Origin of the sequence: Streptomyces sp. NPDC020681 (assembly GCF_044334895.1) — a bacterium.
Classification (GTDB): Bacteria; Actinomycetota; Actinomycetes; order Streptomycetales; family Streptomycetaceae; genus Streptomyces.
In genome coordinates, this window is sequence record NZ_JBIRTX010000012.1 from 57,500 (window position 1) to 171,914 (window position 114,415).

Genomic DNA, 114,415 nt, shown 5'->3' on the forward strand with positions numbered 1-114,415 from the left:
TACCAGGAAGAACTCGTCCGTGTCCTCATGGACGTGCCAGACGTGATCACCGGCGGTGTGCGCGATCCGTACGTCGTAGTCGTTCATCCGGGCGACGATGCGCGGGCTGTAGACGTCGTCGAACGAGGCGAGGGCCTCGGTGAGGTTGACCGGCTTGGTGTTCATGCTCCTGATGCTGCGCCTCGGCGCGCGTGCTGTCTTGTACGGACGTGCGGCGGGCGGCGGGCGGCGGGCGGCGTGGCCACGGTCAGACTGCCGCGGCGAGCGCGCCCAGCAGTACGCCGGCCAGCGCGCCACCGATCATGAACGGCCCGAACGGGATCGCCGTCCTGCGCCCCGCCCGGCGCAGCGCCATCAGCCCCAGGCCGTACAGCGAGCCGAGCAGAAAGCCGGTGAAGGCGCCGGCGAACAGGACGCTCCAACCGTACCAGCCGAGGACGACGCCGAGCGACAGCGCGAGCTTGACGTCGCCGAAGCCCAGGCCGCTCGGACGGATCAGGAACAGCACGAAGTAGCCGGCGCCGAGGACGAGTCCGCCGAGCAGCCCGGTGAGCCAGGAACCGCCGTCGCCGGGCAGCAGCTCGGCGAGACCGAGCAGTACGGCGGCGGCCCCGGCGAGCGGCAGGGTGAGCTGGTCGGGCAGCCGGTGAACCCTGCGGTCGACCAGGGCGAGGAGTACGGCGAAGGGCGCGAGGAGCAGCCAGACGGCGAGTTCCGGGCGGGGGCCGGTGGCGGCGGCGAGCGCCGTGCAGGACAGGGCGGTGACCAAGGGGACCAGGTAGGAGACGGGCACCGCCGGGCGCTCGGGTGCGGGGCTGTCCGCCGTACGGGCCGGGACGGCCGGGACGGCCGTGGCGCACGCCGCACATCGCGCGCCGCCGATCCACCCGCGCGCGAGGCCCGCGTACGGATGCCCGGCCGGACAGGAGTCGCGCCAGGCCTCGTCCGGCTCGACGGCAAGCCGGTACGCGGCACGCGGCAGGAACAGCCCCGCGGCGAGGCCCCAGAGGGCGGCGACGGCGATCAGCGTGGCGTACACGGCACAGAGCGTAGGCACGGCGGGCGCTACGGTCTACGGCCATGGGGCGAAGGCGGCAATGGCGGAACGGGACCGGGTCGTTGACAATCGCCGGCCGGGACGCGCTCGTGCCGCTGGAGATCGCGGCGACGTACGGGCCGCGGCGGCGCGGACTGCTGGACCGCGACGGCATCACCGGCGCGATCCTGCTGACGCCGTGCAACAGCGTCCACACCTTCCGGATGCGCTTCACCATTGATGTGGCGTATCTGGACCGGGAGTTGAGGGTCGTGGACATCCATACGCTGAGTCCCGGACGGATCGGCAGGCCAAGGCTCCTGGCGCGGCACGTGCTGGAGGCGGAGGCCGGCGCGATGGCGGGCTGGGGCCTGGCCCGCGGCGTACAGGTGACGATCGTTCCCGCTGCGTCGGCCTGAGCCGCCGTCGCTCGGCTACGGCCTGCGGACCGGCACCGGTCCCAGTTCCGGCCAGCGCTCCCGCATCCGCCCTCGCAGATCCGCGGCGAGCACGCTCAGCCCGCTCATGGTCGCGGTGTCCACGGTCAGGTCGGCGACGACCCCGAGCCGGTGCAGCAGCCGCTCCCGCGCGGTCACCGTGCCCCACTCCCAGTCCTCGCCGAGGGCCCGGGCCAGCTGGTCGACGGTCCGCCGCTCGGCGCGCTGCACCAGGGCGTCGCCACGGATCAGCCAGCCCGCGCAGGCGTCGGCGAGTTCGCCGTCGACGTCCGTTCCCGTCGCCGCGCGCCAGGTGCTGCGGTACGCCTGCTCCGCCTCGGCGAGCAGTGGTCCGGGCGCGGTGGTCACGCACCAGCAGGTCGGGAAACCGATGCGCAGATAGGCGAGTTCCATCAGCCCGTTGCCGGCGCAGGCCTGCTCGAAGTCGACGAAGCGGATGCCGTCGGCGGTGTGCAGGTCGTTGCCGGGACACGGATCTCCGTGCAGCAGGGCCCTGCGGCTCAACTTGCCGAGCCGCAGCACGAGTTCACCGAGCTCGTGCTCGACACCCGGCGGCACTCCCGCGCCGAGTGCCCGCGCGAACGCCAGAAACGACTCGATGTCCCGCTCGTCGGGCCCGGCCCACCGGGGCAGCTCCGTCCCGTCTCCTCCGGCGGCGTGCAGCCGGGCGAGAGCGGTGGCGTACTCCACCTGCCACCCGTTGCGCGGCCGCCGGTGCTCCACGTGCTCAAGGACCAGTACGCGCTCGCCCGCGTCCGTCCCGAGGACCCGCGGCACCACGGCCGGCCGCACCCGCCCGGCGCAGCGCAGCGCGGCCACCTCGCGCGCGTACCGCTCGTCGGCCTCGGCGCCCGCGACGAGCTGTTTGACGACGGCGCGCGTACCGCCGCCCAGCTCGACGCGCCAGACGGCGGACCGCGGACTGCTGCTGAGCCGGCGAACCTTGCGCGGCACGCCCAGTTCGTCCCGCAGCCGCTCACCCAACGGCACTCTGTACACGACCATGGCGCGTCACTCCTCCCCTGCGGCCACCAGCTCGTCCCTCGCCGAGGGCATCGCCGGGACCCGGCCGCCGCGACGGGCCAGCGCCGTCCAGGCGGCGAGGACCAGCACCAGGACCGTACCGATGCCGATGCCGGCGAGACCGACCGCCGTCAGCAGCGCGTCACGGCCGCCACCGGCCTCGTGGTCGCCGTCCGGGATGCCGAAGCCCGCCGCGACCGCGTCGCCGTCGTACGCGGGTCCTTGCTGCGGCTCTCCCTCGACACCCACATGCAGGGTCATCGGCAGGGTGCTGCCGACCCGCTGGTCGAGCGAGACGCGGACGTAGTACCAGCCGGAGAAGCGCATCGCGGCCGTGTCGTCCTGCGCGGAGGTGCGATGGGCGAAGGCGGCCGGAGCGGTGCGCAGGCTGACCGTCGCGGGCTTGCCCAGATAGGTGGAGTCGGCGCTCTCGACGAAGCCGCGGGCGGTGTTGAACAGCGACAGCCGCAGCCCGCCGGCCACCGCCTCCGGCTGCCCGGTCGTCGAGTTCGCGAACTCCGCGTCGAGGAACAGGCGTTGCCCCCAGTCGACCGGCACTCTGTAGAACCGGCTCTCACCGGGGCCCAGTTCGTCCTTCCAGACCCCGCGCCCGACCGCCGGCGCATCGTTGAAGCCCGTGCCGCCGCTGATCCCTTTCGCCGCACCCACAACCGGCACGGGCGCCGGCGAACTCCACGACGACGGCGCCGACGGCACCACCGCCCCCGCCTGAAGCCCGGGCTCCGTCATGTACTTGATCTCCACCGGCCAGCTCCGGGCGCCGGATGTGTCGGCTGAGCCAATCCACTCGACGCTGTAGAGATAGTCGCCCGCGCTCTGGCACTCACGGCCCCTGCCGATGCGACGAGTCGCGTAGTCGGCTATCGGCCGTGCGGTGCCGCCGCCGAAGGTGACGTCGTTGCTGACGCTGCACATGGCGCCGTCGGTGGACTCCAGGACGATCCGTACACCGTCTGCCGAGCCGACCCGGCTGCCGGGCGGCGGGGCGAGCACGGTCGAGACATACGCGTTGGACTCGGCGTCGAGCACCACGCGGTAGAACTTCTTCTCGCCCGCGGAGATGGTGTCGGTGTACGTGCCGGGCCGCAGCCGCGGTCCTTCGGTGCTGGACGCCGTGCCCGTAACGGGCTTCGCGTCGGGGGCCGTTCCGTACGGAGTGACCTCGTCACGCCCGTACGGCGAGGCCGCTTCGGCGGGCCCCGAGACGAGAACGATCCCGAAGAGAGCCGCCGCGGCCACTGCCGCCCTGGCCCGTTTCATCTGCGCGCTCCTTAAGGCCACGTGGTCCACTGGTCGAAAGCCGGCCCGCAGCGTACTGCGGGCCGGCTGCGCCATAGGCGACCTGTGCGCTTTCAGCCACCGCCGGCGGTCGGGAAGGAGACCTCGACGCGGCGGTTCTTGGTGCGGCCTTCCTCGCTCGCGTTGTCGGCGATCGGATAGTCCTCGCTGTAGCCGCGGACCTCATAGCTGATGCCGGCGTCGTTCAACTGCTGGCTGAGCACGCTGTGGACGGCGTCGGCGCGCTGTTTGGAGAGCGCTTGGCCGTGCTCGTACGTGCCGAGGTTGTCGGTGAACCCGAAGACCCTGACCTTCGTCGCGTTGTGCTTCTTGATCTCGGCGACGATCGCCGCGATCCGGCCGTTGGCCTGAGGAGTCAGTTTCGCGCTGTCCTTGCCGAAGAGCACCTCGGCCTGGAGCGCGAACTTCAGGGACGAGCTGGTCTCCTCACGGCGCTCCTCTCCCCCTTCGGTCTCGACGATCGACACGATGTTGAGCACGCGCGGTTCGGCGAGCGTGGCTCCGTCGCGCATCTTCAGTCCGGGGTTGCTGCCGTCGATCTTCGGCGGCGTGTACGTCGACTCGGTGCCGGGCGGGACGCTCGGGGGGTCGTCGTCGGCCGAGGCACCGGTGAGCTGGGTGCCGCTGAAGGTGAACAGCAGCACGGCGGCGAGGGAGACGTGTGCCGCACGCATCAGGAGATCTCAATCGTGGCGGTGGGCATGAGCGGGATCTGCACATCGACCGTCGACGTCTCGTTGGGCGGCGACGGGAACTGCGCGAAGAAATCGACGCTCTGGCCCGAGTCGAGCGCGCTGAGCCCGGTGGTCGTCAGCGGGAATCCGTCGGTGTCGCGCAGCACGTAGTAGCGCTTCTTGCCGACCTTGTCGACGAGGGTCATCCCGGCGAAGGACCTGCCGGTCCGCTTGACCAGGCTCTCTTCGCCGTTCCAATCAATCGGCGGAATCAGTCGATTGCCGCTGGTGTTCTTGATCACACCGGAAACCGTCAGAAAACCGCCGTCGTCGCGGACAGCGTTGTGAATCGTGAACTGGAAACCGTTGCTGCCGTTGATCGTGGCCAGGGTCTGGCTCTTGTCCGGCACGGTGGTGCCGCCGTCGTCCTTGGACTCCTGAGGCTTCCCAGGTGAGGTCGACGCCGACCCGGTGCCCTTCTTGTCGGAGCCGCTGTCGTCGCCGCCGCACGCAGCCAGCGCGAGCGACAGCGCTGCCGCCGCCAGGGCGGCTGTCACTACCCTGCGGGTCTTGCCTCCGTGCCGGATACTCATGGGTGCTGTTCCTTTGCGTTCGGTCACGGTCAGTCCTCGGCCAGCCGGACGGAGAAGAGGTCGGACATCTCCGGAAGAAGCTCGGGCTTTTCCGGGTCGAGCTCGAAGTCGCCGCCGTCGCAGACGAGTTTGCCGGTGGGGGCGGGCTCCTCCGACGGTGTGGGTTCCGGCGACGGAGAGGGCTCGGCAGGCGTCGCCGTGTCCTCCGAGGGCTTGAACGTACACAGCGGCTTCACCATCGCCGTGGCCTTTGCATGGGCGCGTTCGTTCTCGGTGCCGGGCAGGATGGTGTCACCGACGGCATTCAGCGATTCGACCTCGACGGTGTAGCCCCAGCGGCCATCACTCAGCCAGTCGCAGGACACCACTCTGGTCTCATTCTCGGCCGCGAGACGGCCGGCCGCCGCGCAGCCGATCGGTTCGCCGATCAGGTTGCCGTTGAACACGTCGCGCAGAAAGTCCGGATCGAGGAGATGCGCCAGCAGCTCGCCATGGAACTGGTCCCTGGACTCCTGGGTCGCGGCGAGCGCGGCGGCATCGGCTCCGGACTGCGCGCCATTGCGCGTGGCCCCGGCCTGGCCGACCGCGAGGAACGCGAGCGCGAGAAAGAGCAGGCCCACGACCATCGTGATGTAGATGGGAGCGGCCTGCCCTGCCTCACGCCTGCTGCCAGTGGCTACCCGGGTCAGTTGCCCCCGCCACCACCGCCGCCTCCACCACCGCCGTTGCCCAGAATCTCGCCGACCTTCGTCGTGAGACCGTTGGCGATGTCGTTGGCCACTCCCGAACCCACGAGCGCCGCGATGATCAGCGCAACCAGAACGATCACGCCCACGTACTCGACCGCGCCCTGTCCCCTGTCGCGCCGGTCCTTCATCGCCGTTGCCGCGTTCGCCAGCCAAGTCGCCACATAGACGTGGCTGTTGACCATGGCCTTCAGCGTCACGTTCGACATGCTCTTCCCCTCCGGTGGTCCCGCTGGTCGCGGTGGTCGCGCGACCAACGTACGCCGGGAGAACGTCCTCCGACATGGGCCCCAGGGCCCAACGCTCAGTCATGGCGGGCCGATCCCCGCCGTGCGAGGTCCTGCCAGATCGCGATGGCCTCGCCCCTGCTGCCCGCGTTCAGCTTGGCAAAGATGCGGTTGATGTGGTTCTTGACCGTCTTCAGGCTGATGAAGCAGGAGGCGGCGATTTGCTGATTGGTCATGCCGGATGCGATCAACTCCATGACCTCCACCTCCCGTTGACTCAGCTCGGCGATCACTCCCCGGAGTCCCGCGACTACGTGGGGGCCCGAAGACGAATGTGCCATATTCGCTTGCGTAAGCGAAGGGTGTTGAGCAAATTTCGGCAGCAGCGCTCCGGACGCGGAGTGTGTGAAGGCCGGCCGGCCCGCCTTGATGTCCCGTACGGCCGAGAGCAGTTGGTCCGGCCGGAACTCGCCGTGCACGAAGTACCCGCTCGCGCCCAGCCGCAGCGCCTGCTGCACGGTCTCGCTCTCGCGGCTGTACGTCATCATCAGCACCGGCGCCAGCCGCACGAGGTGCGGCAGGGCCGAGATGCCGTCGACGCGTGGCATCCGGACGTCCAGCAGCACGACGTCCGGCCGGTGTTGGACCGTGGCCTCGTAGGCCTGTCGTCCGTCGGCCGCCTCCGCGACGACTTCGAGGTCGCCGCACTGCTGCAGGAGGACCGTCAGGCCCGCCCGTACGACCGGGTTGTCGTCGGCGACGACGACCCGCAAGGACGGGCGCACGGGGGCCGGGTGGGGGATGCCCGCGGTGTGGGTGTGGTCGGAGCTGAGCGGGGTCGCGTGCGAGGACGTGTGCTGCGAGACATGGGACTGACGGGTCCAGTTCTGTCCCGAGGTGTGCGAGAAATCGTCCGGCATGGCTGCAGCCTCCTCTCGGAAGGGGGTGGTCGGGTCGGTCGGAACGGTGAGCGTCAGTTGAGCAGTTGTGTCCGGCGCTGTGCGGGACGGCTGGGCTGGCTGGGGATGCCCGGTGCGAGCCGCAGCGCGACGACCGGCAGTTCCAGGCGTACTTCGGTGCCTTTCGCCGCCCGTCCCCGGCCGATCCGGATCCGGGCGCCGATCGAGGCCGCCCGCTCGACCATGCCCACCAGGCCGAAGTGGCCGGCCCGCCGCAGCCCTTCGAGCGAGGTGCCGGGCGGCAGGCCCTTGCCGTCGTCGTACACGCTGATGCGCAGCACATTGCCCTCCACTCCCGCGGACACGTCCAGATAGCTGGGCTCCGCATGGCGGTGGGCGTTCTCCATCGCCTCGGCGGCGATCGTCAGCACCTGGCGGGCCACCGCGTGCGGGATCGGCTGCGGTACTCCGTCGTCGAGCCGGCAGAAGGTGAACCCCATGCCATGAGCGCGGGCGAAGTCCTCGGCGCGTGCTCCGAGTTCGGCGACCACGTCGACTCCGTCGTCGATGCCGTCCAGGCCGGATTCCCGGCGCAGGTCCGAGAGCAGCTCGCGCGACTCCGCGGCGGCCCGGCGCGCCGACCGGGCCACGAGCTCGGCCTGGTGTTTGACCGTGAGCGGATCCATCCGGTCGGCGGTGCCCGCGAGCCCGTCGGCGGCCAGCGCCAGCCCGTGCAGGGTCTTGGCCACGGAGTCGTGCATCTCCCTGGCGAGCCGGGCACGCTCCTCCTCGATCGCTCCGCTGACCGCGAGCCGGGCGCGTGCCTCGGTCAGCGCCTGGCTGGCCGCGCCGAAGCCCAGCATCAGATTCCGCAGCGTGGATCCGACGGCTCCGGACAGTACGCACAGCCCCGGCAGCAGAAGAGCGTTGAAGCCGGCGTCGGCCTCGATGTTGACCGCGTAGGCGCCCGCGACGATGAGCGCCTGGAGGACGGCGAACACGGCGGCTCCGCGCCAGCCGTAGATCAGTCCGGCGAGCAGCGGCGTGCACATGGTGACGTACGCGAGCGTGGAGTCGGGCGAGGCGGTGATCAGCAGGAGCGCGCCGAAGGCCATGTCCGCGCCGAGCAGCCACGGGTGGCGCAGCAGTACGGGACCGAACCGCTCCCAGTCGCGCAGCAGGACGTACGACGTCATGAAGGTGATCAGGACCGCCACGCCCACCAGCCAGGTCGCCGGTCCGGGCCTGGTGCCGGCGAGGGCGAACGGGACGGCCAGCGCGATCATCGCCAGGCGGAACCCGAACACCTGGCGGCAGAGCGCCTGAAGGGCGTTGACCTGGATGGGAAGCGAGGGCACACGAGCGGGTCCGGCGCTCGCCACGTCGGACGGGAACTCGCCCGCGTTGCCGCCGCTGACGGCGGGTCTCTTCAGGGTCATGGTGTCACCTCCCGGTCGCTGTCTTTCGGTCCGTCGGTCCGTTCTTCGTTTCGGGTCAGCCGCCCAGTACGTCCGCGAAGTCGACGCCGGAGCCGTAGTAGAAGCTCATGACGATCAGGATCAGCGTTGCCGGGAGCATCACCAGCGTGACGACGAGCGTCGACTTCGGCACCGCCTTGGCGGCGTTGCGCCGCGCGTTCTGGGCGTCGGTGCGGCGCATGTCGGTGGCGATCTGGATCAGGGTGTCGACGATCGGCGCGCCCAGTTCCTCGCCCTGCTGGAGCGCCGTGACGAACATCGACACCTGTTCGGAGTCGTTGCGCCTGCGCAGCTGGTCGAAGGCGTCCCGGCGGCTGACGCCCATGTCCATCTGGCGCAGGGTGATGCGGAGTTCGTCGGCCCAGGGGCCGCGGTACTTCTCCGCGACGCGTTCGAGCGCCTGGCGGAAGCCGAGTCCCGCGGAGACGACGACGGCGAGTACGTCGAGGAAGTCCGGCAGCGTTCGTTCGATGTCGGCACGGCGTTTGCGGATGGCCGCCCGGATGATGACATCGGTCCACAGCAGACCGAAGGCGAGGGCGAGGATCGCGATCACCAGCTGGCCGCGCAGCAGCATCGAGAACGCCGCGAGCACGCCGAGGAAGCCGTAGACCGCGCGCCGGGCGGCATAGCGGTCCACGGTGATGCCGCCGGGGTTTCCGGCCATGTCGAGGCGCTTGCGCAGCGCGTCGACGCGCTTGGGGCCCATGGCGCCCAGCACGGCGGGCGCGTACCGCATGCCGAGCCGGTCGATCCCCGAGCCGACGGCGGTGGTCCGGGTGGCGCCCACTTCGAGGGCGACCGCGAGGTCTCCCGGGAGCTTGGCGTCGGCGCGGTACATCCGTATGCCGTGGAAGATCCCGTACACGGACGCTCCCAGCAGCACGGCGAGCAGAAGTCCCATGGTGTCGTCTCCCCCTTCCTCAGACCTGGATCCGGGACATCCGGCGGATCAGGAACGCGCCGAGGCCGTACAGGCCGAAGGCGATCAGCGTGGCGAACTGGCCCACCACCGAGCCGGTCATCTTGTCCAGCGCACCGGGCGTCATCGCATTGATCATCAGCAGGAAGCCGAGCCCCAGCAGCGGCACGGCCAGGGCGGTGACCTTGATCTGGGAGAGCATCGTGGTGACCTCCCGGCGGGTCTCCTTCCGCTCCTCCAGGGTCGCGGTCAGATTCCGCAGCGAGGTGACGACCTGGCCGCCCGCCCGGTTGGCGAGTATCAGCGTGGTCACCAGGACCATCAGCTCACGGGACGGCAGCCGGTCGGCGAGCTCGCCGAGCGCGTCGTCGAGGCTCTGGCCGAGGGCCAGTTGGTCGGCGACCAGGTTCAGCTCCTGACCGGCCGGGTCGTCCAGCTCCTCGGCGGCCATCGCGAGGGCCGTGCGCAGCGCGAGGCCGGCCTGCGTGGCGTTGGCGAGTACGCGGGTGAACTCGGGCAGCTGGCTGATGAAGGCCTCGGTCCGTTTGGTCCGCTGCCAGTTGAGGAAGGAGTTGGCGCCCCACAGGGTGGCGAGCGCGGCCAGGACTCCGAAGAACGGCGCGAAGACCGCTCCGACGACGAAGTACATGGCGAGCAGGGCGGCAACCACATAGACGGAGTACTCGCCCGGCGTCAGATCCAGGCCGGTCGCGGTGATCTGCCGCTCGATGCGCCGGCCGAGCCGGGTCGTACGGAGCCTGCGGTCGACACCGCTGAAGCGCCGGCGGCGGCCGGTGAGGGCCGGTGGCTGCCCAGTCTGCGACATGCGCTCGACGAGTGCCTGGCGCTGGGCCCTGCCCGAGGAGTAGGCGTGCACGCCGACGACGCAGAGCACCCCGGCGAGCAGGGTCACTCCGATCGTCAGAAGCGGGAGGTTGTCCATGGGGGCGGGGCCTTCTCGGTGGGCGGCGGGGACGGGTTCACGGTCGGGGACGATTCCGGTTCACACTTGGCTCATACGGCGGTTCTGCGGACGACGAGCCGCTCGTCCGACTCGGCGACGCCGAAGTACGGCGGCAGCGCCTCGTTCTTCATATAGAGGCGTTCGGCGACCCGGCGCGGGACGGGGAAGTACTCGAAGTTCCCGTGGATCCGGCCGTCCGCTGACATGGGCCGGGCGTTGAACCGGCAGACGGAGACGATGCGGTACTCCTCGCGGCCGTAGGAGTCGACCACGGCGATCTCGGTGACCCGCCGGGAGCCGTCGGCGTGCCGCGTGAGCTGGACGATGACATCGACGGCGCTGTTGATCTGGTCCTTGATGGCGACGAACGGGATCTCGACCTCGCTCATGGACGCCAGGGTCTGCAGCCGCATCAGCGCGTCCTCGGCGCTGTTGGCGTGGACGGTGGCGAGCGAGCCGTCGTGGCCCGTCGACATCGCCTGGAGCATGTCGAGCGTCTCGCCGCCGCGGACCTCGCCGACGATGATGCGGTCGGGCCGCATGCGCAGCGAGTTGCGTACCAGGTCGCGGATGGTGACCCGGCCCTTGCCCTCGACGTTGGGCGGGCGGCTTTCCAGCGTGATGACATGGGACTGCTGGAGCTGGAGTTCGGCGGAGTCCTCGATGGTGACGATGCGCTCGCCGTCCGGGATCAGTCCGGAGAGCGTGTTGAGGAGCGTGGTCTTGCCGGTGCCGGTGGCCCCGGAGACGATCACGTTGAACTTGGCCCGCACCAGGCCCGCGAGCAGCAGCGTCATCTGCTCGTCGAGCGAACCCATGGCGATCAGCTCCTGGAGCGTGAACGCGCGCGGGAAGCGGCGGATCGTGAGGATGGGGCCGCTGAGCGAGAGCGGCGGAATGATGACATTGACGCGCTCGCCGGACGGAAGCCGCGCGTCCACCATGGGATTCGCCTCGTCCACCCGCCGGTTGACGGTGGAGACGATGCGTTCGATGGTCTGCATCAGCTGCTCGGTCGACGAGAAGCGCAGCGGCAGCATCTCCAGCCGTCCGGCGCGCTCGACGAACACCTGCTCCGGGCCGTTCACCATGATTTCGCTGATGGACGCGTCTTCGAGCAGCGGTTCCAGGATGCCGAGCCCGAGCGCCTCGTCGACGACGCGGCGGATGAGCTGGGACCGCTCGACGGTGGAGAGCACCGGGCCCTCGCGGCTGATGATGTGCCCCAGCACCCGCTCCAGCCGGGCACGCCGGTCGGCGGCCGCGAGGGCGGACATCTCCGCGAGGTCGATCTCCTCCAGGAGCTTGGCGCGGTAGACCCCGACGAGGCGGCTCTCCTCGCCGTGGCCGTTGACCGGCTCGGGACTGCCGATGCGCGCCCGCAGGCTCATGTCCTGGTCTCCTCACGTGTAGGGGTCAAGTCGGGCCGGGGCTCAGTCGCGTGGCATGGTGACCGTCCTTGTCGCGTCGCCGAAGTCGAATACGGGCAGCAGGGCCGGGACTCCTATGCGGACCGTCACCGTCACCTCGTCGCCGCCGCTCTGGGTGATCCGGGCGTCGTCCGCGAGCCAGTCGCTCATGGCTCCGCGTCCGGCGGTGGCGGCGTCGCCGTCCTGCGAGGCCACCCGGGCCGCGGCCCGGGCCGCCGTGCCCGCCTGCTGGGCGGTGTAGGCGACGAGGCCGAGCTGGATGGCGGCGAGGGCGACGAAGAGCAGCAGGGTGATCACACCGGCGTACTCGAGCGCGGCCTGGCCGCGGTCGTCCCGGCGGCGCCTCATGGCCGGTCCTCCCATGCCGCGGAGCCGTGTGCGTCGACGGTGATCGGAAGGTTCGGCCCGCCGGGGAACAGGACGGGCAGGCTGACCCTGACGGACGCGGTGTAGAGGTCTCCGTCGCCTGCGCAGTCGGTCTCGCCGGTCCAGGCTCCCGGCAGATGGGCCTGCCCCGCCGCCTGGCACGCGCCCGCTCCGCCGACCGCACCCGCCCGCGCCGCCTCGTCGGCCGCGTTGCCCGCCAGCGAGAACGTGTAGCCGAGCAGCGCCGCCTGCCACAGCAGGACCAACGTCGCGAGGATGACCGGGACCGTGCCGGTGAACTCGATGACGGCCTGGCCGCGGTCGTCCCGCAGCCGTCCCGTCGCGAGGCGTATGGCCTTCGCCGGAGTTCTCATCGCTCCACGTGCCCCCTCACCGCAGCTACCTCGACCGTGCCCGCCGGACAGCGACCACTCCTCTGTCGCCGCGGACCTTTCCGTGCTTCGGGTCTCCTGCCGCGGGCCGCAGCAGCCCCAGTTCGCCCGCCAGCGCCCACACGGCCTGCTTCACCGTGGACTTGGGCTCCAGGTCCTGCATCCGTCCCGCGTCGACCACCGGTTGAAGCTCCTTGAAGTTCGCGGGGACGACGATCCGGGAGACCCGGGTGCCGGTGATCTTCTCGATCAGCGGCGGCTGGATCTCCGTGCCGCGGTTGTGGCGGTTGACCACGATGACCGTCTCCTCGGCCTTGCGGATCTGGAGCCGGTCCCACATGCGCACCATGCGTTTCGCCGCCCGTACGGCGACCACGTCGGGCGTGGTCACCAGCAGCGTCGTGTCCGCCATCTCGATGGCGGCCGCGTTGGCGCCGTTCATCTGGGTGCCGCAGTCGACGACGACGACCTCGTGACGGCTGCGCAGGGCACTGACGATCTGCCGGACCGCCCGGTCGTTGACCTCTTCGCCGCGTTCACCTTCGCCGGGCGCGAGCAGCAGCCCTATGCCGGTCTGGTGGGCGAACAGCGCGTCCTGCAGGACGCGTGGCGAGATGTCCTGGATGCCCGCCAGGTCGACGATCGACCTGCGGAACTGCACATCGAGGTACGAGGCCACGTCGCCGGCCTGGAGATCGAGGTCCGCGAGGGCCGCCGTCCTGCCCGATGCCCGGGCCGCCAGGGCCAGTTGGACCGCGATCACCGTGGTGCCGACGCCGCCCTTCGCACCGCTGACCGTGACGACCGTGCCGCCGGGACCGGTGAAGACGTCGCCGCTGTGGCCGAGATGCCGACGGACCCCGACCGACCAGCCAGCCGCTGCCTGCACCCGCTGCGCCAGTTCCTCGTAGGACAGCGGCAAGGCGACCAGGCCTCTGGCGCCCGAGTCCATGGCGGCCGAGTAGAGCAAGGGTCCCGCGTCGACGGTCACCAGAATGACGCCGACGGCGGGAAAGCGCAGCGCCACCTCCCGGATCAGCTCGAGGGCCGGCACCGGTCCGATCCGCTCGTGGACCAGCACGACCTCGGGCAGTTCGTCGAGCGACTCGGCGGCCAGCCGGGCCAGCATGTCGAGCAGCGAGGTCGAGTCGCCGACCGGCGGGGCCGGTTCGGCGTCGGGGAGCTGGCTGAGCAGGGTGGTGATGGACCGGGCGGCGTCGGGTTCGCCGACCGCCGGGAGGATGCGTGTCGTCATACAGCCCTCACCTGTTCTTGTCTTCATCGAGGGTGTAGGCGCTGTCGCCGGGGCGCAATGTGGCGGGGCTGCCCTTGGCGAGAAGGGCGAGGCGTACGTGCTCGGCGAAGGACTCGGCGTACGCGACGCGCTGTGCGTCGGCGGTGCCCAGCGCGAAGGTGATCGGCACGGCCTCGCGGGTGCCGCTGCCCCGGTCGTCGTCCTTGGGCTCGAGCGGGGTGAGCCGGCCGACGTCGATGACCTTGGCGTTGGGCACGATGATCCGGGACTGGTCGGCGTCGCCTTCGTTCTTACCGGCGAAGGTCGCGAAGATATTGACCAGGTCGCCGGGTGTGATCTTGCCCGCGACACCGGTCGCCGCGTCGATCATGATGGCGATCTCCTGCTGACCGGCCTCCAGGGCCGGCCGCTTGACGATCATGTCGTCCTGGAGCAGGGATCCCTTCTTGAGCTGGGTGACGGCGATCTTGCCCTCGACCACGGAGACGTCGGTCACCGCGCTGTCCGAGAGCCAGCGCCTGGGCATGCTGATCTTCTCGAACTGGGCGGGCCGCAGCGCGGTGTACGGAGCCACATCGGCCTTCAGCCGGTAGGCGGTGACTTCGGGTCCGACCTTCGAATTCACGTCGCTGATCACGGATATCACGCCGGCGAACGCGCCGAAGGCGCACAGAACCGAGAGAAGCAGAAGTATGACGCCGCGGCGTTGGCGTGAATTCATGGGCAGGACAACCTCGTTCGCAGGCGCGGACCGACGGAGCGGACAGAGACGGGGAGCAGGCAGTTCACGGTGCGTGGTTCGTAGCTGTTGTTGTTCCCGGATTCAGTGCGAGAACTTCCTTGCTGTGACTCTCGGGTGCGGCGAGCGGAGCCGAGCAGAAACCGCAGCGGTCGCCGATGAGTTCAATTCCGCACCACGTGCACACCTCTCGCCGTACGGATGACACCAGCTGGTAGAGAATCGAGATGTCGGGCAGAAACGCGGCGAACTCGATCAGCCTGGCCGTGCCCCACCAGCGCGGTGAGTCGGCGGGCAGCGCGGCCTCGTGCACGCTCTGCGTCTGCCAGCCGGGGGCCAGCTCGGCCGTGACCCAGTCCGACTGCAGCTGCCCCTTCGCCATGACGAGCCGGGTGGCGAATTCGGGTCCGCTCAGCCGGCCCGCCCCGATCTTGATCAGTTCGGGGTTCGGGTTGGCCAGGACGCCGAACTGGGAGCCCGGGACCCAGGACTTGGCGTGCGACTTCAGGCTCACCGGTACGCGGTCCAGCCTGGTCACGGATTTGAGCAGGGCGCCGGCGTAGATGTAGTGGGAGAGCAGCCGGGCCGCGGAGGCGACCACTCCCGGGCTGAAGTCGCAGATCGACAACTGCCGCAGCTGGCGGACGAGTACGGCGATGCCAAGGGGCGGCAGATCGAGTTTGAGCAGCGCGAGACGATTGCTCTCCAGTACTGACCGGACGGTGTGCAGCCGGCGTTCGTGGGCGACCGGAATGGAGGCCGGATACAGCGCGACCACATAGCCGTGCTGCTCGAGGAGGACCGTCATGTCGGCCAGCGCGGCGTCCAGCGGCTGATCCTCGGGCGACTGCAGCAGGGCCGCCGTGGGCGTCTGGTGGTCCATCGGCGGTAGCACCAGGTCTGCGCTGGTGACAGCTATTGCGGTCGGCACGCTGGTTCCCCGTTCGGCTCCGGCCGCCGGGGGTCCCGTGACCGCAGATACGCACTGCTCGGTGCTCCTGTATCAGCACTTTATCCACGAGTTAGTAGGCAGAGAACACCTTTCAGAACCGAGAGCCTCACACCGCACACGCTCCGCACAGGCCAAAAGGGGAGGAAGGGGTCAGGAGTTGACCTTCCGAGCCCGCGCCGTCACCGGCCGGCCCGCGACGGGTCACGAATCCCCGACATGGCGGAAACCCGACACCCCCGCTCGTATACGAATCGGCGCCACAGGTCTTGACAACCCTATTGGTCTGGACCAGTTTTACGCCCAACAGCGGTGGCCACCGTTCCCGGAACCTCCACACCCCCAACTCCCCCACCGGAGGCAGCAAGTGGACCGCACCACACGCTCGCGAAGATGGCTCGGCGGAGCCCTGGCGCTCGCCGTCGGAGCCGGAATCTCCATCGTCGGCATCACCGGCACCGCACAGGCCGCCGACATCAACGTGGCCAAGAACGCGGGCTTCGAGTCCGGGCTCTCCAACTGGACCTGTTCCGCCGGCAGCGGATCCAATGTCTCCTCGCCCGTCCACGGCGGCTCCTCCGCCCTCAAGGGGACGCCCGCCGGGCAGGACAACGCCAAGTGCACCCAGACCGTGGCGGTGAAGGCCAACTCGACGTACACGCTCAGCGCCTGGGTGCAGGGCGGCTACACCTACCTCGGCGCGAGCGGTACCGGCACGACGGACGTGTCCACCTGGACGCCCGACTCGGCCGGCTGGAAGCAGCTGTCCACCACCTTCACGACCGGCGCGAACACCACATCGGTGACGGTCTACACCCACGGCTGGTACGGGCAGGCTCCCTACTTCGCCGACGATGTCAGCGTCTTCGGCCCGGACGGAGGCGGCGGCGGTGACCCCGACCCGGTCGTGCCCGCGACCCCGGCCGGCCTGGCGGCGGGCTCCGTGACCTCTTCCTCCGTGTCGCTGTCCTGGAACCCGGTGACCGGCGCGACGGGTTACAACCTCTACCAGAACGGCGCCAAGGTGCAGTCGGTCAGCGGCGCTTCGGCAACCGCGACCGGCCTGAGCGCGTCCACCTCGTACCAGTTCCAGGTGACCGCGACCAACGCGGCCGGTGAGTCCGCGAAGTCCGCGGCGGTGACCGGCACCACCTCGTCCGGTGGCGGAGGCGGCGGCCCCGTGCCCAAGCACGCGGTGACCGGCTACTGGCAGAACTTCAACAACGGCGCGACGGTGCAGACCATCGCCCAGGTGCAGAACCAGTACGACATCATCGCCGTGTCCTTCGCGGACGCCACCGGCGTCCCCGGCCAGGTGACCTTCAACCTCGACTCGGCCGGGCTCGGCGGCTACACGGTCGCCCAGTTCAAGGCGGACATCGCGGCAAAGAAGGCGGCCGGCAAGACCGTGATCATCTCGGTCGGCGGCCAGAACGGCACCGTCTCGATCAACGACTCCACCTCGGCGAACAACTTCGCCAACTCGCTCTACTCGCTGATGCAGGAGTACGGATTCCAGGGCGTCGACATCGACCTGGAGAACGGCCTCAACTCCACCTACATGACGCAGGCGCTGCGCTCCCTGTCGCAGAAGGCCGGCAGCGGGCTCGTCATCACGATGGCGCCGCAGACCATCGACATGCAGTCGACGTCGAACGAGTACTTCAAGACGGCGCTCAACATCAAGGACATCCTGACCGTCGTCAACATGCAGTACTACAACAGCGGTTCGATGCTCGGCTGTGACGGCAAGGTCTACTCGCAGGGCTCGGTGGACTTCCTCACCGCGCTCGCCTGCATCCAGCTGGAGGGCGGTCTCTCCCCGGCCCAGGTCGGCCTCGGCCTGCCTGCCTCCACCAGCGGCGCGGGCAGCGGCTATGTCTCGCCGACGATCGTCAACAACGCCCTGGACTGCCTGGCCCGGGGCACGAGCTGCGGATCGTTCAAGCCGTCCAGGACCTACCCGTCGCTGCGCGGTGCGATGACCTGGTCCACGAACTGGGACGCGGCCGCGGGCAACGCCTGGTCGAACGCGGTCGGACCGAAGGTGCACGGGCTCCCGTAGCCGACAACCTGCTGGGCGTGTGCACGCACACGCCCAGCAGGCCGGACCTCAGAAGAACTCCGACCACGGCTGGTCGACGACCTGCTTCACGCACAGCACCAGGAACAGCAGTCCGGCGATCACCAGCATCGCGTTGCTCAGCATCCCGTTCCGCCATTCCCTCGGCGTACGGCTCGAGTTGAGCAGCCAGACCAGCGTCAGCGCCAGGAACGGCAAGAAGGCGGCGCCGAGAACTCCATAGATGATCACCAGCCGGAACGGCTGCTCCTGGAACAGCAGGATCATCGGCGGGAAGGTCAGCCACAGCAGATACGCACGGAAGGGCAGCGTCTTGTCGCGCTTGCCCGCGGCCACCGCCTCGCCGCTCAGCTCGCCCTCCTCGGCCCCCGCGCGGTCCTTGCGGAAGCGCTCCACGAAGTCCGCGAACATCAGGCTCACGCCGTGCCAGACGCCGATCAGCGAAGTGAACGACGTGGCGAAGAAGCCGATGAGGAACATCTTGGCGGTGGCCGAGCCGTACTCGGCCTCCAGGATGTCGCCGAGCTGGATGAGTCCCTTGTCGCCGCTCGCGATCGCGACGCCCGCGGAGTGCAGCAGCTCCGCGCCGACGAACAGCATCGCCACGACGAAGATGCCCGTCGTGATGTAGGCGACGCGGTTGTCGAGGCGCATCACCTTCATCCAGCCGGAGTTGGTCCAGCCCTTGGCGTTGACCCAGTAGCCGTACGCGGCCAGCGTGATGGTGCCGCCGACGCCGCCGATCAGGCCGAGGGTGTTGAGGATCGAGTCCTTCTCGTCGGGCAGGACCGGGAGCAGTCCGGCGAACGCGTCGCCGAGGTTGGGCGTGACCCGGATCGCCAGGTAGACCGTGACGACGAACATCACGCCCACCAGCACCGTCATGACCTTCTCGAACACTTCGTACCTGTTGAACCAGACGAAGACCAGGCCGACCACGCCGGTGAGCATCGCCCACCACTTGAGGTCCATCACGTCCGGGAACAGGGCCTGCAGCGGCAGCCCGCTGGAGGACATCGCGGCGGCTCCGTACACAAAGCCCCAGATGACGACATAGACCACGAAGAACCAGGTGGTCCAGCGGCCGAGGTCGGTCCAGCCGTCGAAGAGCGTACGCCCGGTGGACAGATGCCAGCGGCCGGCGGCCTCGGCGAGCGAGATCTTGACGAGACAGCCGATGACGGCGGCCCACAGGAGGGTGTAGCCGAAGTTGCTGCCCGCGATGAGCGTGGCGACGAGGTCGCCGGCGCCGACGCCGGTCGCGGCGACGACGATCCCGGGTCCGATGTATTTCCAACTCGATTTACGGGGGCGGGAGATGGATTCGTCGGTCCTGCTGTCCGTGGTGTCTGCCATGGCGGTGGCCGCCTTCCCGCTTGTTTCGCCGTGTGACTCGGATCACCAAAGCGGCGACCGAGTGATCGCGCAAGGGGCCTGCCGGGCTTTCGCCCGCCGGTGTGGCCGAAGCCAACCCCTTGACCGTGCCATGCCATACCCCCACGATGTGCGCACACACCCGCACCACACATGTCGCTACTGAACAACCCCCCACACTCCACACCCAGGAGACAGCATGCGACTTCGTATCCGCGCGAGCGGAAGAAAGACCGCCGCCTTCGCGGCCCTGCTGGCGCTCGCGGTTGCCGCACCTCTCACCGCGTCCGCCACCGCGTCGCCACCGCCGCCCGTTTCCACGGACGAGAACATCCGCCAGTACGAGATCCACATCCACTCCAACAAGTTGACGCGGACCGCGCTGGCCAAGACAGGCGTGACCATCGACGACTCGGACGGCCATGTGGTCGTCGTCTCCGCGGACCCGACGGAGGCCGCCAAGCTCAAGTCACTCGGCTACGAGCTGGAAGCGGTGGCCAAGGTCCCCGACCGGCTCGGCGGTGCGGCCGTCCGGCCGATGGACTTCCCGTCGGCCGACTCGAGGTACCACAACTACGCCGAGATGAGCACGGAGATCAACCAGCGGATCGCCGCGCATCCCAACATCATGAGCAAGCGCGTCATCGGCAAGAGCTACCAGGGCCGGGACATCGTCGCCATCAAGATCAGCGACAACGTCGGCACCGACGAGGCGGAGCCCGAGGTCCTGTTCACCCACCACCAGCACGCGCGCGAGCATCTCACCGTCGAGATGGCGCTCTATCTGCTGCGCGAGCTCGGTGACGACTACGGCACCGACTCACGGGTCACCAACGCCGTCAACAGCCGCGAGATCTGGATCGTGCCGGACCTCAACCCGGACGGCGGCGAGTACGACATCGCCACCGGCTCCTACCGCAGCTGGCGCAAGAACCGCCAGCCCAACGCCGGTTCCTCGTACGTCGGTACGGACCTCAACCGCAACTGGGCGTACAAGTGGGGTTGCTGCGGCGGCTCTTCGGGCAGCAAGTCCTCCGACACCTACCGCGGCGCGGCGGCCGAGTCCGCACCCGAGGTGAAGGTCGTCGCCGACTTCGTGCGCGGCCGGATCGTCGGCGGCAAGCAGCAGATCAAGGCGGGCATCGACTTCCACACCTACAGCGAGCTGGTGCTCTGGCCGTACGGCTACACCTACAACGACACCGGCCCCGGCCTGACCCAGGACGACCGTGACGCGCACGCGGCGGTCGGACAGAAGATGGCGGCGAGCAACGGCTACTCGCCGGAGCAGGCCAGCGATCTGTACATCACGGACGGCACGATCGACGACTGGCTGTGGGGCGCGCAGAAGATCTTCAGCTACACCTTCGAGATGTACCCCGGGTCTTCCGGCGGTGGCGGCTTCTACCCGCCCGACGAGGTGATCGAGCGCGAGACCAGCCGCAACCGGGACGCGGTGCTCCAGCTGCTGGAGAACTCGGACTGCATGTACCGCTCCATAGGCAAGGAGCAGCAGTACTGCGCGAGTTGATCGGCGCCAGTACATGAAAGGGCGCCCGGGACGACGTCGTCCCGGGCGCCCTCACTCATGCACCGGCTAGACCGCCAGACTCAGCCCCGCCGCGACAGCGAAACCCGCCACCGACAGCACCGACTCCAGCACCGTCCACGACTTGAGCGTGTCGCGCTCCGTGATGCCGAAGTACTTCGACACGATCCAGCTGCATCCAATAGCGCGCTCCGCACGCGGGCTCCGTCGTTGACGTGCGACGCGAAGATGGAGCCGGCCGAGATCGCCATGATCAGCAGCACCAGGAAGGCCTGCGAGTGGTCGCCGTTCTCCACCAGCGGCAGCACGATGCCCGCCCTCGTGACGATCGCGACAGCCGCCCAGCCGGAGCACTGACGCCGAAAGGGCGCCCGGGACGACGTCGTCCCGGGCGCCCTCACTCATGCACCCGCTAGACCGCCAGACTCAGCCCCGCCGCGACAGCGAAACCCGCCACCGACAGCACCGACTCCAGCACCGTCCACGACTTGAGCGTGTCGCGCTCCGTGATGCCGAAGTACTTCGACACGATCCAGAAGCCTCCGTCGTTGACGTGCGAGGCAAAGATGGAGCCGGCCGAGATCGCCATGATGAGCAGCGCCAGGAAGGCCTGCGAGTGGTCGCCGTTCTCCACCAGCGGCAGCACGATGCCCGCCGTGGTGACGATCGCGACCGTCGCCGAGCCCTGTGCGACGCGCAGCACCAGCGAGATCAGATACGCGAGGACGATGATCGGCAGGCCGACGTCGTTGAACGTGTCCGAGAGCGCCTGCGCGACACCGCTCGCCTTGAGGATCGCGCCGAACACACCGCCCGCGCCGACCACGAGCAGGATGTTGCCGACCGGCTTCAGGGACTGGGTCGACACCGACTCCAGGGACTTGCGGGACCAGCCGCGCCGCAGGCCCAGCAGGTAGTACGCCATGAGCAGAGCGATCGTCAGCGCGACGAAGGGGCTGCCGAAGAACTCGATGACCGAGCGGAGCGTGGACTCGTCCAGCGCGATGGACGAGAACGTCGCGGCGAGGATGAGGATCAGCGGCGTACCGATGATGGCGAGGACGACGCCGAGCGAGACCGGCGACTCCCGCGGTGTCCGCCCGGCGGCGGCCTGTTCGGCGGCGACGGCGGCCTTGGCGTCCTCGGCCGCCTCCACCATGTCCTCCGGCACGGGGACGAAGATCCGCTTGCCGATCCAGGCGGAGAAGACCCAGGCGGCGAGCACGGCCGGGAGGCCGACAACGATGCCCATCAGGATGACCCAGCCCAGCGAGACATGGAGCAGACCCGCGGCGGCGACCGGGCCGGGGTGCGGCGGCAGGAACGCGTGGGTCATCGACAGACCGGCGAGCAGCGGCATCGCGTACAGCAGGATCGACTTGCCGGAGCGCTTGGCCGCCGCGTAGACGATCGGCGCGAGGACGAAGATGCCGACGTCGAAGAAGACCGGGATGCCGAAGATCAGTCCGGTCAGGCCCATGGCGAGCGGCGCGCGCTTCTCACCGAAGAGATGCAGCAGCCGCGAGCTCAGCACCTCGGCGCCGCCGGACACTTCGAGGATCGCGCCGAGCATGGTGCCGAGGCCGATGATGATCGCGACGTGTCCGAGAATGCCGCCCATGCCGGACTCGATGACCGAGACGGCGGCGGACCGCTGGACGGTGCCGAAGAGTTCGGTGACGGAGAGGCCGGCGGCGAGGCCGACGGCTATGGAGACGGCGAGCAGCGCGACGAACGGCTGCAGCCTCACCTTGATGATGAGTATGAGGAGCAGGGCGATGCCGAGGGCGGCGACGGTCAGCAGACCGGCAGTGCCGTCGATGAGGAGGAGCAGTCCTCCGGTGTGCGGCGGAGGTGGTGGTGGGGCGTCAGCGGCGATGAACATGGCGGAGGGACCTGTCCGTTGGGGATTTTGGGTGCGGCGGAGCGCGGCACGGCGTTCCTTGGGGGACGAGCGCCGTTCCGTACAGCGGGTGATTCAGCGGGATCAGCCCAGGACTGCCAGGGCGTCGATCTCGATGAGCAGGCCGGCCGGCAGACCGACGTAGACGGTCGTCCGGGCGGAGGCGGGGGCCTTGAGACCCTGCTCCTCGAAGTAGGTGTTGTAGATCTGGTTCATCTCGGCGAAGTGATCGACGTCGGTGAGGTAGACACGCATCATCATCACGTCGTCCCAGCTCGCGCCGCCTTCTTCGAGCACCGCCTTGACGTTGGCGAGGGTCTGGAGGGTCTGCTCGCGCAGGGTCGGCCCGGCGGGCGTCGGGGCCTGGCCCTCCACGGCGGGCAGGAAGCCGACCTGTCCGGCGACTTGAAGGATGTTGCCCTTCTTGACGCCGTGGGAGAACTTCGCGGGCGGGGCGGTGTGGGTGGCGGGAGTGATCGCGATCTTCTCGGTCATCGTGCTTCCTTCGGTGCGCCGGGCTTTGCTGAGGGGTGAGCTGTGCCTGAGTACTCCCGGCTGACGGCTTCGGCGGTACGGCGCACCAGCGGGAGGAGGGTGAGGAGTTCGTCGCGGGTGACGACGACATTCGGCGCCGAGACCGACATGGCGGCGACGGCCCGGCCGTCCGCGCCGCGGATCGGTGCGGCGACGCAGTTGATGGACTCCTCGTGGCCGCCGAGGTCGGTGGCCCATCCCTGTTCGCGTACGACGGCGAGCTCCTTGAGGAACGCGGCGGCGTTCGGCGTCGAACGGGATGTGTACATGGGGTAGTCGAGCTTCTCGGCGACGGCGCGCCGCTCGGGCTCGGGGAGGTCGGCGAGGAGCAGCTTGGCGACGGCCGCGACGGTGATCGCGACGGGCTTGCCGATCCGCGAGTACATCCGCACGGGATAGCGGCTCTCGACCTTGTCGATGTAGAGGACCTCGCTCTCCTCGTACACCGCGAGATGGACGGTGTGCCCGATCCGCTCGTTGAGCGCGACGAGGTGAGGATGGGCGATCTCGCGGACGTCGAGGTTCTCGACGGCCTCCTGCGCGAGGGCGAACAGCCGCGCGCCGAGGCGGTAGCGCTGGTCCTGCTGGCGGTAGACGAGTCCGTGCTCGTTGAGCGTACGCAGCAGCCGCAGCGCGGTGGACTTGTGCACGCCGAGGCGTTCGGCGACCTGTCCGAGGTCGGCGGGGCCCTGCGCGAGCAGCGGCAGAATGCTCAGCGCGCGGTCGACGGTCTGGCTCATGACGTACGTACCTCCTCATCCACGGCTGAGGTCCAGCCGGGGGCGAGACGCAGTCTCCCCCAGGCCGCGTCGTCCAGTCCGGCCAGCCGGTCGGCGTGTGCCGTGGCGGGAGGGGTGCCGAGGTCGCCGGGGACGGTGAGGGCGGCGGCGGCCATGAGGTGACCATGCCGCAGCCGGTCGCGGACCGGGAGCCCGCGGAGGGTGCCGGAGAGGAATCCGGCGGCGAAGGCGTCGCCGGCGCCGACGTGTGCGACGACGTCCACCTCGGGCGCGGGAACGAAGACCTCGGCACCGGCGCGTTCGTACGCCGTCGCGCCGCGCCCGCCGTGCTTCACCACGACCACGTCCGGCTCCGGGAGCGCGTCCCGGATCGCGTCCCCGCCCCGCAGCCCCCAGGCCCCCTCCGCCTCGTCCTCGCCGACGAAGACGAGATCGGCTCCGCGGGCCAGGCCGAGCAGCACCTGCGTGCCGGGCGCGTCGCGCCACAGGCCCGGCCGGTGGTTGACGTCGAAGGAGACCAGCGGCCGTCCGGCGCGGGGCGCGGTCAGTTCGCGCAGCAGCTCCAGGCAGTCGCCGGAGAGCGCGGCCGTGATCCCGGACACGTGAAGGATCCGGGCCCCGGCGATGTCGTCGTACGCAACGGTCAGCGGCGACATCGCGGATGCGGCGGACCCGGCCCGGTAGTAGAGAACTTCGTGTGCGTCGTGGGACCGGTCGTTCGCGGTGCGGAAGTAGATACCGGTGGGCCGGTGCGGATCGCGGCCGACGGCGGAAGTGTCGACTCCGTACGCCGAGATCGCCCGGATGAGATGGTCGCCGAATCCGTCCGCGCCGACCCGGCTGACCCACTTGGCCCGGTGCCCGGCCGCAGCGAGCGCGCACGCGACATTGGACTCGGCACCGCCGATGGTGCGGGCGAAGGAGGGTACGTCGGCGAGGCGTCCGGGGTGCGAGGGCAGAAACGTGAGCATGGACTCGCCGAGGCAGACGACATCAACGTCCGCGGCTGCGCTTCCGGTCAGGGTGCTCACGCTGGGGCTCCTCGCGGGTTTCGGGGACAGCCGGATCCATTGACCCGGCGCTGGGCCGGATGTTAGACAGCATCAAGCGATACGCGCAATGACTGTTGCAGATGTTGCAACGTGATTCCCGAGGAGGCTTCATGGCCGCCGACCGGCCCGACCGGCAGCTCGCCGACCAGCTCAGCGAAGAGCGCGTCGACCACCGCTTCAAGGCGCTTCCGCCGGACGCCGAAGGACTGACCGTCGGCGCGCTCGCCGCCGAGCGGCGCAGTCTCTTCGACGGCGGCTTCACCACCCCCGTACTCGCGCTCTCCGCCGAGTCCGTCGAGCACAACCTCGCTCTCCTCGAGACCTACTCAGAGCGCCACGGCCTCGCCTTCGCACCGCACGGCAAGACCTCCATGTCGCCGCAGCTCTTCACGCGCCAGCTGGACCACGGCGCCTGGGGCATCACCGCCGCCGTGCCGCACCAGGCCCGCGTGTACCGCGCCCACGGCATCCGGCGGATCTTCCTCGCCAACGAGGTCGTCGACGCCGCCGCGCTGCGCTGGATCTCGCGCGAGCTCGACGCCGATCCCGAGGTCCGCTTCATCTGTTACGTCGACTCCGTGCGCGGCGTGGAGCTGATGGACGAGGCTCTCCACGGCGCCGCCCGTCCCCTGGACGTGGTCGTCGAACTCGCCGCGGGCGAGGGCGCCCGCACCGGAGTCCGTACGGAGGCCGAATGCGCCGCGGTCGCCGACGCGGTCGCGGCGGCCGGGACTCTGCGCCTCGTCGGCGTCGCCGGTTACGAGGGCGAGGTTCCGCAGGCCGACGGCGACCGCGTCCGCGCCTGGCTGCAGCGGCTCATCGCGCTCGCCGCGGACTTCGACAAGGCGGGCCGTTTCGCCGCGACCGACGAGATCGTGATCAGCGCGGGCGGCAGCGCCTGGTTCGACGCGGTCGCCGACGTCTTCGCCGGGATTCCCGAACTGTCGGTTCCCGTACTGAAGTTGCTCCGCTCCGGCGCGTACGTCTCGCACGACGACGGCCACTACCGCCATCTCACGCCCTTCAACCGCCACCCCGAGGAAGGCGCGCTCCAGCCCGCGTTCCGCCTCTGGGCCCAGGTCGTCTCCCGCCCGAGCCCGGAGCAGGCCTTCGTGAACGCGGGCAAGCGGGACGCCGCGTACGACCTCGACCTCCCGGAGGCCCAGGTCGTCCGCGACGCGCGCAGCGGCGACACGCGCCCGGCCGTCGGGATCACCGTCAGCGCCCTGTCCGACCAGCACGGCTGGGTGCGTACGGCCGAGGACGCCGACCTGGAGGTCGGCGACTGGATCGGCATGGGGCTCTCGCACCCGTGCACGTCCTTCGACAAGTGGCAGCTGATCCCGCTGGTGGAGTCGGACGGCACGGTCGTCGACTACATCCGCACCTTCTTCTGAGAGGCCGGACCATGGATCTCGTCATCCGCGACGCACGGGTCATCGACGGCTCCGGCGGACCCGCGTACCGCGCCGATGTCGGCCTGGACGGCGGCCGTATCGCCGCGATACGCCGCCAGGGCGCCCCGGCCCTGTCCGCCCGCCGCACCCTCGACGCGCACGGCCTCGCCCTGTCCCCCGGCTTCATCGACATGCACGCCCACAGCGACCTCGCGCTCCTGCGCGACCCCGACCACAGCGCTAAGGCCGCCCAGGGCGTCACTCTCGAAGTCCTCGGCCAGGACGGCCTGTCGTACGCCCCTGCCGACGACCGCACGCTCGCCGAGGTCCGCAGATCCATCACCGGCTGGAACGGCGACGGGTCCGACATCGACTTCGACTGGCGCACGGTGGGCGAATATCTGGACCGGCTCGACCGGCAGGGCATCGCCGTCAACGCCGCCTATCTCGTCCCGCAGGGCACCGTCCGCATGCTCGCCGTCGGCTGGGACGACCGCCCGGCCACCGACGCCGAGCTCCGCCGCATGAAGCAACTCGTCGCCGAAGGCCTCGAACAGGGCGCGGTCGGCATGTCGTCCGGCCTCACCTACACGCCCGGCATGTACGCGAACGACTCCGAACTCACCGAGCTGTGCCGGGTCGTGGCCCGCTACGACGGCTACTACTGCCCGCACCACCGCTCCTACGGCGCCGGCGCACTCCAGGCGTACGAGGAGATGGTGCAGGTCACGCACGAGGCCGGCTGCGCGCTCCATCTCGCCCACGCCACCATGAACTTCGGCGTGAACAAGGGCCGCGCCCCCGATCTCCTCGCCCTGCTCGACAAGGCCCTCGCCGAGGGCGCGGACATCTCGCTCGACACCTATCCGTACACGCCGGGCTGCACCACGCTCGTCGCCGTGCTGCCGAGCTGGGCGAGCGAAGGCGGCCCGGAGGCGGTCCTCACGCGCCTTCAGGACGACGCCACCGCCGAGAGGATCCGCCACCACCTGGAGGAGCTCGGCTCCGACGGCTGCCACGGCGTGCCGATCGAGTGGGACACGATAGAGATCTCGGGCGTCTCGGAACCGGGGCTCACCTCGTACGTCGGCAGCACGATCGAGCAGTCGGCCACGATCCGCGGCGAGGTTCCGTGGATCACCGCCCGCAGGCTGCTGATCGAGGACCGGCTCGGCTCGACGATCCTCCAGCACGTCGGCCACGAGGAGAACGTCCGCGCGATCATGCGCCACCGCGTGCACACCGGCGGCAGCGACGGCATCCTCCAGGGCCTCAAGCCGCACCCGCGCGCGTACGGCACCTTTCCGCAGTATCTCGGCCGGTACGCACGGGAGCTGGGCATCCTGTCCCTGGAAGAAACGGTCGCCCATCTCACCTCACGCCCGGCCGCCCGGCTGCGCCTCACCGACCGCGGCCTGGTGCGCGAGGGCTACCGCGCCGACCTCGTCCTCTTCGACCCGGACACGGTCGCCGCGGGCTCGACCTTCGAAACGCCGCGCACGCTGCCCGTCGGCATCCCGCACGTGCTGATCGACGGCCGGTTCGTGATCGAGGACGGTGTGCGTACGGACGTGCTCGCGGGCCGGTCGGTGCGCCGGACCGACCACGGCGCTCACTGACTCAGTGCACGCCTCGCGGCCGGAACTGGATGCTGATGCGCGGCCCCACGGAGCGCGCCGTCTTCGGCACGGCGTGCTCCCAGGTCCGCTGGCACGACCCGCCCATCACGATGAGATCGCCGTGCCCGAGCGGACGGCGCAGCGGGAGCCGGCCGCCGCCGCGGTGCCGCAGCGCAAGATCGCGCGGGGCGCCGACGGACAGGATGGCCACCATGGTGTCCTCCCGTGACCCGCGCCCCGACGTGTCCCCGTGCCAGGCGACACTGTCCCGGCCGTCGCGGTAGTAGCAGAGGCCGGCGGTGACGAACGGCTCGCCCAGCTCTGCGGCGTAGTACGCGGACAGTGCGTCGCGGGCCTCGTCCAGAACGGGATGCGGGAGCGGGTCGTCCTCCTGGAAGAACGCGAGGAGCCGTGGCACGTCCACCATGTGCTCGTACATCTGCCGGCGCTCTGCCCGCCACGGCACCCCGGAGACCAGCTCCTCGAACAGGGCGTCCGCGCCGCCGAGCCACGCCGGCAGCAGATCGATCCACGCCCCGTCTCCGAGCACCGTCCGCCGGACGTCCCTCAGCGGACCGAGACCGATCTCGTCGGTCTGGTCGAAGAGCGAACCCTGGAGATGTGCTGCCATATCTCCAGGGTACCTGCTCATTCGAACATACGAACGGTTTTACGTCGGACACGACCTACGGCTTGGGCAGCGTGCAGCCCGCCCGGCCCAGGTCGATCTTGTTGTCGAGGCCGAGGCACGGCACGATGCCGTAGGTCTGCTGGCCGTAGTTGATCCCGTGGCGCACGGTGACGTTCCCGTTCTCGTCGACCTCGCACGGGTTGTTGTCCGTGCAGCGCTGGCCGTCCTCGTTGCCGGTGTTGTTGACGGCGACGACCTTGCCGGTGGCGTTGTCGATGACGGGCGAGCCCGAGGTGCCGCCGATGGTGTTGCAGCTGGAGGTGTAGCGGACCGAGTCCTTCCAGGTCCACTGCCCTTCCTTGAGGCGGTAGGCGAAGCCGTCGATGTTGCAGCTGTAGATGCGCTTCCAGTAGCCGGAGACGACCTTGATGGCGGTGCCCTGGACCGGGTGCGCGGCGTTCAGTTCGAGCGCCTTGATGCCGTAGCTGCTCTCGATCTGCGCGTAGGTACGGGTGAGTTGGTACAGCGAGACGTCGGTGTCCGTCATCGTCGCGTACGCGATCTTGCTGGCGCGCAGCGTCGCGACCCGGCTGCCCGCCGAGTTGAGCAGGCTGAAGCTGCGGGTGGACGGCTGGTCGACGATGACCTCGCCCGCGGCCGGGAAGCCGCTCTCGATGCAGTGGCCGTTGGAGAGTACGAGGGCCGGGTCGTCGGCCTCGGCGGCCGGCGGGCGCACCACCGATCCCGAGCAGTTGCTGAGCGCCACCGTCCCGGCGAAATCGACGGCCTTGACATCGACGTCGGGCCGGCTGGTCGTGGCGGTGCGCTCCGCGTCCGGTGCGGTGACCGCGATCGCGGGCGCCGCGCCCGCCCCGAGGAGTACGAGGGCGAGGCACGCGCCGACGAGAGGCTTCTTCATGTGGGGGTCCCCTCTTGCGACTTGTGTGACCGAAGGGGTTCTTCGGTTTGTCATGCGCATTGTTGGGGGATCCGCCTCGGCCGACAAGGGACGAAATCCGGTCACGCACACCTGGGCGATGACTTTGATTTCGATCCGTTACCGCCTGTGGGTTTCGGCGTTGAAGCACCGTGAAGGCCGCAAGTCCTGCGGCCGAGCTCTCATCCGCAAGGAGAACTGATGTCGCGTATCGCGAAGGCAGCCGCCGTCGTCGCCAGCTCTGGCGCCATCCTGGCCGGCGGCGCCGGTCTGGCCGTCGCTGACGCCGGAGCGCAGGGCGCAGCCGTCCACTCGCCGGGTGTTCTCTCGGGCAACGCCATCCAGGTGCCCGTGCACATCCCGGTCAACGTCTGCGGCAACACCGTGAACGTGATCGCGCTGCTCAACCCGGCCTTCGGCAACAAGTGCGCGAACGTCTCGAGCCACCACGGCGCATACGGCCACTGATCACCGCACCCAGCACTCGCGGCCGCCCCTTTCCGTTGGAAGGGGGCGGCTGCGGTCGTACGGCGTCGGGGCGGCCTACTCGTAACGGTAGAGGCGGCTGTGGTCGAGGAGCGCCGCGGGCGCGACGTTCCACGGCGGCATCGGCTCGTCGAGGCTGAAGACCCGCCGGTACTGCGGATGCGACTCGGGCAGCCGCCTGCGCGGCAGATAGCCGGAGCGCGGATGCGCCTTCTGCCAGCGGTCCCAGAGCAGATCCATGAACGCGTGATGCAGCCAGAACACCGGGTCGTTGGGCGAGGTCGCGCCGAGCATCAGACCGCCGACCCAGCGGTGCACCCGGTTGTGGTTGCGCCAGCGGTCGGAGCCGCCGGCGCCCCAGCCCTCGATGGTGTTCCGGAAGCCCCTGGACGCGGTGGAGTCCCAGGGATCCGCGTCGTAGAGCGGATCGCTGAGCGCCTTGGCCACCTCGGCCTTGGTGGGCAGCGAGACGGGATCGGAGGGCCGGCCGAAATTCCGGGTGAGGAACTTGCCGTCGGAGATGCGGGCGTTGATCCGCCAGTTCCCTTTGCCGTACGCGAACGGGCCCGTCATCACCTGGCGGTCGCCCGCCCTGCCGTTGCCGCCGAGGAAGTCCTCCGCCCACAGCGAGGACGCGGGCGTGTTGTCGGTGGTCCAGTCCCAGTACGGCACCGTCACGCCGGAGTCGACGGACTGGAGCGCACGCTCGAACTCCAGCAGGAACCTGCGGTGCCAGGGAAAGAAGGAAGGCGCCATATGGGCCGCGCGCGGGTCGTCCTCGGCGTCGGTGACGTAGTACCGGCCGTGCATCCTGACGAACTCGTCGTACCGTCCCGAACGCTTGAGCTCCAGCAGCGCGTTGACCAGCCGGCGCTTTTCCGTACGGGTGAGATTCCGCTGGTTCTTGCGGGTGTGCAAGGTCGTGCCCCTCCCGGATCAGTGACTGTGCGTGGGGGACATCGCCAGCTGGGCCATGCCCAGATCGTCGACCGCGGCACGGGCCACGTCGCGCAGCGTCGGGAACGACTCGTAGTGGTTGACGAGGCTGAGATAGCTGCCGTCGGCGCGTCGCATCACCTGCAGCGGCCGGCCGTCGATCCGGACCTCGACGCTCGGCGGCCCGGCGGACGCCGCACTGCGGCCCGCGGGCACCATGACGGTGGCGGCGCCTTCAATGTGCCGCCCGCGATACATCTCGGCGAAGTGCTCCAGCTCCCGCGCCCGGGGCCGCACGCTCCCCCTCCGGGCGAGTACGGGCGCGAGGGCGCCAGCCGTGCCGGCGACCACGGCGACGCTGAAGAGCGCGCGCAGTGCGACGCGGCGGGTGAGGATGCGCATGCGTCCGCTCCTTGCGCTGTTCCGGCGTGGCGAGGCCTGTCATGGCAATGCCTGCCGTGGCGATGCCTGCTTCGGAGGGGACAACGACAGTGCGTCCGAAAGGGTTTTGGGCTCTGCCCCCGGGGATGGTGTCCCGAGGCGGAAGCAGGCCTCCCGCGCTCAGCGGAGGAGCAGGCCCGCCGCCGGGTCGCCCACCAGCGACGGAGCGAGCACCGAGAGCTCCGGCAGCACCGGCTCGGGCTGCCCGAACAGCTCGGGACGCGGCGCCGACACCGGCGCGCCCACGTCCGCGCCCGGGCTCGTCACCTTCAGCTCCGACGATTCGGACTGCGCACTGGCCACACCGAGGTTGCCCTCTCCGAGCGGGTTCTCCACCGGCAGCTCGACCAGCGTCCTGGGCAGCTCGCTGGTGAGCGGCAGCTGCGGCAGGATGCCCGCAGGCAGCAGTCGACCGGTGACATGCCGCGGCGCCTCGAACCCGCCGGGCACGGGCACCGGCACGCCGGTGCTCAGCGCGGGGGCCTCCACCGGGACGACCGTCTCCAGGCTCTCCAGCGGCACGTTGACCGGCACCGGCGCGATGGAAGCCGCGGCGGGTGCGACCGCCGCGGCCGAAGCCATGCACGCCATGAATGCAACAAGAGACCCGCGGGTGGTCAACTTCATTGGTACGTACGTCCCCTCTGTGCGCAGAACCTCTGCTGCTCTGCAACAACGAGCCAGATGGCTGAACCAGTGCAAAGTTCGCCTGTCCGCAGCAACGCGGCGGCCGCGTCGGCGCCTCGGCCCCGGTGGCGTGGGCCAGCATGGCCGCCCATGAAGCTCCCGACGCAGGCGTCCGCGACGCCCCCGCCCCGCACGCCGAACGTCGATCTCGCCGATCCGGCGTTCTGGCGGCTGCCACGCGAGGCCCGCCTGGACGCGTTCGCGCAGTTGCGCAGGCTCGACGCGCCTGTCCGTTTCGGCGGCGCGGGCCGTCGCGGTTTCTACGCGCTGGTCAAGCACGCCGATGTGCTGGAGGCGAGCCGGCTGCCACGGCAGTTCGCCAGCGCGCCCGGAGTTACGACGCCGGAGCCGGCGGCCTGGGCTAAGGCCGTGTTCGGCAACTCCATGGTCAACATGGACGGCGCGGAGCACGCCAAGATGCGGCGGATCGTCTCGCGGGCCTTCACACCGCGGCTGCTCGCCGCCGCCGAGGAGGACGTCCGCGAAGTGGCCGCGCGCATCGTCGACGAGATGATCCGCGAACGCCCGGACGACTTCGTGGCGTCCGTCGCCTCGCGGATGCCGTTCGAGGTGATCTGCAATCTGATGGGCATCCCGGAGCATTTCCGTACGGAGATCGCGGAGCGCGTCGATCAGGCGTCGGAGAACGTCGGGGTGAAGCGCGGACTGCGCGCGCGGCTGCGGATGCCGGGGCGCGGTCTGCGGGCGCTGGCCCATATGCAGCTGGTGATGGCGAAGCTGGCCCGCGAACGCCGGCGCCGTCCGACCGGCGATCTCATTTCGGCACTCGTGTGCGCCGATATCGACGGGCAGGCGCTCTCCTCGCGGCAACTCGGCGCGTTCTTCTCGCTGTTGCTGGTCGCCGGAGTGGAAACCACGCGTAATGCGATGGCTCACGGACTGGCGCTGCTGACCGGCCATCCCGATCAGCGCGCCTTGCTGGTGTCCGACTTCGATCGGTACGCGGACGGCGCGGTCGACGAGATCGTGCGCCATTCGACGCCGATCATCCAGTTCCGCCGTACGGTCGCGGCCGAATGCGTCCTGGGCGGACGGGAATTCCGTCCCGGCGACAAGGTGGTGCTCTTCTACGCTTCGGCCAATCGCGACGAAGCGGTCTTCAAGGATCCCGACGCATTCGACATCACGCGGGATCCCAACCCGCATCTCGGATACGGCGGCGGCGGTCCGCACTACTGCCTGGGGTCACATCTGGCGCGGCAGGAGATGAAGGCGCTCTTCCACGAACTGCTCACCCGGCCCCGCGAACTGCGCGCGGTGGGCGCGGCCGATCTGGTCGACTCGAGCTTCGACAACCGGGTCCGCGCACTGCCCTTCGCCTTCGAGACCCGCTGATCCGTCTCTCGCCCGGTCAGCGGCGCAACTTGGTCACCGGCAGCAGCACATGGGCCGCGGTGATCAGCGTCTGCTCGTCGCCGAGGAAGGCCTGGAGCATGTCCTCGGTGACGGGCCTGCCCGGAGCCGCCTGGGGCCACGGGCGGGTCGCGATGATGAAGTGCACATGGCCGCGCGATTCGACGGCGGCCAGCCACTCGCGCGGAGCGGGGCACTGGGCCTTGAGATGCGGCAGGGTGAGAACGGCCTGCTCGGCTTCGACAAGGACCCGAACGGGAGAGTTGAACGAGGCCTGAGTGGCATCGGCCCCGTCGCCCGCCGAGAGCCCGAGTTCCTCGATCATTGCCCGGACGGCCGCCTCGCCGGCTTCGAGGCCGTGGGTTCCGTCGCCGAGCGAATAGGCCAGCAGATACGGCATATCGTGTCCGGCTTCCGGATCGCCGGTCCAGGCGAGCACGGAAATGGTGCCCAACTGGCCGCGCTGAACAGTGTTCTTGGAGCTGGAAGCAGTGGTCATGGCTCGGCACCCTAGTGCCCGGCCGGCCTCTTGGAGCTCATGCGTCACCTGGATGGCTCATGCTGGAGCTGCCAGTTGAGCGAAGTGTTTCCGATCGTGGAATGGAGCCGAACGATCCGTGCGTTCTCCGGTACTTCGAACACCAGCCAGCCCTCCGACTGTTCGCCGACCGTCAACGCGTTCCATTTCAGCGGAAATCCGGTGGTGATCTCGCCGGTCCGGACGGCCGGATAACGTCGTCCGTTCTCGTCCACGACCCAGGCCTTTCCGCCGCTCGCGTCATAGGTTTTGCCGCCGACATTGACCAGAGCTACGTCCACACCGATCCGGCGCTTTCCGGGGCCGGGGCGTTGCGCGGCACGGATGCCGATCGCGGGATCGACATAGCCGCGCACCGAGATCCGCAGATGCTCGCCGAAGGTGCGGCCGCCGAGGTCAACGGCATCGCCGACCAGCGAAACCGCCGCGCCGTCCACAACCTTGCCGTCACCGGCGGTGATGCCACCGCCGTCCACGGCCTTGCCGTCACCGGCGCTGGCATGCGGTGGCCGCGGAGTCCGCTCGGCGGGAACGCCTGCACCGCTCTGACAGGCGGTGACGCCCATCGCGAGCGCGGAAAGCAGCAGCGCCGAAGCTACCTGTCGCATGGGTCCCCTTACGCGCTTTTCCATTGACATGAGACGTTGACATGAGACGTTTTCCGCATCATCACGGCCCGCCAGGCGAATGGCCGACAACCGGCGCGTGTCGTGGCCGCGTGTCGCGGCCGATGTCGCCCGGAGGATCTCACCGGTGTGGGCGACGGGATCGAAAAACCGTTCCTGCCGTACTCCGCGTCCGTACCGCGGCAGTGACCTCGATCCCCGGGCGAGCGTTGGCCGACTTATGGCAAGGACTACAGCGTCTCCTGGATGGCAGCGCGTCCAGACGCCCTCAGCCCCACACCCGACTCAGGTGGGCACGCCCACCGCAAGCAGCCCGATCTACGAACAACTCAGTCGGGAGTGGGCCGCCGCCGGCCGCACCGTGCCGGGCCGGCCCGACCAGGAGTGGAACCGGCTCTCCCGTTTCCCGTCGCAGTCGGGGGGCGCGGCGGACGTGCTCCCCGCCCCTCCGCCGCGCCGGGGCTGGCTCCACGACCGGAGCTAACTCCGGGGCTCAGCACGCTCCTCGAATGCCGGAGCCGCAGGTCGCGGCATCGGTGCCGGTGCCGCGCGCCCGCGCAGCCGGCTCCGCACCCCTGCCACCAGCCGGCGCGCCGTGAACGTCGCGCCGTGAACGAACCGCATCGAAGGACCGAAGGAGGGCGCCGTCAGCAGACCCGCGAAGAACAGCCCCGGATACGAGGACTCGAAGCCCGCGCTCAGCTCCGGCGCGCGGCTGCCGCCGACCGTCCCGACCGCCTGCCGCAGCGCGGCGTCGAGCAGCCGCAGCCGGTCGAGGTCCGGCGTGAAGCCGGTGGCCGCGACGACATGGTCCGCGTCGAGGACCGGTGCGCTGCCGTCGCGGGCGTTCAGCGCGAGCCGTACGCGCCCGCCGCGGATCTCCGCGCTGTGCAGGCTGTGCCCGAGGAGCGCGGGCACGCGCCGCTCGTAGCGCTCCCTGAGCCACCACGCGCCCGCCGGACCGAGCGCCGTGCTCGCGATGCGCTCGCGTGTCGCGGCGGGCAACTTCCGTACGGCCCAAGGGATTTCGGACCAGGCCCAACTGGTCCAGCCCGTGCCGAGGCCGCTGTGCGGGGTGCGGAGCGAGCGCAGCAGGCCGCGTCCGAGGGGCTCCGGCACGGCGTTCCAGTTCAGCCGGTCCGTACGGGCCACCAGCCGCGGGCGCGCGCCCTGTTCGGCGAGCAGCGTCGCCGTCTCCAGCGCCGCCTGGCCCGCCCCGACGACGGCGACGTCCTTGTTGCGGAAAGGGCCGAGATCGGCGTGGCCGCTGCTGTGCGAGCAGTACTCCGCGGGCAGCCAGGCCAACCGCTCGGGAACGCGGACGAACGGCATGACACCCACGGCGAGTACGACCGTCCTGGCGCGGATGCTCTCGCCTTCCGCCGTCTCGACACGGAAGCCGTCGGCGACGGGCGCGACCAGCGTGACGGTCTGCTCGTCGACGGCCGGGACCGCGCGCTCGGCGAACCACATGCCGTAGTCGGTGAAGGTGCCGATCGGCAGCGGGCGGCCGTGGACCGCCTCGAAGCCGCGGACCTCGCTGAACTGATCGAGCGTATGGTCACCGGCCGGGTCGGAGAGATTCGACGACCAGGGCTCGGACTTGAGGAACATTCCGTCCGGCATGTGGTCGCGCCAGGACGCCATGGTCCTGCCGAAGACCCTCAGACTCATGCCCGCCGCGGCGGCGTGCGCCGCGATCGACAGTCCGTACGGGCCCGCGCCGATCACTGCCACGTCGTACATGGTCGCTCCTTCGCGTCAGGGCTTTGAGATCAGGGCCGGGGCACCCGGTCGGACGGGACGCACGGCGCGGGCGCCTTTGAGCAGGCCCCGTCCCAGCCAGGCCCGTGTCATGGCGAGGAACGGCAGCGGATCGTCGCCCGCGAACCAGGCGGTCTCCACGCCGCGCGCCGCTCCCACGACCGTCGGTCTCCCCCGGCGCGCGGACGCGGCCGCGGAGAGCAGCGCGTAGTTCTCGGCGACGAAGACCCTTCCCGGTCTGCCGACCGGGCTCGGCACGCGCTGCCCGGTGAGATCGAGGTAGAGCGCCCGTACGACATCGAGGCCGTGCCGGTCCGTGAAGAGCCGGAACTGCGCGCCGGGCCGCGGATTGACGTCGAGCAGCTGGTACGTGCCTGCCGCCTCGTCCCGACGGAAGTCGAGGTCGAGGATGCCGCGGTAGCCGACCTCGGAGACCAGCCGCAGCGCCGCCGCCTCCACCTCGGCGTTGTGCTGCCAGCGGCCCACCGCGGTAAGACCCGTACGCGTCGGCCAGGACAGCTCCTTGCGTCCGCAGCCGCCGAGCAGACAGCTGGGTGCGCCGTCGTTTCCGGCGGAGAAGCAGCCGTGGAAGAACCAGTCGGTGTCCGGCGCGTCCGGCAGATAGCGCTGGAGGAGCAGTCGGCTGCCCGCGAGTTCGGTCTTCTCGTAGAGGCGGCGGGCGTCCTCCGGCGCTTTCACCAGGGTCGTACTGCGCAGTCCGGTGCCGGCGGCGAGCAGCCAGGGGCGGCTCCACTTCGCCACCAGAGGCAGTCCGAGCTGCCGTACGGCCGCCGCCGCGTCGGACGGGCTGTCCGGGACGACGGTCAGCGGGTGCGCGATGCCCGCCTGCGCGCACAGGCCCGCGAGTTCGGCCTTGTCGGCGAGGCGTCTCGGCAGGTCGGCCGGCTGCTTCGGAACCAGGAACCGGTCGGCGAAGCTGGGCGCGAGCGCGGCGGTGAGAATGGCGCCGAGGTCGTCCATGGCGATCAGCACGGCCGGTCTGCCGATCCGGTCCGAGACGCGGAGCAGTATCTGCGTGAGCGCTTTTGGACCGATGTCTCCCGGCGGCCGGAAATGGGCCCGGTGCAGATAACGGGAGCGTACGACCGGGCTGTCGGCCGCCTCGACCACGGCATGCACTTCGACTCCCGCGCGCCCCAACGACCTGACGGCTCCCAGGGTGCCGTGGTGAAAGGGATTTCGGTCGAGTCGAAGCACAAGAGCGGGAACCCCGGCATCGAACGGTGGCATCAACGTCACAACTTTCACCTGGATGGTCCTGAAGAGCGCGTCCCATGTCGCGAATGGCCTACTGACGAGCTTTCAGACAACTCATTAGTAAGACTTTCTGCCTACTGTCGTGTACCTCGCGACCTTTAGGAGGAGTCATGCACCGACGGCGCCGACTCACCGGCACCCGCATCGGGACCGTTGCCGCCAGTCTCCTCGTGACCATCGGCGCATTCGGCGAACAGCGCGCGGGCGCGACCGCCGACGACGACGGGAATCCGAGTCCGCCGGCTGCCTCATCGGTCGCGATGGGTGCGTATCTCCATTACGGCCCGTCGGGCGTGCTGCGCATGGAGGAACTCTCGCACTGGCTCGGCGGCACGGAATTGAAGGTCGGTCACACATATCTGCCGGGTGACCTCTGGAGCAATATCGAAGGCGGGCCGCAGTTCCTCGACGCCTGGGCCCAGTGGCGGCGCGCCGCGGACGACCGGCTGTTCGTGCTCAATGTGCCCATGCAGGAGCGGAACGAGGGCCGCGTCCCGGACGCCGAGGTGCGGCAGCTGCTGAAGGCCGGGTCCGAGGGACAGTTCGATCACCACTTCCGGAATCTGGCCAGTCGGCTGGTCGGCCTGGGCGTACCGGACACGGTGATCGTGCTCGGCTGGGAAATGAACGGCACCACCTACACGCATCGCTGCGGCCCCGACCCCGAATCCTGGAAGGTCTACTGGAGACGCATTGTGGCGGCCATGCGTTCGGTTCAGGGGCAGCAGTTCCGCTTCGATTTCGCACCGAACCGCGGTACGGACGCGGTTCCGTGGACCGAGTGCTATCCCGGCGACGACGTCGTGGACATCATCGGGATGGATTCGTACGACCAGGGTCCCGGCCGGACTTTCGACGAGCAGGTCACGACTCCGTACGGGTTGCAGAAACAGATCGACTTCGCGGCCGCCCACAACAAGGCGATCTCGTATCCGGAGTGGGGACTGTTCCGGAACGGCGACAACCCCGAATACATGCGTGGCATGCTCGATTGGATCGACCGGCACAAGCCGCTGTATCAGACCATCACAGACTACTGTCCGCATGGCGTCTGGCAGTGTGATGACAACCCCAAGTCGTCGAGAGTCTTTCGCTCGTGGCTGTTCGCGAAACCGACGCCGCCGATGATTCCACCGGTTGTTCCGCCGGTCATTCCGCCGGTGACTCCGCCGGTCGTGCCCGTGCCCGTGCCGGTGCCGAAGCCGCCGGAGAAGCCGGTGGAGAAGCCGGTGGAGCCGCTGGAGCCGGTGCCCACGTCGCCGAGCCCCGTGGCGACGCCGACGCCGAAGCCGCAGGAGCCGGCACCGGTGCCGCAGCCGCCGAGCCCGGTCGCGAAGCCCTCGCCGAAACCGACACCCACGCCCACGCCCACACCGGTCGAGCCGACGCCGGTTCAGACACCGGTTCAGACACCGGTTCAGACACCGGTCGAGCCGACGCCGGTGCCGCCGAAGCCAACACCGACGCCGACGGTGCAACCGACACCGCAGCTGCCGAGCCCGGCCGTGAAGCCGACACCGACACCGACGCCCACTCCCACCGCGCCCGAACCTCTGCCCGAACTGAACTCCCTCCGCTGGTGCATCCCCGTGAACATCAGCGACTGGCTCGGGCAGTGGCTCGCCGAAGACGAGCTCTGCTTCACGATCCCCTGGCCGCCCAGCTGGCTCATGCCGGGCGCCGAGGAGGACGACTAGGGCCTAGCGGGACGCCGTCGCCCGCAGGTCCTTGAGGCGGTCGCGCCACACCCGTGCCTCCGGGAACCGGCTGTTCACCGCCCCTGCCGCGCGGTCGCGCCAGTCCGAGCGTGCGGCGTGCAGGCGCAGCGCCGGTTCGAGCGCGGCCGGAGCCATCAGGAGCCGCTGGTTGGTGACCGCCTCCGGGCGCCAGTGGTTCTTGTACGACTCCTTTCCGCGCAGCAGGCTCACCACCCGCCGGCCGGTGCTCGCCGCGTGGTTCGCGTCATGACGCAGCAGCATCGTCGCGACGTCGACTTTCTTGTCCCGGAGTTCCGGGTGCGCGCCGTACAGGTATCCGCCCGTCAGATGGCCCGACAGCAGTGCCACATTCACCGCCACCACCTCCCCGTCCAGCCGGTACTCGGTGAGCGCCGCGTCTCCGTCGCGCACCATCCGCCGGGTCGCCCGCTTCAGATGCGCGGCGAACCGCGGTCTGATGTGCTCGACCGTCACTCCGCGGCCCCGCCACTGGAGTTCGTGCAGCCGCAGCAGTCGGTCGACGGCTCCGGGCACCTCGTGCTCCAGCACCCGGTAGTCCTCGATATTCAGCGCGTCGATCTTGCGCAGCTTGGCCCGTACGCGCTGGGCCCGGCTGGTCGACAACCGCTTGACCAGCTCGTCCATCGGCGCGGCAGGCAGCTCCAGACAGACCGAGTCCGTGAGCCGGGCCCGGGCTCCGGTCCAGGTCTCGTACAGCCGCTCGGCCGCGGCTCCGGGCCGTACTTCGCGCAGATCGATCACCGCAAGGCGCGCGGCGCGCTGCAGTCCCCGTGCGAGCGCGGCGATCGCGCAACCTGCGTGGGCGTCTTCCACGAGGATGTCGCCGTAGTCGGAGATCGGCCCGCCCAGCGACACGAGCAGCGGCATCGGCCGGTGCACGAGCATCAGCGGCGCGGCGGCGACCAGCTGTCCGTCCCGGCGTACGAGGACGATCCGCAGCTTGCCCGCCGACCCGTACGAGAGCCACCAGGAGTCCAGCCAGGAGTGGTTCTGGAACGGCGTTGCGGTGGCGCAGCGGCGCTGCAGTGCGTCCCACTCGGGCCGCAGCCGGGCGAAGTCGCGCGGATCGCGGCACAGCGTGACGGCAAGACTCGGCCGCCCGCTCACACCCGCTCCCTTTCACTCGCCGCCGGTTCCGGCGACGCGGCCGGTGCGGGCACGGTGGTGACCACGGTCCGGTGCGGACGCCTCGGCCGTACGAGCAGGATCAGGCCGCCGATCAGACCTCCGCCGCTCGCGCCGACGGCCGCGCTGAGCCGCGCGGACGGCGAGACGGGTTGAGTGGGCGGGATGGCCTGCGAGAAGCTGAGCAGCTGGACGCCGGTGTTCTTGGCCACCTGATTGCTGCTCACGAACACGGCGTCGGCGACCGCGTTGGCGATGTCCGCGGCCTTGCGGGGCCGGGTCGCCGTGCCGGTGATCGCGATCATCGGCGAGTCCGGGGAGGTCTCGGTCCGGACGTGTTTGCGCAGGGTCTTCGCGGGGACTTTGGCGGCGACGCGGGCGTACGCGATCGTCGAGTCGCTGGTGGCGATCCGGCCGTACGCCTGCGCGAAGCCGAGTGCCGCGCCGGGCTGGGCGTCCTTCGCCGGGACGGCGACGACATAGCTGGTGGCCGCGTACTGGGGCGGCGCGAGCACGCCGTACGCGGCTCCGCCGACCGCGCCGACGAGTACGCAGACGGGCAGCGGCCACCAGCGGGGCAGGAGGGTGAACTTGGCACGGGGTCGGCTTGTCCGTACGGGGCCGGTGGGCTCGGCGGACTCGTCGGGCTTGGCGGGCTTCTGCGCGGGCGACTTGGTCATCGGCTTGCTCTCCTGGTGGAGGGGGTGGTGGTGAGGGCGTGCGCGTAGACGTCCATGAGGCGCGCGCCGCTGCGCGCGATGTCGTAGTGGGCGACGGCCGGAGGCGGCGGCAGACGCTCGGCTCCGGCCGCCGTGAGCTGCCGCAGGGCCGCGGTCAGCTCTTGTGTCGTCGCTGCCCGGCCGGCCGCGCCGACCCGCCGTGCGCCCGGTGCCTGACGACCCGGCAGATCGTCGACGGCCGGGCACGCGCCGTGCAGTACGGGCAGCCCGGCGGCCAGCGCCTCGATCACGGCCAGACCGAACGCCTCTTCCCGGGACGCCGAGACGAAGACGTCCATCGCGGACAGCAGCGCCGGGACGCCCAAGTCACCCTGTGCGTCGCACTCGCCGAGAAGGCGGACCCGGTCCGCCGCTCCCAGCTGCGCGGCGAGCGTGCGCAGCGCGGTCAGCTCGGGCCCGTCGCCCGCGAGCAGCAGCCGGGCGCCGGGCAGCGCGGCGACCGCACGGACGAGCACGTCGAAGCGTTTGCCGGGTACGAGCCGGCCCACGCCGCCCACCACCAGCGCGTCGGGCGGGATGCCGAGCCGGGCGCGGGTGGCGCTGCGTTCGCCGGCGTCGAAGCGGAACCGGGCGGCGTCGATTCCGTTCGGTACGACATGGATGCGCCCGGCCGGCACGCCCCAGGCGCGCAGCCTCGCCGCGACGGTGTCGGAGACGGCGACCGTCGCCGAGCCGAGCCGCTCGGTACCGAGATACAGCGCGCGCGTCGGCCGGGTGAGCGGCCGGCCCTCGATCTCCGCCTGCCCCAGCGAGTGTTCGGTGGCGACCGTGGCGCGTACGCCGGCCAGCCGCGCCGCGATCCGGCCGTACACGCACGCGCGGTACAGATGTGTGTGGACGAGGTCGTACGCGCCGCGCCGGATCAGCCGGACCAGCCGGGGCACGGACCCCAGGTCCCGGTTTCCGCCTATCCCGAGGTGGGTCACGCGCACCCCGTCGGCGCGCAGGCCTTCGGCGACCGCTCCCGGATTGGTCAGCGTCACCACGTCGCAGGTGACCGGCAGCTGGCGCAGCAGCAGCCGCAACTGCTGCTCGGCGCCGCCGACACCGAGCCCGGTGATGATGTGAAGCGCCTTCACCGCAGGCGCCGTTCCATGACATGCCGTTCCACGGAGTGCCGCAGCCGCTTCACGCTCAGCCGTACGGCCCGGTCGGCCTGGCTGATGTGCGTACGCGGCAGTGTGTGGAGGTCCGCGAGCGCGCCGGGGCGGATCGCGCAGCCGTACGCGTATCCGGCCTCGCGCACCGCGCCGGCCACTCGCGCGTCGACCGTGCCGTACGGATAGCAGAAGCCCGCGGGCGCGGTTCCGGTGATCTCCCGCAGCAACTCCCGGCTGCCGCACGTCTCCTGCCGCAGCGTGTCCTCGTCGAGGCCGGTCAGATCGCGGTGCAGCAGCCCGTGCGAGCCGATCTCCATCCCGGCCGCGGCGGCGGACCGGATCCCGTCCTTGGTCAGCAGCGGCCGGCGCGGGCCTTCCGGATCCCATTCATTGCTGCCGCCGGGCCTGCCGGGCAGCACGAACAGGGTCGCCGTGCAGCCGTGACGGCGCAGCACCGGCAGCGCCGCGTCGACGAAGTCGGTGTAGCCGTCGTCGAAGGTGAGACCGACGAGTCCGCGGGCCCGGCCGCGGCCCTCGGCGTGGGCGCGCAGCAGGGTGCCGACGGCGACTCCGGTGAGACCGCGGCGGCGCAGCAGGCCGAGCTGGAGGTCGAGCCGGTCGCGGGAGACGGTGATGCCGTACGGGTCGTGGTCCGGGTCCGCCACCGAGTGGTACATCAGGATCCACGGCAGGGCGGGAGGCGGGGTGGTTGTGACGGGGTGACGTGTCGATGTGTCAGCGGTCATGACGGATCCTCTGTCGGATAAGAGCCAGCAGATGGACGACCTCCGGGGCTCTGACGGCGAGCCCCGTGACGGTGAAGACGGCCGGTACGAGCAGACATCCGGTGGCGGCGCTGAGCAGCGGATCGGCCACCAGGGGCGCGGCCAGCCAGCCCGCCGTCCCGGCCGCTGTCGCGGCCAGGGCCAGCCGGCCGAGCGCGGCGCTGATCGCCCGCACCTCGATCGCGACCACGCGCGACCCGAGACCGCTGAGCAGCAGGAGCGCGGTGGTGGTGATCCCGGCGGCGTTGGCGGCGGCGATTCCGTGGACGCCCCAGTGCCCGACGGCCGCCGCGCCCGCGACCGTGGTGACGGCCAGGCCGGCGGCCATCGCGACGGCCGGGTACCAGGTGGGCCGCCCGGAGGAGAAGAACGGCCGCCCCAGGGCCCCGACCAGACAGTGGCCGAGCAGCCCGGTCGCGTACACCCGCATGACCGTCGCCGTGGTCTCGGTGTCCTGAGCGTCGAAGGCACCGCGCTCGAAGAGGACCTCGATGATCTGGTGCGCGTAGCCGAGTACGAGTGCGGTGCCGAGCAGCACGACCATGCCCGCCAGCGCCAGATCGAGCTCGACCCGGCGCCGGGCGCGTTCGCGGTCGCCGTCGGCCATGGCCTGCGCGACCACCGGGAAGGTGACCGTGCAGATCATCAGCGACAGCACCATCGGCATCTGCGCGACCTTCTGCGCGTAGTTGAGGTGGGAGATCGCGCCACCGGGCAGGGAGGAGGCGAGAAAACGCTCGACGAGGACCTGGGACTGCCGGCTGACGGCGAACAGGACGACGGGCGCGAGGACGGCGAACCCGAGGTGGGGAGCGGCGCTCTTGCGGCGCTTGCCGAGCAGCGGGGACCAGGTCACCCGGCGGAGAAACGTGGGCAGTTGGGCCAGCACCATCAGCAGCCCGCCGACGGCGACACCGGCCGCGGCGGCGCGCACGCCCCACACGGAGTGCAGGGTGAGGGTGGTCGCGATGATGCCGAGGTTGTACGCGACATAGACGCCGGCGGGCGGCAGGAAACTGCCGTGGGCGCGCAGGGCGGCGCTGAAGTATCCGGCGATGCCGAAGGTGAGCACGGTCAGTGCGGTCAACCGGGTGCAGTCGACGGCCAGTTGCGGATCGCCGAATCCGGGAGCCAGGATCCGCACGACGAGCGGCGCACAGAGCATCAGCAGCACGGCGGCACAGGCCAGCGACACGAACAGCCGCGGCAGCGTGGCCGCGACGAGGGCCCGTACGGGGTCGAGCGAGCGCCCGCGGGCGGCGGCCCGCCGAGCCAGCGCATGGCTGAACGCGGGCACGAGCAGCAGCGCCATCGCGTCCTCGATCAGCAGCGTGGACGCCATCTCGGGCACGGTCCAGGCGATCAGGAAGGCGTCGCTGTCGACGCTGGCCCCGAAGATCTGCGCGATGGCCTGGTCCCGCACCAGCCCGAGGAGCGCTCCGACGGCGGTGACCCCGGCGGTGACGGCGGCGGCGCGGGCGAGAAAGTTCCCCAGCGGCGGCTGCTGCTGCAGCGGGGGTCGGGGGATGGAGTGCCCGGTTTCGGGAAGCGGCGGGGCGGGGGCCGCCTCCGAAGTCGCGGCTCCGCCGCGCGGGCCCGCCGCGGGCGACCAGTCGTTCACGCGGACTTCGCCCCGCCCGGCGCTGCGAACGCCCACCAAGCCCCCAGCCCCAGCACCACACCGGTGAGCACCGTCGAAGGCCCGCCGATGTCCGCGTACAGGAAGTCCACCGTCTGCCAGACCATCAGCCCGACGGCCACCAACCCGCAGTCCCCCGCCGCACGCCGGCCGCTCCTCAGCACCCGCCGCACTCCGCCCACCAGCACCGCCGCCCAGCTGCCGACGAACGCGGTGACGCCGATCAGCCCCTGTTCGCTGAGCACGAGCAGATACATGTTGTGCGGCGACAGCAGCGGCTGCTTCTGGAAGACCTGGCCCGCGCCGGCGGTGTCGCTGCCCGCGGAGAGTCCGATGGAGGCATGGGCGTCGCGGTGCGCGGGGAAGCCCTTGAGGCCGACGCCGGTGACCGGCTCCTCGCGCCACATGCTCGCCGCCGCCGCCCACATCGTGTACCGGTCGGTCACCGACTGGTCCGGCGCCTCGGTCACTTCGGTGATGCTGCTCAGCCGCTGCGAGATCATCTCGGAGCCGACACCGAAGCCACCCACGAGCACCACAGCGGCCGCGGTCAGCACGGCCAGCGCGCGCACCGCCGTCCGCACGCCGGTCAGCAGGATCACCGCCAGAGCGGCAATCGCCGTCGCGATCCACGCCCCGCGGCTGAAGGACAGCGCCAGCGGCACCACCAGCACCGCCGCCGCGGCGACCGCGATGGCCCGCAGCCGCCGCGAGGTCCCCTCGGGCGCACGCAGCGCGAGCGCGGCCGCCGCGAGCAGTCCGTACGAGACGACCGTCGCCATCCCCATGACATCCGTGGGCCCGAACGTGCCGACCGCTCTGATGTCCTCGCCCATGTAGGACGCGCCGGTCCCGCTCACGTACTGCTGGATGCCGATCGCGCCCTGCACGAGCGCGAGCGCCACGAGGCAGCACGCGACGACGCGGAAGTCGCGGGCGTCGCGGATGCTCAGCACGACGGCGGCCGGCACCAGCACGAAGACCTGCAGATAGCGGACGTAGCCCGGCAGGCCGGCCTGCGGATCCGCCGCGGTGATCGTGGCGACGGCGAACCCGACGGCCGGAGCGCCGAGGACGACGGCGACGGCCGGCGTCAACGGCCGCGCCCTCAGGTGCAGTACCCGCACCAGGCAGAAGACCACCAGTACGCCCGACGCGACATCGGCCGGCACGAAGCCGCCGGAGCCCGCCCGGCTGCCCGCCGGCAGCGGGGCCGCCAGCAGCAGCACGGTGGCCGTCAGCGGCAGCAGCGGCCACCACCGGACCGCGGCCCGGCGGACGCGCTCGTACGGCGCCTCTTCCGAAACGGCGGACTCCGCGGACGTCGCGGTCCACGTGGCGGTCATCCTCAGCTGCCTCCGAGCCGGAGCAGGGAGGCCGCGGTCCGCGCGAGGATGCACACGTCCTGCCAGACCGACCAGGTCTCGATGTAGTGGTTGTCGAAGCGGGCGCGCTCCTCGATGGAGGTGTCGCCGCGCAGGCCGTTGATCTGCGCGAGCCCGGTGATGCCGACGGGCATCCGGTGGCGAGCGTGGTAGCCGGGATGGGTGTGGCTGAACTTGGCGACGAAGTAGGGCCGTTCGGGCCGCGGGCCGACCAGGCTCATGTCACCGCGCAGTACGTTCCACAGCTGAGGCAGCTCGTCCAGCGAGGTCCGGCGCAGCAGACTGCCGGTGGCGCTCATGCGCCGGTCGAGCGCGACGCTCCAGCGCGTGGCGGACTCGTGCTCGTCGGCGGGGCTGATCGTACGGAACTTGAGGAGCACGAAGGACCTTCCGTCCAGGCCGATGCGCTCCTGCCGGAAGATGACGCCGGGACCGTCGGCGATCCGCACGGCGAGTGCGCACACGGCCATCACGGGTGCCGCCGCGACAAGGACGAACGCCGTGAGCAGCGTGTCGATGGCCCGCTTGACCGCGCGGGCCACGGGCCGGTGCAGCCCGATGTGCAGCGGCTGTACGGCCAGTCCCCACAGGTGGTCGGGGCCCGGCAGCCGCCGAGACGTGACGCCCGCCGCCGCGCCGCCGTCGACCAGCCAGACCCGGCAGCCGTGGTCGGCGAACAGCCGGACGAACGCCGCCGTTTCGGCATCGGCCTCGGGCGGCTGGACGAAGACGGCGTGCCGGACGGTGTTCTGGATGACCGCGCGGCTGACGTCCTGAGGCGTGGCGAGCACGGGCAGCGACACGGCGTCCTGCTGAGTCACCACCTGCGCGGGCCCGGGGTCGACCTGGCCGACCGGCCGCATTCCGTACTCGGCGTGGTCGTACAGCGCCGCGGTCACCTGCGCGGCGAGCGGCCCGCGCCCGACGACAAGCGCCGACTCCGGCCTGCGTACGGCCACCGAGCGCCGGTAGCGGTACACGGCGGCCCGCGCACCGCAGCACAGCACGGCCTGCGCGGCGACGGCCATGGCCACCGCTGTCCAGCCGACCGCGAACCCGGAGTGGTACGCACCGAGCGCCTCCGCGACGGCCACCCATTGCAGCAGCGCGAGTGCGCCCAGCACGGGCAGTTCGCCGAGCGCCGACGGTGACAGGCTCGGCCGGTACAGGCCGCGGCAGGCGTGCGCCGCCGGCTGGGCCACCACGAGCAGCGCGAGTACGGGCCAGGGCCAGGGCAGCGGCGGCACCACGGCGACGGTCAGCGCCAGTGCGAGGACGTCGGCGGCTAGCAGCCCCGCCGCCGCGTCCCACCGGCCGGCACTGCGCGGGCCCAGAGGCGCGGCCCGGCGAGCGGTGGCCCTGCGGGGCGGGTGGATCGACGGAGCCGGGCGCTGCACGGCTGTCGCGTGGGCGGTGTGGGGCGCTGGAACACTCTCCGTCGTCATGGCGTGCGCTTCCTCGTCATGGGGTGGGGCGAGTCCAAAAGGTCCTGGTAGAGGCCGGAGACTGCGGTTGCCGTCGTCCGTACGTCGCAGGTCGCCCGGGTGTGGGACTGCGCCTGGCGGCCCAGTTCGTCACGGAGCTCCGGTTGTGTGAGCAGCCGGGTGAGCGCCGCCGCGAGTGCCTGCGGATTGTCCGGCGGTACGAGGCCGAACTCCTCGTGCCCGGGCGGCAGGCTCTCCCGCGCGCCGCTGACGTCGGACACGACGACGGGCCGTCCGCAGGCCATGGCTTCGAGCGGCGCGAGGGCCATGCCCTCCCAGCGCGAGGGGAGGACAACGACGTCCGCGGCGCGCAGCCAGGGCCTGGTGTCCCGGCTCTCGCCGACGAACAGCACGCTCGGCGGCGCGAGTTGCGTCAGCTGCTCGCGGTCCGGGCCGTCTCCGACGAGTACGAGCCGGGCCTCGGGCACCCCGGCGCGCACCTGTGGCCAGGCGCGCAGCAGAATGTCCTGGCCCTTCTGGCGGCACAGCCGTCCGACGCAGACAACCAGAGGCATCGTGGCGGGGAACCCGTTCAGCTGCGGCAGCCCGGCCCGTGCGCTCGCGCGGCCCGCTCCGTCGTCGGGGCCCGCTCCGTCGTCCGGGCCGAAGTGGCGCAGGTCGATGCCGTTGCGGATGACGGCCCAGCGGGCTGCGATCCCGGCGTTCTCTCCGGCCTGCCGCTCGGTCTCGCTGACGCACAGCGTCCTGGTGCTCCAGCGGGTTCCGTACCGCTCCCACTTCAGCGCCAGTTCGGCGGTGCGCCCTTCCACCGCGTCGAAGGACCAGGCGTGCGGCTGGAAGACGGTGGGCACCCGGCCGCGAACGGCGAGCCGGGCGACGAGTCCCGCCTTGGCGCTGTGCGCGTGCACCAGATGCGGACGGCTGCGGCGGATCAGCCGGGCCGCGGTCAGGAGTTCTGTGGCCAGCCTGGGGCCGGGCGCCCGCACGGCGGGCCAGGCGAGTACGCCGGCTCCGGCAGCGGCTGCGTCGGCGGCCAGCGCGCCGCCCGGCGGGCAGGCGACAACTGGGCGGAATCCCTCCGCGGCCTGAGCGCGGACCAGGTCGGTGACAACGCGTGCGACTCCCCCTTCCACCGGCTGAACCAGATGGAAAATCGTCAGTTGGGTCGGCTCAGTCCAACTTCTGTGCGGCACGTGCGGCTCTCTTCGGACGTGGACTGTGAATCTGGCTCGGGCGAGCAGCGCCGGGTGGGAATTCAGCCGCGGGAGTCTGCCTGCAGGAAGAGAACGCCGAGGAAGTATCCAAGGTTTTCGGCGTTGAACCGGAAATTCAGAGTGCTGCCGCCGGCGCCGAGGGCGGGCTTGATGTCGAACACGTCGGAGTCGTATCCGAGGGTGTTCACATGCGCGGGTTGTCGTTTGATCGCCGGGCTTCCGGCGGTGCTGATGGTGGAATTCATGACGTCGGACACGGGATTGGCGGAGTTGGTGAGAGCCAGCGCCTTGCCGGTGCTTCCCACTGCGCCGCCGGATGCGGTGACGCTGACCGAGTCGCCCTTCGCGCCGCGGTCTCCGTCGTACGAGACAACACCGGCGCGCCCGCCAGCGCCCGCAGGAATGCGCAGCCCGCTCAGGCTGAGCTGCTGGCTCTTTCGATCGGCGTCGAGCGTCTCGAACCCGTCCCAGACCGAGATGTGGCGCAGCGGTTCCGCGCTGTTCTCGTACGCGACGACCAGCGTCCAGCCGCCCCATGAGCCGACCTTCGAATGCCCCATGGCCACATTGATCTGGGCGACGGTGTACAGGCCCGAACCGCTCTGGCGGACGAGCGGAGTGATGTCGGCGGAGGCCTGGTAGGCATCGCTGCCGTCCGCGGTGCGGTGCGCGACACGGGTGTCGGCCAGGACTTCCTGGTACCGCCCGCCGGGCTCGGCAATCAGCACCCGGCCGTTGTCCTTGGGCGGTTTCTGCTCGCCGACCCGCAGGTTTCCGCCCCAGTACAGCCGGGCGTACCGCACACGGGAGTTCTCCGGCAGGGTCAGTTCCGCGCGGCTGGAGTTGTACGTGTTGGGGTCGTTGTCGAGGTCGACGTAGAACATGTCGTAGTCGCTGTTTGCTCCGTCGGCTCCCGAACGGATCGCGGAACACGAAGCGGCAGAGGGGGACTTCGGGGTCCGGCAGGTGATCGCGGAATTGGCGGCGCGGACGATCCCGCCGTGATGCACGGCCTGATAGCGCTGAGTGAACGGAATTCTGGGTGATTCCTGCGGGCCCTGGGCGGCCGCGGCAGGAAGTGGAGCGATCGAAAGCGCCGCCAGAAGCATCGCTCCCAGGGCACCTCGCAAAGCGAAGCCCGTCGACTTCGACATGACTGGCTCTCCATGCTCGAACAACATGACAAAAGCAGGAGTGCACTTTGTCAGAAAGCTAGTTGGAAATCACGTCAGACTCGCGCGTACCGCCATCTGGAGTCAACGCACGCGGCGGCCTTGCCCACCTGGCCTCCAGGGCCGCCCGCATGCCGTCGGAGCTCCTTCGGGAATAGCCCATCGAGTGATCGCGCACATCCCTTTCGCGGACGGGTCGTTAACCATGTGCTCCATTGTTGATCCCGAGAGGAATATTCGTGATGAAGAGCTTCGTCAAGGCTGGTGCCATTGCCGTTGCCGGTGCCACCGCACTGATGGGCGGCGCGGGTGCGGCTGCCGCGAGCGACGACGGTTCCGGCGCCTCGGCCAAGGGCGTGGCCGCCCACTCGCCGGGCGTTCTCAGCGGCAACCTGATCCAGGTTCCGGTGAGCGTGCCCATCAACCTCTGCGGCAACACGGTCAACATCGTCGCGCTGCTGAACCCGACCTTCGGCAACGCCTGCGTGAACCGCTGACCGGGACCTGTCCCGGACCACCCGCGCGACATCGGCCGGAGGGGCCGCCATCCGGCTCCTCCGGCCGACTAGCGGGTGATACGAGAAATCCGGCAGGGGTTTCTCACATGGCGAGGTGTCGTTACCCATGACGACGGAGGCGACCAACGCCTCCGGAAGAAAGGGATGCGAAACCATGAAGTACACGAGGGTTGCCGCGATCATCGTCGGCTCGGTGGCGGCGATGGGAGCGGCGTCTCCCGCACTCGCCGCGACAACCGCGCCCATGCCCCCCATGAGCCTCAACGGCGGCCTTGCTGACACCCTCCCCTCGGCGCCGCTGCCGAACGGCAGCGAGAGCGTGGTGACCGATGCCGCCGACACCGCGATGAATCTGAACAACATCAAGGGCGACGTTCCGCAGCAAGTGCTCAAGACGGCCGCCGGGCTCACACCGCTGCTCGGCGGGGTCGAACTCGGCGGCTGAACCCGCTCCTCGACGCAAAGGCCCGCACAAAGGCCCCTACAAAGGCCCACTCGGGCGCAACGCAAAGACACAACGCAAGGACGGCGCCACCGGATTCCGGTGGCGCCGTCCTTGTGTGGCGTTGCGCGAACGTCAGTCGTTGATGCAGACGTTGCCGAAGGTCGGGTTCAGCAGCGCGATGATGTTGACCGTGTTGCCGCAGATGTTGATGGGAACGTGCACGGGAACCTGGATCAGGTTGCCGGAGAGTACGCCCGGCGAGTGAGCCGCAACGCCCTCGGCTTCGGCGTCGGCGAACGCGGTTCCGGCGGCGGCACCAGCGGCGAGACCAGCGGTGGCGAGCACCACGGCGGCCCTCTTGACAGTCTTCATGGATTTAGCACCTTCTGTTCGATGTTCTGCCCGGTGTTAAGGGCTCACAGATCGAAACGGATGACACATGGAGATGACACGGGCGACGGCACGAGCGACCCCTGTTCGGCCCAATAAGCCTAAGAACTCCTCATCGGCGGCCATTGGGGTGAAGCGGCAGAACCTACCTTCGTGACGGCTGGCTGTCAGGGCGCTCCGGCAGCGGGCATCCACGCGACAGAAGGACGGAACATGCTCAAGAAGGTTATGGCGACTGCGGCAGTCACCCTGTCTGTGGCGGGGGCGGGCGCGGCGATGGCCCCGCAGGCCATGGCCATCGGCAACGAGTCGGACACGACCACGTTCAACGGCAACGGCGCGCCGCAGGCCCGGCAACTCCGCCACCCACGGCGACTGGAGCCCGCAGATCGACCTCGTCCAGGGCTCGCTGAACAAGCCGTGTGTCGGCCTGCCGGCCAAGCTCAACGCCGGCGGCCTCGCCGGTCTCGGGGCGCTCGCGGTCCAGGACGTCAACGTCCTCTCGTCCCCGCAGAACCAGCAGTGTGTCGAGAACTCGACGCAGGCCAAGGGCGACGAGCCGCTGTCGCACATACTCAGCAACATCCCGGTGCTGTCGGGCAACGGCACCGCCAACAACTGAGTCTCGCGGCCTCACACGTAAACCCCGGCACCTCGGTGCCGGGGTTTACCTACGCGGGCCTTCGGGTCCGTCAGCTGGTCCAGAAGTCCCACCAGCGGGTCAGGATCAGCATGCCGATGATCCCGATCCAGAGCACCGGCGGCAGCCAGTGGAACTCCAGCAGCACCTTGCGCAGCCCTTCAGGCACCTTGATGATCCGGTGCTTGATGTTGTGCAGCGTGACGTAGCAGAACATCACGATCGTGGCGACCCAGGCCAGCGAGCACCACAGGCACAGCGCGTTGATCTCGTACAGCGACTGGTACTGCAGCCACGTACAGAACCCCACCCCGAACAGGCACCCCGCGTTCAGGCCCAGCCAGTACCACCGCCGGTAACGCGCACCCGCCAGCAGCGCCACACCGATCGCGATCACCATCGAGTACGCGACCAGACCCAGCATCGGATTCGGGAACCCGAACGCCTCCGCCTGCTCGCTCTTCATGATGTTGCCGCAGGAGACCACCGGGTTGAGACTGCAGCCCGGCGTGAACGACGGATCCTCCAGCAGCTTGAACTTGTCGATCGTGATGACCCACGAAGCCAGCAGCCCCGCCGCACCCGTGATGATCAGCAGCCAGGACAGCGCGCGATCGGCGCCGATTTCGCCGTGGCCCGCACGGTGCCTTCTTCCCGGTTCGACGGACACAGCTCCGGTCGCCGTGATTGTCATATTTGATTTCACCGCTTCGATTGCGTTCTGGACCCGCCCATTGTGCACCGATGAAAATTGCACGGGTCTCGCCGAATTCATTCGGCATTCGGGTGAAGGCGGAGCCGCACGGCGGGCGTCCGATGGTTGAATGGCCGAGCAGGCCGCGCATGGACCAGCTCCGGTTGCAAGCCTCCAGCCGGCGGCGCATTGCGTCGTGGGGCAGTCGTGCTTTCTGTTGGCATGGCGCATCCGGTTGCGCGCGCGGCGATCTGCCCGCAGTGGCGGAGGGCCCTTGTACAGGGCCCTCCGCCGGGAATTCCGTACGGCGCGCCTGCGGCGCACTGCGGCATTCGAATGAAGGCGCGCAACCAACCCGGTCGAGGGCAGTTGATCAGTCTGCTCCACGATCGATCGTTCATAGCAAATAGGCAAGCTCTGTGATCAATAAGATTCTGGCTACCGCCGCGGTCACCGCGTCGATGGTGGGAGCCGGCGCCGCGATGGCCCCGCAGGCCATGGCCATCGGCAACGACGAGGGCACGACGACGATCAATGGCAACGGCGCGCCGCAGGCCCGGCAACTCCGCCACCCACGGCGACTGGAGCCCGCAGATCGACCTCGTCCAGGGCTCGCTGAACAAGCCGTGTGTCGGCCTGCCGGCCAAGCTCAACGCCGGCGGCCTCGCCGGTCTCGGGGCGCTCGCGGTCCAGGACGTCAACGTCCTCTCGTCCCCGCAGAACCAGCAGTGTGTCGAGAACTCGACGCAGGCCAAGGGCGACGAGCCGCTGTCGCACATACTCAGCAACATCCCGGTGCTGTCGGGCAACGGCACCGCCAACCGCTAGGTCGTGTCCGCCCCTGAACGCCGAGCGTTCGGGGGCGCATTCATTCAGGGCGTCAAATGTTCCAGAGAATTTGAAGAAACGTCAGAAAGATAGAGGGAGCGTTATCGCAAAAGAAACTCGCTGCCGAGTTCGATAAACCACCGTGCTGCATACGAGTGACATCTCGAACGGACGGCCATATCGAGGTTTCTTTGCGGGAACCCCATCGTTACTAGGTTTGCAGGGGTGCTCATGAACAGGGAACTGGCAGCGCAGCGCGCGACGGTCGCGCCTGCGTACGGCACCGCTGCTGAAAGGATCAACGACATGAAGCGCATGAAGGCTGCAGCCGTCGTAGCGGGCGTCATCATGGCTCTCGGTGGCGCCGCTGCCCCCGCCATGGCCGACGCGGAGGCCGAGGGCGCGGCTATCGGGTCGCCGGGCATCCTGTCCGGCAACGTCATTCAGGTCCCCATTCACATTCCCATCAACGTCTGCGGCAACTCGATCAACATCATCGCCGCGCTGAACCCGACCGGCGGCAACGTCTGCATCAACCACTGACATTCAGTCAAAAGCAGGCCCCGAGGAGCACTTGAGTGCCCCTCGGGGCCTCTTTTTGCTGGTGCCGGGGGTGGCCGATAACGACCCTAGCCAGCCCCCGCGTTGGTATCTACCATTCCACTCGATCCGGCTCTTCGAGAAACGACCTGAAATACTTGAAGAGTTGACATGTCCATGGCCAGTCATGGCTGTCTTCCGGCTGAACCCCTCACATTTCCCCGATGGGAGAATCATGTCCCGTGCACTTTTAGCGGGCGGAGCGACCGCTGCTGTTCTCGCTTCGCTGCTGGCCACGCAGAACGCTTCCGCCTCCATCGTGGCGCCCCCGGACAAAATCGTGATTGAGGTCGCGACGGTCAACGGTTCAGGATGTCGACCAGGGTCCGCCGCCGTGGCGGTGTCCCCGGACAACACCGCGTTCACCGTGACGTACAGCGAGTACCTCGCCAAGGTCGGCGTCGGCGCACAGCCGACCGACTTCCGGAAGAACTGCCAGCTCAACCTGATCGTGCACGTGCCACACGGCTTCACCTACGCCGTGGCCAGCGCCGACTACCGCGGCTTCGCCAGCCTGCAGTCCGGCGCCACCGCCACCCAGAAGGCGTCGTACTACTTCCAGGGCTCACCGGACACCGCGTCCAGAACCCACCCCTTCAGCGGCCCGCTCGACGACAACTGGCAGGCCACTGACGAGACCGACTGGGGCCAGCTGGTCTGGGCGCCGTGCGGAGTGAAGCGCAACTTCAACATCAACACCGAGATCCGGGTCAACGCCGGCACCTCGGACCCGAAGAAGACCACCAGCTTCATGACGATGGACTCGACGGACGGCGCCATCAACACCATCTACCGACTCGCATGGAAGGAATGCCCCGAGCCGAAGTGACCCAGCACGACGCCCCGGCCACCGTGTTCGGTGGCCGGGGCGCTGGGTGTGTGGTGCGGCGCCGGCGATCAGCCCTCGGCCGCGGGTGAGACTCCCCGGCAGATCTCCAGGAGCGCCAGCGAGATCGCGGTGCCCTGGCGGCCGAAGTCGTCCGCGTAACCCTTGATGACCTGCATCTCGCGGCCGGTGTCGGTACGCGATCCGCCTTCCGTCATCCGGGCCCGCTGGACCGCGTGCGAGAGTTCGCGCCGGCGCTCGAACAGGGCGCGGATCTGCGCGTCGAGCTGGTCGATGCCGGAGCGAAGTTCGGTCACCGACTCCTGTTGCGTGAACATCTAGTCCCCCCAGGTGTTGCCGTTGACGGTGAGCTGGATCGGCTCGCCGAGGTTGAGCGGCGACACCGAGATGTCCGCGAGGATGCCGAGCACCGAAACCGTGGCCCCGGTCGACTGGCCGGATGTGGTCTCGGCGGCGGCCGCCGGTGCCAGGCCCAGCAAGGCCGCTAACGCGATGGCAACCGCTGCCGCGGGCCTGGCGATGAACTGGCCACGACGTTGAGCGATGTTCCCCATGGTTCTTTCTCCCCCTGGTACTTCTTGGCTGTGCAGATCGGGCGTTCCGTCCCGACAGCCATGAGTCTTGCCTCTCACACCCCGTCCCGTCTGCATCACCGACTGTCAGGCTCCTGTGATGGCAACTCCCTGTCACCCGGCACCAGTCCGAGCTGCTCCATGGCCAGTGGCAGCGGAACGGCGGGTTCCCACGCGACCCCGTCCGCGCCCAGCGCACGGGCGACGAGCCGGGCCGCCGCGCGCTGCGTACCGACCGCGTCGGAGTGGCCCAGAAAGAGCACGAGTTGAGCCCCGCCGTCGTCCGCCGGGCGGACATGAAGATGTTCGAGGCGGTCTTCGGAGGTGACGACCCGACGGATCCGGTCGTCCAAAGCGTCCCCGCCGGTCAGCGCACCAGCCGGCACTCTGGCCGTCACCAGGAACATGAGGGGGCCTCCGAGAAACACGCTCGAATCGAACCGCTGACCGATGAGTAACGTTGCTGTTGATCCTCTTTGGCTGAGATAGTTGCTTTCGTCGCTGCGTGTGACCGCGCGGTTGACATGGGAGTTCTCCGGGGGGCGGACGTTTGGACCAGTTGGGTCTGGATTCAGATGCTGAATCCGTATATCGCGTACTTCTCAAGACACCCAGGGCAGGCGTGGCCGAGATCGCCGAGGCGCTCGGCTGGCCGCCGTCCAGGGTGACGGACACACTCAATGAGCTTGCAGGGCTCGCGCTTGTACGGAGGTCCTCGGAAGAACCGGACAAAATGCGGCTGGTCAACCCGGAGTTCGGGCTGGCGAGTCTGCTGCACCGGCAGGAGCAGGAGCTGGCCGCGCGGCAGCAGGCCATGGCGGAGACCCGGCTGACCATCACGCGGATGCTCACCGAGTACGACGAGAGCCCGTCCGCCACGACCACCGAGGTGCGCCGGTACACCGGCCTGGACGCCATCAACTCGCAGATCGAGCGGCTGTCGCACGGCGCGGAGAACGAGATAGAGGTGTTCGCGCCACGTGGCGCGCAGACCCAGGCCGCGCTGGACGCGGCCCGCCCGCTCGACGGCAACGCGCTGGGCCGCGGCGTCCGGCTGCGCTACGTCTACCTCGACTCGATACGCAACGACCCGGCGACCCTCGGCTACGCACGCTGGCTGCAGGAGAGCGGCGGCGAAGTGCGTACGATTCCCCAGCTGCCGCTGCGGATGATCATCTACGACCGCCGTACGGCCATCGTCCCGATCGACCCCGAGGCGGCGGCCAAGGGCATTCTCGTGCTGGACGGCACCGGCGTGATCACCGCGCTGGACTCGCTGTTCCAGCAGACCTGGGAGCAGGCGCAGCCGATCGGCGGCCCGCGACCGCAGGAGCCGGAAGGGCTCACACCGCAGGAACAGGCCGTACTCGACCTGCTGCTGGAGGGTCACACCGACGAGGTGGTGGCCCGCAAGCTGGGCGTGTCGGTGCGTACGGGCCGGCGTGTCACCGCGGAGCTGATGGCACGCCTGGGCGCCCGCAGCCGGTTCCAGGCCGGAGCGCTCGCGATGGGCCGAGGCTGGCTCGGACCGGCGGGCTCGGGCGCGGAAAGGCGTGCGGGCGCCGACGAGGGGTGAGGTCACCGGCTGACCGCGAGGGCCTGGCCGGAGGCGTTGACGACGTCGGGCACGTTGACGGCATCGGGGACGGGTGCGCCGGCCAGCGCGAGGAGCACGGATTCGGCGGCCTGGGTGCCGGCGCGCTCCTGCGCCTCGGGCGTACTGGCGCCGAGGTGCGGGGTCACCACCACGTTGGGCAGTTCGAACAGCGGAGAGTCGGTGCAGGGCTCGCTCTCGTAGACGTCGAGCGCGGCACCGGCGATCCGGCCCTCCTTGAGCGCCGCGTACAGCTCGTTCTCGTCGACGATGCCGCCGCGGGCGGCATTGACGACGCGCACGTCCGTGCGTACGCGCTGGAGCGCGTCGAAGCCGATCAGGCCGGTCGTCTCCGGAGTGCGCGGCAGATGCACCGTCAGGAACTGTGCGCGGGCGAGCAGTTCGTCCAGAGGGACGAGCCGTACGCCGAGCTCTTGTGCGTGCTCCTCGTCGGCATACGGGTCGTACGCGACGATCTCCATGTCGAAGGCGGCCATCCGGCGTGCCACCAGCGAGCCGATGCGGCCGAGCCCGAGCACCCCGAGCGTCTTTCCGGCCAACTCCACACCGGTGTACGCCTTGCGCGCCCAGCGGCCCGCCTTGAGTGCGGCGTCCGCCTGCGGGACATGACGGGCGACGGCGAGGAGCAGCGCGACGGCGTGCTCGGCGGCGCTGACGACATTGGAGGCGGGTGCGTTGACGACGATGACACCGGCCGCGGTGGCGGCGGGCACATCGACGTTGTCCAGGCCGACGCCCGCGCGGGCGACCACCTTCAGGCGCGGGGCGGCGGCCAGCGCCTCGGCGTCGACGGTGGTGGCGGAGCGCACGAGCACGGCGTCGGCGTCGGCGAGAGCCGCGAGCAGCGCCGGGCGGTCGGTGCCGTCGACGTGGCGCACCTCGACCGTGCCGTCGCGGCCGAGTACCGATACGGCGGACGGACTGAGTGCGTCGGCGATGACGGCGATCCTGGGGCTCATGAAGCCGGTTCCCTTTCGGTGGTGTGGAGACGCAGGTGTGAACTTCCGTCGTGGCTGGACAGCCGCAGCGGCGCGCCGACCGCGGCCAGCGCACCGCGGTGACCTGGGCCCGCGTCCAGGTCGTACAGCCGCAGCGGCAGTGCGGGGCGGGTGGGGCCGTCCCAGGACAGCAGCCGCGGCGGGGCGTCCGGCGCGGTCACCTTGAGCAGGTCGGGCGCGACGGCGAGACCGTCGCCGGTGGACTTGAGCAGGGCCTCCTTGCGGGTCCAGTAGCGGGTGAAGCCGACAGGCCGCGCGGGTGGCGGGAGCGCGGCGAGTACGGCGCGCTCCTGCGGGGCGAGGACGCGGGCGGCGACATCGTCCGAGTACGGGGAGATCTCCTCGACGTCGACGCCGACGGGCGTGGAGTGGGCAATGGCGACGACGACGAGACCGCCGGAGTGGGAGAGGGACAGATGGAGTGGCTCGGGAGGCTGGGGTTTGCCGTGCGGGCCGCCGCAGTGTTTGCACACGACGGTCATCTCCAGCTCGGCGGTGCCGAGCCCGAGTTGGGCCGCGACGACGGTGCGCGCGAGGGCGTGGGCGGTGAGGTAGAGAGCCCGGGCGGCGGGGTTGCGCAGGGCGGCGAGCCGGGTGCGGTTGTGGGAGGAGAGGTGGCGGACGAGGTCGGGGTGGGCGTCGGCGGATGAGGCCCACCAGAGCTGGCACTGGCCGGGTGCAAGAGGCGCGGGGGTCATAGGCCGCCGTCCACGGGGAGGACCGCCGACGTGATGTAGCTCGACCTGGGCGACGCCAGGAACGCGACCGCGTCCGCCACTTCCGAGGGCAGGCCCGGGCGGCCCAGAGCTGTGCGTTCGGTGACCTGGTCCTTCACCGATTCGTCGAGCGAGGACGACATGTCCGTGTCGATCAGCCCTGGGGCGACCGCGTTGACGCGGATGCCGCGGCGGCCGACCTCCTTGGCGAGGGAGCGGGAGAAGGCGATGATCCCGGCCTTGGATGCCGCGTAGTTCGTCTGGCCCGCGTTGCCCTGCACGCCGGAGACCGACGAGACCGTGACGATGCTGCCCGCGCGGCGCTTGAGCATGGGGAAGACGACCGCCCGGCAGACGTGGTAGACGCCGTCGAGGTTGGTGTCGACGACCTCGTGCCATTCGGTGTCGGACATCATCAGCAGCGGCTTGTCGCGGGTGATGCCGGCGGAGGTGACGGCGACCGCGATCGGGCCGAAGTCCTTTTCCGTACGGCTGACCCAGGCGCGTACCGCCTCCGCGTCGGTGACGTCGACGCGTGCGGCCAGCGAGCGCGCGCCCGCCTCGGCGAGTTCCTTCTCGACCACCGCGGCGGCCTGTTCGTCGCCGCGGTAGCAGAACGAGATGTCGTGGCCGTCCTCGGCGAGCCGCAGGGCCACCGCTCGTCCGATGCCGCGGGAGCCGCCGCTGATCAGAGCGACGGGACGGGTGCTCATGCCGCACCTGCCAGGAGTTTGACGACCGCGCAGCCCACCGGGCCGTCCGGGTCGGTGGCCGTGATGAGCGCCGTACGGCCCGCGCCGTCGGGCGCGGCGAGGAGCGCGGCGAGCTGGAAGGCGCCGGTGGCCGCGGCGGTGTCGCCGAGGAGGTCCGGGGCCTGGACCCGGTCGCGTACGGAAGTCTCGAACAGGGCTTGGAGCACCTGCTGTTCCTGCTCGCCGGCCGACCCGGGCGCACCGCCCGGGACCACCGCCCAGATCTCGTCGGGGCGCACGCCCGCCGCCCTCAGAGCGGCGTGCACCGTCGCGGACAGCGCGTCCGCGAAGTCGCCGGTCAGCGCGATGCGATGGTGCACGGAGAGGACTTCGGCCAGCGGTTGTGCCGGCGCCGCGTCGGCGGGCTCCAGCAGGACCATCGCGCAGCCTTCGCCGAGGACGCGCTCGGTTCCGTACGCACGGTGTTCCAGTTGCGCGCGGCCCGCGGAGTACTCCTCCACCGAGCCGCACAGCACCCGCTCGGCGCGGCCGTCGGCGAGCAGCCGCCGGGCGTGCGCGAGTGCGATCAGCCCGGAGAGCCGGCCGGCCGCGACCGTGGAGTTCGGGCCCTTGAGGTGGTGGCGGATCGCGCTCGCCGAAGCGGCCCTGTTCATGGCCATGTTGGGGACCTTCGACGGCGGTACGTCGATGGGCCGTTCGCCTTCGAAGGAGGCCTTGGTGAACTCCAGGAAGCCCTGGACTCCGCCGGCCGCCGTGCCCAGGACGAGCCCGGTGCCGAGGCCGCCTTCGTCGTCGCCGAGCAGTTCCCGTACCGCCACGGCCGCAAGGCCCGTCATCCGGTCCATGCCGCGCGTGCCGACCCGGCCGAGCGCCTCGCGGACGTCGAAGCCGGGTACGAGACGGGCGGTGGCGGAAGGGTCGGACAGCCATTCCTCCGGCGCGGCGGACGGCTCGGGCGCGCTGCGCGAGCGCAGTCCTTCGGCCAGGGCGTCACCGCCGATGCCGTACGGCGAAACGGCCGACCACGCGGTGATCAGCGCGGTGGTGCTCATCGGGCGTACTCCCCTCGGGGGTTCTCGTGACGTCGGGGGTTTTCGTGGCGTCGCGGGTTCTCGTGGCGGCCGAGCAGCACGACGGCGTTGTTGCCGCCGAACGCGAGGCCGTTGTTCTGCACGATCCGCACATCCGCCGCGACCGACTCGTTCGGCACCACGTCGACGGCGTCGGCGAAACCCGGGTCCGTCTCGCGGTGGTTCGCGGTCGGCGGGATGAAGCCGTGCCGGATCGCCAGCGCCGATGCGATGGCGCCGAGCGCGCTCGCCGCGCCCATGGTGTGGCCGATGAGGCCCTTGAGGCCGACGGTGCGCGGCGTGAAGTCGCCGAAGACCTGGCGGATCGCGGCGATCTCGGTGCCGTCGTTGGTCGGCGTGCCGGTGCCGTGCGCGGAGATCAGGTCGACCTCCTCCGGCTTGACGGAGGCGTTCTGGAGCGCGAGGCGGATGCAGCGCGCGACGCTGTCCTCCTCGGGTGCGGTGGGGTGCGCGGCGTCGCAGTTGAGGCCGTAGCCGAGCACTTCGGCGTAGATGTGCGCGCCGCGGGCGAGCGCCGACTCCTCGGTCTCGAGGAGCAGCAGGCCCGCGCCTTCGCCGGTGAGCAGGCCCTTGCGGTCGGCGTCGAACGGCCGGCACTCGTCGGGTGAGATCAGGCCGAGCCGGGAGAACCCCGCGAAAGTCTTGCGGTTCAGCGCGTCCGCGCCGCCGACCAGTGCCCATTCGGCCTCGCCGCCGCGCACCGCGTCGTAGCCGTTGCCGATGGCGTAGTTGCCGGCGGCGCAGGCGGTGGCGATGGTGCTGGTCTCGACGTCGGACAGGCCCAGTTCACGGGCGACGTTCAGCGCGAGGCTGTTGGTCGCGGTCCTGCGCAGCGACTGGCCGGTGAAGGCGCTGAGACCGATGGCGAGCGCGGACTCGGTGAGCAGGTCGAGTTCGCCGACCTCGCCGTCGGTGGTGCCGATGACGATGGTGCCGCGCTGTCCGCGCAGTTGCTCCTCGGTCAGTCCGGCGTCGTCGAGCGCCATACGGGCGGCCGCCGCGGAGAACTGCGAGGCCCGTCCGGTCTCTTCGGGCCGTACGGTACGGAGCCGGGCCGCCGGATCGAAGCCGTGCACCTCGTGGCCGCGGTTGCCCGGGAAGCCGGTGGTGTCGAAGACGCTGATCTCGGAGGTGCCGACCCGGCCGGAGCGCAGGGATTCGGTGAACTCCTCGACTCCGGTGCCGATGCTGGACAGGACCCCGCAGCCGGTCAGCACGACCCGGCGAGGCCCGGCGCTCACGGCTGCCGTCCTTCGGCTGTGGCCAGTACCTCGAGCACGGCGTCCAGGTGGACCAGCTTGATCAGGTCCTCCTGCGGGATGACCACGCCGAGTTCGGCCTCGATGCGGGACAGGATCTCGATCGCGCCGAGCGAGTCGGCGCCGTGGTCCTCGATGAACAGGCTGGTGCTGGTGAGCTCCTCGGCGTCGAGCTCGAGGACGTCGATGATGATGGCCCGGACGGCCGCCACGTCGGCAGGTGCGTTGACAGTCATGGGATGCCTCTCGAATGAGTCGGGATGAGGGGGTGGCGGTGTCGGCGGTCAGGCCGTCTGCTGGACGAGGGACGCGGGCCGCATGTCGGTCCAGGTCCGCTCGATGTGGTCGAGTGCGGCTTCGCGGGTGCCGGCCGGCAGGACGGTGGTCCAGCCGTCGGGCACGGCGGCGAACTCCGGCCAGACGCAGTGCTGTCCCTCGTCGTTGACCAGGACCAGGAAAGTGCCGTTCTCGTCGTCGAACGGGTTGTTCTTCATCGTGCGTCCTCCGTGAATTCTGCGATGCCTGAAAGGTGCGCGGCGATGATGCGTCCGATCGCCCCCTGCGGTTCGGGGCGCATCATTCCGTCGTGGTCCGATTCGATGCTGTGGTGCAGGATGCGGCCGCCGATGTACGGGGCCCATTCCGCGGTGGTCGGTGAGTTCTCGTCGGTTCCGAGTGCGGCGGAGAGGAAGAGAACGTCGCCGCTGAAGCGGTCGGGAGTGAACTCGGCGCTGAGGACGGCGTGGTTGCGCACGATCCGCAGCAGCCGGCCCAGCTGCTCCTCGTCGAGTCCCGCCAGCGGGTTCGCATCCCGCCGGAACAGCTCAAGCACCTCGCTGAGCTGCGGCTCGCGGCCCTGGAACAGCTGCGGGTCGTATCCGCAGTACTCCAGGATCTTGGCGAGCAGCGCCCGGTGGTCCGGGATGCCGTCGGGCTCCGGAACGGGGTAGCTGTCGAGGTTCGCGAGGAAGGCGACGCGGTGGCCGAGTGCTTCCAGGCGGGTCGCGGCCGCATGGGCGAGAAGTCCGCCGAACGACCAACCAATAAGATAGTAGGGCCCTTTGGGCTGGATTTCCAGAATTCGCCGCACATATTCCTGGGCCATTTCCGCGATTGATGCCGGAAGGGGCGCTTCGGTGACAATTCCGGACGCCTGGAATCCATATACCGGCAATTCCGGGTCCAGATGTTCGGCGAGTCCGAGATACGGCCAGCTCAGTCCCACGCCGCCGTGCAGGAAGAACAGTGGCGGGCGGGTGCCGTCCGAGTCGGGACGGATCGGCAGCAGGGTCTCGAACGCCTCGGTGAGCAGCGCCGGGGTCCGGCTGCCGGACTGGGCCTGCGTGGACCGCGGCCGGGCGTGGGCGAGTTCGCCGGCCCGGTCGGCCAGCGTGCGCAGCGCGCGGAACCAGCCGTGCGCCAGCGCCTCGGCGTCCCCGTCGTCCAGCACGAGGCCCGCCCAGGTCCAGTTGGCGACCAGCTCGGGCCCCTGCGGCCCGTCCTCGACCAGCGCGTCCAGCTCCAGGACATGGCCCAGCGGCATGCCGTCCGCGGCCGGCGCGAAGGCCTCCCGCGACTCGGGCGCCGCCGCCCACTCCGCGCCGTACGACTGAACACCGGTGAAGCGGCCCAGGTAGTTGAAGCCCAGCTGCGGGTCGACCGCGAGCGTGCGCTCCTCGCAGAGGTGGCGCAGGATGCCGTGGCCCAGGCCGTGTTCGGGCAGTGCGGCGAGCTGTTCCCGTACCTCCTTCACCGCCTGTTCGGCGCCGAGTCCGGCGGCCCGCAGCAGCACCGGGTGGGTGCTCGTGAACCAGCCGACCGTGCGCGACAGGTCGATGCCCGGATGCAGCTGTTCACGGCCGTGCGTCTCGACCTCGACGAGCGCTCCGCCGCCGCGCCACTCCTCGACGGCGAGCGCGAGCGCGGCGAGCAGCAGATCGTTGATCTCGGCCTGGAAGGCGGCCGGGCCGCGGTCCATGAGCGGCGCGGTGTGCTCGGCCGGGAGGGTCAGCCGCAGCTTGCGGGCGGTGGCGTACGTGTCCTGCGAGCGGTCGAGTGCTCTGCTGCCGATCCTGGCGTCGGAGTGCGCCAACTGCGTCAACTGCGTCTGCCAGAGCGGCAGTTCGGTTGCGCGCAGGCCTTCGGTCGCCTGGGTGTGCAGCAGCTGCGACCAGTGCCGGAAGGAGGTGCCCACCGGGTCGAGAGCCGTCTTCGGCGTCTCGTACGCGGAGAGCAGATCCGGCAGCAGGATCCGCCAGGAGACGCCGTCCACGACCAGGTGGTGCAGCATCAGGATCAGCCGGCCGGGACGGTCCAGGCCGCGGTCCAGCCAGACCGCCTGGAGATTGACCGCGTCGCGCGGGGCGAGCCGGTCGCGGGCCGCCATCGACTGTGCGGCGACGGCTCGCGTGAGCAGTTGCTCGTCCTGGTACGCCCGGTGCGACGCGTCGACCCGGGTCAGCAGCGGACGGGCAGGTACGGAGCCGGGCTCGCCGGTGGTCAGCTGCCAGGTCGCGGGTGCGTGGCCGAGGAGGCGCAGACGCAGCGCGTCGTGGTGGTCGACGACCCGCTGGAGAGCGGTGACCAGGCGGTCGGCGTCGAGGCCGGCGGGCGTGGTGAGCACGACGGACTGGTTGAAGCCGTCGACCGGCCCGCCTTCTTCGAGCATGCGGAGCATGACCGGAGTCGGCGCGAACAGGCCGACGCCGTCGTCGGTGCCGACGGTCGGCACGGCCTCCGCCTCGCCGACCGCCGCGGCCAGCGCGACGACCGACTTGTAGGTGAAGACATCGGCCGCGGTGATGCTCAGGCCGGCCCGGCGGGCGCGTGCGACCACTTCGATGGAGCGGATGCTGTCGCCGCCGAGGTCGAAGAAGTTGTCGTCGATGGAGACCTCGGGCAGGCCGAGGACCGCGGCGAAGACTTCGCACAGGGTGCGCTCGGAGTCGGTACGGGGCAGTCGCGCAGGGCCCGTCGAGACGGTGGCGGGGTCGGGTGCGGGGAGGGCTTTGCGGTCGACCTTTCCGTTGCCTGTCAGTGGAAGGGCGTCGAGGGTGACGAAGGCGCTGGGGACCATGTAGTCCGGCAGCACGCTCGCGAGAGTCGTCTTGGCGTTGTCGGCCGTGCCGACGACATAGCCGACAAGCCGGCCGTCGTGCACCGCCGCAGCCGCGTCCGACACTCCTTCGACCGACCGCAGCGCAGCCTCGATCTCACCCAGCTCGATCCGGTGACCACGGATCTTGACCTGATGGTCCACCCGCTCCAGGAACTCCAGCTGACCGTCCGGCCGCTGCACCACCCGGTCACCCGTCCGGTACATCCGCGCACCACTGTCGTCCGCGTACGGATCCGCCAGGAACGTCACCGCCGTCTTGCGCGTGTCATCCAGATATCCGCGACCGACACCTACACCACCGACGTACAACTCACCCGGCACGCCCGGCACCACCGGCCGCAACGCCGAATCCAGCACATACAACCGCGTGTTACGCACCGCATGACCGATCGGAGCACGAACACCCAGCTCACTGCCCGCACCGATCACCGCATGCGTCACATCGTCCGAACACTCCGTCGGACCATAGGCATTGATGAGTGGAATGTGCGGCGCGAGCTCCAGCCACTGCCGCGCCAGATCGGCGGGCAGCGCCTCGCCGGTGACCATCAGCCAGTCCAGCGGGGCGAGCTCGGGTCGTACGAGACCGTCCTGCCAGGAGTCGACCGCCGCCTTCAGCAGCGACGGCACGACCTCCAGGACCGTGACCCCGTCCTTCGCGATCCGCCCGAAGAGCTCTTGCGGATCGGACGCGGTCTCGCGCGAGACGACGACCAGCCGTCCGCCGACGATCAGCGGCGACAGCATCTGCCACACCGAAATGTCGAACGTCACCGGCGCGTTGTGCACCACGACGTCCGAAGCCGACATCGACAGGTCCTGCACCTTGGCCAGCAGATGATTGACCATCCCCCGCCGGTGCACCATCGCGCCCTTCGGCCGACCCGTCGAACCCGACGTGAAAATCACATACGCCAGATCGTCCGGGTGTCCGGCGAGCGGTGCGAGCGCGTCCGGCGCGTCCTGTGCGCCGTTCCACGCGACGACGGTCGGCGCGGTGGCCGTACGGGACAGAATCTCGCGCGCCAGCTGCTCCTGGCCGGGACCGACATAGAGCGCGTCGGCCCGGCTGTCGTCGAGCAGCGCCGCCGTACGCGCCACCGGAGCCCGCAGATCCAGCGGCACCCACGCCGCACCCGACCCCAGAACCCCCAGCACACCAACCACAAACGGCACACCAGGCTCACAGAGCACCGCAACCCGACCATCCGGACCCACACCAGCCGCCACCAGCCGACGCGACAACGCCGAACCCAGACCCACCAGCTCGCCGTACGACACCGAGCCCTGGTCGTCCTGAACGGCGCGGTCGTCGGCGTGCAGTGACGCGATCTCCCTGATGCGCTCGACCACACCCGCGTACGGATCGTCGGCGGCCGTCGCCGACCAGCCGTCCTCGGTCCGCCGCCGCTCGTCGGGCAGCAGCGCGTCGGCCTCGCCGACCGGCCGGTCCGGGCTGCCGACCAGCGCGCCGAGCAGATGCGTGAGCCGGTCGGCCACGGACTGCGCGGTCGTCGCGCCGAAGAGGTCGCTGCTGTACTCCAGTACGGCGTCGATCCCGTCCGGCGCACCTTCGGCCGTGCGCCGCTCGAAGAGCTCGAAGGCCAGGTCCGCCTTCGCCGTCCCCGTGGTGACCAGCAGCGGCTCGGACTCGGTGCCGGCCAACTGGACAGCCGAGTCTGGCGTGTTGTGCAGCGTGAGCATCGTCTGGAACAGCGGGTGCCGCGACAGCGAGCGGGCCGGCGCGAGCGCGTCGACCAGCGCCTCGAACGGCAGATCCTGGTGCGCGTACGCCGCCAGGTCGGCGGTCCGGACGCGCTCGATCAGCTCGCGGAAGGTCGGATCGCCGGACAGGTCGGTGCGCAGGACGAGCGTGTTGACGAAGAGTCCCACCAGGTCGTCGAGCACCGGGTCCGTGCGACCGGCGACCGGTGTGCCGAGCGGGATGTCGTCGCCGCCGCCGAGCCTGGACAGCAGCGTGGCGAGCGCGGCCTGGAGCACCATGAAGGTGCTTGCGCCCGAGGAGCGCGCCAACTTGCCGACCGCGGCGTGCAGTTCGCCGTCGATGCGGAATTCGACCGTGCCGCCCCGGTACGTCGGAGCCGCGGGCCGGGCATGGTCCGTCGGCAGCTCCAGCTCCTCCGGCAGTCCGGCCAGCGCCTCCTTCCAGTGGGCGAGCTGCTCGCCGGAGACCGTGTCCAGCAGATCGCGCTGCCAGAGCGTGTAGTCGGCGTACTGGACCGGCAGCGGCGACCAGGCGGGCGCCGAGCCCTGGCGGCGGGCCTCGTACGCGCGGGCCAGATCGGCGCCGAGCGGGCCGACCGACCAGCCGTCCGCGGCGATGTGGTGCACAACCAGAAGCAGTACGTGCTCGGCGGCCGAGGCCCTGAACAGGGATGCCCGCAGGGGCAGTTCGGTCGCGAGGTCGAAGCCGCGGCGGGCCGCCGACTCCACCGTGCCGTCTGTCAGCTCGGTGACCGGCAGTTCGATCCGTACGGCGTCGGCGGCCAGCACCTCCTGCCGCGGCCGGCCGTCGACGTCCGGGAAGCGGGTGCGCAGCGCCTCGTGGCGTACGACGACGTCCTGTACGGCCGCCGCAAGCGCGTCGGTGTCCAGTTCACCGGTCAGCCGGACGGCGACCGGGATGTTGTACGCCGGGTTCTCGCCCTCCAACTGGCCGAGGAACCACAGCCGTTGCTGAGCGGGCGAAAGCGGCAGCACCTTGGGGCGGACGGCCGGCGCGGGTGCGGTGCGGGCCTCGCCCGCGGTGTCCAGCCGGGCCGCGAGCTCCGCCGGGGTCGGCGACTCGAAGACCGCGCGGACCGGCAGATCGGCGCCGAGCGCGGCCCTGATCCGGCCGACGAGCCGGGTGGCGAGCAGCGAGTGACCGCCGAGTTCGAAGAACGAGTCCTCGGGTCCGGGTGCGGCCGACAGGCCGAGCACCTCGGCGAACGCCTCGCACAGCAGCTGCTCCTGCGGGGTGCGGGGTGCGCGGCCGGCGGTGCGCAGCGCGGGGTCGGGCGCCGGAAGCAGCTTGCGGTCGACCTTGCCGTTGGCGGTCAGCGGCAGCGCGTCCATGGTGACGAACAGGGCGGGGACCATGTGGGACGGCAGGGACTCGGCCAGGTGGGCGCGGAGCGCGGCCGGATCGGCGGTGCCTGAGTCGGCCGCGACGGTGTACGCGACCAACTGGGTGTCCCCCGGCCGGTCTTCGCGCGCCAGGACCGTCGCCTGTGCGACGTCCGGGTGGGCGGCGAGCGCGGACTCGATCTCGCCGAGTTCGATCCGGAAGCCGCGGATCTTGACCTGGTGGTCCGCCCGGCCGATGTACTCGATCTGCCCGTCCGCGCCCCAGCGCACGACGTCTCCGGTGCGGTACATCCGGGTGCCGGGCGGGCCGTACGGGTCGGGCACGAAGCGGGTCGCGGTCAGCGACGGCCTGCCGTGGTAGCCGCGGGCGACGCCGTCGCCGGCGATGTACAGCTCGCCGATCGCGCCGGCCGGGGCCGGACGCAGTGCGTCGTCGAGCACGTACACCTGCGTGTTGGCGATGGGCCGGCCGATCGGCGGCACTCCGCCGCGTACGCCGTCCAGCGTGGCCGCGGTCGACCAGATGGTCGTCTCCGTCGGCCCGTACACATTGGTGACCTCGCGGGCCGCGGCCCGCAGCGCGTCGGCGAGCGGCTCGCCGACGGCCTCACCGCCGATCAGCACGCGCAGGGCGGCGAGGCTGTCCGGCTGCTCGGTGACAAGGGCGTGCCACAGCGTCGGCGTCGCCTGCATGACGGTGGCGTCGCTGTCGGTGATCAGCCGGGCGAGGGCCGCTGGGTCGCGTACGGTGTCGCGCTCGGCGAGCACCAGTTCCGCGCCGGCCAGCAGCGGCACGAGGATCTCCAGGTTGGAGATGTCGAAGCCGAACGTGGTGACGGACAGGAAGCGGTCGTCCGCACCGATCCTGAAGCGCTCGGCCATGTCGTGGACGAGGTTGATCAGCGCGTTCTGCGGGACGACGACGCCTTTGGGGCGGCCGGTGGAGCCCGAGGTGTAGATCGTGTACGCCGTGTCCTGCGGGTCCGGGTCCGGCGTCGGGACGGGGCCGGTGGGGCGGGCGGCGACGAGCTCCGCGGTCGCGTCGGTGTCGAGGGCGAGCCAGGGCCGCTCGGTGACGGCGGGCAGCGCCTCGGCGACGCCGGTGGTGGTGAGGACGAGAACGGGATCGGCGTCGTCGAGCATGTAGCCGATGCGGTCGGCCGGGTAGTCCGGGTCGAGCGGCAGATAGGCCGCGCCCGCCTTGACGACGGCGAGGGTCGAGACGATCAGGTCGACGGAGCGGGGCAGGGCTATGGCGACGAGCGTGCCGGGTGCGGCGCCGCGGGCGGCGAGCTCGTGGGCGAGCCGGTCGGCACGGGCGTGCAGTTGGGCGTAGCTGAGCCGGGTGCTGCCGCACCGGAGCGCGGGAGCGTGCGCATCAGCGGGTGCGCCCAGCTGGGCACGCAGCGGCTGCGTCGGGTACGCCCGTGCCGTGTCGTTGTACGTGCCCAGCAGCAGCGAGCGCTCGTCGCCGCTCAGCAGGTCGAGCCTCGCCAGCGGCAGGTCCGCGACGTCCGGCAGCGACTCCAGGAGCCGGAGCACCCGGCCGCAGATCGCTGCCGCCTCGGCCGCCGTGACCAGGTCCGGTGCGTGGTCCAGGCGGAGCGTCAGGCGCTCGCCCGGGAGGACCAGCAGCGAGAGCGGGTAGTGCGTCGCGTCGCGGCCCTGGATGCCGGTGACCGTGAGGCCGGGGACCGCGTCGTGCAGAGCCTGACGGTCGAGCGGGTAGTTCTCGAAGATCAGGACGGTGTCGAAGAGTTCGCCGTGGCCCGCGTCCTGCTGGATGCGGGACAGGCCCAGGTGCTGGTGCGGAAGCAGCGCGGTGTGCTGGTCCTGCGCCGTGGCGACGACCGAGGCGAGCGTGCGGGAGGCCGGGGCCGCCAGCCGGACCGGCAGCGTGTTGATGAAGAGGCCGACCATCGACTCGACGCCCGCAAGCTCCGGCGGACGGCCCGACGTGGTCGTGCCGAAGACGACGTCGTCGCGGCCGGTCAGCGCCGACAGCACCACCGCCCACACGCCCTGGAGCACGCTGGAGATCGTCACGCCCCGCTCCCGCGCCCAGGCGGTGAGGCGGCGCGTCGCATCCTCGTCGAGCCGGGCGACGTGCTGTTCGGGCAGCACGGGCGCGCGTCCCGGCGGGGCCGGGACGAGCCGGGTGGGCTCCTCCAGACCGGTCAGCAGCTGCTGCCAGGCGGCAGCGGCACCTTCCTGGTCCTGGCCGGCGAGCCACGACAGATACGTCTTGTACGTGGTGACCGCGGGCAGACCGGTCGCGTCGCCCCCGGCTCCGTACGCCGCGAACAGCTCCTTCAACAGGATCGGCATCGACCAGCCGTCCAGCAGGATGTGGTGGCAGGTGATCAGCAGACGGTGCCGGTCGGGACCGGTGCCGATCACGGTGAAGCGGATCAGCGGCGGCCGGCCGACGTCGAACGGCTCCGACCGGTCGCGGTCGGTGAGCTCGTCGAGATCCTCGGCGGCCTCCAACTCCCGCCACGGCACCGGCACTTCGCGCGGCACCAGCTGCACAGGCTGCCCGTTCTTGCGGTACCGAAAGCCGGAGCGCAGATTCGGGTGGCGGTGCAGCAGACCCGCCGCGGCCGACCTGAGCGCGGCACGGTCGAGCGGTCCTTCGAGGTCGAGGACGAGCTGCACGGAGTACACGTCGAGCTGCTGCCGGTCGTAGACGGCGTGGAACAGCAGCCCTTCCTGGAGCGGCGTCAGCGGCAGTACGTCGCTGAGGCCGCCCCCCGGCTTCTGTGGTTTCTGTGTCGTACCGCTCACTGCTCTGTCCCCCAGTCATCTGCGAACTCGTTCTCGAACTCGTCGATCTCGCCCTGGTCGAGTCCCTCGACCAGCGACAGGTCCGACGGTGTGAAGCCGCCCGCGTCGGGCCGCGCGGCATGCTCGGCGAGGGCCTCCAGCGCGCGGAACCAGCCGCGTGCGACGGCCTCCGCGTCCGCGTCCGCCACCGTGAGCCCCGCCCACGCCCAGTCGGCGACCAGGCGCGGGCCGTCCGGCCGGTCCTCGGTGCGCGCGTTGACGCCGAGCGCGTGCGGCAGCGGCATGCCCGGGTCGGTGCCGGCCGCCACGTCCAGCGATTCGGCGGCGAGCTGCCAGTCGGCGGCTTCCGGAAGCGCCATCCGGCCCAGGTAGTTGAAGCCGAGCTGCGGCGCCGGGTGGCGTCGGAGCTGCCCGGCCGTGTCCGGGTTGAGGTGGCGCAGCAGGCCGTGGCCCATGCCGTGGTCGGGCAGCTGCCGCAGCTGCTCCTTGATCTCCTTGAGCACCTGGCCCACCGAAGATCCGGCGGCCCGGATGTCGTCCCAGTCCGGCAGCCCGACATCGAGCCGCACCGGGTGGGTGCTGGTGAACCAGCCGACCGTGCGGGAGACATCGGTCCCGGGCACGATCTGTTCGCGGCCGTGGCCCTCCAGTTCCAGCAGGACCTGCTGCGGTTCGTTCCGCTGCCGCCGCCAGTCGGCGACGGACAGCGCAAGCGCGGTCAGCAGCACATCGTTGATCTCGGCGTGGAAGACCGCCGGGACCTCGGTGAGCAGCGCGGCCGTGCGCTCGGCGGGCAGTTCCAGGCGCAGCCGGTGCGCGGTGGCCGCGGTGTCCAGCGCGGGATCGAGCGGACGCCGCCCGATCGGGAGCTCGCCGCCTGCCAGCACCTCTTCCCACAGCGGAAGTTCGGACGTACGGCCGGCCGCCTCCGTGTGAAGGAGCCGCGCCCACTGCCGGAAGGACGTGCCGACGGGAGCGAGCGGCCGGTCCGGCTGCTCGTACGCCTGCGCCAGGTCGGGCAGCAGAATCCGCCAGGAGACGCCGTCCACGACCAGGTGGTGCAGGGTCAGCAGCAGCCGGCCGGGGCGGTCCGGGCCCGCGTCGATCCAGACGGCCCGCAGCACGGCTCCTTCGCGCGGCGACAGCTCACGCCAGGTGCGGTCGGCCGCCTGCCGTACGAGAGCGGGCAGTTGGGCGTCCGCGACCTCGGCCGCGTCCACTCGGCGCAGCACATCCTCCGCATGTACGGAACCGGCCTCGCGGATCTCCTCCGCGTGCAGCCGCAGCACATCGTGGTGGTCCAGGACGGCCTGGAGTGCGGCAGTGATCCTCTCCGGGGTCGCGCCAGCCGGGGTCCGGACCACCGCCGCCTGGTGGAAACCGTCCACGGGTCCCGCGATCTCGTCGAACCAGCTGGTGATCGGCGTCGGCAGCACTGTGCCGGTCCCGTCGCCCGCCCCCACGATCTCGACCTGGCCGGCGGCGCGGGCCACGAGCGCGAGCCCCTGCGGAGTGCGGTGCACGAACACGTCCTGCGCGGTGATCGCGAGGCCCGCCGCCCGTGCCTTGCTGACCAGCTGGATGGAGCTGATGCTGTCGCCGCCGAGGTCGAAGAAGCTGTCGTCGGCGCCCACCTGACCGAGGCCCAGGACTTCGGCGTATGCCTGGCAGAACGCGGCCTCCCGCTCGTTGGCGGCGGCGCGGCCCGAGGTGACCGCCGTGTAGTCGGGCGCGGGCAGTGCGCGGCGGTCCAGTTTGCCGTTGCCGGTGAGCGGCAGCTCGTCCAGCAGGACGACGGCCGCCGGGACCATGTGCTCAGGCAGTGCGGCAGCGAGATGGGTGCGCAGTTCTCGAGGGTCCGCGGCGCCCGTCGCCGGGACCGCGTACGCGACCAGCCGCTTGTCGCCGGGACGCTCCTCGCGGACGATCACCGCGGCCTGCGCGATGTCGTCGCGGGCCAGCAGCACGCCCTCGATCTCGCCGAGTTCGATGCGGAAGCCGCGCAGCTTCACCTGGTCGTCGACGCGGCCCACATAGTCGAGGCTGCCGTCGGCGTTCCAGCGCACCAGGTCGCCGGAGCGGTACATCCGGCCGCCCGGCTGCTTCGCGAACGGGTCGGCGACAAAGCGTCCTGCGGTCAGCGACGGCCTGCGCAGATAGCCGCGGGCCAGCTGCGCTCCGCCGATGTACAGCTCGCCGGTGACGCCGGGCGGCACCGGACGCAGCAGCGCGTCGAGGACGTAGAGCCGGGTGTTGTGCAGCGGGAAGCCGATGGGCGGCTTGACCGCGCCGGCCAGCGGGCGGCTGATGCTGGAGCAGACGGTGGCCTCGGTCGGGCCGTACGCGTTGAGCATCACGCGGCCGCGCGAGAAGCGTTCGACCAGCTCCGGCGGGCAGGCCTCGCCGGCCACGACCAGCTGTACGCCCTCGGGCATGGGCCGGTCCTGCGGCCAGGCGGAGAGCACGGTCGGCGGCAGGCAGACCATGTTCACGCCGCTGCGCTCGACGAGTTCGGCGAGCGGCTCGCCGGGACCGCGGTCCTGTGCCGAGGACAGCACCATGGTCGCGCCGGACAGCAGCCCGATGGAGAGCTCCCAGGTCGCCGCGTCGAAGCTGAACGACGCGAACTGGAGCCAGCGGGTGTCCGGTCCGATGCTCATCCGCGGGCCCTGGTCGGCGACCATCACGGCGACCGTGCGGTGTTCGACGACGACGCCCTTGGGACGGCCGGTGGAGCCCGAGGTGTAGATGACGTACGCCGGGTGACGCGCGGTCAGCGGACCGGTCCGGTCGGCGTCGGCGGGCGCGCGGTCGGAGCGTGCAGCGATGTCCGCACGCACCCGCGCGTCGTCGAGCAGGAGACGCGGTACGGGCGATTCGCCGAGGCCCGCGGACTCGGCGGCCATCGTCAGCGCGAGCGCGGGCCGCGAGTCCTCGATCATGTAGGCGATGCGGTCCAGCGGGTACGCCGGGTCGACCGGGAGATACGCCGCGCCCGCCTTCAGCACCGCGAGGAGCGCGATCACCATCTCGGGCGAGCGCGGCAGCAGCAGCGCGACCAGATCTCCGGGGCCGGTGCCGTGCGCGATCAGCTCATGGGCGAGCCGGTTGGCGCGGGTGTCCAACTCCGCGTAGCTGATGGTCTGTTCGCCGAAGACCAGGGCCGGGTGGGCGGGCTGCTGCGCGGCCTTCGCCGCGTACAGCTCGTGCACCGGAGCGATGTCGACGGGCTGGGTGGGACCGGCCCACTCGCCGAGAATGCGGTCGGCCTCCGCCGGCAGCAGCGCGTCGGCCTGTCCGATGCGGCGGTCGGGGTCACCGACCAGGGCGCCGAGGAGATGGCCGAGCCGGTCGGCGATCGAGCCGGCGGACCCGGCGGTGAAGAGGTCGGTGCTGTATTCGAGTACGGCGTCGATGCCGGCGGGCGATCCGTCGGCGGCGTGCCGCTCGGTCAGCTCGAAGGCCAGATCCAGCTTGGCGGCGCCGGTGCGGACCGGGGTCACCTCCAGGGCGAGTCCGGGCAGAGCCAGTTCGGCGGCCGCGTTGTTCTGGAACGCCAGCATGGTCTGGAACAGCGGCTGCCGTGCCAGCGACCGGCTCGGCGCGAGCGCGTCGACCAGCGCCTCGAACGGCAGGTCCTGGTGCGCGTACGCGGCCAGGTCCGCGGCCCGTACGCGATCCAGCAGCTCGCGGAACGTCGGATCGCCGGACAGATCGGCGCGCAGCACCAGCGTGTTGACGAAGAACCCGACGAGCTCGTCCAGCGCGGAGTCGGTGCGGCCCGCCACGGGCGTGCCGAGCGGGATGTCGGTGCCCGTGCCGAGCTTGGAGAGCAGCGTGGCGAGCGCGGCCTGGAGCACCATGAAGGTGCTCGCGCCCTGCTGCCGGGCCAGCTTGGTGACGGCGGTGTGCAGTTCGCCGTCGATGCGGAACTCGACGGTGCCGCCCTGGTGGGTGGAGACCGCGGGACGCGGATGGTCCGTCGGCAGCTCCAGCTCCTCCGGAAGCCCGGCCAGCGCCTCCTTCCAGTAGGCGAGCTGCTCGTCCGTGACCGTGGCGAGCAGTTCACGCTGCCAGAGCGTGTAGTCCGGATACTGCACGGGCAGCGGCGCCCAGTCCGGCACGCGGCCGTCCCTCCGTACGCCATAGGCCTCGGCCAGATCGCGGGCGAGCGGCACGATGGACCAGCCGTCCGATGCGATGTGGTGCAGTACCAGCAGCAGTACGTGCCGGTCCGGCGCGAGCGCGAACAGCTCGGCGCGCAGCGGCAGTTCGGTGGCGAGGTCGAAGGACCGTACGGCGGTTGCGGTGAGCCTGTCGCCGAGCGCGTCCTCGTTGATCTGCGTGATCGGCAGCTCGATACGGACCTCGGTGGCGGGGATCACCTGCTGACGCGGGCGTCCGTCGGTGTCCGGGAAGACGGTCCGCAGGGCCTCGTGCCGGACGACGACGTCGCGCAGCGCGCCGGTGAGCGCGTCCGCGTCCAGAGTGCCGGTCAGCCGTACGGCGAACGGCAGATGGTAGGTCGCGGAGCCGTTCTCCAGCTGGTTGAGGAACCAGAGCCGCTGCTGGGCCGGCGAGAGCGGAAGCTCTCCGGGCCGTACGGCAGCGGCGGTGAGCGCGGGCCGGACGGTGACGGTCTCGCCGGAGTCGGCAAGATGCTCGGCGAGCGCGGCGACGGTCGGCGCCTGGAAGAAGGTGCGGATGGCGAGCTCGACGCCGAGCCGCGTACGGATACGGGCGGCGACCTTGGTGGCGAGCAGCGAGTGCCCGCCGAGGTCGAAGAAGTGGTCGTCGATGCCGACGGCCGGGAGGCCGAGGACGTCGGCGAAGATCTCGCAGAGGGCCTGTTCGCGTGCGTCACGCGGAGCACGCATGTCTGCGGTGAGGGTGGCGGGGTCGGGTGCGGGGAGTGCTTTGCGGTCGACCTTTCCGTTGCCCGTCAGTGGAAGGGCGTCGAGGGTGACGAAGGCGCTGGGGACCATGTAGTCCGGCAGCACGCTCGCGAGAGTGCTCTTGGCGTTGTCGGCCGTGCCGACGACATAGCCGACGAGCCGGCCGTCGTGCACCGCCGCAGCCGCGTCCGACACTCCTTCGACCGACCGCAGCGCAGCCTCGATCTCACCCAGCTCGATCCGGTGACCACGGATCTTGACCTGATGGTCGACCCGCTCCAGGAACTCCAGCTGACCGTCCGGCCGCTGCACCACCCGGTCACCCGTCCGGTACATCCGCGCACCACTGTCGTCCGCGTACGGATCCGCCAGGAACGTCACCGCCGTCTTGCGCGTGTCATCCAGATATCCGCGACCGACACCTACACCACCGACGTACAACTCACCCGGCACGCCCGGCACCACCGGCCGCAGCGCCGAATCCAGCACATACAACCGCGTGTTACGCACCGCATGACCGATCGGAGCACGAACACCCAGCTCACTGCCCGCACCGATCACCGCATGCGTCACATCGTCCGAACACTCCGTCGGACCATAGGCATTCACCAGCGGGATCCGGGACTCCAGCTCGACCCAGGTCCGCGCCAGATCCGCCGGCAGCGCCTCACCCGTCACCATCAGCGCGCGCAGCGACTCCAGCGACGGCTTCGGCGTGCCCGCCTCCCACGCGTCGACGGCCGCGCGCAGCAGCGACGGGACGACTTCCAGCACGGTGACGCCGTCGGTGACCACGCGTCCGAACAGTTCCTGCGGATCCGCGGACGTCTCGCGCGAGACGACGACCAGCCGTCCGCCGACGATCAACGGCGACAGCATCTGCCACACCGAGATGTCGAACGTCACCGGCGCGTTGTGCACCACCACATCCGAAGCCGACATGGACAGGTCCTGCACCTTGGCCAGCAGATGGTTCGCCATCCCCCGCCGGTGCACCATCGCGCCCTTCGGCCGACCCGTCGAACCCGACGTGAAAATCACATACGCCAGATCGTCGTCAGCACCAGCCAGCTCCACCAGAGCCGTCTGACCATCGCGCGCGTCATCCCAGGTCACCACCGTCGGCGTGGCCGTCGAGCGGTCCACGATCTCCCGGACCAGGGCTTCCTGCCCCGGTCCCGCGTACAGAACGGACGCTCCGCTGTCGTCGAGCAGCGCCGCCGTACGCGCCACCGGAGCCCGCAGATCCAACGGCACCCACGCCGCACCCGACCCCAGAACCCCCAGCACACCCGACACAAACGGCACACCCGGCTCACAGAGCACCGCAACCCGACCGTCCGGACCCACACCAGCCGCCACCAGCCGACGCGTCAACGCCGAACCCAGACCCACCAGTTCGCCGTAGGTCACCGAGCCCTGGTCGTCCTGGACGGCCGTCTTGTCCGGCCGGCGCGCCGCGTGGTCGCGTATCCGCTCGACCACGCCCAAGCGCTCGCCGCCGTCGTCCGCCGCGGTCGCGCCCCACTCGTCGCCGAGCACACCGAGCTCATGCGGCAGCAGTACGTCCAACTGCCCCAGCACCGCGTCCGGACCGGCCGCCGCGATCGTCTCCAGCCAGCCGAAGAGCCGCAGTTGGTGCAGCTCCAGCTCGTCCTCCGTGTAGAGGGCCGGATTTGCGTCCAGGCGTACGGCATAGCCGTCCGCGGCCGCGTCGAGATAGATGATCTGCATGTCGTCGACGGGGCCGGTCGAGAGGTTGTGCAGCCGTCCCGCGCACTCGCCGAAGGTGAAGTCGAAGCCGGACTCCAGGACGTTGACGGTCGGGCCGAGTGAGCGGCCGGCGTCGCCGGTGAAGCCGAGGTCGCGGCGGACCTCGTCGCCCCGGTAGTTCTGGTGGCGCAGTGTGGCCCGCAGTTCGCCGGCGCTCTCGCGCAGGAACTCGGCCACCGTGTGGCCGGGCCGTACCCGCACCGGGTGCGGCAGGAAGTTGGCGCGCATTCCGGGGACGGAACGCGCGGTCGCGGTGGCACGGGCAGGCACGGCGAGCGTGAGCAGCGCGCGCTCGACGCCCGCGGCCCGCTGGACGTACGCACCGGTCGCCGAGATCAGCAGCGTCTGCCACGTGATCCTGGTGTCCCAGGCCAGCGCGCGCAGCCGCTCGACGGTCGTGGCGGGCAGCAGCGCCTCGCGGCGCAGCGAGCGGCGCGCGGGCACGAGCGGCCGCGAGGAGAGGCTGACGGGCTCCGGCGTGGTCTCGAACCGGCTCTGCCAGAAGGCGCGTTCCTTGGCGTGCTTCGCCGTGGCGGTGTACGCGGCCTCGTCGTCCAGCAGCGTCTGCGGCGCGGGAAACGCGCCGGCCTCCGTGTCCGGGTCCGCGTACACCTCGGCGAGCCGGTTGTAGATCAGGACCCGGCTGAAGCCGTCGACGAGGATGTGGTTGACGCGGATGTAGAACACCGCGTGTTCCGGGCCGAGCCGGAGCAGCACCGAGCGCAGTGTGGCCTCGGTGAGGTCCGGCGGCGTGAGCAGGTCGTCCCGCATGAACTCCTCGGCGGCCCGGCGCGGCCGGTCGTCGCCGGACAGGTCGATCGTCTCGACGGCGAGGTCCTCGACGGGGACGAAGCTCTGGCGCGGCTCGCCGTCGTGCTCGGTGAACCGGGCGCGCAGCGTGGCGGCTTCCCGCAGCACCCGCTGCCAGGCCGTGATCAGCCGGTCGGTGTCGAGCGGACCGTGCAGCTCCAGGTAGTCGCCCATGGTGAACACGGGGTTGCCCGGGTCCGCCTGCTGCCCGTACCACATCTCGCGCTGCGCGGCGGAGAGCGGCAGCTGCTGCGGCGTGCGGCTGGGGGTCATGACTGCAGTGCTCCAGAAGAGAGATCGGTGAGTTCCTGGCCGCGGGGGCCACTGGCCCCGTCCGGCAGGCCTTCGAGGTCGCCGTAGATGTCGCGGACCCAGCTCGACTGGTAGACGGTGTCGAGATACCGCTCGCCGAGATCCGGCGCGATGGCGACCGCGGAGACGTCCTCACCGGGCCGGTGTTCGGCGAGCCAGCGCAGCGCGCCGCTGACGACGGTGCCGGTGGAGCCGCCGAACAGGAATCCGCCGCGGGCGAGCGTGTGGCAGGCCCGTACGGTGTCCGCCTCGGGGACGTGCACGATGTCGTCGACGTACGAGGTGTCCAGGAGCGCCGGCCGCACGCCGGTGCCGAGACCGGGGATCATGCGGCGGCCGGCCGGGCCGCCGAAGGTGACCGAGCCGACGCTGTCGACGGCGACGACGGTGACCGGGCGGGGCTGCTCCTTGAAGTAGCGGGCGCAGCCCATCAGCGTGCCCGTCGTGCCTGCGCCGATGAACAGCAGCTCCAGCTCGGGGAACTGCTTCTCGATCTGCGGGGCCGTGGTGCGGTAGTGGGCCCGCCAGTTGTCCGGGTTGGCGTGCTGGTTGAGCCAGACACAGCGCGGGTCGCCGGCCAGCAGCGACTGGACGTACGCGAGCCGGGCCGCGAGGAAGCCGCCTTCGGCGGCCGGCTCGGAGATCGTGTGGACCTCGCTGCCGAGCGACTCGATGACCTTGCGCGTGGCCAGGTTCGTACGCGAGTCGACGACACAGATGAAGCGGTAGCCCTTGGCGGCGGCGATGACGCTGAGCGCGACGCCGAGATTTCCGGACGAGGACTCCACCAGGACCGATTCCTGGGTGAGTTCACCGCTGCGTTCGGCCGCCTCGATCATGCTCGCGGCTGCCTTGAGTTTGATTGACCCCGCGAAATTGAATCCCTCGCATTTCAGATGCAGCGGGAATCCGTACATCTCACGGAGATTTACATAGAGGTCTTCGGTGTTGAATTCCTGCGGCGCCGATATGACCGGCATGACTCCCCCAAATCGACCAGATCATCGCGCGGCCGACGTGCGATACACACGCAGGCTCAGCGGTACAAGAACGGCTATGAGAACGCTCAGAGTGATCAGCGAGACGATCACCGGGTGCTCCACCGGGTAGCTCCCGGACGTGGCGGCGCCGGTGTTCCCCCACAGCTGGCGGCAGGCCTCGGACACGGCGCTGACCGGATTCCACTCGGCCGCCGCGCGCAGCCAGCCGGGCAGCCCGGTGAGCGGCATGAACGAGCTGGAAAGGAAAGAGAAGAGGACCAGCAGCAGCGCGGCCACGCCGTTGATCGCCTCGAGGTTGCGCATGACCATGCCGAGCAGCGCGCCGACCCAGAGCATGGCGTACGCGAAGACCAGCAGCAGCGCGAATCCGGCGACGGTCTCCCCAACCGTGCCGTGCACCCGCCAGCCGACCAGCAGCCCGGTGAGGGCGACGACGGCAATGCTCATGGCGGCGGTGACCAGGTCGGCGAGCGTGTGCCCGACCAGTACGGTCGCCCGTCCCATCGGCAGCGAACGGAACCGGTCGATCAGGCCCTTGCCGAGATCGCCGGCCACCCCGATCGCGGTGATGCCGATGCAGGAGAGCCCGACCTGGGCGAAGACGCCGGCCATGATGTATTCGCGGTAGGCGCCGCCGCTGTTCTTGACCTCGACGACGGTGGCGAAGAGATAGCCGAGGATCACCACCATCGCGACCGGTGTGAGCGCCACTCCGATGATCTTCTCCGGGGTGCGGCGCAGATGGCGCAGATGGCGGCCGGTGAGGGCCAGGACATCGCTGCCGTGGGTGAGCGCCGTGCTCATCGTGCGGCCTCCGCTTCCTTTTCCTTGGCGTGCGTGGTCTCTGCGGTGACCTCTCCCGTGAGGTGGAAGAAGACGTCGTCGAGCGAGGGCCGGCGGAGTGCGAACTCCTCGACGGCGATGCCCGAGTACTCCAGCGCTGTCGCGGCCGAGGCCACTGCGCCCATGCCGTCCGGCAGTTGTACGGAGACGGTGCGCTGGCGCTCGTCCAGCTGCGGCGGCTGGAGCGCGAGCGGAGTGAGCGCGGAGACGGCCGCGGAGAGCGAGGCCGCGTCGGGGACGGAGACCTCCAGGCGCTCGCCGCCGACCTTCCGCTTCAGCTCGTCGGAGGTGCCTTCGGCGATGACCTGACCGCGGTCGATGACCAGGATCCGGTCGGCGAGGAAGTCGGCCTCTTCGAGGTACTGGGTGGTGAGCAGCACGGTCACACCGCGGTCGACCTGCTCCTGGACCATCCGCCACAGCGTCGCCCGGCTGGCCGGGTCGAGTCCGGTGGTCGGCTCGTCGAGGAAGAGCACCTCGGGCGAGGCGATCAGACAGGTGGCGAGGTCGAGCCGGCGCCGCATGCCGCCGGAGTACTCCTTGGCGGGCTTGTCGGCGGCTGCCTCCAGCTCGAACTGTGTGAGGAGTTCGGCGGCGCGTGCCCTGGCTCCCTTGCGGCCGAGCCGCAGCAGCCGGCCCAGCAGCACCAGGTTCTCCCGGCCGGTGAGCAGTTCGTCGACGGCCGCGTACTGACCGGCGAGGCCGATGCGCCGTCTGACCTCGCGCTGCTGCCCGACGATGTCGTATCCGGCGACGCGCGCGGAGCCGCCGTCCGGTTCGAGCAGGGTGGCGAGCATTCTGACCGTGGTGGTCTTGCCCGCGCCGTTGGGCCCGAGCAGACCGAGCACCGTGCCGGCCCGGACCGACAGGTCCACGCCGCCCAGGGCGCGATGGCTGCCGTACTGCTTCGTCAGGCCTTCGGCCTCGATCGCGGTATTCACGCCTTCCCCCCTTCTTGGAATTCGGTGAATCTTTCGACGGGAATTGAACGTAACCGGCCCGATGGCCGGAAGGCTCACATTCCCGATGTCCGAAGATTGCCGGTGCAGGTTCCTGCAACGAGGGGTTGGCAGGATGCTGCAGCGGCACTGAACTGCCAGTTCCGGGACCCGCGTTGACCTTTGTATTTCTCTACGCTGAATGACGTTGCAGAACAGTCCTGCACACCCTCACGAACCCCCACGTCCTGAAACGTCCTCATCGGGAGAGGTAATGGCGAGACAACGCAATCTGGCGGCTTCACTGGGAGGCTGGAGCGCCCGGCACCGCAAGACCGCGGTCTTCGGGTGGCTCTTCGCCGTCATCGCGCTCACGGTGCTGGGCGGCATGGCCGGACAGCAGAATCTGACCGAGGCCGACTACGGCACCGGCGAGTCGGGCCGCGCGGCCCGGATCCTCGTCGACGCCGACATCCGTACGCCGGCGGCCGAGATGGTGCTCGTCCACAGCGACGAACTGACCGCGACCAGCCCGGACTTCCGCAAGGCCGTCACCGACGCGATCACCGCGGTCAACGGCACGGGCCTGGCCGAGAAGATCGGCGACCCGTACAAGACCGGCGCCATCTCGATGGACAAGCACGACGCGCTGATCCAGTTCTCGGTGAAGGGCGACCCGGACACCGCGGCCGACCGCATCGCGCCGGTCATCGACGCGCTCGCGAAGACGGACGATGCCCACGCGGCCGTCACGCTCGGCGAGTACGGCGCGGCCAGCGGCCTGAAGGGCATCAACGACTCGCTCGGCAAGGACTTCACCCGCGCCGAGTACACCGCCGTGCCGGTCGCGCTCGGCATCCTGCTGGTGGTCTTCGGCGCGCTGCTCGCCGCCGTACTGCCGCTGGTGCTGGCGATCACCGCCTGTGTCGCGGCGATGGGCCTGCTCGCGCTCTCCAGCCAGCTGGTCCCGGTCGACGCGATGACCAACTCGGTGATGCTGCTGATGGGTCTGGCCGTCGGCGTCGACTACTGCCTCTTCTACATCCGGCGTGAGCGCGAGGAGCGCGCGGCGGGCCGCGACAAGGCGACCGCGCTGCGCATCGCGGCCGCGACCTCGGGCCGTTCGGTGCTGATCTCCGGCCTGACCGTCGCGGTCGCCATGGCCGGCATGTTCTTCTCCGGACTGACCGTCTTCGAGGGCTTCGCCATCGCCACCATCGAGGTCGTGCTGATCGCGGTGCTCGGCTCCATGACGGTGCTGCCCGCAGTGATGGCGATGCTCGGCGACAAGGTCGAGCTCGGCCGCATCCCGGGCCTGCGCCGCAAGGCGCGGGTGCGCAGCGAGAACGAGCGCCCGGGCAAGCTGCTCGGCGCCGTGCTGAAGGTGCCCGCGCTCTTCGCCGTGATCGGCATCGCCGGGCTGCTGGCGCTCGCCGCGCCCGCGCTGTCCATGAAGACCGAGAAGCTGGGCTTCGACCAGCTGCTGCCCGCCGACAACGCGATGGTGACGACGGCTCAGCAGATCGAGAAGTCGTTCCCGGGCGCGCCGGCTCCGGCGCAGATCGTCTACAAGGCGTCCGACATCGGGTCGGCGGCATCGACGCAGGCGATCGAGGAGTTCAAGAAGCAGGCCCTCGCCTCCAAGCAGGTCCTGAACCCGATCGAGGTCACCGTCCACAAGGACGAGAACATCGCGGTCATCAACGCGCCGCTGGCCGGTGACGGGCGGGGCGCGACCTCGGTGAAGGCGCTGGAGTCGCTGCGCGCGGACATCATCCCGGCGACGCTGACGAAGACTTCGGGTGCCGACGCTCCGGTCGGCGGCGATCTGGCCTTCTCGACCGACTACAACGACCAGCTGAAGTCCAGCATCGTGCCAGTCTTCGCCTTCGTCATGGGCGTCAGCTTCCTGCTGATGCTGCTCTGCTTCCGCTCGGTGGTCGTCGCGATCACCGCGATCGTCCTCAACCTGCTGTCGGTGGCGGCCGCGTACGGCGTGATGACCGCGGTCTTCCAGAAGGGCTGGGGCGACGAACTGGTCGGCACGACGGCGGTCGGCGCGATCGAGTCCTGGATGCCGCTGTTCGTCTTCGTGGTGCTGTTCGGCCTGTCCATGGACTACCACGTCTTCGTGGTCTCCCGGATCCGTGAGGCCCACGACCGCGGCGCGGACAACATCAAGGCCGTCGCGCACGGCATCCGCTCCACCGCCGGAGTCGTCACCAGCGCGGGCATGATCATGGTTGCCGTCTTCGCGGTCTTCGGCACGCTGTCGATGCAGGACTTCAAGCAGCTCGGCATCGGCCTGGCCGTCGCGGTCTTCCTCGACGCCACGCTCGTACGGGCGATCCTGCTGCCGGCCGTGATGGCGCTGCTCGGTGAGTCCAACTGGTATCTGCCGCGCTGGCTGAAGTGGATCCCGCAGCTGTCGCACGGCGAGGAGCCGGAGACCGCGCCGCAGTCCCCGCAGCCGGCCACCGCGCACCGCACCACGCTCGTCAACCACTGAACCTGACACCGAGACCTGGCACTGAGACCCGAGGATCACACGACATGTACGAGTTCAGCGTCATCGGCGGCAAGACGGCCCGCGAGATCATCGGCGCGTCCCGCCCGCAGATCGTCGACGTGGTGCGCGACACCTATCTCGCCCACCACGCGGGCGACTCGGTGAACCCCGACAGCTACTTCCTCCGCTTCCCTCAGAAGCCGGACGCGCGGATCATCGCGCTCCCGGCGCACCTCGGCGGCAGCGCCGATGTCTCCGGCATCAAGTGGATCAGCAGCTTCCCGGCCAACATCGAGCGCGGCATCCCGCGTGCGTCGGCGGCGCTGCTGCTCAACGACTACGAGACGGGCTACCCGTTCGCCTGCCTGGAGGCCTCACAGATCAGCGCGGCCCGCACGGCGGCGTCGGCGGTGCTGGCCGCGGAACAGCTCACGGGTGGCCGTACGGCCGGGAAGCTGACGGTGGTGGGCGCGGGAATCATCGCGCGCAACATCCTGGAGTTCTTCAAGTCCCGTGACTGGACGGTCGATTCCGTCACGGTCCACGACAAGTCCGAGACGTACGGCGCCGCTCTGGCGTCGTACGCCACCGAGTCACTGAGCTACCCGTCGGCGACGGAGCCCTCCCTCGCCGCGGCACTCAAGGACGCGGACGTGGTGGTCCTGGCGACCACCGCGGCGGAGCCGTACATCACCGACCCGGAGTCGTTCGCGCCGGGCCAGGTGGTGCTCAACATCTCGCTGCGGGACATCGGCCCAGAGCTGATCGACGGCGCGTACAACATCCTCGACGACATCGACCACTGCCTGAAGGCCAACACGTCTCCGCACCTCGCGGAACAGAAGTACGGCGGCCGCGACTTCATCACCGGCACGCTCGCGCAGGTGGTGAAGGGTGAGGTGAGCGTCGGCAGGGACAAGCCGGTGATCTTCTCGCCGTTCGGCCTGGGTGTGCTGGACCTGGCGGTCGGCCTGCATGTGTTCCGTACGGCGAAGGAGTCGGGCGAGGCGGTCGAGATCGAGGACTTCTTCGGCGAGACGAGCCGCTGGTAGTTCGGCTGTAGTCCCTTGTACCGCGGCCCGTCCGGTGTCCCCCGCCGGACGGGCCGCTCTGCTGTGCCCTGGGGACGAGGCCCTACAACGCGTCCCATCCGCGGGCCCGTTGCAGCAGGTGATCGTGCACATGGGCGACGGCGGGGTTGCTCAGACCACCCCGTTGGGTCGCCAGGTAGAGGGTGTTGAGCGGCGGCACCTCCGGTTCGTGGAGCCGCTCGACCGAACCGGCCGCCAGAGCCGGATCGACGAGATAGCGCGGCAGCACCGAGACGCCCGCTCCCGCGATCACCGCGGCGAGCACGGCGCGCAGGTCCGGCACGACAAGGGCGGTGCGGTTGGCGGGACGGCGCCCGAACTCGCTGCGCCAGTAGCGGCGCACGATCGGCAGATCCTCGGCGTACGCGACCAGGGGCAGATGGGCCAGCGCGCCCACCGGGTCGTCCGCGAGCCGGGCGCGGTCGATGCCCTGCGCCATGCTCGGGGTGCCGACGAGGAAGAACTCCTCGTCGGCGAGAGGCGTGGCGAGCAGGGACTTGTGGACCGGACGTACGGCGGCGACGACCAGGTCCAGCCGGGCCTCGGCGAGCGCGGACAGCAGGTCATGGGCGAGACCGAGTGTCGTATGGATCTGCAGGCTGCGGTTGGACAGTGCGGCGAGCGCCGGGATCACCCGTGCCGTGATCAGCTCGGCGGGGCCGCCGATACGGATGGTGCCCCGCAGCTCGGGGGTGTCGCCGACCGGACTCATCGCCTGGCGCAGTCCGTCGACGTGCCCGCCGATCCGGGCCGCGAGATCGGCGGCCCGCGCGGTGGGCACGACGCCCTTGCGGGAACGTACGAACAACGGCTCACCGACCTGTTCCTCCAGCCGCGCGAGCTGTCCGCTGACGGCCGGCTGGGTCACGCCGAGACGCTCCGCGGCGGCGGTGAGGGAGCCGGTGCGCCAGACCTCGAGAAATGTCGCAAGCAGATCCAGGCTCGGCATACAAGCCCCCTTCCATAAGAATTCTTATGGAACAAGGCAAGGTGTCGGAAGATTCCTGAAGGACGCTGCTGTTGACCCGAGCGAACGCAGTCACCCACTTCAAGGAAGAGCAGGCCCGTCATGGCGAAGATCCTGATGGTCATTTCCGGTGCAGACACCCTCAAGCTGGCGGACGGCACGCCCCATCCCGCCGGCTACTGGGCAGAGGAAGTGGCCGCCTCGCACAAGGTGCTGCGCGAGGCCGGAGCCGAGGTCGTCGTCGCAACGCCGGGCGGGGTGCGCCCCACGGTGGACGCGATCAGCCTCGACGAGCGCGGCGGCGTCGCCGCGGCGGACGCCAAGGAGTTCCGCGCCTACCTCGACTCGATCGCCGGCGAGCTGGCCCACCCGCTCGCGCTGGCCGATGTCTCCGCCGACGACTACGACGCGCTCTACATCCCCGGCGGCCACGCGCCGATGGCGGACCTGGCCGAGGACCCGGACCTCGGACGCCTGCTCAACACGGCGAACGCCCGGGGCAAGGTCGTCGCCGCCCTGTGCCACGGACTGGCCGCCCTGCTCAGCGCCACCGACAGCGACGGCACGTTCACGTTCACCGGCCGCACACTGACGTCCTTCACGGACGAGGAGGAACGCCAGGGCGGACTCGGCGACAACACGCCGTACTTCGTCGAGTCCCGGCTGCGTGAGCGCGGCGCGGTACTGGACACCGCACCGGCCTGGACGAGCAAGGTCGTCGAGGACGGCAACCTGATCACGGGCCAGAACCCGCAGTCGAGCACGGACACGGCGCGGCGGGTGCTCGAGAAGCTGGGGAGCTGACCGGAGCGGCACCGGACGGCCGGGATCCGGGACCCGGGTGCGGCAGCCGACCGGCTACCGCACCCGCCGCACCCGCGCCGCGCCCCTCGCCGTCCACAATCCGGTCGGCGTGACGTGGACAACACCATCTCCTCGCCCGCCGACCGAACCGCAGGTCTCACGCCTCCCGGGCCGCGCATTCGAAGGGCCGGCGCCTCTCCCACCGGCCGGATGCACCAAAGCGGACATTCCCGCCCCGCGCCCACGCCCACCCCGTGGCTGAAAACACGAAGCGATCAGCTTTACGCGCCCGTAAGCTCGCGGACATGCAGGTGATCCAGTCGACGAAGCTCGCCAACGTCTGTTACGAAATCCGGGGCCCGGTCCTCGAGGAGGCCATGCGGCTGGAGGCAGCAGGGCACCGCATCCTCAAGCTCAACACCGGGAACCCCGCAGCCTTCGGGTTCGAGTGCCCGCCCGAGATTCTTGAGGACATCCTCCGGAATCTCGGCGACGCGCACGGCTACGGCGACGCGAAGGGGCTGCTGTCCGCGCGGCGTGCGGTGATGCAGCACTACCAGACCAAGGGCATCGACCTGGACGTCGAGGACATCTACCTCGGCAACGGCGTCTCCGAGCTGATCCAGATGTCGATGCAGGCGCTGCTCGACGACGGCGACGAGGTGCTCGTACCGGCGCCGGACTATCCGCTGTGGACCGCTTCCGTGTCGCTGGCCGGCGGGACCGCCGTGCACTACCGGTGCGACGAGCAGGCCGACTGGATGCCCGATCTCGCCGACATCGAGCGGAAGATCACCGACCGCACCAAGGCGATCGTGATCATCAACCCGAACAATCCCACGGGCGCGGTGTACGACGACGAGATGCTGCGCGGTCTCACGGAGATCGCCCGCCGGCACAATCTCGTCGTCTGCTCCGACGAGATCTACGACAAGATCCTCTACGACGGCGCCACGCACACCCCGACCGCCGCCATCGCGCCCGACCTGATGGTCCTGACCTTCAACGGGCTGTCGAAGAACTACCGGGTGGCCGGATACCGCTCCGGCTGGATGGCGGTCTGCGGTCCGAAGACCCATGCCTCCTCGTACATCGAGGGCCTGACCATCCTCGCCAATATGCGGCTGTGCGCGAACATGCCGTCGCAGCACGCCGTGGCCACCGCCCTGAACGGCCGGCAGTCGATCGAGGACCTGGTGCTGCCGGGCGGCCGGATCCTGGAGCAGCGGGACGTGGCGTACGACCTGCTCACCCAGATCCCGGGCGTGACCTGCGTGAAGCCGAAGGGCGCGCTGTATCTGTTCCCGCGCCTCGACCCCAACGTCTACAAGGTCAAGGACGACCGCCAGATGGTGCTCGATCTGCTGCGCGCCGAGAAGATCATGGTCGTGCACGGGACGGGCTTCAACTGGCCGGAGCCCGATCACTTCCGGATCGTGACGCTGCCCGCGGCGAAGGATCTGGCGGACGCGGTGACGCGGATCGGGAACTTCCTGGACGGCTACAGCCAGCCGTAGCGCCCTCTTTCCGGATCCGACTCAACTTTAGACGGAATCCAAGCTAGGATGGTCTCCTGACAGTGAGCAGGAGGCCATCCCCATGTACGAGCCGATCCGCACCAGGTCTGTCCACACGCTGACCGACGACGCCCCGTACCCGCACCGCACGCGCGAGGAAGAGCTGGACATCCAGCTCGCCGGCCACCTCTCCGCGCTGCTCGCCGTCACCGACGAGCTCGGCCTCGACGAGGCCGCCGAGCGCATCGCGGCCCAGGTCGCCCGCCTGCGCGGCGCACCTCCGGTCCGCCACGCGGCGCTGAGCGATTCCGACCCCGCCGCACTCCACCACCGCGCCCACGCCCTGGCCGGCCGCGCCCTTGTCGTCGCGGCCTCCCGCGCGGACACCGCGGTCGCGATCCTCTCCGCCGAGCGGATGGACGCCCACACCGCCGCCCTGGCCGAACTCCGCCCGGTCGGCGCCCTCTGACGGCCCCGGTCCACGGCCGCGGAGGCATGTGGACCGGGTGCCACCCATACGCGGGACGCGCTATCCAAGAGTGGCTGATTCCGGTTGCGTACTGGGATCGCTCCTTCACTCCCCGTACACCGAACTCCACCCGGAACGTGGGATTCCGCGAGCACTCTCCTCACTGTGAGACGCATCGTAGGAATCGTCCTGGCGGTGCTGCTGATCGGCGGAGTGGCAGCAGCCGTCGTCGCAGGCCGCGAGAGCCAGGACCAGGGCACGGCAACGAAGACCGTGCGAGGAGTGATCGGATCCGAGAAGGCGGAGTTCTTCTCCGATCCACTGGTGGTGGAGGCCCTTGCTGCCAAGGGATTCACCGTGAAGACGGAGACGTCCGGCTCCTGGGCCATGGAGGAACTGCCCCTGGAGCAGCAGGACTTCGCCTTTCCGTCGTCCAAGGCGCCGGCCGACGAGCTGCGCGGGAAGTCGAAGATCCAGGGCGGGCCGATCCGCCCCTTCTACTCGCCGCTCGTCGTCGTCGCGCACCGCGGCGCCGCCAAGGTGCTCGCCGACAACGGGCTCGCCAAACTCAGTGACCAGTCCGGAACGCTCCTCATGGGGCCCTATCTCGAGGCCGCGAAGGCGGACCGGACCTGGCAGCAGCTCAAGGGCGCCGGCGGGCATGCCGAGCTGACGGGGACGCTGTTCATCACGAGCACCGATCCCGTCGCCTCCAACTCCGGGGCGCTGTATCTGGCCGCCGCCTCGTACGTCGCCGACGGCGGCAAGGTCGCCGACGGCAACGCGGCCGTCGCCCGTACCGCGCCGCTGATGAAGAAGCTGATCAGCGTCCAGGGCGCGCAGCAGACCAGCACCGACGCGCCGTTCCGGGACTTCATCAGCGGCGTCGGCAACCCGCTGGTCCTGGTGTACGAGTCGCAGGTGGCTTCGCTGCTGATACAGGGCCAGGACGTGGGCGACCTGGTCGTCCTCTACCCGGACACCACGGTCTCCAGCGACCACACGCTCGTACCGCTCACCGAGAACGGCCGCGAGCTCGGCGAACTGCTCGGCTCCGACAAGCAGTTGCGGGAGCTGGCCGTACGGCACGGCTTCCGGCCGCAGGGGGCGGCCGCCGAGTTCACCGCCGCGACCGCGCTGCACAGCGCCTTCCTCAACCAGAAGCTGACCGGCGTCCGCCAGGCGCCCGTGCCGACCGCCGCAGTGCTGCACGCGATGGCGCAGCGGACGAAGTCCTAGGGGGACGAGAATGACAGAGCACACCGCGGATGCGCTGGTGCTGACTCCACCGGAGCCGGTCCCGCCCGTCCGCACCGAGCAGGCGTCCGGTCTGGTGCCGCTGGACGACTCCGTACGAGACGAGATGACGCGCCGCGCCACCGACTACGTCTCGTCGCTGGCGGGACTCGACGCGCGCTCGCCGGAGTTCGCGACCCGTATCGGCGAGATCGCGGCGCTCGGGTCCGGTGAGATCCGCAGCGCCGGGCAGCAGTCCAACCGGATGCTGGAGCGCACCGTGCGCTCGCTGTCCGGCGGCGGCGAGGACGCGCAGTCCCGCGTCGGATCGTCGCTCGTCGAACTGCGGCGCACGGTCGATGACCTGGACCCGCGGGACACTCCGGGAAAGGGTGCGCGGCGGCTGCTGTCGAAGCTGCCCGGCGGGAACAGGCTCCGGGACCATGTCGCGAAGTACGCGTCCTCGCAGTCGGCGCTCAACAAGATCGTGGGCTCGCTCCGCGGCGGCCAGGACGAACTCCGCCGCGACAACGCCGCGCTGCACATCGAGCGAACCCGGCTGTGGGAGACGATGGGCAAGCTCCAGGAGTACGCGGTGCTCACCGAGGCGCTGGACGGCGCGATCGAGCAGCGCATCGCCTCGGCGGCCGCGGCCGATCCGGCACAGGCGGACGCGCTGCGCGCGGATGTGCTGTTCCCCGTGCGGCAGAAGCACCAGGACCTGCTGACCCAGCTGGCGGTGTGCGCGCAGGGGTATCTGGCGATGGACGTCGTACGCCGCAACAACGAGGAACTGATCAAGGGCGTCGACCGTGCGGCGACGACAACGGTCTCGGCGCTGCGGATCGCGGTGATGCTGGCGTCGGCGCTGGAGAGCCAGCGCAGGGTGACGGAGCAGGTGAATGTGCTGCGCTCCACGACGGAGGACCTGATCCGCGGCAACGCGGAGATGCTCGCCACCCAGAGCGGTGAGATCCAGCGCATCGCGGCGGATCCGGCGGTGGGCGCGGAGACGCTGCGGACGGCGTTCCAGCAGATCTACCGGACGCTGGACGCGATCGACACGTACAAGGTGCAGGCGACGGAGTCGATGGCGGCGACGGTGGAGTCACTGGCCGGGGAACTGCGCGCGGCGAGCGGGTACTTGGAGCGGACCAGGACGAAGAGCGCGCTCGAGGGCGGTGCGCTGTGAGACGTTCCCTGATCGCCCTGGCGGGCGGCCTCGCGCTGCTCACCGCCGCCTGCACGTCCGGCGGCGGTGACCCGGACAACAACTCCGGCAGGAACGGCGGGAACAACCCGCCCGTCACCCTCCGGGTCCTCGCGTCCAGCGAACTCGCCGACATGCAGCCCGTGTTCGACGCCGCGCGGGACGCCACCGGGATCACCGTGAAGGCCACCTGGAGCGGGACGCTCGATGCCGTCGAGCAGATCGAGTCCGGGAAGGCGGACGGGGCGTACGACGCCGTCTGGCTGTCGTCGAACGACTATCTGAGGCTGCGGCCCGGCGTCGCGAAGAAGATCAGCAGCGAGACTCCGGTGATGGCCTCTCCCGTCGCCCTCGGCGTGAGGCGCGAGACCGTCACGCGGCTCGGCTGGCAGCCGGACCAGGTCACCTGGACCCAGGTCCACCGGGCCGTCGCCGACAAGAAGCTCACCTACGGGATGACGGACCCGGTGCGCTCCAACTCCGGCTTCTCCGCGCTGATTTCCGTCGCCTCCGGGCTCTCCGGCGCCCAGGCCGCCCTCACCGACGCCGATGTCAGCAAGGCGACTCCGAAGCTCAAGGAGTTCTTCGCCGGGCAGCAGCTCACCTCCGGTTCCTCCGGCTGGCTCGCCACCGCGTACGCGCGGCGCGGCACCGTGGACGCGCTCATCAACTACGAGTCCGTCCTCATGTCCATGAACCGCGAGAGGCCCGGCAGCCTCGTCGTCATCCGGCCCAAGGACGGCGTCGTCACCGCCGACTACCCGTTCACGCTCCTCAACTCCGCTCCGCAGAAGGCCCGTGAGGCCGGGCGGAGGCTGACCGAGTATCTGCGCGGGGTCGACGCACAGCGCGAGATCACCGAGAAGACGCTGCGCCGCCCGGTCGTCGCGGGCGTGCGGCCCGCCGCCGCGCTGGAGACCGGGACCCGGCGCGAACTGCCGTTCCCGGGCACACGGTCCGTCGCCGACGGGCTGCTCGACGCGTACGAGAACAAGCTCCGCCGGCCGTCCCGCACGGTGTACGTCCTCGACACCTCCGGCTCGATGAAGGGGCAGCGCCTCGAGCGGCTCAAGGCCGCGCTGAGCGAGCTGACGGAGGACTTCCGGGACCGGGAGGAGGTGACGCTGATGCCGTTCGGCTCCGCGGTCAAGCAGGTCCGTACGCACACGGTCGACCCGGCGGACCCCGCCGCCGCGCACGCCGCGATCCGCGCCGACGCCCGTGCGCTGACCGCGTCGGGCGAGACGGCGATCTACAGCAGCCTGGAGGAGGCGTACCGGCGGCTCGGCGGGGCGGATCCGGCGAAGACGTTCACGTCGGTGGTGCTGATGACGGACGGCGAGAACACCACGGGCAAGTCCTCCGCCGCCTTCGAGGCCTTCTACAACGGGCTGCCGGCCGACCGCCGGCACACTCCCGTCTTCTCCATCCTCTTCGGCGACTCCGACCGCGCGCAGCTGGAGCAGATCGCCACGCTCACGGGCGGGCGGCTCTTCGACGCGACGAGGGGCACGCTGGACGGCGCGTTCGAGGAGATCCGTGGCTACCAGTAGCAGGGCCCTCGGGTATCTCGAGTCCCGCAAGAACCTCACCGGCAGCGCGCTGGGACTCGTCGGGCTCGCGCTCACCTTCACCGGACTCGCGGGCGCGTACTGGCCGTTCGTCATCGCGGGCCTGTACGGCGCGGGCGCGCTGATCGCCCCGCCCGAACGTCCCGCCGCGCCCGACTTCCCCGACCCGGCGAGCCGCCTCGACGAACTGCGCGCCGACTTCGCGAAGCTCCACGACTACCTCGGCGAGGTGGAACTGCCGCCCGCCGCTTCGGGCAGACTCACCGAGCTGGACGCCCTGCTGGCCGCGCTGCTGGAGCCCGGCTGGGTCGCCGACGCGCTCGCGACCGACCCGGAGGCGGTGTACTCGCTGTCCCGGACGATCCGCCAGGACATTCCGGAATCAGTCGACACCTACACCCGCACCCGCTGGTGGACCCGTCTGACCCCGGGCACGGAACCGCCGGAACGCCATCTGGAGCGGCAGCTCGGCGTGCTCTTCACTGAGGCGGACACGATCGCGGCGGCCCTGCGGGAGGCGGAGTCCCGCCGCCAGCAGACGCACACGCGCTATCTGGAGGACCGCCAACGGAACTCGTAGCGAGAGTGGGCGCAACCATCAATTGAGGAACCCCCACGGCGGCCAGCCACCTCCGCGAGAGCGGCGCCGGTTTAGGCGCAAAAAAGGGTCCGGCCCCCGGGAGCCGTGAGGGGGCTCTCGGGGGCCGGGACGCGGCGGGCCTGTGGGACCCCACAGGTCAGGGCGGCTGTCGGTTCGGCCCGCCGCGACGATTGAGTGCGCCGGGACTAGCCGAGGCGCTCGACCAGTGCGCGGTACTCGTCCCACAGCTCCTTCGGCGTGTGGTCGCCGAAGGTGTTGAGGTGGTCGGGGACCAGCGCCGCCTCCTCGCGCCAGACCTCCTTGTCGACCTTGAGCAGGAAGTCGAGGTCCTCCTCGGGCAGTTCGAGGCCCTTCGTGTCGAGCGCGTCCCGCGTCGGCAGGATGCCGATCGGGGTCTCGACGCCTTCCGCCTTGCCCTCCAGACGCTCCACGATCCACTTCAGGACGCGGCTGTTCTCGCCGAAGCCGGGCCAGACGAACTTGCCCGCGTCGTTCTTGCGGAACCAGTTCACGTAGTAGATCTTGGGCAGCTTCGACTGGTCCTTGCCCTTGGCGACATCGACCCAGTGGCCCATGTAGTCGCCCATGTTGTAGCCGCAGAACGGCAGCATCGCGAACGGGTCGCGGCGCAGCTCGCCGACCTTGCCCTCGGCCGCGGCGGTCTTCTCGGAGGCGACGTTCGCGCCGAGGAACACACCGTGGTTCCAGTCGAAGGACTCGGTCACCAGCGGGACCGCGGTGGCGCGGCGGCCGCCGAAGAGGATCGCCGAGATCGGCACGCCCTTCGGGTCCTCCCACTCCGGCGCGATGATCGGGCACTGCGAGGCGGGAACGGTGAAGCGGGCGTTCGGGTGGGCCGCCGGCGTCTCGGACGCCGGGCTCCAGTCGTTGCCCTTCCAGTCCGTCAGGTGCGCAGGGGTCTCCTCGGTCATGCCCTCCCACCAGATGTCGCCGTCGTCGGTGAGCGCGACATTGGTGAAGACGGAGTTGCCCCACAGGGTCTTCATGGCGTTGGCGTTGGTGTGCTCGCCGGTGCCGGGCGCGACGCCGAAGAAACCGGCCTCCGGGTTGATCGCGTACAGCCGGCCGTCCTCGCCGAACCGCATCCACGCGATGTCGTCGCCGATCGTCTCCACGGTCCAGCCGGAGATCGTGGGCTCGAGCATCGCGAGGTTGGTCTTGCCGCACGCGGACGGGAACGCGGCCGCGACGTACTTCGACTCGCCCTGCGGCGGCGTCAGCTTGAGGATCAGCATGTGCTCGGCGAGCCAGCCTTCGTCGCGGGCCATGACGGAGGCGATGCGCAGCGCGTAGCACTTCTTGCCGAGCAGCGCGTTGCCGCCGTAGCCGGAGCCGTACGACCAGATCTCGCGGGTCTCCGGGAAGTGCGAGATGTACTTGGTCGAGTTGCAGGGCCACGGCACATCGGCCTCACCCTCGGCGAGCGGGGCGCCGAGCGTGTGGACGGCCTTGACGAAGAAGCCGTCGGAGCCGAGCTCGTCGAGGACCGGCTGTCCCATGCGGGTCATCGTGCGCATGGAGACCGCGACGTACGCGGAGTCGGTGATCTCGACGCCGATGGCGGAGAGCTCCGAGCCGAGCGGGCCCATGCAGAACGGCACGACGTACATCGTCCGGCCGCGCATCGAGCCGCGGAAGATGCCCTTCTCGCCGGCGAAGATGTCCTTCATCTCGGCCGGGGCCTTCCAGTGGTTCGTGGGGCCCGCGTCCGCCTCCTTCTCGGAGCAGATGAAGGTACGGTCCTCGACCCGGGCGACATCGGTCGGGTCGGAGGCGGCGTAGTAGGAGTTCGGGCGCTTGATCGGGTCCAGCTTCTTGAACGTTCCCTTGGCGACGAGCTCCTCGCACAGGCGCTCGTACTCGGCCTCGGATCCGTCACACCAGACGACGCTGTCCGGCTCCGTGATTGCTGCGATCTCGTCGACCCAGGAGATCAGTTCCTGGTGGTTGGTGGGGACGGTGCTGGGAGCCGCGATGTCGCGCGCCACGATCGCTCCTAAATGAGGGGTTTTGTAGGTTATTGCCCCGTGGGGGCTGCGACCCGGATGCTTCACTGCTTGATCTTCTGGCGCTCATCCGGTGCCGACCGCACTCATCTGATCATCGGTGGCGTCCGCGCATATGTCCAGAGGGCGTCTCACGTGAGCATCGCCACTCAAAGCGCAACTCGGGACCCGCCCGGTGCCGCCATCGGGCCCCGCACGGGGACCGCTCGGGCCGGGGTCACACGAACGCCAGGAAACATCCGCAGGCAGGCGCGAAGACGCATCCGTTACCTACGGTTCCGTAGGTACCATCCACGCATGACGTCTGCCGCGCCCGAAGTGACAGAGATAGAACAGCCCCCGCACAAACCACGGTTGCGCGGCTGGCTGCACGCCGGAATGTTTCCCGCCGTGCTGGTCGCCGGGCTGGTGCTCACCGCGCTCGCCGACTCCACCCGCGCCCGTGTGGCCTGCGCGATCTATGTCTTCACCGCGTGCCTGCTGTTCGGCGTGAGCGCGATCTATCACCGCGGCAACTGGGGCCCGCGCGGGGAAGCGATCCTGCGGCGTCTCGATCACGCCAATATCTTTCTGATCATCGCGGGCACGTACACCCCGCTGACGATGCTCCTGCTGCCCGGCTCCACCGGCCGGCCGCTGCTGTGGGCGGTCTGGGCGGCAGCGGCCGCGGGTATCGCGTTCCGGGTGTTCTGGGTCGGCGCGCCGCGCTGGCTCTACACGCCGTGCTACATCGCGATGGGCTGGGCGGCGGTCTTCTTTCTGCCGGACTTCATGCGGACCGGCGGCATCGCGGTGCTCGTCTGCGTGATCGTCGGCGGGCTGCTCTACAGCGCGGGCGGCGTGATCTACGGCATCAAGCGGCCGAACCCGTCGCCGCGGTGGTTCGGCTTCCACGAGGTCTTCCACTCCTTCACGCTGGCGGCGTTCGTTGTGCACTACGTCGGCATCTCCCTGGTGGCCTACCAGCACGGATAGCCATCTCGGAGCCCCTCACCGAGCGGCCCGCGGCCCTTGCCGCGGGCCGTTCGGCGTTCGCGCGCCGATCGCATGCTCCTTTCACTGACAGTAACCACCTTTTGAAAGCTACATTCACTTTCTGCCGGGCTCGCGATTTCGCCGCTGGTCACGGCGCTGCTGCCGAACCACAGGCCCGCCGCGAGCGACCGTGAGGACGTGGTTCCGGCGCACGTCGATGCAGGACAATGACGGACATGGCCGCCACCACACGTCCCTCCCCGGGCGACGCCCTCGCCACGTCGCAGCCGCGGCCGGGCCTGCGCGAGCGCAAGAAGCTCAAGACGCGGATCGCGATCCGCCGGGCGACGTACCGGCTGATCGCCGAGCAGGGGTACGAGGCGACCACCGTCGAGCAGATCGCGGAGGCGGCGGAGGTCTCGCCGTCCACCGTCTTCCGCTACTTCCCGACCAAGGAGGACATCGTCCTCACGGACGATTACGACCCGATCATGGAGTCGGAACTCCGGGCCAGGCCGGCGGACGAGGACCCGCTGGAGTCGCTCCGCAAGGTGCTGACCCAGAGCCTCGCGACGTTCATCCAAGAGGAGCGCGACGAGGTCGTCCAGCGCACCAGGCTGATGGTCGAAGTCCCGGCGGTCCGCGCGCGGATGACGGAGACGATGTCCACGACGTCGGAGCTGCTGGTCCGCGCGCTGGCGGACCGCACCGGCCGCGACCACGACGACCTGGAAGTGCGGGTCCTCACGGCGGCGGTGCTCGGTGCGCTGCGCGAGGTCATGCTGTACTGGGCCGCGCGGGACCACGAGGACGACCTGATCGAACTCGTGGACCACGGGCTGTCGACGATCCAGAACGGGCTGCGCCTGTAACCGGGGCTCCGCCGCAGGCCCGGTCAGCGTCTGGAGGCGAGGCCGCCGGCCACTACCTCAGCCCGTCTCCCTTCCCGCAGGCGAGTCCGTCCCTGTTCGGGTCGAGCCGCAGCGGGTCGTCCTTCCCGTTCACCTTCAGCCGCCCGTAGTCGTGCGCCGACAGCCACGCGCACCTCGCCGCCGTCGTCGCCTGCACCTCCTTCGGGAACACCGTCGGGACGCACACGCCCGCCGACCCGTAGTGCCGGTCGCAGCCCGCGATCGTCGGGCTCACCGGGGCCGAACTCCGCTTCTTCTGCGCCTTCTTGGGAGCCTTCGCCGGAGCGTCCGCGAAGTCGTGGACATGCGCGGAGGGTGCGTCCGCGGCCGACGCCGCCGGTCCGCCGAGGTGCACCCACTGCGCCACCGACGGGATGCCGTTCGCGTCGACCGCGAAGAGCATGTACCAGCCGGGCGGCGCCAGATTCGGATTGCTGGTGACATTGAGGTCGATGTTGTTGCCGTCGACCGTCATCGGCAGATCCACGAACCGCTGGTTCGGGTCGGACGAGTGGGTGACCGCGGCCGGGCGGATCAGCTCCGCCTTGGCGATCGGCCGGTTCACGGTGATCCGCTGCGTGTCACCGTAGGTCCACTGCCCGTCGATCACCGAAGTGATCTGCGGCCGCGGACCCTTGAGGAGATACGGCGGCGTGTAGACCGACACATTGTGGTTGTACGTGCCGTTGCCCGGGTTGTCGCCGACCGACATCACCCGGCCGTCCGGCAGCAGGAAGGAGCCGGAGTGGTACGTGCGCGGGATCGGGTCGGTCGCCAGCCCCGCCTCGTACGTGTTGGTCACCGGGTCGAAGAACGACGCCTCGTACACCGGGTCGGCCCGGTCGTGCAGACCGCCGCCGGTCTCCAGCACCTTGCCGTCCGGCAGCAGCACCGCGGAGACGAACATCTTGCCCTCGGCGCCCGTCTGCGGCCGCCTGCCCTGGCCCTGGTCGACCTCGCCCTGCGGCAGCAACGGGCCGTGCACATACGCCGGGTTGGGGACCTTGAGGTCGATGATGTCGGTGAGGCGGTTGGCGGCCGGGTTGGTCTCGTTGTTGCCGCCGCCGATCGTCAGCACCCGCTGGTCCTGGGCCGGCGGCAGCAGCACGCTCGCCGACTCGTCGCGCTGGTCCTTGTTCTGCAGGCCGGGCACATCGGTGATGGTGTTGGCGGTGTAGTCGTAGATCGACGCGCCGCTGCCCTGGGTGCCGTTGCCGAAGACATGGCTGCCGGAGTAGAAGAGCCGGCCGTCCTGCATCAGGATCATCGACGGATACAGGCCCCAGTACGACCAGGTCTGGTTGACCTCGTTCATCGGCAGCCACTTGTTCTGCGCGGCGGAGAACTTCTCGGCGGTCACATTGCCCGTCGAGTCCTCCTTCAGACCGCCGAAGGAGATGACGTCGCCGTTGCCGAGGATCGTCGCCGACGGATACCAGTGTCCGCCGTTCATGTCGTTGGTCTTCGTGTACGTCTCGGTCGCCGGGTCGAAGACGTACGAGTCCTTCAGGCCCTGGTAGCCGATCGTGCCGTCGGCGGACGGATAGCCCTTGTTGCCGCTCATCACCAGGACCTTGCCGTCCTGGAGCTGCACATGGCCGGCGCAGAACATGTCGACGGGTGTCGGGATCGTACGGAAGTCGCCGGTCGCCGGGTCGTACACGGCCGAGGTGAAGGTGCCCGCCTCGAACAGCGCCTCGTCGTTGCCTGAGCCCGCGATCACCAGGACCTTGCCGTTGTGCAGGACCACGGAGTGCATGGAGCGCACCGGGTTCTGCACCGGCAGCACGTCCCAGCGGCCCTTGGCGCACTCCTCGGGCGTGCCCGTGCACACCGGGTCGGGAGCGGGCGCGGCGACCTCCTCCATGACGTAGTCGTCGGTGGTCACCGAACCGGTGCCGTACACCGACACGCCCCAGCTGATCCGGTCGGTGCCGGGCGGCACCGCGGGCGTACGGACCTCGACGCGCTCGTAACTCCCGCTCATCGGCAGGGTCTTGAGGTCGGTCCAGTACTGCCAGCCGGCCACCGCGTCGTGCCGGAAGAGCGTGACGGCGGTGTCGGGAGTGGTGCTCTTGTACCAGAACGAGAGGTCGTACTGGCTCTCCGGCTGAACCGTCGGCGCGCAGGTGGTGTCCTCGGTGATCAGGGCCTTGCGGTCGCCGTCGACGCGGCGGCTCAGCGAGACCTTCATCGCGGCGGATCCGGAGTGCGCGTCGGCGACGGTCTCGAAGGTGAAGTCGTTGTCGCCCCAGCCGGACTTCTTCCAGCAGGCCGGCATGTCGCCGGAACCGGCCTGCTCGAAGCCGGGGTTGACGATGAGATTGACTCCGGCGGACGCGGGGTGGGGTGCGGTGATCAGCAGTGCGGCGGCCATGCTTCCGACGGCCATGAGGGCACCGAAGCGCCTGCGGCGGGCTCGGATGGGTGGTGCCATGGCGTGTTCCTCTCTCGTGCAGCCACGTGAGTGGCCCGTGCGGCTCGTGCGGTCGTGCGGCTCGTACGGCCCGTGCGGCTCGTACGTGCCCGACGTCTCCCGTCAGGTGCGGGCGCTGCGCACGCGCGAGCCCGGCTTGCGCGACTTCCGGGGCAGGTACACCAGCGCCTCCGTCGCCGCGAACCGCAGGACGAACGTCGTCAGCAGCGCCAGCGCCGTCGCCGGCAGCACCGCCATGTCCATCCGCCCCACAAAGAGCGCGATCAGCGGAATCCGCAGCAGCAGATCGGCGTTGGCGAGCAGCGCGAACCGTCCCACCCGGTCCGCCCAGTGCCGGTGCCCGCGGCGGTCGCGGAACAGCAGCACCTCGATGAGCAGGAAGTTCCATACGACGCCGAACTGATTGGCCACCACCTCGGCCGGGAGATAGTGCATTCCGGCGGCCGTCAGCAGATGCAGCCCGAGCAGGTTCGGCAGAAAACCGGTGAGCCCGATCAGACCGAACGCCACCATCCGTGCCAGCGGCGAGGAGGTCCGCAGCCCGGACAGATGCCCGAGGAACCGGATGCCTTCCTTCGCCGTCGACTTGGACTCGCCCGCGAACCTGTCCTGGAAGACGAACGGAACCTCCGCGACCGTCTCCGGACGGCAGCGCACCGCCAGTTCCAGCAGGATCTTGTAGCCGAGCGGCTTGAGCAGCTCGGCGGTCACCACGCTGCGCCGGATCGCGAAGAACCCGCTCATCGGGTCGCTGATGCCGCGCAGTCTGCGCGGGAAGAGCGCCTTCGTCAGCCAGGTCGCGCCGCGCGAGACGGCGATGCGGTAGCCGCCGGCGAGACCGGCACGGCTGCCGCCGCGGATGTAGCGGCTTGCGACGACGAGATCCGCGCCCGACCGCTCGCCCGCAGCCACGAGTTCGGGCACCAGCGCGGGCGGATGCTGGAGGTCGGCGTCCATGACGACGATCCAGTCGGATCCCGCGGTCCGCAGGCCCTCGACGACCGCGCCGCCGAGCCCGCCGACCGGGGTCTCGCGGTGCAGCACGGCGACCGGGAAGGGGCAGTCCTGCACCGCGGCGCGGATCACCTCGGGGGTGTCGTCCGTGGAGTCGTCGACGAACACGACCTCGCAGGGCAGCCGCGAAGGCACGGACTCGGTGAGCCGGTGCAGCAACTCCCGTATGTTCGCGGACTCGTTGAACGTCGGGATGATGACGGTGACGGCGCCGGGCTCGGCCAGGTCTTGTCCGGTCGATCTTGCCGGGCTCACCTGCCCTGGCACGGCACCTCGCCGCGTTGTCGTCAGTCGCCGACGCTCCGCGTCGGCTCCTTCCTCCGCCTTGCGATGCACCATCCCAGACCCCGCTCGCTCATCCGGCCTGATCGACCGGACAGGACCTCGCTGGGCGGCGGTGAACTCCGGATCGCCGAGTTCTTCGGCACCGGTACGGGGTGTGGTCATCGTGCGCCTCCGGTGATCCGGCGTATCTCGATCCGGTCCTCGCCCTCGCCGAAGACGGCGACGGCGGTCGAATGCTCAAGGGCGGCCTTGACGTTGGGCAGGTCGACGGCGTCGCGCCGGACGGTCGGCGACGACACCACGTAGTCGATGTCCCGCCAGCCGCGGGGCATCGTCTTGGTCACGGCCGGGTCGAGGTCGGCCTTGTAGAACCAGATGGCCCCGGTGCCGGGCTTGAATCCGTCGTGCACCAGGTCGAGCCAGAGGGCGTCGTCGACGAGGACGCGAGTGGACCGGGGGTCGGCTATCTCGTCCTGCATCCAGACGGCGGCGGAGCGGTAGGGCCCGTTGGCGTCGACGGTGAGGGCGTCGCGGTTGCCGGCGTACCAGTGGGGCACGACGTACGCGGCCGCGCCGATGGCCAACGCTGTGGCCACGCCCCACCGGACCCTGGTGACAATCCGACTCTCGTCGCGGCCCGGCCCCCAGCCACGCCGCAGCACCGCGTGCGCGACGCTCGCCGCTCCTCCCGCCAGCACCAGCGCCAGGAACGGGAGCGCCTGGATCACATACATCGCCGGCAGATATCCCGACGGACGCATCGCGACCACCGCCAGGATCGCGACCGCCAGCGCCGGGCCCGCGAGCGCCCTCGCCGTGACCGACCAGCGCAGGGTCAGCAGCAGCAGCGCCGCGCCCGCGAGTCCGCCCAGCGGCAGCACCCGGTCGTAGTACAGCCAGGACTGGAAGACGCCGTGCGAACCGGAGCCCGCGTCGAAGATGGAGCCCGAGCCCTCGCGGCCCATCTGGTACGTGATCCCGTCGATCAGCGAGACATGCCCCGCTCCGGAGAACAGCTCGTTGTTGAGGAGCGCGTACAGCGGATACGAAAGACCGATCAGCGCGCACGCCGTGATCGCTCCGGTCACCGCGAACTTACGGGTGTCCCGGTGGCTGTGCCGCCACATCGTCACCAGCAGTGCCGGCAGCACCACCAGCATCGTCTCCTTGGTGAGCACGGCCGTCGCCGCCGCGAGCCCGGCCCCGAAGTGGTGCCACAGATGCCGGCTCGGCGACGCAGCCAGGCAGAACGCCAGCAGCATCCACATCACCGCGATGTTGTCGAGGAAGATCTCCCGTTGCAGGACGACGGAGAGCGGCGAGAGCCCGAAGAGCAGCATCGCGAGCGCCGCGGACCACCGCGGCAGGAACAGCCGGCGCGCCAGTACGTACAGCAGCACCGCGCATGCCGCGCTGACCAGCAGCATCGCAAAGCGCATCGACGCGACCGTCATGGATTCGGGCGCGATGAGCGAGGGGATCCAGGTGAGTCCGGCGATCTGGATCCAGCCGAGCGGCGGATGGTCGTACCAGTACGTGTAGTGCGCGAGCCCGTCGCCCTGCTGGACCGCCCAGGCCTGCGCGAGATACGTGCCTTCGTCGTCGCTGAGGGTCGGGAAGTGGGTGATGTTCCAGCCCTGGACGAGCAGGATCACGGCAAGCAGCCCGAGGCAGAGCAGCAGATCGGGCCGGGAGCTGCGGAAGCGTATGACGGGCCGTATGTGGACGGGCGTCACCGCCGGAGCGGGCGTTTCGGCGGCCGCGGTGTCGGTGGTGGCGGTGGCGGTGTCCGTGTCGGGCGCCGGAGGCAGCGTGGTGGTCACCGGTGGACGTCCTCTCGGATCTCGGAGAGATGCGCGCCGACATGACTGGTCAGCTCCCACTCGTTGCGTCCCCGCTGCTCCCGCCAGACCGCGCGCATCGCCGCGCCGGCCAGCAGGACCTGGTAGAAGGGGCCGCCGACGATGAGCTTGAGGTAGTGCACGAAGCGGACGCGAAGGCCGTACTGCTTGCCGAAGTCGTGCAGTCCGACGATCTCGAAGACAAAGGTGACCATGGCCGTGATCAGCGGCAGGAAGGTCACGATGGCGATGCCGACCGGTACGTCGAGAAAGAGCGCGACGGCCACGTTGACCGGGATGATCACTCCGGAGAACGCCTGGAGGAACGGTGTCATCAGGGTGTAGCGGGCGAGCAACCGCTGCCCGAAGCCCGGGAGTTGCTTCCAGTCCTTCTTCCGGTAGACCTGAAGGAAGCCCTGGTTCCAGCGGGTGCGCTGTTTGAGCAGGCTCATCAGCGTGCCGGGGGTCTCCTCGCGGGTGACCATGTCGCTGTCGTAGGCGACGACGACCTTCTTGCCGGCGGAGGAGAGCCGTACGCCCAGGTCGCAGTCCTCGGCAAGGCAGTTGGGATCCCAGCCGTCCGCCTCGCGCAGCACCTTGGTGCGGACGAAGACGGTGTTGCCGCCCAGCGGGATGAAACCTTTCTGCGCGTGCAGATGGAGCCGGCTGCGGAACCAGAAGAAGTACTCCAGGCAGTTGCGCAGGCTGTACCAGCTGGAGTGGAAGTTGATCAGCTGCACACCGCCCTGCACGACATCCGCGCCGGTCGAGGTGAACGCGTGGTCGACATGCGCGAGCAGTTCGGGGTGGACCTGGTCCTCGGCGTCGAAGACGCCGACGATGTCGCCGCGGCAGTGCGGCAGCGCGGTGTTGAGGGCCTTCGGCTTGTTCTTCTTCTCGTGGGTGTCGGTGATGACCCGCACCCGGAGCGGATCGCGCTCGGCCATGCGCTCGGCGACCGCGGTGGTCTCCGGGTCGTCGTGGCCGACGATCACGATGACCTCGTAGTTGGTGTGGCTGGATTCCAGCAGCCGCTCGATGGTGTGCTCCAGGACCGCCTGCTCGTGCCGCGCGGGCAGCAGCAGCGAGAAGGAGAGCCCGACACCGCCGTCGGGCCGGTCGAAGCGGGTGGCCGCGAGCGTTTCGGGCGTACGCCAGGCGTGCATCTGCCACCACAGCGTGAAGGCCGCCATCCAGAACAGCGCCACGGAAATGGCAGCAACGAACACCGATATCAGCACGGATCGGTCCCCCCTTGGACCCTGCGTGCCGGCAGCAGGACCCCCCTGGCCGGGCAACGCACACCTGTGGTCAGCCTCGGTTCCGCACTCCCCAGTACGTACGTTCGGCTACTCCTCGTGCCGTGGACCTTATGAGCGGAACATTAAAATCCGGTGCTCGTACGATAAAAACTGACGTTTCTCCGACACTCGGCGCGTTTATCGCCATGTGCCTTCAAGCACCGTCAAGAACCGAGTTGCCGGGCAAGTTCCGCCGCGTCCGTCGTCGGCGTACGACAGGTGAAATGACGGCATACGTACGCGGCTGGGCGGCCGTCCACCAGCGGACGTTCCCTGAGGAGCGGGAATTCGTCGCTGTCCGGCTCACCGGCCGCCACCACCGTGCCGGGGGCCCTGCCCAGCAGCGCCGTACGGTGCAACTCGGCGGTCGCCGGGTCGCCTTGAGGTCCGACGACCGCGACCTCGCGCGGACCGTCGAGCCGCGCCTCCGCCACGGCGAGACCCCAGCCGATGAACCGCGGCGCGCGCGGGCCCAGTGCCTTCACCACGCCCAACGCCCCTTCCGCCACGGTGCGATGAGCCTCGGACCCGGTCTGCGCCGCATACGACAGGAGCGCTCCGGCCGCGGCCGTCCAGCCGGACGGAGTGGCGTTGTCCGTCGGGTCCTGCGGGCGGCGGATCAGCGGCTCGGCGTCGTGCGCGGTGTCGTAGAGCGTTCCGCCCTCGCCGACGAACTGGTCGATGACAATGTCCAGAAGGAAGCCCGCGAACTCCAGCCACACGCCTTCGCCGGTCACACCCGCCAGCGCGAGGAAGCCCTCGGCGACATCGGCGTAGTCCTCCAGCACACCCGCGTTGGCGCCCGCCCGGCCGTCCTTGGACGTACGGAAAAGGCGGGCTGCGGTGTCCATGTGCAGCCGGACCAGCAGATCGGCCGCCTCGGTGGCCCGCTCGACCAGATCCGGCCGGTCGAAGTACGCGCCGGCTTCGGCGAGCGCGGCGATCGCCAGTCCGTTCCAGGCGGCGACCACCTTGTCGTCGCGGCCCGGCCGCGGCCGGGCCTCACGCGCCGCCAGCAGCCGCCGCTTGATGGCCGGATCGGCTTCCTCGCCCGGGAGTTGGAGGACCGAAAAGCCCTCCTCGAAGGTGCCTTGCTCCGTCACGCCGAAGATCTCGGCCGCCGCCCGGCCGTCCTCGTCGCCGAGCACCTCTCGCAGCTGCTCCGGAGTCCACACATAGAACGCGCCCTCGACATGCCTGCCGGTGCCGTCGTCGCTGTCGGCGTCGAGCGCGGACGCGAAGCCGCCCTCCGGCGTGCGCAGCTCACGGACCATGAAGTCGGCGGTCTCCAGCGCCACCCGCCGGGCCTGCTCGCTGCCGGTCGTCCGCCACAGATGCGCGAAGACCCGGCACAGCAACGCATTGTCGTAGAGCATCTTCTCGAAGTGCGGCACCACCCATTCCCGGTCCACCGAGTACCGCGCGAAACCGCCGCCGAGCTGGTCGTACATTCCGCCGCGGGCCATCGCCCCACAGGTCTCGACGGCCATCTGGAGCGCTCCGTCGGACCCGGTGCGGGCATGGTTGCGCAGCAGGAATTCGACCGCCATCGACGGCGGAAACTTCGGCGCACCGCCGAATCCGCCGTGCCGTTCGTCGTATTCGCGGGTCAGCCCGAGCAGCGCCTGCGCCAGCTCCTCCTCGCCCGGCACACCCTGTCCGCCGGTCGCCAGTGAGCGCGCGGCCAGATCGCGGACGATCTTCTGCGCGACCTCGTCGACCTCCTCGCGGCGGTCCCGCCAGGCGGCCGTGACGCCTTCGAGCACCTGCTGGAAGGAGGCCATGCCGTGCCGGGGCGCGGGCGGGAAGTACGTACCGAAGTAGAAGGGCTGGGCCTCGGCGGTGAGAAAGACGGTCATCGGCCAGCCGCCCTGGCCGGTGGCGGCCTGCACGGCCTCCATGTACACGGCGTCCACGTCCGGTCGCTCCTCGCGGTCGACCTTGACGGGGACGAAGTGCTCGTTGAGATACGCGGCGGTGGTCTCGTCCTCGAAGGACTCGTGCGCCATCACATGACACCAGTGACAGCTGGAGTAGCCGACGCTGAGCAGCACCGGAACGCCCCGCTTGCGGGCCTCCTCGAAGGCCTCGCCCGACCACGGCCACCAGTCGACCGGGTTGTCGGCGTGCTGAAGGAGGTAGGGGGAAGTCTCATGGGCAAGGCGGTTCGGCATGTCATCCATCCTCTCTCAGGTGCGGATGATCGCCGGACTCTCTCGCGCTGACGCGCCGCACGCAGGACACTTGTGGCCGGAACAGAACCGGAACAGAAACCGGAACGGATCCGGAGCTCTCGGAGGGGGACCCTTATGCGGGACAGCCATCGGGCGGAAGCCGAGCGGCTGTTGGTACGCGCCGTGGAGGAAGAGGTACGGCGTTCAGGTGGGCGCTCGGACGCGAATGTGCTGCTGGCGCGCGGCCGGGCGGGCTTCGATGCGATGGCGGCCATCGCCGCCGAGGAGTACGCCGCGTACGAGCAGGCGCTGGCGGAGGCAGAAGCCGCGCAGCAGCCGTTGTCCGCGCAGTTCAGCAGGCGCAACATCTCAACTCCCGTCCTGGTGACGGCCGTTGCGGCGGCCGCGGCGATCGGCGCGGACATGGCGCTCGGCACGGCCACCGGCACCGCGCTCGGTGCGGGCGCGTTCGTCGCCGTCGCCGGCGCGGCCACCACCGTCGCCAAGGTGACCGCCTCGCACTGGCCGGCCGCGCACCGCAGGGCCGGCGCGCTGGGCCAGCCCGGCGGGCCCGAGCAGCTGCGCCTGCAGTGGCTGACGGCGCTGGAGGTGCGGGGCATCCGCCCGTTCCTGGACCAGCAGCGGATGCTGACCGCCACAAACCGTCCGGTGAAAAAGACCGCCGCGGCGCCCCAGCTGCGCGGCACCGACCGCAGCGCGGCCGCGCGCAGCCGGTCCGTGCTGGCGAATTCCTTCGGGCATCTGCCGGAGCCGGACGGTCCGTTCGCGGGCCGCCGCGAGCAGCTGGCCCAGATCGCGCAGTGGGTGCACGCCGCCCGCGCGTCGACGGAGACCAGGCCGACCGTCGTCGTGCTGTACGGCGCGCCCGGCGCCGGCCGCACCGCGCTCGCGGTGCGGGCCACACACCAGCTCAAGGACCAGTTCCGCGGCGCGTGCGTGGTCGATCTGCGCGGCGACGGCGACCATCCGCTCTCCACGCGCGACGCGCTGCTGCATCTGCTGAACCGGCTTGGCGCGCCCCGCGAGCAGCTGCTGTTCCGCGAGCGGTCGTCGGCCGAGCAGCAGGTGCGGCGGCTGAGCGAGCTGTACCACCAGCATCTGACCGGTCTGCCGGTGACGGTGGTGCTCGACGACGCGAGCGACCCGGCGCAGGTGCGCACGCTGGTGCCGGAGCGCTCGGACAGCCTGGTGCTGGTGACGGCGCGGGCGCGTCTCGACCTGCCGGCGGACATTCCGGCATGGGTGCACCAGCTGCCGGTCGAAGCACTCGACGAGGCGGGCGCGGAGGAACTGCTGCGGGCCTGTGCCGAGGAGCCGGCGCCGGGTCCGTACGACGCCCAATCGGCCGACGAGGTGAGGAAGTTGTGCGGCGGGCTGCCGCTGGCGCTGCGGATCGCCGGCTCCTCACTCGGCCCGCGCACCACCCAGCAGCTCGCCGCCGATCTGGCCGTCTACGGGCCGGTGGAACCGGTCGAACGGGCGCTGTGGCTGCGCTACACCGACCAGTCCGAGCAGGCGCGGCGGCTGCTGCGCCGGCTCGCGCTCGCCGGACGCGCATCGCTCGGCGCGGCAGCGGCGGCGTCGCTGCTCGCCACCGACGAGCAGGAGTCGCAGCGGCTGCTGACGAGCCTGGCCGAGGCCGGCTTGATCGACCATGTGCGGGCCAGCCGCTACCGGCTGCACGACGCCGTACGCACCTTCGCCACGGCCCGTCTCCTGGACGAGGAGGAGGCCGCCGAGCGCGCGGCCGCACAGGAGCGGCTGATCCAGAACTACGCGGACCTGGCCGGAGCGGTGATCCGGATGGTGGACGGCAAGATGTCCACCCGCGCGGGCAAGTTCGGCGCACACGGCTTCGCCTCGCTGGACGCGGCGCTGCACTGGCTGGACGACGAGTCCAGCTTCATCACCTCGGCCCTCAAGCACGCGGAGGGCGTGAACCAGCAGACCGTGCTCAATCTGCTGGGCGCGCTGTGCGACTACTGCCTGCTCCGCGGCGACCTGTACCGGCTCGGCGAGATCAGCGAGCTGTCGCAGGCGGTCGAAGGCGGCCTGCTGGAGCGTTCCGTACGGTGGCGCACCGGCATCGCGGCCCGCCAGCTCGGCGAGCTCGACAAGGCCCGTACGACCCTGTCGTCCGTGGTCGGCCTCTACCGCGAGGCGCAGAACGACTCGGGCACCGCGCTCGCCCTCTGCTCGCTCGGCATCACCCTGCACCACCAGGGCAATCTGACCGAGGCGGCGGCCAAGCTGCACGAGGCGATCGATCTCCAGTCCTCCGACGAACAGGCCGAGGACCGTGCCTGGTCACTGCACGCACTGGCCGCGGTCGAACGCGACCGGGCCAATCTCGCCGAGGCCCTGACACTGCTGGCGACGGCGCTGACGCTGCACCGCGAGGGCGAGTCGCTGCACGGCGAGGCGTGGACGCACTTCCAGCTCGGCCAGGTGTGCCTGCGGATGGGCGATGTGCCGCGCGCCGAGTCGGAGCTGCGGGAGGCGATGGATCTGTACGGCCGCACCCGCGACGGCCGCGGCGAGGCCTGGGCGCTGACCCAGCTCGCCCGGGCCCGCCTCGTCGACGGCGATCCGGACCCGGCGGTCGAGGACCTGCGCCAGGCGCTGACCCGGCACCGCGACAACGAGGACGCGCGCGGTGAGGCGTGGACGCTGTACTACCTGGGCCAGGCCCTGGAGGAGAGCGGCGACCGCGACCAGGCGGTACGGGAGCTGGAGCGGGCCCGCACGATGTTCTCGCGGATGCGCGACGTGTACGGCCTGGCGTGCGCGCGCCACCACTCGGGCCGCGTCACCCGCGACCAGCGCGCGGCCCAGACCGGCAACCTCCGCAACTCCGGCTTCGCCCGCCAGCTCCTGGTCGACGCCCGCGCCGACTTCCGCCGCATCGGCGTGGCCCACGGCGAGGCCTGGACCTGCCTGGAACTGGCGCTGATCGACGCGGGCAACAACCGCGCCGCGCAGGCGCTGGCGCTGTGCGACGAGGCGGCGGAGCTGTTCGCCTCCTACCAGGACGACCGCGGCTCCGACTGGGCCCGCTTCCTGCGCTGCACCCTGCTGCCGTACGCCTCACCGGGCGGCAGCGAGGTCGGCACGGTGGTGGCGCAGGAGGAGCTGACCCGCCTGATGGAGAAGACCCACGCGTCACGCGACGGCAAGCTCGAGGACTGCGCGGAGGCACTGGCGGTGATGCTGGAACGCGGGGTCCGCCTGGAGGACGGCTGGCAGGCCTGGCACCTGGGCATGGTCCCGAACCGCCACGCACGAGAGGTGATGGGCGTCCCGGTGGTGGCCACGCGCTGACCCCAACGGCCTGTGGCCCGGACCCCCGAAGCCGGGGTTCCGGGCCACCACATCTGCCGAGCCTCAGGCCGACGCCGGCCCTGACTTCGCCTGCCGGCCGTCCTTCGCGGACTGGTCCGCCTTCGGGTCCGGGGACTCCTCGAAGTTCACCCGCCCCATGTGCCGGTTCATCGACTTCATCAGGAACCACACCCCCACGGCCAGCGCCGCGAAGACGATGAAGCCCAGCACGCCGGGGGTCACCTTGTTCTTGTCGAGCTCCGCCGCGAGGGTGGCCGCGTGCGTCATTGCGAGGTCTGCGCTTGCGCTCATGTCAGGCATTCTCGCGGATGCCCGCGAAGAGGTCGTCCTCGGGGAGGGAGGTATCGACCAGAGACTTCGCCAGCTCGTACTCCTCGGTCGGCCAGACCTTCCGCTGGATCTCCAGCGGAACCCGGAACCAGCCCCCGTCCGGGTCGATCTGCGTCGCGTGCGCGATCAGTGCCTTGTCGCGGATCTCGAAGAAGTCGCCGCACGGAACGTATGTGGTCAGCGTCCGCTCGGCCCGCTGGAACTCCTTCCAGCGCTCCAGCCACTCGCCGTACGGAGACTCAAGACCCCGCTCCAGCAGCGCCTCGTGCAGCGCGACCGTACGCGGCCGGTTGAAGCCCTGGTTGTAGTAGAGCTTCTGCGGCTCCCACACCGGGCCGAACTCCGACTCCGGGAACCGCTCCGCGTCGGCCGCTCCGTCGAAAGCGATCATCGAAATCGTGTGGGTCATGATGTGGTCGGGGTGCGGATAGCCGCCGTTCTCGTCGTACGTCGTGATGACCTGCGGACGGAACGTACGGATGGACTTCACCAGGCGGCCCGCGGCCACCTCATCGTCCTCGAGCGCGAAGCAGCCCTCGGGCAGCGGCGGCAGCGGGTCGCCCTCCGGCAGACCCGAGTCGACGAAGCCGAGCCACTCCTGCTTGACGCCGAGGATCTCGCGCGCCTCGTCCATCTCCTTCTTGCGCACCTCGTGGATGTGCTCCTCGATGTACGCATCTCCCTGGAGCTTCGGATTGAGGATGGAGCCGCGCTCGCCTCCCGTGCAGGTCACGACCAGCACGTCCACCCCCTCGGACACATACTTGGCCATCGTGGCCGCGCCCTTGCTCGACTCGTCGTCGGGGTGGGCGTGAACGGCCATCAGTCGCAGCTGCTCAGTCAAGACTCGATCCTCAATGATTTGTCATGTCGGGCGGCTTCTATAGTGACCGAATCGGGGGGCGGAAAATTCCGGACCCCTGTCCGAGAGGAATCACCATGACCGCGGTGCGCGATCAGCGCCCGGACGGCCGTTACGGCCGTCCGGCGGACGAGCGTGCCGACCGCAGGCTCAAGGTGCTGGGCTCGGTGCTCGGTGTTGCACTGCTCGCGGTGGTCGGCTGGTTCGGCTACGACTACATCGCCGGGCAGCGGATCAGCGCCGAGCTGATCAAATTCTCCGTGGTCTCGGACTCCGAGGTCCAGGTGCATCTGGAGATCCGCAAGGATGCGGACGCCACCGGCTCCTGCGTCGTGCGCTCCCGCGCCGAGGACGGGTCCGAGGTGGGCTGGCTGGACGTCGCCGTCGGGCAGCGCGGCGAGAAGCGGATCGACCAGGTCGTCACGGTGCGCACAAGGGCGCGGGCGACCAGCGCGGAGCTGGTGCAGTGCACCGCCCGATGACGGCCCGGCGCGTCGCCGAGTGACGTCAGTTCGCGGCGCTGACCTGCGGTGACGCAATTCTGATGGCTTTCGTCCTCCCCCTTCCGCCACGAAATTGTTAGGCTCGTGGTTTCGCCCATCCAGGAAGGACAATCCTTCTGGGTAGGGCGATGCTTTGTATTCCCAGTACCTACGAGGAGCACCTGTGACCCAGACCAGCGAGAACGTCACCTGGCTCACCCAGGAGGCGTACAACCAGCTCAAGGCCGAGCTGGAGTACCTGTCTGGTCCCGCGCGCACGGAGATCTCTGCGAAGATCGCGGCGGCGCGTGAGGAGGGAGACCTGCGGGAGAACGGCGGGTACCACGCGGCCAAGGAAGAGCAGGGCAAGCAGGAGCTCCGTGTGCGCCAGCTGACCCAGCTCCTGGAGAACGCCAAGGTCGGCGAGGCCCCGGAGGCCGACGGCGTGGTCGCGCCCGGCATGGTCGTGACGATTGCCTTCGACGGCGACGAGGACGACACGACGACGTTCCTGCTCGCCTCCCGTGAGTACGCGAGCTCGGACATCGAGACGTACTCCCCGCAGTCCCCGCTCGGCTCCGGCGTGAACGGCAAGAAGGTCGGCGAGGACGCCGAGTACGAGCTGCCGAACGGCAGGTCGGCCTCGGTGAAGATCCTCGAGGCCAAGCCGTACTCCGGCTGAGCCGGACACCGCAGCAGACAGCGACAGCACGGCGAAAGGGCCGGACCGCATCTCGCGGTCCGGCCCTTCGCTGTACGCATGTGATCAGGCGATCGTGATCAGGAGGACGTGATCAGGAGGACGTGATCAGGCGGTCGCCGAGCGGTACTTGCGCACCGCCAGCGTCCGGAAGACCACCAGGATCAGCACCGACCAGAGGACCGAGGCCAGGATCGGGTGCTGCATGGGCCAGGCGTCCGAGGTCTGGAAGCCGGGCGGAAGGTTGCCGAACAGCTCGCGGCAGGCCTGCACCGTGGCGCTGAACGGGTTCCACTCGGCGACGGTCTGCAGGAAGCCGGGCATCTTGTTCGCGTCGACGAAGGCGTTCGAGATGAACGTCAGCGGGAACAGCCAGATCAGTCCGCCGGAGGTCGCCGCCTCGGGGGTGCGGACCGAGAGGCCGATCAGCGCGCCGATCCAGGAGAAGGCGTACCCGAGCAGGAGCAGCAGCAGGAAGCCGAGCAGCACCTTGCCGATGTTCTCGTGCACCCGCCAGCCGATGATCAGCGCGACGACCGCGAGCACGACGAGCGTGAGCGCCGTCTGCACGAGGTCGGCGAACGTACGGCCGGTGAGGACCGCGCCGCGCGCCATGGGCAGCGACCGGAATCGGTCGATGAGGCCCTTGTGCATGTCGTCGGCGATGCCCGCGCCGGCACCCGCCGTGGCGAAGGTGACGGTCTGGGCGAAGATGCCCGCCATCAGGAACTCGCGGTAGTCCTGGGTCGAGATGGACGAGCCGACCTGGATGGATCCGCCGAAGACATAGGTGAACAGCACCACGAACATGATCGGCTGGATCATGCCGAAGATGATCATCTCCGGGATGCGGGTCATCCGGATCAGATTGCGCTTGGCCACGACGAGCGAGTCGTTGACCGACTGCACGATGCCGCCGCGCGGCCTGGGGGCCGTGATCTTGACGGCTTCCGTAGTGGTGGTCACTGCACGCTCTCCTTACGGGACTTGTCGGCCTTCGGGATCATGTCGGCCTTGGCGGCCGTCACTTCGCCGTTCTCCTCGTCCTCGATCTCGGCGTGGTGGCCGGTGATCGAGATGAAGACGTCGTCGAGCGTCGGGCGGCGCAGACCGATGTCGTCGATCTCCACGCCCCGTATGTCGAGTTCGCGGATGACTTCGGCGAGCAGCTTCGCGCCGCCGGTGACCGGGACGGTGAGCTTGCGGGTGTGGTCGGCGATGGAGACCTGGCCCTTGCCGAAGCCGAGCAGCACCTCGCGGGCGGGGTCGATCTGCTCTCGCTCGTGCACCACGACCTCGACGCGCTCGCCGCCGGTCTGGGCCTTGAGCTGGTCGGCGGTGCCGCGGGCGATGACCTTGCCGTGGTCGACGACGCAGATGGTGTCGGCCAGGTGGTCGGCCTCTTCCAGGTACTGCGTGGTCAGCAGCAGGGTCGTGCCGCCACGGACGAGCTCCTGTATGACCTCCCAGAGCTGCTGCCTGTTCCGCGGGTCGAGGCCGGTGGTCGGCTCGTCCATGAACATCACGGGCGGCGAGACGACCAGCGCCGCCGCGAGGTCGAGGCGGCGGCGCATGCCGCCGGAGTACGTCTTGGCGGGCCGGTCGGCTGCGTCGGCGAGGTTGAACCGCTCCAGCAGCGCGGCGCCGCGCACCTTCGCGTCCTTCGCGCTCATCTGGTAGAGCTGGCCGACCATCTGGAGGTTCTCGCGGCCGGTCAGATACTCGTCGACCGCGGCGAACTGGCCGGAGAGGCCGATGGAGCGGCGCACTTCGTTCGGATGCTTGAGTACGTCGATGCCGGCGACGACCGCTTTGCCGCTGTCCGGCTTCAGCAGTGTGGTCAGCACGCGCACTGCCGTGGTCTTGCCGGCGCCGTTCGGGCCGAGAAGTCCGAGGACCGTGCCTTCCGGAACGTCGAGATCGACGCCGTCCAGAGCCCTCACGTCGCCGAAGGTCTTGACCAGACCTTCGGCGTAAATGGCGCCTGGCATAAGGGTTCTCCCAAGGTATGCAAGTGGTTTCTGCTCAGATCCGTGCGGTTTCCGCGCCTGACAGGGGCACGGCAGGGCCTTCACTGTAACGCGATACATCGCGTTACTCAAGACTGTGTCGTGACTGCTTCCGACGCCTCAGTCGAGGACCGTGTACCCGGCCCTGCGCAGCTCGGCGGCGACCTCGTCGCAGTGCTCAGGGCCCTTTGTCTCGAGCTGCAACTCCACCTCCACCTCAGTGAGTCCGAGCCGGGGATCGGTCCGTACGTGACTCACATCGAGGACGTTAGCGTCGAGCACTGACAATGAGCCGAGAAGTGCGGCGAGCGCCCCCGGCCGGTCGGTCAGACGCAACCTCAGCGACAGATAGCGGCCCGCTGCCGCCATTCCGTGCCGGAGGATGCGCTGCATCAGCAGCGGATCCACATTGCCGCCCGACAGCACGGCGACAACCGGACCCTTGAATGCCTTCGGCTCGCTCAGCAGCGCC

At 70.1% G+C, this 114,415-nt stretch carries 96 protein-coding genes and 4 pseudogenes (2 of these 100 cut by a window edge); 29 read left to right on the plus strand and 71 right to left on the minus strand.

Going from position 1 to position 114,415, the window contains the following annotated elements; all coding sequences use genetic code 11:
• Positions 1-165, minus strand: the 5' portion of a protein-coding gene (locus tag ACH4YL_RS26010; RefSeq protein WP_398509845.1) for a cupin domain-containing protein. It extends 231 nt beyond the left edge of the window; only the first 165 of its 396 coding nucleotides appear in the window; it begins with the start codon at positions 163-165; its stop codon lies off the left edge, out of view.
• 82 nt (positions 166-247) lie between these two features.
• Entirely contained in the window at positions 248-1,039 is a 792-nt protein-coding gene (locus tag ACH4YL_RS26015; RefSeq protein WP_398509846.1) for a prepilin peptidase, read from the minus strand.
• 41 nt (positions 1,040-1,080) lie between these two features.
• Between ACH4YL_RS26015 and ACH4YL_RS26020 the strand changes: the two genes are divergently transcribed.
• Entirely contained in the window at positions 1,081-1,455 is a 375-nt protein-coding gene (locus ACH4YL_RS26020; protein ID WP_398509847.1) for a DUF192 domain-containing protein, read from the plus strand.
• Positions 1,456-1,470: 15 nt separating this feature from the next.
• Here ACH4YL_RS26020 and ACH4YL_RS26025 read toward each other — a convergent pair whose 3' ends face one another.
• From ACH4YL_RS26025 to ACH4YL_RS26100, 16 genes are all read right to left on the minus strand, one after another.
• Positions 1,471-2,499 (minus strand): phosphotransferase, encoded by a 1,029-nt coding sequence (locus ACH4YL_RS26025; RefSeq protein WP_398509848.1) that lies wholly within the window; start codon positions 2,497-2,499, stop codon positions 1,471-1,473.
• Between the two features lie 6 nt (positions 2,500-2,505).
• Positions 2,506-3,798 carry a hypothetical protein gene (locus ACH4YL_RS26030; RefSeq protein WP_398509849.1) on the minus strand — a complete coding sequence of 431 codons (1,293 nt, stop codon included), beginning with the start codon at positions 3,796-3,798 and terminating at the stop codon, positions 2,506-2,508.
• Positions 3,799-3,890: 92 nt separating this feature from the next.
• Entirely contained in the window at positions 3,891-4,511 is a 621-nt protein-coding gene (locus ACH4YL_RS26035; RefSeq protein WP_398509850.1) for an OmpA family protein, read from the minus strand.
• Positions 4,511-5,104: a hypothetical protein gene (locus ACH4YL_RS26040; RefSeq protein ID WP_398509851.1), complete on the minus strand. Its 594-nt coding sequence runs from the start codon at positions 5,102-5,104 to the stop codon at positions 4,511-4,513. The genes ACH4YL_RS26035 and ACH4YL_RS26040 overlap by 1 nt, the downstream gene beginning before the upstream one ends.
• A gap of 29 nt (positions 5,105-5,133) precedes the next feature.
• Positions 5,134-5,793, minus strand: coding sequence for a pilus assembly protein TadG-related protein (locus tag ACH4YL_RS26045; protein WP_398510007.1), 660 nt, complete (start codon positions 5,791-5,793; stop codon positions 5,134-5,136).
• Positions 5,790-6,059: a hypothetical protein gene (locus ACH4YL_RS26050; protein WP_398509852.1), complete on the minus strand. Its 270-nt coding sequence runs from the start codon at positions 6,057-6,059 to the stop codon at positions 5,790-5,792. Before ACH4YL_RS26050 ends, ACH4YL_RS26045 begins: the two co-directional genes overlap by 4 nt.
• Before the next feature lie 95 nt (positions 6,060-6,154).
• Positions 6,155-6,997: a response regulator gene (locus tag ACH4YL_RS26055; protein ID WP_398509853.1), complete on the minus strand. Its 843-nt coding sequence runs from the start codon at positions 6,995-6,997 to the stop codon at positions 6,155-6,157.
• A 53-nt stretch (positions 6,998-7,050) separates the two neighbouring features.
• A complete protein-coding gene (locus tag ACH4YL_RS26060; RefSeq protein WP_398509854.1) occupies positions 7,051-8,415 on the minus strand; it encodes a sensor histidine kinase in 1,365 nt (454 codons plus the stop codon).
• A 55-nt stretch (positions 8,416-8,470) separates the two neighbouring features.
• Positions 8,471-9,358, minus strand: coding sequence for a DUF5936 domain-containing protein (locus ACH4YL_RS26065; RefSeq protein ID WP_398509855.1), 888 nt, complete (start codon positions 9,356-9,358; stop codon positions 8,471-8,473).
• 19 nt (positions 9,359-9,377) lie between these two features.
• On the minus strand, positions 9,378-10,319 hold the full coding sequence (locus tag ACH4YL_RS26070) for a type II secretion system F family protein (RefSeq protein WP_398509856.1): 942 nt from the start codon (positions 10,317-10,319) through the stop codon (positions 9,378-9,380).
• A 71-nt stretch (positions 10,320-10,390) separates the two neighbouring features.
• Positions 10,391-11,731, minus strand: a complete 1,341-nt coding sequence (locus tag ACH4YL_RS26075) for a CpaF family protein (RefSeq protein WP_398509857.1) — start codon at positions 11,729-11,731, stop codon at positions 10,391-10,393.
• A 42-nt stretch (positions 11,732-11,773) separates the two neighbouring features.
• Positions 11,774-12,118: a TadE/TadG family type IV pilus assembly protein gene (locus tag ACH4YL_RS26080; RefSeq protein ID WP_398509858.1), complete on the minus strand. Its 345-nt coding sequence runs from the start codon at positions 12,116-12,118 to the stop codon at positions 11,774-11,776.
• Complete coding sequence (locus ACH4YL_RS26085) at positions 12,115-12,510, minus strand: TadE/TadG family type IV pilus assembly protein (protein WP_398509859.1); 396 nt, start codon at positions 12,508-12,510, stop codon at positions 12,115-12,117. The genes ACH4YL_RS26080 and ACH4YL_RS26085 overlap by 4 nt, the downstream gene beginning before the upstream one ends.
• A gap of 25 nt (positions 12,511-12,535) precedes the next feature.
• On the minus strand, positions 12,536-13,783 hold the full coding sequence (locus tag ACH4YL_RS26090) for a CpaE family protein (protein WP_398509860.1): 1,248 nt from the start codon (positions 13,781-13,783) through the stop codon (positions 12,536-12,538).
• Positions 13,784-13,790: 7 nt separating this feature from the next.
• Positions 13,791-14,504, minus strand: a complete 714-nt coding sequence (gene cpaB, locus ACH4YL_RS26095; protein ID WP_398509861.1) for a Flp pilus assembly protein CpaB — start codon at positions 14,502-14,504, stop codon at positions 13,791-13,793.
• 64 nt (positions 14,505-14,568) lie between these two features.
• Entirely contained in the window at positions 14,569-15,453 is an 885-nt protein-coding gene (locus ACH4YL_RS26100) for a hypothetical protein (protein ID WP_398509862.1), read from the minus strand.
• Positions 15,454-15,838: 385 nt separating this feature from the next.
• On the opposite strand from ACH4YL_RS26100, the gene ACH4YL_RS26105 reads away from it, so the two are divergent.
• Positions 15,839-17,536, plus strand: coding sequence for a chitinase (locus tag ACH4YL_RS26105; protein ID WP_398509863.1), 1,698 nt, complete (start codon positions 15,839-15,841; stop codon positions 17,534-17,536).
• Between the two features lie 48 nt (positions 17,537-17,584).
• Here ACH4YL_RS26105 and ACH4YL_RS26110 read toward each other — a convergent pair whose 3' ends face one another.
• Entirely contained in the window at positions 17,585-18,910 is a 1,326-nt protein-coding gene (locus ACH4YL_RS26110) for an Nramp family divalent metal transporter (RefSeq protein WP_398509864.1), read from the minus strand.
• A 217-nt stretch (positions 18,911-19,127) separates the two neighbouring features.
• Here ACH4YL_RS26110 and ACH4YL_RS26115 point away from each other — a divergent pair, with 217 nt between their 5' ends.
• Positions 19,128-20,459, plus strand: a complete 1,332-nt coding sequence (locus tag ACH4YL_RS26115; protein WP_398509865.1) for a M14 family metallopeptidase — start codon at positions 19,128-19,130, stop codon at positions 20,457-20,459.
• A 66-nt stretch (positions 20,460-20,525) separates the two neighbouring features.
• Here ACH4YL_RS26115 and ACH4YL_RS26120 read toward each other — a convergent pair.
• From ACH4YL_RS26120 to ACH4YL_RS26140, 5 genes and pseudogenes are all read right to left on the minus strand, one after another.
• A pseudogene (locus tag ACH4YL_RS26120) lies at positions 20,526-20,812 on the minus strand (GntP family permease); the annotation flags it as partial.
• 77 nt (positions 20,813-20,889) lie between these two features.
• Positions 20,890-22,362, minus strand: coding sequence for a GntP family permease (locus ACH4YL_RS26125; protein WP_398509866.1), 1,473 nt, complete (start codon positions 22,360-22,362; stop codon positions 20,890-20,892).
• 102 nt (positions 22,363-22,464) lie between these two features.
• Positions 22,465-22,875, minus strand: coding sequence for a RidA family protein (locus ACH4YL_RS26130; RefSeq protein WP_398509867.1), 411 nt, complete (start codon positions 22,873-22,875; stop codon positions 22,465-22,467).
• On the minus strand, positions 22,872-23,654 hold the full coding sequence (locus ACH4YL_RS26135; protein WP_398509868.1) for an IclR family transcriptional regulator: 783 nt from the start codon (positions 23,652-23,654) through the stop codon (positions 22,872-22,874). The genes ACH4YL_RS26130 and ACH4YL_RS26135 overlap by 4 nt, the downstream gene beginning before the upstream one ends.
• A complete protein-coding gene (locus tag ACH4YL_RS26140; protein WP_398510008.1) occupies positions 23,651-24,676 on the minus strand; it encodes a sugar kinase in 1,026 nt (341 codons plus the stop codon). Before ACH4YL_RS26140 ends, ACH4YL_RS26135 begins: the two co-directional genes overlap by 4 nt.
• A 140-nt stretch (positions 24,677-24,816) precedes the next feature.
• On the opposite strand from ACH4YL_RS26140, the gene ACH4YL_RS26145 reads away from it, so the two are divergent.
• Positions 24,817-26,103, plus strand: coding sequence for an amino acid deaminase (locus tag ACH4YL_RS26145; RefSeq protein ID WP_398509869.1), 1,287 nt, complete (start codon positions 24,817-24,819; stop codon positions 26,101-26,103).
• Positions 26,104-26,114: 11 nt separating this feature from the next.
• Positions 26,115-27,722 (plus strand): amidohydrolase family protein, encoded by a 1,608-nt coding sequence (locus tag ACH4YL_RS26150; protein WP_398509870.1) that lies wholly within the window; start codon positions 26,115-26,117, stop codon positions 27,720-27,722.
• 1 nt (position 27,723) lies between these two features.
• Here the strand turns inward: ACH4YL_RS26150 and ACH4YL_RS26155 are convergent, their stop codons facing one another.
• Both ACH4YL_RS26155 and ACH4YL_RS26160 read right to left on the minus strand, forming a co-directional pair.
• Positions 27,724-28,353 carry an alpha-ketoglutarate-dependent dioxygenase AlkB gene (locus tag ACH4YL_RS26155; protein WP_398509871.1) on the minus strand — a complete coding sequence of 210 codons (630 nt, stop codon included), beginning with the start codon at positions 28,351-28,353 and terminating at the stop codon, positions 27,724-27,726.
• 55 nt (positions 28,354-28,408) lie between these two features.
• Positions 28,409-29,272, minus strand: coding sequence for a serine protease (locus ACH4YL_RS26160; protein WP_398509872.1), 864 nt, complete (start codon positions 29,270-29,272; stop codon positions 28,409-28,411).
• Positions 29,273-29,491: 219 nt separating this feature from the next.
• Here ACH4YL_RS26160 and ACH4YL_RS26165 point away from each other — a divergent pair, with 219 nt between their 5' ends.
• Entirely contained in the window at positions 29,492-29,758 is a 267-nt protein-coding gene (locus ACH4YL_RS26165) for a chaplin (RefSeq protein ID WP_398509873.1), read from the plus strand.
• Positions 29,759-29,833: 75 nt separating this feature from the next.
• On the opposite strand, the gene ACH4YL_RS26170 is transcribed toward ACH4YL_RS26165, so the two are convergent.
• The 3 genes from ACH4YL_RS26170 to ACH4YL_RS26180 form a co-directional block, all read right to left on the minus strand.
• Positions 29,834-30,694, minus strand: a complete 861-nt coding sequence (locus ACH4YL_RS26170; RefSeq protein WP_398509874.1) for a tyrosinase family protein — start codon at positions 30,692-30,694, stop codon at positions 29,834-29,836.
• A gap of 18 nt (positions 30,695-30,712) precedes the next feature.
• Positions 30,713-31,114, minus strand: coding sequence for a tyrosinase family oxidase copper chaperone (locus ACH4YL_RS26175; protein WP_398509875.1), 402 nt, complete (start codon positions 31,112-31,114; stop codon positions 30,713-30,715).
• 159 nt (positions 31,115-31,273) lie between these two features.
• Positions 31,274-31,735 carry a hypothetical protein gene (locus ACH4YL_RS26180; RefSeq protein ID WP_398509876.1) on the minus strand — a complete coding sequence of 154 codons (462 nt, stop codon included), beginning with the start codon at positions 31,733-31,735 and terminating at the stop codon, positions 31,274-31,276.
• Positions 31,736-31,930: 195 nt separating this feature from the next.
• On the opposite strand from ACH4YL_RS26180, the gene ACH4YL_RS26185 reads away from it, so the two are divergent.
• Positions 31,931-33,196 (plus strand): cytochrome P450, encoded by a 1,266-nt coding sequence (locus ACH4YL_RS26185; RefSeq protein WP_398509877.1) that lies wholly within the window; start codon positions 31,931-31,933, stop codon positions 33,194-33,196.
• 16 nt (positions 33,197-33,212) lie between these two features.
• Here the strand turns inward: ACH4YL_RS26185 and ACH4YL_RS26190 are convergent, their stop codons facing one another.
• The 4 genes from ACH4YL_RS26190 to ACH4YL_RS26205 form a co-directional block, all read right to left on the minus strand.
• Positions 33,213-33,713 carry a DUF5949 family protein gene (locus tag ACH4YL_RS26190; RefSeq protein WP_398509878.1) on the minus strand — a complete coding sequence of 167 codons (501 nt, stop codon included), beginning with the start codon at positions 33,711-33,713 and terminating at the stop codon, positions 33,213-33,215.
• Positions 33,714-33,757: 44 nt separating this feature from the next.
• On the minus strand, positions 33,758-34,384 hold the full coding sequence (locus ACH4YL_RS26195; RefSeq protein WP_398509879.1) for a DUF4352 domain-containing protein: 627 nt from the start codon (positions 34,382-34,384) through the stop codon (positions 33,758-33,760).
• 474 nt (positions 34,385-34,858) lie between these two features.
• Complete coding sequence (locus ACH4YL_RS26200) at positions 34,859-36,124, minus strand: NAD(P)-binding domain-containing protein (protein ID WP_398509880.1); 1,266 nt, start codon at positions 36,122-36,124, stop codon at positions 34,859-34,861.
• Positions 36,125-36,139: 15 nt separating this feature from the next.
• Entirely contained in the window at positions 36,140-37,282 is a 1,143-nt protein-coding gene (locus ACH4YL_RS26205; RefSeq protein WP_398509881.1) for an ATP-grasp domain-containing protein, read from the minus strand.
• 248 nt (positions 37,283-37,530) lie between these two features.
• On the opposite strand from ACH4YL_RS26205, the gene ACH4YL_RS26210 reads away from it, so the two are divergent.
• Entirely contained in the window at positions 37,531-39,117 is a 1,587-nt protein-coding gene (locus ACH4YL_RS26210) for a glycoside hydrolase family 26 protein (protein WP_398509882.1), read from the plus strand.
• A 3-nt stretch (positions 39,118-39,120) separates the two neighbouring features.
• Here ACH4YL_RS26210 and ACH4YL_RS26215 read toward each other — a convergent pair whose 3' ends face one another.
• From ACH4YL_RS26215 to ACH4YL_RS26255, 9 genes are all read right to left on the minus strand, one after another.
• Complete coding sequence (locus tag ACH4YL_RS26215; RefSeq protein WP_398509883.1) at positions 39,121-40,266, minus strand: GNAT family N-acetyltransferase; 1,146 nt, start codon at positions 40,264-40,266, stop codon at positions 39,121-39,123.
• Entirely contained in the window at positions 40,263-40,964 is a 702-nt protein-coding gene (locus ACH4YL_RS26220; protein WP_398509884.1) for a YveK family protein, read from the minus strand. The genes ACH4YL_RS26215 and ACH4YL_RS26220 overlap by 4 nt, the downstream gene beginning before the upstream one ends.
• Positions 40,961-42,103, minus strand: coding sequence for a glycosyltransferase (locus tag ACH4YL_RS26225; protein ID WP_398509885.1), 1,143 nt, complete (start codon positions 42,101-42,103; stop codon positions 40,961-40,963). The genes ACH4YL_RS26220 and ACH4YL_RS26225 overlap by 4 nt, the downstream gene beginning before the upstream one ends.
• The gene (locus ACH4YL_RS26230) at positions 42,100-42,870 is read right to left on the minus strand and encodes a polysaccharide deacetylase family protein (protein WP_398509886.1); all 771 of its coding nucleotides are present in this window, start codon (positions 42,868-42,870) and stop codon (positions 42,100-42,102) included. Before ACH4YL_RS26230 ends, ACH4YL_RS26225 begins: the two co-directional genes overlap by 4 nt.
• Positions 42,860-44,530 carry a lipid II flippase MurJ gene (locus ACH4YL_RS26235; RefSeq protein ID WP_398509887.1) on the minus strand — a complete coding sequence of 557 codons (1,671 nt, stop codon included), beginning with the start codon at positions 44,528-44,530 and terminating at the stop codon, positions 42,860-42,862. Before ACH4YL_RS26235 ends, ACH4YL_RS26230 begins: the two co-directional genes overlap by 11 nt.
• Positions 44,527-45,894 (minus strand): O-antigen ligase family protein, encoded by a 1,368-nt coding sequence (locus ACH4YL_RS26240; RefSeq protein ID WP_398509888.1) that lies wholly within the window; start codon positions 45,892-45,894, stop codon positions 44,527-44,529. The genes ACH4YL_RS26235 and ACH4YL_RS26240 overlap by 4 nt, the downstream gene beginning before the upstream one ends.
• A 2-nt stretch (positions 45,895-45,896) precedes the next feature.
• Positions 45,897-47,378, minus strand: a complete 1,482-nt coding sequence (locus tag ACH4YL_RS26245) for a sugar transferase (RefSeq protein ID WP_398509889.1) — start codon at positions 47,376-47,378, stop codon at positions 45,897-45,899.
• On the minus strand, positions 47,375-48,571 hold the full coding sequence (locus tag ACH4YL_RS26250) for a glycosyltransferase (RefSeq protein WP_398509890.1): 1,197 nt from the start codon (positions 48,569-48,571) through the stop codon (positions 47,375-47,377). The genes ACH4YL_RS26245 and ACH4YL_RS26250 overlap by 4 nt, the downstream gene beginning before the upstream one ends.
• Positions 48,572-48,633: 62 nt before the next feature.
• Complete coding sequence (locus tag ACH4YL_RS26255) at positions 48,634-49,746, minus strand: DUF3344 domain-containing protein (protein ID WP_398509891.1); 1,113 nt, start codon at positions 49,744-49,746, stop codon at positions 48,634-48,636.
• A 260-nt stretch (positions 49,747-50,006) separates the two neighbouring features.
• Between ACH4YL_RS26255 and ACH4YL_RS26260 the strand changes: the two genes are divergently transcribed.
• Both ACH4YL_RS26260 and ACH4YL_RS26265 read left to right on the plus strand, forming a co-directional pair.
• Positions 50,007-50,261, plus strand: a complete 255-nt coding sequence (locus tag ACH4YL_RS26260; RefSeq protein WP_398509892.1) for a chaplin — start codon at positions 50,007-50,009, stop codon at positions 50,259-50,261.
• 175 nt (positions 50,262-50,436) lie between these two features.
• On the plus strand, positions 50,437-50,727 hold the full coding sequence (locus ACH4YL_RS26265; protein WP_398509893.1) for a hypothetical protein: 291 nt from the start codon (positions 50,437-50,439) through the stop codon (positions 50,725-50,727).
• Between the two features lie 132 nt (positions 50,728-50,859).
• Here the strand turns inward: ACH4YL_RS26265 and ACH4YL_RS26270 are convergent, their stop codons facing one another.
• The gene (locus ACH4YL_RS26270; protein ID WP_398509894.1) at positions 50,860-51,099 is read right to left on the minus strand and encodes a chaplin; all 240 of its coding nucleotides are present in this window, start codon (positions 51,097-51,099) and stop codon (positions 50,860-50,862) included.
• A 231-nt stretch (positions 51,100-51,330) separates the two neighbouring features.
• Between ACH4YL_RS26270 and ACH4YL_RS26275 the strand changes: the two are divergent.
• A pseudogene (locus ACH4YL_RS26275) lies at positions 51,331-51,739 on the plus strand (rodlin).
• 70 nt (positions 51,740-51,809) lie between these two features.
• On the opposite strand, the gene ACH4YL_RS26280 reads toward ACH4YL_RS26275, so the two are convergent.
• A complete protein-coding gene (locus ACH4YL_RS26280; RefSeq protein ID WP_398509895.1) occupies positions 51,810-52,451 on the minus strand; it encodes a vitamin K epoxide reductase family protein in 642 nt (213 codons plus the stop codon).
• Between the two features lie 419 nt (positions 52,452-52,870).
• Between ACH4YL_RS26280 and ACH4YL_RS26285 the strand changes: the two are divergent.
• The 3 genes and pseudogenes from ACH4YL_RS26285 to ACH4YL_RS26295 all read left to right on the plus strand — a co-directional run bounded on the left by ACH4YL_RS26285 (position 52,871) and on the right by ACH4YL_RS26295 (position 54,708).
• A pseudogene (locus ACH4YL_RS26285) lies at positions 52,871-53,279 on the plus strand (rodlin).
• Between the two features lie 306 nt (positions 53,280-53,585).
• Complete coding sequence (locus ACH4YL_RS26290; RefSeq protein ID WP_398510009.1) at positions 53,586-53,822, plus strand: chaplin; 237 nt, start codon at positions 53,586-53,588, stop codon at positions 53,820-53,822.
• Between the two features lie 232 nt (positions 53,823-54,054).
• Positions 54,055-54,708: a DUF4360 domain-containing protein gene (locus ACH4YL_RS26295; protein ID WP_398509896.1), complete on the plus strand. Its 654-nt coding sequence runs from the start codon at positions 54,055-54,057 to the stop codon at positions 54,706-54,708.
• Positions 54,709-54,776: 68 nt separating this feature from the next.
• On the opposite strand, the gene ACH4YL_RS26300 is transcribed toward ACH4YL_RS26295, so the two are convergent.
• The 3 genes from ACH4YL_RS26300 to ACH4YL_RS26310 all read right to left on the minus strand — a co-directional run bounded on the left by ACH4YL_RS26300 (position 54,777) and on the right by ACH4YL_RS26310 (position 55,705).
• Positions 54,777-55,043, minus strand: coding sequence for a chorismate mutase (locus ACH4YL_RS26300; RefSeq protein WP_398509897.1), 267 nt, complete (start codon positions 55,041-55,043; stop codon positions 54,777-54,779).
• Positions 55,044-55,280 carry a hypothetical protein gene (locus tag ACH4YL_RS26305; RefSeq protein WP_398509898.1) on the minus strand — a complete coding sequence of 79 codons (237 nt, stop codon included), beginning with the start codon at positions 55,278-55,280 and terminating at the stop codon, positions 55,044-55,046.
• Positions 55,281-55,375: 95 nt separating this feature from the next.
• A complete protein-coding gene (locus ACH4YL_RS26310; protein ID WP_398509899.1) occupies positions 55,376-55,705 on the minus strand; it encodes a hypothetical protein in 330 nt (109 codons plus the stop codon).
• A 152-nt stretch (positions 55,706-55,857) separates the two neighbouring features.
• On the opposite strand from ACH4YL_RS26310, the gene ACH4YL_RS26315 reads away from it, so the two are divergent.
• Positions 55,858-56,874, plus strand: a complete 1,017-nt coding sequence (locus tag ACH4YL_RS26315; RefSeq protein WP_398509900.1) for a helix-turn-helix domain-containing protein — start codon at positions 55,858-55,860, stop codon at positions 56,872-56,874.
• A gap of 50 nt (positions 56,875-56,924) precedes the next feature.
• Here the strand turns inward: ACH4YL_RS26315 and ACH4YL_RS26320 are convergent.
• The 12 genes and pseudogenes from ACH4YL_RS26320 to ACH4YL_RS26375 all read right to left on the minus strand — a co-directional run.
• A pseudogene (locus tag ACH4YL_RS26320) lies at positions 56,925-57,872 on the minus strand (hydroxyacid dehydrogenase); the annotation flags it as partial.
• Positions 57,869-58,609 carry a 4'-phosphopantetheinyl transferase family protein gene (locus ACH4YL_RS26325; protein ID WP_398509901.1) on the minus strand — a complete coding sequence of 247 codons (741 nt, stop codon included), beginning with the start codon at positions 58,607-58,609 and terminating at the stop codon, positions 57,869-57,871. The pseudogene ACH4YL_RS26320 and the gene ACH4YL_RS26325, both read right to left, overlap by 4 nt.
• Entirely contained in the window at positions 58,606-59,340 is a 735-nt protein-coding gene (gene fabG, locus ACH4YL_RS26330; RefSeq protein WP_398509902.1) for a 3-oxoacyl-[acyl-carrier-protein] reductase, read from the minus strand. The genes ACH4YL_RS26325 and fabG overlap by 4 nt, the downstream gene beginning before the upstream one ends.
• Positions 59,337-60,392, minus strand: coding sequence for a beta-ketoacyl synthase N-terminal-like domain-containing protein (locus ACH4YL_RS26335; protein WP_398509903.1), 1,056 nt, complete (start codon positions 60,390-60,392; stop codon positions 59,337-59,339). The genes fabG and ACH4YL_RS26335 overlap by 4 nt, the downstream gene beginning before the upstream one ends.
• A complete protein-coding gene (locus ACH4YL_RS26340) occupies positions 60,389-61,672 on the minus strand; it encodes a beta-ketoacyl-[acyl-carrier-protein] synthase family protein (RefSeq protein ID WP_398509904.1) in 1,284 nt (427 codons plus the stop codon). The genes ACH4YL_RS26335 and ACH4YL_RS26340 overlap by 4 nt, the downstream gene beginning before the upstream one ends.
• Positions 61,669-61,926 carry an acyl carrier protein gene (locus ACH4YL_RS26345; RefSeq protein ID WP_398509905.1) on the minus strand — a complete coding sequence of 86 codons (258 nt, stop codon included), beginning with the start codon at positions 61,924-61,926 and terminating at the stop codon, positions 61,669-61,671. The genes ACH4YL_RS26340 and ACH4YL_RS26345 overlap by 4 nt, the downstream gene beginning before the upstream one ends.
• A 48-nt stretch (positions 61,927-61,974) precedes the next feature.
• Positions 61,975-62,184: an MbtH family protein gene (locus ACH4YL_RS26350; protein ID WP_398509906.1), complete on the minus strand. Its 210-nt coding sequence runs from the start codon at positions 62,182-62,184 to the stop codon at positions 61,975-61,977.
• Complete coding sequence (locus ACH4YL_RS26355; protein ID WP_398509907.1) at positions 62,181-70,685, minus strand: amino acid adenylation domain-containing protein; 8,505 nt, start codon at positions 70,683-70,685, stop codon at positions 62,181-62,183. The genes ACH4YL_RS26350 and ACH4YL_RS26355 overlap by 4 nt, the downstream gene beginning before the upstream one ends.
• A complete protein-coding gene (locus tag ACH4YL_RS26360; RefSeq protein ID WP_398509908.1) occupies positions 70,682-78,436 on the minus strand; it encodes an amino acid adenylation domain-containing protein in 7,755 nt (2,584 codons plus the stop codon). The genes ACH4YL_RS26355 and ACH4YL_RS26360 overlap by 4 nt, the downstream gene beginning before the upstream one ends.
• Positions 78,433-79,455 carry a 2,3-diaminopropionate biosynthesis protein SbnA gene (sbnA, locus tag ACH4YL_RS26365; protein WP_398509909.1) on the minus strand — a complete coding sequence of 341 codons (1,023 nt, stop codon included), beginning with the start codon at positions 79,453-79,455 and terminating at the stop codon, positions 78,433-78,435. The genes ACH4YL_RS26360 and sbnA overlap by 4 nt, the downstream gene beginning before the upstream one ends.
• Positions 79,456-79,476: 21 nt before the next feature.
• A complete protein-coding gene (locus tag ACH4YL_RS26370) occupies positions 79,477-80,280 on the minus strand; it encodes an ABC transporter permease (RefSeq protein WP_398509910.1) in 804 nt (267 codons plus the stop codon).
• On the minus strand, positions 80,277-81,260 hold the full coding sequence (locus ACH4YL_RS26375) for an ATP-binding cassette domain-containing protein (RefSeq protein ID WP_398509911.1): 984 nt from the start codon (positions 81,258-81,260) through the stop codon (positions 80,277-80,279). The genes ACH4YL_RS26370 and ACH4YL_RS26375 overlap by 4 nt, the downstream gene beginning before the upstream one ends.
• A gap of 271 nt (positions 81,261-81,531) precedes the next feature.
• Between ACH4YL_RS26375 and ACH4YL_RS26380 the strand changes: the two genes are divergently transcribed.
• Both ACH4YL_RS26380 and sbnB read left to right on the plus strand, forming a co-directional pair.
• Positions 81,532-83,766 (plus strand): MMPL family transporter, encoded by a 2,235-nt coding sequence (locus ACH4YL_RS26380; RefSeq protein WP_398509912.1) that lies wholly within the window; start codon positions 81,532-81,534, stop codon positions 83,764-83,766.
• A gap of 44 nt (positions 83,767-83,810) precedes the next feature.
• On the plus strand, positions 83,811-84,818 hold the full coding sequence (gene sbnB, locus ACH4YL_RS26385) for a 2,3-diaminopropionate biosynthesis protein SbnB (protein ID WP_398509913.1): 1,008 nt from the start codon (positions 83,811-83,813) through the stop codon (positions 84,816-84,818).
• Positions 84,819-84,900: 82 nt separating this feature from the next.
• On the opposite strand, the gene ACH4YL_RS26390 is transcribed toward sbnB, so the two are convergent.
• Positions 84,901-85,806, minus strand: a complete 906-nt coding sequence (locus ACH4YL_RS26390) for a LysR family transcriptional regulator (RefSeq protein WP_398509914.1) — start codon at positions 85,804-85,806, stop codon at positions 84,901-84,903.
• A 120-nt stretch (positions 85,807-85,926) separates the two neighbouring features.
• Between ACH4YL_RS26390 and ACH4YL_RS26395 the strand changes: the two genes are divergently transcribed.
• From ACH4YL_RS26395 to ACH4YL_RS26425, 7 genes are all read left to right on the plus strand, one after another.
• Positions 85,927-86,628, plus strand: coding sequence for a type 1 glutamine amidotransferase domain-containing protein (locus ACH4YL_RS26395; RefSeq protein WP_398509915.1), 702 nt, complete (start codon positions 85,927-85,929; stop codon positions 86,626-86,628).
• Positions 86,629-86,933: 305 nt separating this feature from the next.
• Positions 86,934-88,145, plus strand: coding sequence for a pyridoxal phosphate-dependent aminotransferase (locus ACH4YL_RS26400; RefSeq protein ID WP_398509916.1), 1,212 nt, complete (start codon positions 86,934-86,936; stop codon positions 88,143-88,145).
• 82 nt (positions 88,146-88,227) lie between these two features.
• Positions 88,228-88,614: a hypothetical protein gene (locus ACH4YL_RS26405; protein ID WP_398509917.1), complete on the plus strand. Its 387-nt coding sequence runs from the start codon at positions 88,228-88,230 to the stop codon at positions 88,612-88,614.
• A gap of 165 nt (positions 88,615-88,779) precedes the next feature.
• Positions 88,780-89,853 carry a hypothetical protein gene (locus ACH4YL_RS26410; RefSeq protein ID WP_398509918.1) on the plus strand — a complete coding sequence of 358 codons (1,074 nt, stop codon included), beginning with the start codon at positions 88,780-88,782 and terminating at the stop codon, positions 89,851-89,853.
• Positions 89,854-89,863: 10 nt separating this feature from the next.
• Positions 89,864-91,042, plus strand: coding sequence for a toxic anion resistance protein (locus ACH4YL_RS26415; RefSeq protein WP_398509919.1), 1,179 nt, complete (start codon positions 89,864-89,866; stop codon positions 91,040-91,042).
• Complete coding sequence (locus tag ACH4YL_RS26420) at positions 91,039-92,613, plus strand: substrate-binding domain-containing protein (protein WP_398509920.1); 1,575 nt, start codon at positions 91,039-91,041, stop codon at positions 92,611-92,613. Before ACH4YL_RS26415 ends, ACH4YL_RS26420 begins: the two co-directional genes overlap by 4 nt.
• Entirely contained in the window at positions 92,600-93,211 is a 612-nt protein-coding gene (locus tag ACH4YL_RS26425) for a hypothetical protein (protein WP_398509921.1), read from the plus strand. Before ACH4YL_RS26420 ends, ACH4YL_RS26425 begins: the two co-directional genes overlap by 14 nt.
• Positions 93,212-93,417: 206 nt before the next feature.
• On the opposite strand, the gene ACH4YL_RS26430 is transcribed toward ACH4YL_RS26425, so the two are convergent.
• A complete protein-coding gene (locus ACH4YL_RS26430) occupies positions 93,418-95,241 on the minus strand; it encodes a phosphoenolpyruvate carboxykinase (GTP) (protein ID WP_398509922.1) in 1,824 nt (607 codons plus the stop codon).
• Positions 95,242-95,556: 315 nt separating this feature from the next.
• On the opposite strand from ACH4YL_RS26430, the gene ACH4YL_RS26435 reads away from it, so the two are divergent.
• The gene (locus ACH4YL_RS26435) at positions 95,557-96,234 is read left to right on the plus strand and encodes a hemolysin III family protein (RefSeq protein ID WP_398509923.1); all 678 of its coding nucleotides are present in this window, start codon (positions 95,557-95,559) and stop codon (positions 96,232-96,234) included.
• Between the two features lie 236 nt (positions 96,235-96,470).
• Positions 96,471-97,106 carry a TetR/AcrR family transcriptional regulator gene (locus ACH4YL_RS26440; protein ID WP_398509924.1) on the plus strand — a complete coding sequence of 212 codons (636 nt, stop codon included), beginning with the start codon at positions 96,471-96,473 and terminating at the stop codon, positions 97,104-97,106.
• 52 nt (positions 97,107-97,158) lie between these two features.
• Here ACH4YL_RS26440 and ACH4YL_RS26445 read toward each other — a convergent pair whose 3' ends face one another.
• From ACH4YL_RS26445 to ACH4YL_RS26465, 5 genes are all read right to left on the minus strand, one after another.
• Positions 97,159-99,522, minus strand: a complete 2,364-nt coding sequence (locus ACH4YL_RS26445) for a galactose oxidase-like domain-containing protein (protein WP_398510010.1) — start codon at positions 99,520-99,522, stop codon at positions 97,159-97,161.
• Between the two features lie 162 nt (positions 99,523-99,684).
• The gene (locus ACH4YL_RS26450) at positions 99,685-100,851 is read right to left on the minus strand and encodes a glycosyltransferase (RefSeq protein WP_398509925.1); all 1,167 of its coding nucleotides are present in this window, start codon (positions 100,849-100,851) and stop codon (positions 99,685-99,687) included.
• 188 nt (positions 100,852-101,039) lie between these two features.
• A complete protein-coding gene (locus ACH4YL_RS26455; protein WP_398509926.1) occupies positions 101,040-102,704 on the minus strand; it encodes an ArnT family glycosyltransferase in 1,665 nt (554 codons plus the stop codon).
• Positions 102,701-103,963, minus strand: coding sequence for a glycosyltransferase (locus ACH4YL_RS26460; protein ID WP_398509927.1), 1,263 nt, complete (start codon positions 103,961-103,963; stop codon positions 102,701-102,703). The genes ACH4YL_RS26455 and ACH4YL_RS26460 overlap by 4 nt, the downstream gene beginning before the upstream one ends.
• 224 nt (positions 103,964-104,187) lie before the next feature.
• On the minus strand, positions 104,188-106,197 hold the full coding sequence (locus ACH4YL_RS26465) for a thioredoxin domain-containing protein (RefSeq protein WP_398509928.1): 2,010 nt from the start codon (positions 106,195-106,197) through the stop codon (positions 104,188-104,190).
• A 135-nt stretch (positions 106,198-106,332) separates the two neighbouring features.
• Between ACH4YL_RS26465 and ACH4YL_RS26470 the strand changes: the two genes are divergently transcribed.
• On the plus strand, positions 106,333-109,539 hold the full coding sequence (locus ACH4YL_RS26470; RefSeq protein WP_398509929.1) for a tetratricopeptide repeat protein: 3,207 nt from the start codon (positions 106,333-106,335) through the stop codon (positions 109,537-109,539).
• 63 nt (positions 109,540-109,602) lie between these two features.
• Here the strand turns inward: ACH4YL_RS26470 and ACH4YL_RS26475 are convergent, their stop codons facing one another.
• Together ACH4YL_RS26475 and mca are read right to left on the minus strand one after the other, a co-directional pair.
• On the minus strand, positions 109,603-109,860 hold the full coding sequence (locus tag ACH4YL_RS26475) for a hypothetical protein (protein WP_398509930.1): 258 nt from the start codon (positions 109,858-109,860) through the stop codon (positions 109,603-109,605).
• The gene (gene mca, locus ACH4YL_RS26480; protein WP_398509931.1) at positions 109,853-110,734 is read right to left on the minus strand and encodes a mycothiol conjugate amidase Mca; all 882 of its coding nucleotides are present in this window, start codon (positions 110,732-110,734) and stop codon (positions 109,853-109,855) included. Before mca ends, ACH4YL_RS26475 begins: the two co-directional genes overlap by 8 nt.
• Positions 110,735-110,829: 95 nt before the next feature.
• On the opposite strand from mca, the gene ACH4YL_RS26485 reads away from it, so the two are divergent.
• Positions 110,830-111,234 (plus strand): DUF4307 domain-containing protein, encoded by a 405-nt coding sequence (locus tag ACH4YL_RS26485; protein ID WP_398509932.1) that lies wholly within the window; start codon positions 110,830-110,832, stop codon positions 111,232-111,234.
• 184 nt (positions 111,235-111,418) lie between these two features.
• Positions 111,419-111,916, plus strand: coding sequence for a transcription elongation factor GreA (gene greA, locus ACH4YL_RS26490; RefSeq protein WP_398509933.1), 498 nt, complete (start codon positions 111,419-111,421; stop codon positions 111,914-111,916).
• A gap of 126 nt (positions 111,917-112,042) precedes the next feature.
• On the opposite strand, the gene ACH4YL_RS26495 is transcribed toward greA, so the two are convergent.
• The 3 genes from ACH4YL_RS26495 to ilvA all read right to left on the minus strand — a co-directional run.
• Positions 112,043-112,900 carry an ABC transporter permease gene (locus tag ACH4YL_RS26495; protein ID WP_398509934.1) on the minus strand — a complete coding sequence of 286 codons (858 nt, stop codon included), beginning with the start codon at positions 112,898-112,900 and terminating at the stop codon, positions 112,043-112,045.
• Positions 112,897-113,925: an ATP-binding cassette domain-containing protein gene (locus tag ACH4YL_RS26500; RefSeq protein ID WP_398509935.1), complete on the minus strand. Its 1,029-nt coding sequence runs from the start codon at positions 113,923-113,925 to the stop codon at positions 112,897-112,899. The genes ACH4YL_RS26495 and ACH4YL_RS26500 overlap by 4 nt, the downstream gene beginning before the upstream one ends.
• Positions 113,926-114,063: 138 nt before the next feature.
• Positions 114,064-114,415, minus strand: the 3' portion of a protein-coding gene (gene ilvA / locus ACH4YL_RS26505; protein WP_398509936.1) for a threonine ammonia-lyase. It continues 878 nt past the right edge of the window; the window shows 352 of its 1,230 coding nt (coding positions 879-1,230); the start codon falls outside the window, past its right edge; its stop codon occupies positions 114,064-114,066.

What these genes read in the sequence shown, in the direction of transcription:
- ACH4YL_RS26020 (WP_398509847.1), top strand. Translation starts at nt 1,081, where the DNA reads ATGGGGCGAAGGCGGCAATGGCGGAACGGGACCGGGTCGTTGACAATC.
- ACH4YL_RS26025 (WP_398509848.1), bottom strand. Translation starts at nt 2,499, where the DNA reads ATGGTCGTGTACAGAGTGCCGTTGGGTGAGCGGCTGCGGGACGAACTG.
- ACH4YL_RS26030 (WP_398509849.1), bottom strand. Translation starts at nt 3,798, where the DNA reads ATGAAACGGGCCAGGGCGGCAGTGGCCGCGGCGGCTCTCTTCGGGATC.
- ACH4YL_RS26035 (WP_398509850.1), bottom strand. Translation starts at nt 4,511, where the DNA reads ATGCGTGCGGCACACGTCTCCCTCGCCGCCGTGCTGCTGTTCACCTTC.
- ACH4YL_RS26040 (WP_398509851.1), bottom strand. Translation starts at nt 5,104, where the DNA reads ATGAGTATCCGGCACGGAGGCAAGACCCGCAGGGTAGTGACAGCCGCC.
- ACH4YL_RS26050 (WP_398509852.1), bottom strand. Translation starts at nt 6,059, where the DNA reads ATGTCGAACGTGACGCTGAAGGCCATGGTCAACAGCCACGTCTATGTG.
- ACH4YL_RS26055 (WP_398509853.1), bottom strand. Translation starts at nt 6,997, where the DNA reads ATGCCGGACGATTTCTCGCACACCTCGGGACAGAACTGGACCCGTCAG.
- ACH4YL_RS26060 (WP_398509854.1), bottom strand. Translation starts at nt 8,415, where the DNA reads ATGACCCTGAAGAGACCCGCCGTCAGCGGCGGCAACGCGGGCGAGTTC.
- ACH4YL_RS26065 (WP_398509855.1), bottom strand. Translation starts at nt 9,358, where the DNA reads ATGGGACTTCTGCTCGCCGTGCTGCTGGGAGCGTCCGTGTACGGGATC.
- ACH4YL_RS26070 (WP_398509856.1), bottom strand. Translation starts at nt 10,319, where the DNA reads ATGGACAACCTCCCGCTTCTGACGATCGGAGTGACCCTGCTCGCCGGG.
- ACH4YL_RS26075 (WP_398509857.1), bottom strand. Translation starts at nt 11,731, where the DNA reads ATGAGCCTGCGGGCGCGCATCGGCAGTCCCGAGCCGGTCAACGGCCAC.
- ACH4YL_RS26080 (WP_398509858.1), bottom strand. Translation starts at nt 12,118, where the DNA reads ATGAGGCGCCGCCGGGACGACCGCGGCCAGGCCGCGCTCGAGTACGCC.
- ACH4YL_RS26085 (WP_398509859.1), bottom strand. Translation starts at nt 12,510, where the DNA reads ATGAGAACTCCGGCGAAGGCCATACGCCTCGCGACGGGACGGCTGCGG.
- ACH4YL_RS26090 (WP_398509860.1), bottom strand. Translation starts at nt 13,783, where the DNA reads ATGACGACACGCATCCTCCCGGCGGTCGGCGAACCCGACGCCGCCCGG.
- cpaB (WP_398509861.1), bottom strand. Translation starts at nt 14,504, where the DNA reads ATGAATTCACGCCAACGCCGCGGCGTCATACTTCTGCTTCTCTCGGTT.
- ACH4YL_RS26110 (WP_398509864.1), bottom strand. Translation starts at nt 18,910, where the DNA reads ATGGCAGACACCACGGACAGCAGGACCGACGAATCCATCTCCCGCCCC.
- ACH4YL_RS26115 (WP_398509865.1), top strand. Translation starts at nt 19,128, where the DNA reads ATGCGACTTCGTATCCGCGCGAGCGGAAGAAAGACCGCCGCCTTCGCG.
- ACH4YL_RS26125 (WP_398509866.1), bottom strand. Translation starts at nt 22,362, where the DNA reads ATGTTCATCGCCGCTGACGCCCCACCACCACCTCCGCCGCACACCGGA.
- ACH4YL_RS26130 (WP_398509867.1), bottom strand. Translation starts at nt 22,875, where the DNA reads ATGACCGAGAAGATCGCGATCACTCCCGCCACCCACACCGCCCCGCCC.
- ACH4YL_RS26135 (WP_398509868.1), bottom strand. Translation starts at nt 23,654, where the DNA reads ATGAGCCAGACCGTCGACCGCGCGCTGAGCATTCTGCCGCTGCTCGCG.
- ACH4YL_RS26145 (WP_398509869.1), top strand. Translation starts at nt 24,817, where the DNA reads ATGGCCGCCGACCGGCCCGACCGGCAGCTCGCCGACCAGCTCAGCGAA.
- ACH4YL_RS26150 (WP_398509870.1), top strand. Translation starts at nt 26,115, where the DNA reads ATGGATCTCGTCATCCGCGACGCACGGGTCATCGACGGCTCCGGCGGA.
- ACH4YL_RS26155 (WP_398509871.1), bottom strand. Translation starts at nt 28,353, where the DNA reads ATGGCAGCACATCTCCAGGGTTCGCTCTTCGACCAGACCGACGAGATC.
- ACH4YL_RS26160 (WP_398509872.1), bottom strand. Translation starts at nt 29,272, where the DNA reads ATGAAGAAGCCTCTCGTCGGCGCGTGCCTCGCCCTCGTACTCCTCGGG.
- ACH4YL_RS26165 (WP_398509873.1), top strand. Translation starts at nt 29,492, where the DNA reads ATGTCGCGTATCGCGAAGGCAGCCGCCGTCGTCGCCAGCTCTGGCGCC.
- ACH4YL_RS26175 (WP_398509875.1), bottom strand. Translation starts at nt 31,114, where the DNA reads ATGCGCATCCTCACCCGCCGCGTCGCACTGCGCGCGCTCTTCAGCGTC.
- ACH4YL_RS26180 (WP_398509876.1), bottom strand. Translation starts at nt 31,735, where the DNA reads ATGGCTTCGGCCGCGGCGGTCGCACCCGCCGCGGCTTCCATCGCGCCG.
- ACH4YL_RS26185 (WP_398509877.1), top strand. Translation starts at nt 31,931, where the DNA reads ATGAAGCTCCCGACGCAGGCGTCCGCGACGCCCCCGCCCCGCACGCCG.
- ACH4YL_RS26190 (WP_398509878.1), bottom strand. Translation starts at nt 33,713, where the DNA reads ATGACCACTGCTTCCAGCTCCAAGAACACTGTTCAGCGCGGCCAGTTG.
- ACH4YL_RS26195 (WP_398509879.1), bottom strand. Translation starts at nt 34,384, where the DNA reads ATGGAAAAGCGCGTAAGGGGACCCATGCGACAGGTAGCTTCGGCGCTG.
- ACH4YL_RS26200 (WP_398509880.1), bottom strand. Translation starts at nt 36,124, where the DNA reads ATGTACGACGTGGCAGTGATCGGCGCGGGCCCGTACGGACTGTCGATC.
- ACH4YL_RS26210 (WP_398509882.1), top strand. Translation starts at nt 37,531, where the DNA reads ATGCACCGACGGCGCCGACTCACCGGCACCCGCATCGGGACCGTTGCC.
- ACH4YL_RS26220 (WP_398509884.1), bottom strand. Translation starts at nt 40,964, where the DNA reads ATGACCAAGTCGCCCGCGCAGAAGCCCGCCAAGCCCGACGAGTCCGCC.
- ACH4YL_RS26230 (WP_398509886.1), bottom strand. Translation starts at nt 42,870, where the DNA reads ATGACCGCTGACACATCGACACGTCACCCCGTCACAACCACCCCGCCT.
- ACH4YL_RS26240 (WP_398509888.1), bottom strand. Translation starts at nt 45,894, where the DNA reads ATGACCGCCACGTGGACCGCGACGTCCGCGGAGTCCGCCGTTTCGGAA.
- ACH4YL_RS26245 (WP_398509889.1), bottom strand. Translation starts at nt 47,378, where the DNA reads ATGACGACGGAGAGTGTTCCAGCGCCCCACACCGCCCACGCGACAGCC.
- ACH4YL_RS26255 (WP_398509891.1), bottom strand. Translation starts at nt 49,746, where the DNA reads ATGTCGAAGTCGACGGGCTTCGCTTTGCGAGGTGCCCTGGGAGCGATG.
- ACH4YL_RS26260 (WP_398509892.1), top strand. Translation starts at nt 50,007, where the DNA reads ATGAAGAGCTTCGTCAAGGCTGGTGCCATTGCCGTTGCCGGTGCCACC.
- ACH4YL_RS26265 (WP_398509893.1), top strand. Translation starts at nt 50,437, where the DNA reads ATGAAGTACACGAGGGTTGCCGCGATCATCGTCGGCTCGGTGGCGGCG.
- ACH4YL_RS26270 (WP_398509894.1), bottom strand. Translation starts at nt 51,099, where the DNA reads ATGAAGACTGTCAAGAGGGCCGCCGTGGTGCTCGCCACCGCTGGTCTC.
- ACH4YL_RS26280 (WP_398509895.1), bottom strand. Translation starts at nt 52,451, where the DNA reads ATGACAATCACGGCGACCGGAGCTGTGTCCGTCGAACCGGGAAGAAGG.
- ACH4YL_RS26290 (WP_398510009.1), top strand. Translation starts at nt 53,586, where the DNA reads ATGAAGCGCATGAAGGCTGCAGCCGTCGTAGCGGGCGTCATCATGGCT.
- ACH4YL_RS26295 (WP_398509896.1), top strand. Translation starts at nt 54,055, where the DNA reads ATGTCCCGTGCACTTTTAGCGGGCGGAGCGACCGCTGCTGTTCTCGCT.
- ACH4YL_RS26300 (WP_398509897.1), bottom strand. Translation starts at nt 55,043, where the DNA reads ATGTTCACGCAACAGGAGTCGGTGACCGAACTTCGCTCCGGCATCGAC.
- ACH4YL_RS26305 (WP_398509898.1), bottom strand. Translation starts at nt 55,280, where the DNA reads ATGGGGAACATCGCTCAACGTCGTGGCCAGTTCATCGCCAGGCCCGCG.
- ACH4YL_RS26310 (WP_398509899.1), bottom strand. Translation starts at nt 55,705, where the DNA reads ATGTTCCTGGTGACGGCCAGAGTGCCGGCTGGTGCGCTGACCGGCGGG.
- ACH4YL_RS26325 (WP_398509901.1), bottom strand. Translation starts at nt 58,609, where the DNA reads ATGACCCCCGCGCCTCTTGCACCCGGCCAGTGCCAGCTCTGGTGGGCC.
- fabG (WP_398509902.1), bottom strand. Translation starts at nt 59,340, where the DNA reads ATGAGCACCCGTCCCGTCGCTCTGATCAGCGGCGGCTCCCGCGGCATC.
- ACH4YL_RS26335 (WP_398509903.1), bottom strand. Translation starts at nt 60,392, where the DNA reads ATGAGCACCACCGCGCTGATCACCGCGTGGTCGGCCGTTTCGCCGTAC.
- ACH4YL_RS26345 (WP_398509905.1), bottom strand. Translation starts at nt 61,926, where the DNA reads ATGACTGTCAACGCACCTGCCGACGTGGCGGCCGTCCGGGCCATCATC.
- ACH4YL_RS26350 (WP_398509906.1), bottom strand. Translation starts at nt 62,184, where the DNA reads ATGAAGAACAACCCGTTCGACGACGAGAACGGCACTTTCCTGGTCCTG.
- ACH4YL_RS26360 (WP_398509908.1), bottom strand. Translation starts at nt 78,436, where the DNA reads ATGACCCCCAGCCGCACGCCGCAGCAGCTGCCGCTCTCCGCCGCGCAG.
- sbnA (WP_398509909.1), bottom strand. Translation starts at nt 79,455, where the DNA reads ATGCCGGTCATATCGGCGCCGCAGGAATTCAACACCGAAGACCTCTAT.
- ACH4YL_RS26370 (WP_398509910.1), bottom strand. Translation starts at nt 80,280, where the DNA reads ATGAGCACGGCGCTCACCCACGGCAGCGATGTCCTGGCCCTCACCGGC.
- ACH4YL_RS26380 (WP_398509912.1), top strand. Translation starts at nt 81,532, where the DNA reads ATGGCGAGACAACGCAATCTGGCGGCTTCACTGGGAGGCTGGAGCGCC.
- sbnB (WP_398509913.1), top strand. Translation starts at nt 83,811, where the DNA reads ATGTACGAGTTCAGCGTCATCGGCGGCAAGACGGCCCGCGAGATCATC.
- ACH4YL_RS26390 (WP_398509914.1), bottom strand. Translation starts at nt 85,806, where the DNA reads ATGCCGAGCCTGGATCTGCTTGCGACATTTCTCGAGGTCTGGCGCACC.
- ACH4YL_RS26395 (WP_398509915.1), top strand. Translation starts at nt 85,927, where the DNA reads ATGGCGAAGATCCTGATGGTCATTTCCGGTGCAGACACCCTCAAGCTG.
- ACH4YL_RS26400 (WP_398509916.1), top strand. Translation starts at nt 86,934, where the DNA reads ATGCAGGTGATCCAGTCGACGAAGCTCGCCAACGTCTGTTACGAAATC.
- ACH4YL_RS26405 (WP_398509917.1), top strand. Translation starts at nt 88,228, where the DNA reads ATGTACGAGCCGATCCGCACCAGGTCTGTCCACACGCTGACCGACGAC.
- ACH4YL_RS26415 (WP_398509919.1), top strand. Translation starts at nt 89,864, where the DNA reads ATGACAGAGCACACCGCGGATGCGCTGGTGCTGACTCCACCGGAGCCG.
- ACH4YL_RS26435 (WP_398509923.1), top strand. Translation starts at nt 95,557, where the DNA reads ATGACGTCTGCCGCGCCCGAAGTGACAGAGATAGAACAGCCCCCGCAC.
- ACH4YL_RS26440 (WP_398509924.1), top strand. Translation starts at nt 96,471, where the DNA reads ATGGCCGCCACCACACGTCCCTCCCCGGGCGACGCCCTCGCCACGTCG.
- ACH4YL_RS26445 (WP_398510010.1), bottom strand. Translation starts at nt 99,522, where the DNA reads ATGGCCGCCGCACTGCTGATCACCGCACCCCACCCCGCGTCCGCCGGA.
- ACH4YL_RS26465 (WP_398509928.1), bottom strand. Translation starts at nt 106,197, where the DNA reads ATGCCGAACCGCCTTGCCCATGAGACTTCCCCCTACCTCCTTCAGCAC.
- ACH4YL_RS26470 (WP_398509929.1), top strand. Translation starts at nt 106,333, where the DNA reads ATGCGGGACAGCCATCGGGCGGAAGCCGAGCGGCTGTTGGTACGCGCC.
- ACH4YL_RS26475 (WP_398509930.1), bottom strand. Translation starts at nt 109,860, where the DNA reads ATGCCTGACATGAGCGCAAGCGCAGACCTCGCAATGACGCACGCGGCC.
- ACH4YL_RS26485 (WP_398509932.1), top strand. Translation starts at nt 110,830, where the DNA reads ATGACCGCGGTGCGCGATCAGCGCCCGGACGGCCGTTACGGCCGTCCG.
- ACH4YL_RS26500 (WP_398509935.1), bottom strand. Translation starts at nt 113,925, where the DNA reads ATGCCAGGCGCCATTTACGCCGAAGGTCTGGTCAAGACCTTCGGCGAC.